The following is a 115,343-nucleotide window of genomic DNA, read 5'->3' as shown; positions in this document are numbered from 1 at the left end:
GGTCGCGTTGAGGCAGCCCGGACAAGCCGTTCGGCGGCGTATGCCAGGGCCCCTTCTCGCTGAGACTGTCGAGTCTGATGGGCGTGCTGGGTGACGGACGTCGAAGGGTGATGTGGTGGGGTCCTGTCATGGCGATGTGGCCCGCTCATCCGAGCCACCGGGTCCCTGTCACCTTCTAAATACCTGCCTTCAGGCGCGAATTAGGACATGAAGGCAGGCAAAGAACAGGCAAGATCGCGCTCCGTAGCCCAGGTGTACTCTCCGGGGCAGGCTGCTGCCCATGCGCTCCGCTACAGCGCGGAACTACGCGTCTGGCTCGCTGACATCTGGGGGCGAGTCACAACCTCCCATCACCCTGGTCCACGTCGTGATGAACGTCCGACTTGCAGCGCCGTTGACCTCTAACAAGAGGGCTCGCATTAGGAGAGCTCGACTTGTTTTGAGTCCAACATGTCTATCGATGGGCGATATGTGGTTGCTGCTCACCGTACATTGGCGCCTCGGCAAAGACCTCCTATCGCCCGTCCCTTGACGGGCGTTTTGCTTAATCAAAACGATACTCGCAGCGAGAGCCGCGCAAAGCGGTCCAGCTCTTCAGATGCGGATGCTCTCGTGAGCTGCAGATCCGGTGGTCCGGCCGGGCCAATTGACGCTGCCTCGACGACGCCAGATGGATGAGCGCTGGGCATGAGTGCCTGGTCGCGGATGGCGAGGTTCTGTGGCGTCGGCGGCCCGTCTCTCCGCTGCCGGGCGTCCGAGCAGCTTGTCAATGCTGCGTCGTTCGCGTTCGACGGGACGGCCCGCGCGCGCCGCACGTCCGGACGGCCACCGTCACGGTCTCCCAATTGGCGCGGACGAGGCGGAGGGCTCTTGGCGATGTAGTACTCGGCCGCGCCCCGGCAGGCGTCGGACGCGATCGAACGCGTCTCGGCCAGTCGCACTGCCCAGGCCCGGCGGTCCACGAGCGCCCGGCCGCTGACCTGGTGCTCGGATGCTGTACTGAGCGATGCGACAGCTTGTGGAAGGCGCAACGGGGAGGCGGATTCGCCTGTGGCGCCGACAAAGACGTTGTCGAATGAAGGTCGCGCATGTCTGACTCCGCTGGTCAATGTGACTCATGTCACAAAGTATAGACCATTCGGTAAGGGGAGTTTCTACAAGCTGGCTGACATGCAGTGCGCCTCGCTGTGGATCAAAAACGCGACATTCCGTAACGTTTGCGGCGAACTTGCGGCTGTTGACCTCTAGATGATCGTCGATCAAGATCCGGACTGATCGTCTTTATCTACTCCTTACGGCCTGACGCGGCCTCTTCCGAAGGCCTGCGTCAGCGTGCCTTGAAGAGGTGGCGACATGCGAACCTGGCGACGGTTACGGACGACGGTGCTGGTCATCGCGGTGGCGATGGCATTAGTGATCTCCGGCTTGGGGGTGCCTGACAATCTCGTGTTTCCGGCGGCGGCGTCGGTTTCCGGGCCGGATCCCGAGACATCGGTGGATGGCCGACCGGTGGCGAAGGCCAAGACGGTCAAGGGGGCGGAGGAGTCCCAGCCGCAGGTCGAACGCAAGGAGCCGGTGTGGCCGAAGCCGGGCACGGCGCAGGTGGATCCCGGCGAGAAGGCGGTCGCGGCGGGTGCGCTGCCGGTCCGGCTCTCCGAGGTCAAAGGCGCGGCCGAGGTCGGCGCGGTGAAGGTGGAGACGCTGCCCGCCGACACCGTGCAGAAGCTGGGCGGGATAGGCCTCGCCGCCCGGCTGACCGGCGACAGCGCTGGAAAGGTGCGAGCGGAGTTCTCGTATGCGAGCTTCCGCGATGCCTACGGCGGTAACTTCGCCACCCGCCTGCAGCTGCTGCGGCTGCCGGCGTGTGCGCTGACGACGCCGCGCCCGCGCGATTGCGTGGTGCGCCCGCAGCCGGTCAAGGCGCACAACGACGTCAAGTCCGGCACGTTGACGGCCGACCTCGACGCCGATCCGGCTTCCGGTAAGGCGGCGGCGCTGACGTTGCCGAAGAGCGCGAGCGGTAAGGACGTCAAGACGGCCGATGCCCGCGCCGGGCAGGCGTTCACGTCCGGGTCGGTGTACGTGCTGGCGGCCGGGATGACCGGCCCGGACGGCAACTTCGGCGCCACCGATCTCAAGCCGTCCGGCACCTGGCAGGCCGGCACGTCCGGTGGCGGCTTCTCCTACGACTATCCGCTGCCGGAGGCGCCGTCGCCGGTCGGTACCGGGCCGAACCTGTCGCTGCAGTACGACGCCTCCTCAGTGGACGGCGAGGGCCATTGGACCAACAACCAGTCCGGCGTGGTCGGTGTCGGCTGGAATCTGTCGGCCGGGTTCATCGAGCGCAAGTACCGCCGGTGCACCGCCTGGACCGAGTACGCCGGCGACGCCGCGCTGATCTGGCACGCCGACGAGGACGGCCCCTACGGTTCGGCCGTCTGCTGGGAGTCGCCCGACGAGCTGGCCACCGATGTCACCAAGGACTACACCCAGTCGGAGCTGGTGCTGAATCTGGCAGGCCGGTCGGCCTCGATCGTCAAGGACCGCACCAGCGGGTTGTGGAAGACGGTGCCGGACTTCGGCTGGAAGATCGAGCAGCTCCCCGGCGGCGCGGACGGCCTGGAGTACTGGAAGGTCACCTCGAGCGACGGCCAGGTGCACCGCTTCGGCTACAACAAGGACGCGCAGTGGCAGTTGCAGTACGTCGGCAACCAGCGCGCCGAGCCGTGCGCCGACCGGTACTTCAACGACATGATCCCGCCGACCTGCACCGGTGTGTGGCGGTGGAACCTGGACCAGTCGATCGACGCCAACGAGAACGTCATCGACTACACCTACGAGCGCGAGACCAACTACTTCTGCATGCCCGACTGTGTCTCCGAGGTCTACGTGCCGTTGCCGTATGACCGGGGCGGTTTCCTCAAGCAGATCAGCTACGGCCACAACACCCAGGTGGCCGGTAGCACGCCGACCTCGCGGATGACGTTCACCACCTCCGACCGCGGCGGCCTGGACGTGCCGACCGACCTGACCTGCGGCCCGTCCTGTACGACCAACGATGCGGTCGCGTTCTACTCCACCCGCAAGCTCGACTCGATCCTCACCGAGTCCAAGAACCCTGCCTCAGGGGTGTGGGAGCCGGACACCCGCACCGATTTCCGCTACCGGTGGATCTACACCCGCACCGACTTCGGCCCGGCCTATGACCCGGTGCTGTGGCTGGACAGCGTGCAGCAGACCGGCCTGGCCGGCACGAGCGCGCAGAAGCTGCCGCCGGTCAGCTTCGACGCCGCCATGGTCGCGGGCAAGATGGAGTACGACAACTGGTCGGACTGGACCGACTTCCTGTCCTGGCGCATGGTGCCCCGGGTGGCCGGGATCGGCAACGGCATGGGCGGCCGGATCGAGGTGACCTACGGCCAGGCCGACCCGTGCGGCGGTGGTAAGGGCCGCGACGGCACCAGCTACTTACCCGACGCCACCGGCGACTGCTACAAGGTCGACTACTTCTACAACGAGGAGACCGGCCAGGAAAACTGGGGCCGCTTCTTCAAACAACTCGCCTTGAAGGTCGTCGAACGTGACCTGGTCGCAGGCTCGCCCGACATGGTCACCAGCTACGACTACCTCGGCGCCCCGCGCTGGACCAACCCGGTCGCCTACGCCCAGCCCGATCTTGCACCCGGCGGCAGCGACTGGCGCGGCTACAGCACCGTCCGCACCACCCGCGGCTCCGGCTCGGATCCGAACGGCTACACCGTCACCTCCGACACCTTCTACCGCGGCATCGATGGCGCCACCATCACCACCTTCGAAGGCACCACCGCCACCGACTCCCGCGCCCTGCAAGGCCAGCTCCTGCAGGAACAGACCTGGAAGCTGACCGCCACCGATCCGCGCGCCTACACCGAGGCCGAGTCCACCCGCTACGAGTACCAGGTCGCCGCCACCGGTACCGGCCCCGGCGTCCTGGATCCGGCCTTCGTGCACCGCACCCGCGAACGCACCCGCGAGCTGGTCACCGGCAGCGCCTGGCGCTGGAGCGACCAGCGCACCGCCTACAACGGTGACGGCCAGCCCACCACGGTCAACGACTACGGCGACACCGCCGTCACCACCGACAACACCTGCACCAGCACCACCTACGCCCGTAACCCGGCCAACGGCATCACCAGCCTGCCCGCCACGGTGGAGAAACGCTCCGGCGACAGCTGCACCAGCGGCACCGTACTAGGCAAGACCATCACCCTGTACGACGGCGGCACCGACCCCGCCAGCAACACCCCCAGCGACGGCAACGTCACCGAGACTCGCTCCTACGCCAGTGCCACCACCATCTCCACCACGAAGAACACCTTCGACGACTACGGTCGCTTGCTGACCGCGACCGATGCCATGGGCAAGGTCACCACCACGACCTACACCCCGGCTGTCGGCTGGCCCCACCAGGGTGCCAAGGTCACCAATCCTCTGGGCCATGCCGTCACCACGTTCTCCTCCCACCGCAACGGCCTGCCCACCAAGCTGGTCGATGCCAATGGTAAGGCCACGGAGATCGACTATGACGCCCTCGGCCGAGCCGTAGCTCTTTGGGAGCCCGGTCAGCCACGCAGTGCCGGCACGCCGACGGCCACCGTGGTCTACGACATCCCCTTCGACGGCAATCTTGGCCAGCCCACCGCCCCGGCCAAGACCACGCTGCGTCGCCTGCTGCGCGGCACTACCTACCTCACGTCGTACAGCTACGACGATGGGCTCGGCCGTACCAGGGAAGAGCAGACCGCCTCTCCCACCGCTGGCAGGGTCGTCACCGTCACCACCTACGACTCCCGCGGGCTGACCGCCGCCACTTCCCAGCCTGCCCACAACGGCAACGCACCCGGCAGCGGCCTGCTCAACCCCGTACTCACCTCCCTGCCGTCATGGACCAAGACCGTCTACGACAGCATGGAACGCCCGACCGCGGTCATCGACTACCGCCAGGCCGCCGAATTCCGCCGCACCACCACCGCCTACCCCGGCCTTGATCGCATCGAAGTAACCCCGCCGGTCGGCGGCAAGACGGCCACCGTTTCCGACGTCTTCGACCGCACGATCAAGACCGAGGAATGGAAGGAGGCCGCTACTCACCACGACACCACCTACACCTACAACGCCGCAGGCAATCTGACGAAGATCATCGACGCCAGTGGTAACGTCCGGACCTTCACCTTCGACTGGCTGGGCCGCCGCACCGCGGCCACCGACCCCGACGCGGGGAGCTCCAGCTACGGGTACGATGCGGCCGGCAGACCGCTGTGGTCGGTGGACGGCAACGGTACCAAGGTGTCCACCGTCTATGACGAACTCGGGCGCAGGAGCAGCCAGTGGGCTGGCGAGCCGCAGACCGGTAACAAGCTGGCCGAATGGACTTACGACAGCCCGGTGAAGGGCTACCTGAGCACGGCCACCCGGTACGTCGGCGGCAGCGCCTACAGCGACGCGATCACTGCCTACGACGACGCCTACCGGGCCACCGCCACCAAGGTCACCATCCCCGCGACCGAAGGAGTCCTGGCCGGCGAGTACGCCTTCACCGCAGCGTACGACCATGCCGACAACCTGATCGAACAAGGTTCGCCAGGCAAGGGCGACCTGGCCGCTGAGACGCTCACCCTGACCTACAGTGAACTCGGCCTCGCGCAGAGCCTGAGCTCGAACTACAGCGGCGGCACCACATACATCAAGAACACTACCTATTCCTCCACCGCGCGGCTCAACGAACGTAGCTATGGCGCCAATGCCCAGGTCAAACGAACCTTCACTTGGGACGAGGGGACGGGCTGGCTCAACCGTCTGACCACCACCACCGGAACCCAGCTCGCCCAGGACGACGAGCTCACCTACAACGCCAACGGCGACATCACCCGCATTCTCGATGCCGCCTCCGCTGCCAGCACCGCCCCTGGCCAGTCCGAATGTTTCACCTACGACGGATTGAACCGCCTCAGCACCGCCTACACCACTACCAGCTCCACCTGTACGGCAGGATCCGATGGCCAGGGCCTCGACCCTTACAGTCAGTCCTTCGCCTACGACGCGGTCGGCAATCTCATCAGTCTCACCGATAACGGCACCGCTGCCACTTACGCGTACCCGGCCGCCGGGGCGTCCGCCGTCCGCCCGAACGCAGTCACCTCCATCACCAGGCCAGGCCGTGTCGACACCTACGGCTACGACAACGCCGGGCAGATGGTCGCCCGCACCGTCGAGAACAAGCAGACCACCTTCACCTGGAACGCCCTCGGCGAAATGGACAAGGCCGTCGTTGACGGCCAGGAAACCTCCATGGTCTATGACACCGAGGGCGAACGGCTCATCCGCCGCGACCCTGGCGGCACCACCACCCTCTACCTCGGATCCATGGAGATCCAGGCCACCGCAGCCGGAGTAAGGGCCACCCGCTACTACACCGGACCAGATGGTGCCGTCGTGGCCATGCGCACCAGCGCCGGCGTGAAGTGGATGGCCTCCGGCTTGCACGGCTCCACGCAACTGGCCATCGACGACGCCACCGGCAAGGTGACCCGCGAACGATACCTCCCGTACGGCCAGCGCCGCGGCAACGACGACCTGCCCTTCACCGACCGCGGCTTCCTCGGCAAGACCGAGGACTCCTCGACCGGCCTGAGCTACCTCTCCGCTCGCTACTATGACCCGTCCATAGGGAGGTTCGTCTCCACCGACCCGCTTCTGGACTTGTCAAAGCCACAATGGACGAACCCGTACTCCTATGCGGGAAACAATCCCCTCGGCGCATCCGATCCCACGGGGCTGAAAGTCATCGACGATGCCCGGCCTGCCGACCCCTGCGCCAAGCCGAAGAGCGCGGCCTGCAAGATGGCGCGGAAGCAGCAGGCGGAAGCGGATGCCAAGGCGGCCCAATCGGAGGTGGATCGTCAGCTCAAGCTCCTGCTCAACGCAGTCATGTCACTGGCGAAGATCGCCGCCGACGAACTCGGCATCACCGCGGGCATCAAATGCTTCACCAGTGGTGATCTGAGCGCGTGCGGAGAAACCGCGCTGAACATTCTCGGCTCACTCGCCGGTGGTCTCGCGGGCAAGTTGGCCGCGAAATACGCCTTGCCTTGGAAGTGGAAGAAGGCCTACGAACTTGGAAAGGCCATCTGGAAACACGCCGGCGACGCCATCAGCGCCTTCAAGAACTGGCTCGCCGCCAAGGACAAACTTAAGATCGCAGGACGAGCACGAGAAAGCGCCCGTAAGGCTCTCGCGGCGGTATGTGGACGGAACAGTTTCGCCCCAGGTACTGCGGTCGTCATGGCGGACGGAACCCAGAAACCCATCGAACAGGTCGACGTGGGGGACAAGGTCCTGGCCGCCGACCCGGATACCGGCAAGGTCGAGGCCAAGCCGGTCGTGGAAATGATCACGGGTGGGGGCGCCAAGAACCTCGTCCAGGTGACCGTGGACATCGACGGTGACAAGGGAGATGCGGAAGGCGTTATCGTTGCCACCGACGAGCATCCCTTCTGGGTCGAGTCCCAGCGAGATTGGGTCGCAGCGACCAGGCTCGAGCCGGGCTCGCTGTTGCGGACGGCCAGCGGTGGGAGCGTCAGGATAGTTGGCCTGGCGAAGTGGACGACCAGTCGTCAGCGTGTGTACAACCTGACGATCGCCGACAACCACACCTACCATGTGGCCGCGAGCGGCGTCGGCGTCCTCGTCCACAACATCGACATCGATCCGGGATGCTACGGATTCACCGAGGACGACGCGAAGTCCCTGGGAAACTGGTACAACACCACGTTCTCCGACAAGGACGGAGCACTCTACGGCTCGGTCCGGTATCACTTGGACAAGCACGGGAAGGGCCGGACGCTCGCAGACTACACGCGGGAAGCCAAGTCCCTGTGGGCGCGTACTCCCAAGAAAGAACGTGAAAAAGTGCAGCTCGACAACGGCGAGGAAGGGTGGAGGATAAAGGTCGGGAAGACGTTCGGTATCTACACGAAGAGCGGAAAGATCGTTACTTATGCCGATTGACCAGGAGCGGATCAACCGGGCTCGACCAGAGTTCGAGTCCTTCGTCAAACGCCCGTTCCCGGAGCTGCCCCAAGGCGTAGAGTTCAGCGACCTGGTGACAGAGTTGCTGATTCTCGATCCCCGTGTCGGGGCGATGGCGACCGCTGCGGTCAAACGCCAGATAGAGGTCGCCGATCTGCGGAACGTGGATGACACGATGGATCGGCTGGCACGGATCAAGGCCGAATTGGCGCGAACTCCGGCACGTGCTTCGGAAGACGTTCCTGCTGTAGCGGGACTGGTCACCTATATTGACGACCTCGTCAAAGTCGGGCGGCTACTGAGACAGGCGATAGTTCCATAAGGGTCGAAACCCGAGTGAAGGCGTCCATGTGTGCGGAGCCGAGGACGCGTTCACTCGGGTTTCACTCTTTTGCGTCATCGCTTTGATCGAATTCATCCCAGGCCGACTCCGCTTTGTCGATGCTCTTCATAGCGGCCCGTACAGCGCGATCACGAAGAGCGAAGAGACAACGGGCACGCTCGTCCATGATGCCCGGCTCAGCTCAATGACAGTCGAAGGGCGCTGGTCAGACGAAGCTCGACATCCGGGCTCGGGTTCCCATGGGTGTCAGGCTTCGCCGTTTCCGGGGGCCACGGCGTATGTTCCTGGCTCCAGCAGATGGGGGAGCAGGTCATGGCCGTGCTTCTGGCTGGAGTGGTCGGGGAGCGCCACCCGCGCCACTTTCGCGGTCAACAGGGCGCCGCATGCTGTACAGGCGAAAACGACCAAGCAGTCTCCTTCGTTGGGTCGATGCGATCACGGTGGTGCAAATCCCGCCTCGCGCGGAAGTGCGGGTTGTACGCGAGCGGGCGCAGTAGGGGACGGGGAGACCGCGCGAGCTCTCGTGGAAGGGCAGTGTGTCGAGGGTGGGGAACTGCCGGGGTCGGTGGCGATCAATACGTATCTCGGCACCGCCGACGGTGAACATGTGGTGGGAGGTGGTGGTTACCGACCTCAGGAGATCTCGGTGTGGACCCGCATCGGCGAGATCACCGCCTACGACGGAAACTCTGCCACCAACGAGGAGAACCAGCGGATTCTGGAACTTGAGGTCACGCCGAGCGGTGAGGCGGGCTCCACATGCGCTCCTACCGCCGGAACCGACGTCGATCGCGACGACACCATCGCCAAATGGAAGGCGGACGGCGACGACTACTTCCGCTATGTCATGGGCGACACCGACAACGACCGGATCGACGTCTGCACGTTCCGCCCGATCCTGCGCGACGTTCACAAGGAATGGGCGCTCAAGCCGCTCAGGCTCTGGAACCAGATCGCCTATGACAACAGCTCGGGCCAGGTGAAGGGCAAGTGAATCGGCGGCGGTGATCCGTCCGACAACGACCCACAGGAAGTGCCCTACATCCCGCACGTACGCTGCGACTGGATACACCTGGGCGCGTCACAAACGGCAGAGACCACAAGGGCTGTCGCCGCCCCACACGACCCCACCGGGTACAAAGGCGGCTGCATCCATCCGCTGGTGAAACGAATCTTCTCCATGAAGGAATCCCGGGACACCAATTTCACCGAAGTCATCACCCACATCAAGGAAGCTCGGAACCAGGCGACGAACAAAGGAACATTTCCGCCACTACGCGACGGGGCGAACTACAGCGATCCGCTGAACCCTCCGCTCAAGGGCCCGCTTGGGAATGTGAAAGCGAAGGTGATGCGAGGAGACTGGCTGGCTTCCCGTGATGTGGAGGCGGGCAAACCCTTCACCAAGGCGACGGAAGATCAGGAACTGAAAAACCGGAAGGTGTTCAGTCTCAATCCAAAGGACTATCCACCCAGCGGCCTGTTCCAAGCAGAGGGTAAGTGGTACACCAACAGCTGGTGCAAGTACTATTGGGAGGAGGTCTACAGGGCTGCCCCTCGGCCTACATCGAGGACTGTCAACTGCGATGAATTCCCCTGGGCGTCAACCACGCAGGGTGCCGCGTCTGCGAAGGGACATTTTTCCATCAAGGCCATTTCGGGGACCCAGAACCAGTCCCACGGTGGCACAGTTGGGAATTGGACTAACACCCAGCGCCTGCTAGCTGGCGACAGCTTCTGGTACGAGATCATTCCATAGCGATATCATTCTGCAGGTGGCCGTCGGCCAGTCTGGCGGCCACTTCGGTCATACGATCCTCGAAACCGGAGCATCGTGACAAATCGCAACAAATTAGACCAATGGTCGTATTTCGAGGAGCGGGGTCTGGCGGGCAGGTTCGAGTGCTCGTGGGCCGAGGCACCCGACTACCGCGCGGTGGCCACCGCGCTGCGAGTGGAAGAGGAGATGCTCGCCTGTGACCTCACCCAGGCGCGGCGCTGGTTTCGCGACTACTCAGAAGAAAACCTCGTGTGGGTGGCCGGGCAGAGCCCCGGCTGGGTCACGATGTTCACCGTGTCCGGATTGTTTCCGTGGCGGGCCCTCGACTCGCTCCCACAGCCCGGTGGCCGGGCCTACCACCTGCTCTACTACGCGGGCGAGATCAGCGAACAGGCCTATGTCAACGCAGGTGAGTGGCAGGACCTCCCCGCAGAGCACTGGGACCGCCCCAGGCGGGAGGGGGCGGGCCTCATAGGCTCCTCCGACCTCGCCCAAGAAATGAACTTCTACCTGGCCGCTCTGGCATACAAGACCGGCAGATTCATCGACAACAGCTGGTTCGCCACGCCGGGGCTGCTCTGCCGCATTCCGGAAGGGGCGTGGCCGCGTGAATGACCAGTGGGAGTTACTACTCGGCGCGGGACTGGGCCGCGGATTCATCGGCACCTGGGTCGAGTCGGACGAAACTGACATCGTGGCCGCCCTGCTCGGCGCCGATCCCACCAGTCACCAGGACTGCAATCTTGAGGCCGCCATGGCCTACTACCGGCCGATGAGCTTCACCGAACGCATCTGGGCCGGTCCTCACACTGACGGCTGGACGCACGTCCTCACCATTAGCGGTCCACCCCCGATGACTGATCGCCTGACGGAAGCGAGTCTGCGTTTTCTCCAGGTTCACACCATGGAAGCCCAGGTCCACGACCTCCTCTGTGGCGACGGTGTCACTACCACTTGGGCAACCCAGCGTTGGTACGGAGAGGTCATCGCCAACCCCGGCTCCATGCTCGAGCCCTACCTCCGGGAAGTCGGCCGGCCAGCGATGCCGGAAGCCGTACACTCCGGATCCTGGATCACTGAACCCGAGCACCACGGACGGATCTGTCTGGAGACCTATCTCTTTCTCGCCGGGCGCATGAGCGGCCGGTTCATCGACCGTGAATGGCTGGGCGAGAAGAGACGCCTCTACACCGTTACACCGCAATGAGTGGAACGGGAAGGACTGAACAGTGTCGCGCCGGGCCATTCGAGCACGTCCTGGTGGGCTGGGCGCAGTGGATGTAGCCATGCTCGGTGAGTTCGGTCTCGAAGGCGCGGCCGTAGTATCGCCGATCGGCGATGATCGTCTGTTGCGGGTGGGTGGCGGCCACGTCGGGCGCGGCGTTCGGCGTGCTGAGCAGCACCTCGCGTTCGTCGGCCTTGGCGCGCCGGATAGGGCGAACAGCATAGGCAGGCTGCTCAGCGCGCACAGCGGGTGCATGCGTAGTCCCTAAGAGTAGCGCGAGTGGAAGGCGCAGTAGCCGTACTGCGCCCATGCGGTCAGCTCGAAGTGGCGAGCGGCCGCACTCGATCGGCGCCAGCATCCGGATCATGTGCGTAACAAGACCACGGACGTTCCGCAGCCGCCGGTTGTAGTCCGGGTGGCCTGGTAGATACGGGGCCATTCCGTTCATGTCGGCGCAGGCGTGCCGCAGCCAGCGGCGCTCGGAGGTGAAGCCCAGCAGCACCGACAGTACCGCCAGCGTTACCAGTTCGCCTTCACTGAGGGTAGGTGCGAAACCGACCTTCGGACGCCATGCAGCCAAAGCAGTTGGACGTTCACCGCGTCGTCGATACGCACGTACAGTGCAGTTGCGAGAGGGAGAGCGTGTACTTCCTGTGAGTTACGCATGCATCTGGCGCGATTACCGGTGGCGTTCGGTCACCGTCAACGTCCGGGCGGTCGCAGCGGGTATCGGGCGGCCGGGATGGCGGATAATTAGGGGCCTGAGCTGGGGAAACGTCATCAAGATCATCCCGCGTATGTCCCCTGATCATGGTCTTACGGCTGCATGCGGGCACTGCTTGCTGCCTAGCAAGGTCATAAAACAAAAGACCTGCGGCTGTGAAGCCGCAGGTCAGAGGCCTGAAATGCTGATCTAGGTAAGTGTCCCCGGCAGGATTCGAACCTGCGGCACCCGCTTTAGGAGAGCGGGAGTCCTTCAGCGTCCAATATGTCTTATTTGGGGGGTAGTGGTTTTCGCTCCATGTACATCATCTCCTTATATTGACCTCCAGCCCTGTACCACTTGCTCTCTTTTCCCTATTCAGGCCGATATTCGTGGCGGGAGGAGCGAAAATCATCCCCCGCTCTTCAGATGCGGGTGCTCTAGTAGGAACTGGACCCGCAAGGATCCTGTGGCAGGCTGACGAAAGCGTGCGTCGAGGGGTGCCGACGCCAGTTCGGTGCTGGCACAGATGGACCGCAAAACTGTCGCGGTCGACTTGGTGTTAGCGGTCATATGGAAACCCTGGTGGACGGACACGTCATTCCTGGTAGATGGCCATGTGACTCCTGCTGGGCGGCCACGAGATCTCCAGGTAGACGGACAGCTCTACAGGGCTGAGATGCGGGGCCACAGCCAGGCATAGCGAACGACGGCGAGGCCCCTCGGGCTCCACCAGGCGGCGCTGAGCTCGGTGCGCGATGCCGTGAGGCCCGACGAAGGAGGGGCTTGCGGCTCCGACCGCCCCAGCCCGTAGGGAGGGCACCGAAGTTGGCGATCGTGACGGTCTCAGCCCCGAGCCGTACGAAAGTCACTACGTGCACGGACAGGTGGCCGCCCAACCGGACACGTAGTGTCCGCCCACCTGGAGGTCGAGTGGCCATGAATCTGGATTGTCGTGGCCATCTACCTGGAGGAAATCGCGTCCGTTCACAACTTGGTCTCGGGAGAGGACACCGCCTGTTACGTCCGCACGTTACCTGGCCGGTGGCACCTCAGAAGATCGAGCCGACCCGCGAGACGCTGCGCCACGCCGTGGCGGTGGTGGCGCGCCCGGATGGCCGGCCGGTGCTGGCGTACCAGGACATCTTGTTGAAGGCCATGTACAGGCCCCGCTTGCGGGTGGAGGCGCCCATCGATTTCAGGGCGGAATTCTTGCCGGATCCGGCGCCGGCGACCAGGGTCAGGTCACGGCTGGCGACGAACACGTCCCTCGCGGCCCGCTGCTCCGCGGTCGGCTCAAGGGCCGTATGCGTCCTCTCGGTAGTTCGGCGAAACTGCCGCACTATCGAGGGTGACCGCAAGACTTCTCGGTTGTCGGCGGTTCGCGGTTTGCGCTGAGATCACGGCTCCGGTAATTCCTCGCGCAGGGCGTTGCGCAGAGGTTCGGCCATCATGCCGCTGACTGGGACGGTGGTGGGCAGTTGGGGCTCGTCGAAGTAGCGGGCCTTGTATCGGCGCAGCAGTGACTCCCCGTGCTTGGGCCAGGAGAAGTTCTTCTTCTTGAGGAGCTTGCCGAAGACGACGCCGGCGTTGTCCGGGGCGGGTTCGGTCAGGAGTTTGATGGCGGCGGGGGAGATGTCGTCGCCGCGGAGGTAGGAGGTCAGGGTTTCGCGGTAGCGGCGCCGGTTGATCAGGGTGGGGTTGGCGAAGAGTTCCTGTAGGAGGCCGAACTCGAGGTAGAAGCTGATGCCTGTTTCCGGGTCGAAGTGGATGGCCGCCGTCTTTGCGTCAAGCAGGTCACCAGGAAGGGTGTGACGGGGCGGAGGGGAGGTGTTGCCGGGCTGGGCTCGGTCCGTGCAAGCCCGCATGAAGGCGTCGTATCGCGAGGCCACGTTCTCTCCCCCGGATGACGAACTTGGCCCCACCAGCGTGCCCCGTCCGAACCGGCCATCCTTGTCGGCGGCGATCTTGAGGGTGACGGTGATGACGTGAACCGCTGGATCTTGCAGGAATGGATGTATGGGCCGTAACGAGGAAACGTGGTGGGTGCTGTGCGGGGACGAATTGTGCGGTGAGATCGTCGTCGGCGACATGGACATGCCCTGGATGCACGGCACCTTCGTCGCCGGCCCGGCCTTCGCCAAGGTGAAGCCGCTCTTCGATCGAGAGCTGGAGCTTTTGGAACAGGACGACGATGATCCGGAGGCGTGGGAGGCGGCATATGACCAGGTGGCGGAGGCCGTCTGTCTGATCTCACCACGCGGGCCGGTCGCCGAGTTTCTCCTGCATATCGAAGGTGATCGAGCCTGGTTCCGGTGGAGTGACGAACCGTTCACCCTGGAGTAGGCGATGTCGCCGAAAGGCTCGGTGATATTGCTGGTGGTACGTCGTCGTGTGGCTGGGCCAGGCTTGCTATCCGGTGACGCCGGTCTGTTGGGCGCGGGTGTGGGCGAGCCGGTAGGAGTCGGTTCCGGTCTCGATGGTGGTGGCGTTTTGAACGAGCCGGTCAACGATCGCGACACTCGTCTCCACCCGACGGGCCCGGTGCGACCAGTCCACCCGCCCGGCATCTGCTGGATCCGCTGTGCCGTTCCGACCTGCTGGGTGCGCGGTGATTGGCAAGGAGTTGCAACAGCTCATCGTTGAGCATCTCCGCCTGCGCCAGCGCGTCCGCGCCCTGTGCGAGTCGTTCACCACCGCTCCTGAGCGCCAGCCTCAGCAGAACCTGCCCCCGATCAGCGACGGGTTCGCCGCCTGGCATCGCGATCGAGATGACCGCAGGCCGGAACGAGAAGACGCCGCCACGGTCGCCGACAACTGGTGGGTCGAATGGTGCATCGAATGCACCATTCTGGTCGGCGAGCCGGCATGGCGAGCCCGCCAGGCAGCCGCGAACAACCGGTGGGACGGATCCGACAGCATGGACCTGCGCCGCGCCGAAGAGTCGCACCATTTTCCCCTGCGTGTCCCGGCTGCGCGCGCCACGCTGCCAGGCGATGGCGGTCTCGTGTCCGTCAGCCTGTTCGCCCTTCGGCTCGTCGGGTGAGCAGCAGGCCGATGGCCATGCCTGCTCCGCAGAGGACGAATGGCCAGCCGTATGGGCGACGGGGTGCCCATTGGTCGAAGGTGATCGCGATGCCGGACAGGAGGACGGCTGTGGTGAGGGTCCAGCTGACGATTCGAGTGAATCGGTGAGGCCGGTGCCGAGTGAGGCACCAGGCCAGAATGAGCGCCATGAGGAGGCCGGGCCAGGCGAAGATGACGTAGCTCCAGGCGGAGATTTCATCGGTGGTGGTCTCGCCGATGAGGGCATGCCTGAGCGGGCCGTCGAGGAGCAGGTTGAGCAGCGAGGCGGGGAAGGTCAGCACCGTGATCAGGATCCGGCCGTACATGTAGCCGCCGAGATGGCCGTTGATCGTTGCCCAGGTCAGGAGGGCGACGGCGGCCACGTACGAGGTGATCGTGAGCGACACCGGGCCGAGGGTGGATTTCGGGCTGCGGTACAGGAGGTGGGTCATGTGTCCTCTTCATGACAATGATGTCTCAGAGCGCGCCGTCGCCCTTGGCTCGGACGGCCTTGTAGAAGGTGTTGGCGTAGCTGAGGCAGAGGGAGCGTTTGGACGACTGGGTGCCGCGAAATGGGTCGGCGACCGTGCCGGTGATGGCGGCGCAGATGCGTTCCTTCATGATGGTCAGGAAGACAGCGTCGACGTGCGTGCGCTGGGAGCGGTCCAGGCCGTTCCGATCGCCGTTCAGCCTGTTGCGGATCAGGCCGTAACCGTAGTCATGGGAGTCGCATGCGGCGCGGAAGTCCAGCCAGTAGGTGGGCTTGTTGCCGACGATGGGGGCGCTGCAGCCGTCGTTGGTGATGCCCATCACTGACCCGCCGGTCAAGGTCGCCTTCCAGAACGGGGGTCGCATGACCTTGCTCGCACCCTGACGCACGTCGACGCTGGTCTTGCACATGCCGCGAAGCATGTAGTCGGCGGCATAGGGAGTGGGACAGGCTCGGGCGCCGAGGCGTATGGTGCGCCGTGCCGCGTTCGCCAAGGTGCCAGGGGAGGAGTAGGTGAGGTGCCATGACCCCTCCTCCGTGGTGGTCATCTTCGTGATGTCGCCGTCTGTCGAGTAGGCGTATACGAAGCGACGTTCAGGATTTTTGTCTGGCCGTCGCAGATCGCGGACCTGGCGCAGATGTCCGCCGGCGTCGTAGCGATAGGTGAGAGCCGTCACCGGTGGCGTGTCGCCGGCGGCGTTGTAGTCGATCGACGCGAGCAGGCCGGTTACCTCGCCCAGCGCGGATGGCGTGGCGGTGGTCCTGTCGGCATGGATGAAGGTGGCCGTGGAGCATGATGCGGGGTCAGGCTTCCGGCAGTCCGCTCGGGGAGCGGCCGGTGAGATCAGACGGCGCACTCGGCGGTGAGCGTCGTAGGTGACGCTCTGGAAGTCGCCATCGGGCAGGCCCACCGAGGTAGGCAGCAAGTGGCCGTGCACCCGGGACCAGGTGACGATCAGGCCCGTCTCGTCGGTCTGGGTGAAGGTGTCGTTGCTGTTGCGCACGATGAGACTGCCGGCGTGGACGAAGGCCTCTGGCCGGGACGGATCGGCGAGGTAGCGGTGAGACTCGGTGCCGTAAGCGAGGTCCAGCATGACAAAGCCGTGATCGCTGTGGTCATGCAGTCGGTTGCCCAGCATGCCGCCCAGTGGTTGCAGTTGCCAGCCGAGTCCCAGCACGCGCTCATTGGCCCGGACGGGATCTCCGCGTTGACCGGCGGTGTGGGTGCGGGTGATCAGCAAGCCGTCCTCGGAGAAGTCGATGGCACTCATCAGCCAGGTGCCCGTGGCGGGGTCTGCATATCCAGGTGGTGTGGGTGTGGCTTGGGCCAGGCTGTCGACAGAGAGCCAGGGAAGCATTAAGGCACTCATCGCAATCACTCGATTACTTTATGTGCTTGTAAGTGGATGAGTGGAATGGTGCCGGCGTTCAATGCCGGAACGGTATGCCGTGGTCGGCCGCGGCGGCGCCGACGATCGGCTGCTTGGAGGTGAGGATCAAGGCATGGGACTCAATGGCCCAAGTCTCTGGGCCCGCGGCCGCGGGTCCAGAGACGACAACGATATTCCTGAGGGTTGCTGGCGTCGGTCGGCAACCGCCCCGGCTTTGATGGAGACCTCAGCGGTTGATTGCTAGGGCTTCGTTGGGGTGGTGTTGAGCGTAGTAGATCGCCTCGAACTCCTCGGGCGGGAGGTGTCCGATGGCTGAGTGCAGGCGGATGGTGTTGAACCAGGCCACCCATTAGCGGTGGCCAGTTCCACGTCGGCCAGGCTGCGCCACGGCCCCGGGGCTCGATCAGCTCGGTCTTGTAGAGGCCGATCTGCGATTCCATCAGGGCGTTGTCGAGCGCGTCGCCGACCGTGCCGATGGAGGCGTCGATGCCGGCCGCCAGCAGATGGGTGGTGAACCGGAAAGAGGTGTATTGCTCGGGTTCAAGGAGTCGTTGCAACACTGCCTGTCAGCAAGCGTAGCTCCTCGTTGAACGCCTCTGCCGGAGTACGCCAGCCGAGGGTCTTCCGGGGGCGGCTGTTGAGCGTGGCGGCGATGGCGTCCAGGTCGCTTCGGCTGTGCCTGCTCAGGTCGGTGCCTTTAGGGAAGTATTGACGCAGTAGTCCGTTGGTGTTCTCGTTGGTGCCGCGCTGCCAGGGACTATGCGGGTCACAGAAGTAGATGTCCAGCCCGGTGTCGATGCGCAGTTGAGCATGCTGGGCCATCTCCGCGCCCTGGTCCCAGGTCAGTGACCTGCGCAGCTGCTCGGGCAGCGTAATGATCGTGGCGGCGATGGCGTCGCGAACCGCTTCGGCCCCGTGTCCGGCGAGCGCCGGGCCGTTCTTGACCCGCTCGCTCTCGCCATGGCCGTCCATCCGGGGCAGGTGCAGAAGCATCGTGTAGCGGGAGGTGCGCTCGACCAGCGTGCCGATCGCGGAGCTGTCCAGGCCGATGATCAGATCGCCTTCCCAATGCCCGGGCACGGCTCGGTCGGCGGCCTCGGCGGGCCGCTGACTGATCAGCACGTCCTCGGTGACGAACTTCTTCCCGCGCTGCCGGGTTCGAGCCCGGGGCACTCGCAGTGCGCGGCCGGTGCGCAGGCAAGCGGTCAGCTCGCGGCGCAGCGCGCCACGGCCCTGGATATACAGAGCCTGGTAGATGGCCTCGTGCGAGATCCGCATGGTTTTATCCTCGGGGAAGTCGACCGCAAGCCGACCCGCGATCTGCTCTGGGCTCCAGGACGTTGCCCAGCGCCGGTCCTGGCGGCGCCCGTGCCGTCGCCCGATCCAGCGGACCTGTGGTCCTTCGATCTCGCGGCCGTCCGGGGCGCGGACCGTGCCGGCCAGCCGGTCCTGCACATACTGCCGCAGCTGATCATTGGCGGCGAGCTTGCACACCTTGGGCCGGCGGGCCTGGCGGTCGGCGTGCCACTGCGCGACCGAGGCCCGATAGTCCAGGCGTCCGCCACGGGTCGCCGCGTTACGCCGCAACTCCCGCGATATCGTCGACGGGGCCCGTCCCAGACTGCGGGCGATCTCCCGTACTCCACGCCCCTGCGCACGCAGCATGGCGATCTCCTCGCGCTCGGCGAACGACAGGTAGCGGCCCGACAGTGCATCCAAGCTGATCGGCGGCATACCGCCACCCTCGCGAAACCACCGAGGCCCCAACGGCATTGACACGCCGCACGCGACAGCCGCCTCCTCGCTCGACAGCCCTTCGGCGATCAACCGCCAGAACCGCTGCTTCTCCTCGCGCCGGTTGACCGGAGGCCGCCCCGGTGACCGAAGCGGCGGCCGACCAGCCTGAATCGCGGCACGCGCCCTTCCCTGCGCCACAACATCCCCCTCGACGATCGAGGTGTTGCGACGACCAGTTGAATCCGCCTTGACTGCCCGCGTCCGAGTGATGAATCAGTCCCGGCCCGGCCGGGTGGCCGGTGCGCTCACGCCGCCACAGGGCCATGTCCAGGGCGTCCAGCACGAGGGTGGTGTGCTTGGTCAGCTAGGCGGCCCAGCCGACGATCGCCCGGGAGTAGATGTCCACGACGAACGCGACGTAGACCACCCCGCACCAGGCGGAAACGTGGGTGAAGTCGGCCACCCAGGTGGCGTTCGGCCGGGAGGCGGTGAAGTCGCGCTGCAGTCGGTCGGCCGCCCGCTCGTGTCCTGGATCGGGCGTGGTGGTGCGGATCTTCTTGCCCCGCCGGGCGCCTTGCAGGCCGAGCCCGCGCATCCGGCGCTCGACGGTGCAGCGAGCCACCCGATGCCCCTCCCGCAGCAGTTGCTGCCAGACTTTGCGGGCACCGTAGACGCCGTAGTTGTCGGTGTGGATGCGCTGGATGTGGGCGTCCAGGGCGGCGTCGCGCACCGCTCGCGTCGAGGGCGGGCGCCTCTTGGCGGCGTAGTAGGTGCTGGTGGAGATGGGGCAGCCGTGCTCGGTCAGGACACGGCAGATCGGCTCGACACCGAACACGTCGGCGTGCTGGTCGATGAAGGTCACGAGTGCGTGTGTGGCCGGTCGAGCTCGGCCGCGAAGAAAGCCGACGCGGCCTTCAGGATCTCGTTCGCCCGCCGCAGTTCGGCGTTCTCCCGGCGTAACCGCTTCAGCTCGGCCGACTCGTCCGTCGTGCGGCCGGGACGGCTGCCCTCATCGATCTGCGCCTGACGGACCCAAGTGCGCAGTGTCTCCGCGGTGCCGATGCCGAGCTTGGTCGCCACCGCGTTGATGGTGGCCCACTCGGTCGGGTAATCCGGCCGCACCTCGGCGACCATCCGCACCGCACGGCGGCGCAGCTCGGCGGGATAGGGGGACTTACCTGGCATGGACTCGATCCTCTCAAGAGATCAAGTCTCCACCGAACCCGGGGCGATTCACGGGAGGCCGGCCCGGGTGAAGCGGTCGGCCATGAAGCGGGCGTGGTCGATGCTCACGCAGAAGCCGAGGGCCCGCATCCGCCCCACATCACCCACTTTGCGGTGCAACGTCTCCAGGACCACGGCGGCGCGGCGATCGTTGCCCGTGTAGACGTTCGAGAGCTGGCCGACGTCATATCCCTGGCCCCGGCGCCAGCCGATCCGGCGCAGGTCGGTGCCGTCGTGCACACCGAAATACTGGAACGGGGCCAGCAGCCCCCGCTCCAGCGCCTCCCACAGGCGCAGCTCGGCGGCGATCCGGCCGCCGAACCAGTGCTTGATGTCCTGCCCGTCGGCACGCTCGGGGGTCGCAGTCAGGCCCAGGAGCACCTTCGGCCGCACTCCGGTGAGCAGCTTGCGATACGTGGCGGCCTCGGCATGATGGAACTCGTCCACGATCACCATGTCGAAGCGGTCCGGCTCCGCCAGCGGATTGGCCTGCAGGGTCTGGATCGAGGCGAACACGTGCCGCCACTGCTCGGGCCGGGCGCCGTCCACGTACAGCTCGCCGAACGTCTCGTCCCGCAGCACCTGCCGGAACGTGAGCAGGCTCTGCCGCAGGATTTCCTTGCGGTGGGCGATGAACAGCACCGACTCTGCCTGCCCGGCCATTCGTAGTCGCCGGTAGTCGAGCGCGGCGACCACGGTCTTGCCGGTGCCGGTGGCCATGACGACCAGATTGTGCCACCGGTGGTGGATCTCCCGCTCAGCGGCGAGCTCGTCGAGGATCTCGCGCTGGTAGAAGTACGGGCGGACGTCCACGTGCGCGAAGTCGAGCACCACGGACCGGCCGCCCGCCCGCTCGGCGGACAGGGCGCGGTCGAGCCGCCCGGCGTCGTGCGCCGGGTCGTAGGGCTCGAACGACGGATCGCCCCAGTAGTCGTCGAACGTGGCGGCGAACGTGTCGATCAGGTGCGGCTGCTCCGCCTGGGCGAGCCGGACGTTCCACTCCAGCCCGTGGCTGAGAGCGGTGCGCGACAGGTTGGACGAGCCCACGTAGGCGGTGGACAAGCCGTTGTCGCGGCGGAACAGCCAGGCCTTCGCGTGGAGCCTGGTCATCCGGGTGTCGTAGGAGACGCGGATCTCGGCGCCCATCGCCGCCAGCCGGTCCAGGGCCAGGCGGTCGGTGGCGCCGATGTAGGTGGTGGTCACCACCCTCAGCCGGCCGCCGCGCTGGAGGAACTCCTCGATCGCCTCGGCCAGTACCCGTACACCGTTCCACTTAGCGAACGCGCACAGCAGATCGACCTGGTCGGCGGAGGCCAGCTCCCGCTTGAGTTCATGACCGATCTCTGGTTGGCCGCGCCCGTTGACCAGCAACGCACTGCCGGTTAGGGGGACCGCCGGTCGCGGTGGAAAACGCACCTGCCCACCCGCGTCCCGGCCTTTGGCGATACCCAGCAGCTCTTCCGCGGCCTCCACCATCTCCTCAGGGGAGGCGGCCTCGGGTACCAGGTCGCCGAGGAGATCAGCGACCCGATTGACGATCCCCACCTGCCGAGCCAGTCGCACCGCGTCGTTCTCGCCCCGTACCGAGCGCAGGGCCCGCCGGGTGAGCGCGGCCAGGTGCCGGGCCAGAATCTCGTGGGAGTCGGCAAGGTCCAGGGAACGCCGGTCGATCAAATCACGATCGGACACCGCACGCAGCAGGCGATCCAGCTCACGAGTGACCAGATGCTGATAGACACCCGGCTGAAGATCGCTCACCCGGCGACTATAGGGCGCGGCCCGCCCCCGCGACAGGCCGGAATCGCCTTACACTGGCCGATCGTGGACTGGATCGAGCGTATCGCCGAAGTCCGGCGCTGGAGCAGAGGCGGCGAGCGTGCCCCGCACAAGCCGCTCCTCCTCCTGTACGCCCTGGGCAACTTCCAGCGGCACGGCAACGGTCCCATCCCGTTCAGCGCCGCCGAGGCCGAGCTGAGGAAACTGCTCAAGGAGTACGGCCCGCCGCGCGACACCAGCCCCGGCTACCCGTTCCACCATCTGACGAACGACGGCCTCTGGCTGGTCGAGACCCGCCACGGCCTCGGCAGCCCGGGCCCGGAACTGGGCCGCCTGCGCGACAGCGAGGCCGCCGGCCGTCTGCATCCCGACCTGGCCCGCGCGCTGGCGGAGGAGCCCGGTCTGCTGGGGCGGATGGCCCGCTATCTCCTGGATGCCAACTTCGCGCCGTCCCTGCACACCGACCTGTGCCTGCTGGCCGGCTTGGACCTGGAGACGCTGGAAACCCTCACGGAGACCAAGAAGCAGCGCGACCGGCGCTTCCGCGACCGGGTTCTCATGGCGTACGAGTACTGCTGCGCGTTCTGCGCTTACGACGGCTGGCTGGACGGCGCGGTGGTGGGCCTGGACGCCGCGCACGTGCGCTGGTGGGCCTTCGACGGTCCCGACGACGTGGCGAACGGGCTGTGCCTGTGCGCGATCCACCACAAACTGTTCGACAAGGGCGTCATCGGGCTGACCGCGGAGCGCGCCATTGCCGTCTCGGCCCGGTTCGTCGGCCGCTCGCAGTCGTCCCGGGACATGGTGCTCTCCCTGGCGGGCAGGCCCGCCCGACGGCCCCAGCCCGGCTTGGACGAAGTTGAGCAGGACCACATCGGCTGGCACAACCACCAGGTGTTCCGCACGCCCGCCCGAGGTTGAGGTCACTGGCTCCGGGATCTGGGACGCGCAGTCGGTCGGCTCACAAGCCGAACGTCCGCGACGCCTGACACCGAATTGTCGGACGGGCAGCGTACCGTCACCGGCATGCCCACCCAGGAACGCCGCGCAAGCGGACAGGCGTCAGCCCCAAGCCTTGCGAGGGGATGGCGAAGCTTACCGCGCCGCTACTTTTTGTCAGTCTGACAAAAACCTAGAGTCGGGTGCATGAGCGACGATCGATGGGAGCCGCCCGCCATCCTGCTCGCCGTTGACCTGGTGATCCTCACCTTGCGCGATTCGCGCCTGCACGTGCTGCTCGTCGAGCGCGGCATCGAGCCGTACGAGGGCGCCCAGGCGCTGCCGGGCGGCTTCCTGCAGCACTCACAAGAAAGTCTCCTCGTCGCGGCTCATCGCGAACTGGCGGAGGAGACCGACCTGAGCGTCGAGACACTCCGGCTGGAACAACTCGGTGTCTACGACGACCCAGGGCGGGACCCGCGTGGCCGGGTGGTGAGCGTCGCCTTCCTGGCCATCGCCCCAAGGCTGCCCGAGCCGACCGCCGGCACCGACGCCGCCGACGCCGGGTGGCAGCCCGCCGATCGGGTGCTCTCCGGTGAGCTGGACCTCGCGTTCGATCACCGGCGCATCGTCACCGACGGCGTCGAGCGTGCCCGCGCCAAACTCGAGCACTCCGCGCTCGCCACGGCCTTCTGCGGGCCGACGTTCACGATCACCGATCTTCAGGACGTCTACGAGGCGGTGTGGGGGATGCCGCTCGACCCGCGGAACTTCTACCGGAAGATCAAGAAAACCGACGGGTTCATCGTCCCGGCCGGTTCGGCGCGCAAGGCCGCGACCGGGCGACCGGCCCGGCTGTTCCGGGCAGGGCCGCGCGAGGTCCTGTACCCCCCGATGATCCGCCCCGCCGAAAACTCGCCGAACGGAAAGGAGCCGGCGCAGTGAGCCCTGTTGTGATCCTCACCGCACTCGACCTGGAATACCAGGCGGTCCGCGAAAAGCTGACCGGCCCGCGGCTGCACCGGCACTCCCAGGGCACCCTCTTCGAGGTGGGCCGGCTGGCGGCCGGCCGGTGCGAGGTGGTCCTGGCGCACGTCGGCAAGGGCAACCTGTCCGCGGCGGTGCTGGCGGAACGCGCCATCGCCGAGTTCCGGCCGGCCGCACTGCTCTTCGTCGGCGTGGCCGGCGCGCTGCACGCGCACATCGCGCTCGGCGACGTCGTGGTGGCCACGCACGTGTACGCCTTCCACGGCGGCACCAGCCAGGACGACGGGTGCAAGAGCCGTCCCCGAGTCTGGGAGACCTCGCACGCCGCCGACCAGATCGCCCAGCACCTGCACCGCACCGGCGCCTGGGCCGGGGACCTCGACCCGAGGCCGCAGGTGCACTTCGGGCCGATCGCCGCGGGGGAGGTGGTGCTGAACTCCCGGCTCTCCGAGCACGCCCACTGGATTCGCGAGCACTACAACGACGCGCGGGCGATCGAGATGGAGGGCGCCGGCGTGGCACAGGCCGGCCACTTGAACCGGGCGCTGCCGGTGGTCGTCATCCGGGGCATCAGCGACCGGGCCGACGGCACCAAGGAAGCCACGGACCGCGAGCAGTGGCAGCCGCGCGCCGTGGCCAACGCGGCCACGTTCGCCGCGGCTCTGGCCGAGGAACTGTCTGCCGAAGAACCCACGACAAGGAGCTCTGCCATGCCCGAGACGAACAGGAACATCGCCAAGGGAAACGCGCACGTTGGAGTGCAGGCCGGCACCGTGCACGGCGGAATCTGGATCACTCCGGAGACGTCCCGGCCGGCGGACCTGCCGGAGGCGCTGGCGGGGTTCCGCTCCCGGCTGTGGCAGGCCTGGGCGGACGGGCACCTGGACGAGGCGACGTACAAGGCGGCGGAGGCGGAGCTCAGCGCGGCCGACCAGGCGCTGGAAGGCGAGCTGCCGGATGGGAGGAACACGCTGACGCTGGCGCTGAAGAAGCTGCGCGGGCTGGTCGGCGACGTGGCCGCGCTGGCGGCGGAGCTCACCGCCCTCATCGCCCTAGCCCAATCCCTGTCATGACGGAGCCAGGGCATCGTGTCGAGAACGTGGCCACGGACTCCCACATCGGAGTGCAGGCGGGCACGGTGCACAACGTCACCGTCTACGAGATGGATCCGCGGGACTCGCCCGAGATCACGTTTCGCAAGGGTGTCTCGTTCCTCAAGGGCCGGATGCCGGGGCCGGCCCGCCGGCTGATCAGCGACGCCATGGTCGGCTACGCCACCAACGAGGTCTACTTCTACTGGTTGCTCGCCATGGTGAGCCGCCGGACGCGGCACGAGCTGACCAAGGACGAAACCTGCCAGCTGCGTGACAGGCATGCCACCATGGCGCTGCGGGGCGAGGATTCGTGGCGGGACGGCGTACGCATCATCGATCGTCTTCTGGAGTCGGCGGGCAAGGCGGAGGACGACATCCGCGTCGTGGTCAAGGACCTTGACGCGCTCCGCGAACCACAGCGCAGCTTGATCCTGGAGCACCTGGAGCTGTACCTCGACGGTCCCATCGAGGACCATCTGTGGCACCGGGCGCTGTCCAAGGCCAAGGCGGATCAGATGGCCGAGAGGCGCGAGGACCGGATCTGGAAGTTCTTCCACCCGTTACCAGCCAGGCCTCTGCTGCGGGAGCCTCAGCCACCTGACACACCGGCGAAATGCTGGGTCCGAGCGGTGGCATCGGCGTTCGTCCTGGTCGCGGCGACAGCCAATCTGGGGCACCTGATCCTGCAGAGCGGTCGCGCGGTGGTGATGGTCGCCTATGTGCTGGGCCTCGCCGGTGCCTCGGTCGGCATACGGGACACCGTGCTCTGGCGCCACCGCGTCGTACGCCGTCGTGCCAAGGACCGGGAGTATCGCGTACGCCAGATCAAGTTCGAGCGCGAATTCGTCGCTCGCCGCGCCAAGCAGCACCCCAAACGTAAGGCCAAGGCCGAGCGCGGCAATTTCGCGAAGAAGGCCGAGCACCGGATCAATCACTATTTCGCCAAGTACGTTCCTCCGGGCCTGGACCGTGACCAGTGGGCAGCCGAAACAGAGGGCATACGCCGGAGCCTGCGCGACGAGCTCACGGAGGTCTATGGCGAGACCCGGACCGGAGTCGAGAAGATCGCCTGGCTCATCCGGCACCGGGCGAGCCAGGCCGCCACGCGCCGCAGGAAAGGCACGTTGTGGAGCTACCGTCGGGAACTCACGACTCCCCGCTTGACGAAAGCACGGGCGATACTCGGATTCCTCACCCTTGCAGGCGCGGGCGGCTGGGCCGCTGCCGGCATCGTGCCGGACGAGCCTCTGTCTGCGACCGGCACGCTTCTCCTCCTGCTGATCTCCGGGTGGTTCTGCGCCCGTACCTGCCTGCACATCGTCCTGGAGCGTCGCCGGTACGCCGCCGACCGGGCTGAAACCCTCTCGGCCTACCTGGATGACCTGGAGGCCCTGGCCAGGTGGCGGGCAAAACTGGAGGACAAGCCAGATGACGAGAAAATGGCGACCTGGCTGGACTGCGACCGCAAGGTGCTCCTGGAGGAGGCGTTGCGGCATTACCGGCTGACCATGAGCGGTGTCATCGCGCACGCCTTCATCGAGGCTCCCGCCCGGGGGAGTGAACGCGCGCGACTGCGTGGAGGGCCGTGGCGATACAAGAAGTACCAGCTCCTGGTCTTCCTCGTCACCCAGGAAGGGGTGCGCCAGTTCACCGCCACTCTCGACTTCTTGAAGGGCACCTTCCACAACCGGCAGCGGCTCAACTACCGCTTCGAGTCCGTCGCGTCCGTAAGCGTCAAGCAGTCGGACGACGGCGGACGCGATTTTCAGCTCGCGCTCGTCAACGGCAATCAGATCAGTGTCGAGGTGAACTCCGGGATGGAGGAACTACAACTGGGAGAGCGCCCCGGAGCGGTGTCCGAAGTATCGCTGGACGCGGCGGGCCTTCCTCACACCCTCCATGTTCTGGAGGCGATCGCCGCCGAAGGGAAGAAGTGGGTCGATCAGCGAGAGCTGCGCACAGGGAACCTCTCGGCCGCTCTGGACGATCCCGAATAGGCGAGCTCAAGCGCTCGGGCGTGCGGCTTCCTTCGGCAGTGACCTGGTGCTTATAAGACCTGGAACTCCGCCGGTCTCGTGGCTACTCTGCAACAGAGTGTGGTGATCGGTTGCGAAGCGTCACTGGAGGAGCTGGAGGTCCAGTGGAACAGCGTGACGCGCAAAGCCTTGCCGACATCCTGTCGGTCGCGCCATGGATGGAGCTCGAACAGTATGTCGACCACCTGCGGGATCGGGTCGATGCGGCCGTTCTGGCCTCACACGGGCGGCCGCCGTACCCCTCCTGAGCGGCACGAAGGTTCAGGTGGGCGTGGTGATCGTCACCAACACCGGCGAATCGGTCGGGCTTGTGACGAGGGTGTTCGAGCACGAGCTGACCAGCACCGGCGACACGGCCAGGGAGTTCTTCGACAATCTCCGCAGGGTGCACGGCACCTCGAACCTGGCCAGCCGCGCCCTGATGCTCTTCGGCGAACGCAAGCTCCTGCTCGCCCAGGAGGCTGACTGGCGGATGATTCACGGGGAACTGGTTCCCTTCGAACTCCGTACGGGCCTGAGTCATCCGCGGGAGAACCTGCCGCCCGTCTTCGATCTCGTCCGCCACTACATCAAGGACCAGCGGTTCATCGCGGTCAGCGAAAGCCCCGAGGACCTGGACGTGCTCAACGCCGGCATCGTCCTGGAGCCGGGGGAGTTCATCGAGTTGCGTACGCTGGCCGACGACCTTACCGGTTTCCTGGACGGTGACGAGAGGTCGGGAGGAGCCAAGGCGCACTTCGACCGTATGAATCAGGCGAATTTCCGGGCCTTCATCGCGGAGGTGGGGCCGGAGGTCGCCATTCTGCTCATCAAGGCCGGGCATCGCCCGTTTCTCGTGGAGTGCCACCGGGAGCGGGTCGAGGAGGCGGCGGCGCTCTTTCTCGCCGACGCGCTCTGGACGCGCGGCCTGCCGGACACCGGCGCGCCCGTGACCGCGCGCGGCTTTCCTTTCCACATCGACCTCGCCGACAATGTGGCCCGCACGATGTTCAAGGCAGGAGAATTCCGGACGTTCATCGAAACGCGCTTGATGGAACTCGGGGTGGAGCACGGACTCACCGATCTGGACCCACGGAGGACACGAGGATGAGCTCGGACACCGAGGTCGAAGCCGGGGCCGAAGAACCACTGGAAGAGCCGGAAGCCCAGCACGACGCGCCTGCCGCCGCAGAACAGGAGATTCCCGCCGAAGACCTCGAGGCCGCCGAAGCCAGCCTCGCCCGATCGCTGATCACCCTCGGCTTCGTCGCCTTCGACGGGCCCGGAACGGACAACACCAGCAGCGGCGTCATGGTCTCCGAACAACTGCGCCGCCATTTCCGCCGTGACGCCTACGTAGGCGTCAATGACACCGAACAAGGCATCACCTTCCTCGGACGCGTCGTCGAAGGCCCCTTCCACAGCCCGCACGAGATCGGCCCCGATTCGGCCATCAGCCGCACCACCCTGCTCCATCCGGAACGCACCCAGTTCCGGCCCACCTATTACGCCGCAGGCACGATCGAGATTCTCGGCGAGGTCACCTCTTCGGAAAGCGTGCTGCCCACCTCGACCCGCCCCCGGCCGTACTCCCAGGTGTTCATCTATCCCAGCGACCGGCTGCGCCGGATGCTGGGCATCGAAGGCGACATGCAACTGGGCTCCCTGCTCGGTTACGACGACGTGAGAGTCGAGGCGGATTCGGCGAACAAGGGCTTCCTGCCGCGTAACGCCGGCATCTTCGGCACCGTGGGATCGGGCAAGTCCAACACCACTCAGGTACTGATGGAGGAGGCCATCCGGGCCGGCTGGGCGGTCGTCGCCATCGACGTCGAGGGCGAGTACGTACGGATGGACCAGGGGAACGACGAGCCGCACCTCGCGCACCTGCTGGAGGAACGCTTCGACGAACGGCGTCCGCGCGGCATCCCCGACTTCCGGGTGTACGTGCCGAACGCCGGCATGACGGACGCGCCCGACCCGTTGCCCTTCAAGGTGCCGATCGCCGACGTGCCCGAGGAAATCGTCGCCGACGTCCTCGAATGCAGCGAGCCACAGGTGAGAATGTGGGGAGCCATCACGGGCCAGGCCCGGCGCAACGCGGAGAAGGCCTCCGGGCCAGGCAGGATGGGTGCCCTCGCCGCCCCCGCGCCGCCTCCTCCCGCCCGCCCGTACGACCTCAGCGACCTGATCGACGGCTTGCAGGAGGACCCGACCACCGGTGGTATGCCCCTGCTTTCGCGAATGATCGCTTCGACGGAGAAGGCCACCGCCTCCACGCTGAGGAACAAGCTGTACAAACTCGGCAGGTCCGAGATGCTCGACTGGCGGCCCACCAGGAACACCCCGTACCTGGACGTGGACGAGCTGCTCGTGGAGCGGCGCCTGAGCGTCTTCGACGTGAGCGAGACCAACGACAGCGCCCGCAACATCGCCATCTCCTTCCTGCTGCAAGCCCTGTTCGACCGGGTGATCGCGGTCGCTCGCGGCGAACCCATCGGCAAGGACGGCCGGCCGCGACCCCCGGTACTGGTGGTGATCGAGGAGGTGCACACGTTCGTCTCGCGGGCCAGTGCGGGCAGCATGCGCGCGGTGCTGGATCAGTTGCAGGTCATCAGCCGTCGTGGCCGTAAGCGCTGGATGGGGCTGGTGCTGGTGTCGCAGCAGCCCGGGCATGTGCCGGAGGAGTTGTTCGAGCTGGCGAACACCCGCTTCATCCATCAGCTCAAGTCGGCCGGCAACCTCGCCCCGGTACGGGCCACCACGGGCGGCGTGCACGAGGCGCTGTGGTCGACGGTGCCTGCGCTGGGGCAGGGGCAGTGCCTGCTGACGGGCTCGGTGTTCCGCAACCCCGTCTTCGTACAGATGCGTCCAGCCCGCACCCGACGCATGCATACAGCATGACGAAACTGCCCACGGCCTCATCCCGGTCGTCCTAGCTGACGTGGCCCGCACCGCTTCCATCACCGATCAGACTGTCGGTGACGCCAGGCAGCACGAGATCAGCGCTCGGTGCTGGAGGAGCTACAGCAAGGAGAGATTCCGGGGCGGTGTCTGAGGTGTCGTTGGGCGCCGCAGGACTGCTTCACCCTCGCGGAATGAGAGCCCGAAGGAACAATGCCCGCGCGCGGAGGCGCTGGCATCAGCGCGCGTCATCAACGTCCGTAGCTCTCGGGATTGACGCGGCAAGATCAGCGAGTGTCTCGTGGGCCTGCCAGCCAGCGCTGTAGCCATTCGGGCAGCCACTTGGATCCCTGCACAGATCTGGGGGAGGGGATTGTCGCAAGATCCGAGCTCGTCGCCGCTATCCGGCGCTGAGTCCAGTTCGACCATTCGCCGGGCACACCTGTCGGTCCGCCCGGCCACGGTAGTCACCCTGGACGGTGGTGGCCGGCCGGAACGCCCGTACCTGGGCCGGGATGAGGCCCTGCTCGCGCATCAGGGCGCACACCAGCTCGGCCGAGCAGTGCTCGCCGCGGCGGGCCGGGGCGGCGTGCACCCGCCGGTAGCCATAAGTCTCGTGCGAGCCGGCGAAGATCTCGGCGACCAGGGTTGCCAGCAGGGCCCGCGTTGCGCGGTGGCCGAGGCCGGCCGCTCGCGCCACTCGTAGAAGCCCGAACGGGACACACCCAGCCAGGCGCACATCCGCGCGATCTTGTGGGAGGCCTTCTCCGCGTCGATGAGCTCGTACTTGGCGAGCGTCATCGAGTCTCGGACGCGAAGAAGGCGGCTGCTTTTTCAGGAAGATCAACTTTTCGCGCAGTTCGGCGTTCTCCCGCTTTAGCTCCCGGATCCGCGCCCGGTCCGGCCCGGAGACCGGCCGCTGCCCATCCCGGGCGTGCACGATCCGATGGCGATTCACCCAGCTGTCCAGGGTGCTGGCGTTGATGTCAAACTCGCGCGCCACCGACGCGACCGTCCGCTCGCCCTCCAGCACCATGCGGACGGCTTCTTCCTTGAAATCCGGCGAGGACTGCCTGCGACGCCTCGTCACGTACCTACCTCTTCCAGACTTCTGTCAGCTTATGTAGCCGACTGTCCGGAATCTGCTGGGCACCTCACGCTCCGTTCGCGTTCCTCCGGGCTGAGCTGGTCGTCCTCGTCCCGGATAGTGGGGGCGCGATGCCCGGAGCTCTCTTCCACCAGATGCTGCAGCTCACCTGGCACTCGCCAAGCGGACAGCCGATGACCAGCACGTGTACAACCTGACCGTCGCGAACATCCACACCTACTTCGTGACAGTGGGCAACGAGGCAGTGCTCGTACACAATGCCGACCGCCGTCCGGTGAAACTGGCGTTCCCCGCCGACCGGCTCGCGCCTGTGACCGCCCGCCGTCGGCGCGTTCCGTGAGCCGGCTCAGCGACGGACGCGGTAACGGATGTGGGTGGCCTCCGGGGTGTCGATCACCCGTACGACCTCCAGCTCGATCTCCGATGGCAGCAGGTCGAACAACCGGCGGCCACGGCCGAGCAGTACTGGGATCAGATGGACCTGCACCTCGTCCAGCACCCCAGCCTCAAGCGCCCGCTGCGCCGTGTACGCGCCCCGCACCTGCACGTCCCGCTCCCCGGCAGCGGCCTTCGCCTGCGCCATCGCGCTCTTGATCCCGTCGTTCACGTACGTCACCATCGGATAGCCCCAGCGGGCGGCGGGACCGGGCGGCCGGTGGCTCGGAACGAAGATCGGAAGGCCGTTGTGATCGCCGCCCCAGTGGTCCATGAGCTCGGCGGTCCGTCGTCCGGCGAGGACCGCGCCGGCCGCGGTCCACTCGTCCTGGAACTCCCTGACCGGCTCGGCCGGCTTGCCGGGCTCGCTCTCCACGCCGGCCCACTTGTGCAGCCGCTCGCCGTCCTCACCACCGAGGAAGTCGTCGGGATCAGCGATGTACCCGTCGAGCGACATCGACATGTCGAGCACTGACTTGGACATTTCGACCTCCTGAAGTCTCGATCCGAACGGGTCGCGCTCGAAGCGCCGGGGATGGACTCCTGATTTTCGGCCATGCGATACCGCTTGACCAGGGCGGCCACCGGCCATTCTGCGGACACGGCGACCGGTGGCCTCTTCGCCGCTGCCTCGGCAGCGCTCCCGGAGCGTCGAACCTGTTTGGTGCCCCCTCCGTCGCCGCCTTACGAGGAGCGGTAACGTACCCTCGCCTTCGTGGAACACCGGGGGGTCATGCGAACGGCTGGCCCGCCCGCGCCCGCGAAGCCGTCTCCAGCCTGCGCATGGCCGCTGGTGCCTTACCCCAGCCAGCCCCGGCGACAAGCTCCTCAGGAGGCGGCAAGGAGGAACGGTGTCTGTACGCTTTTGACGTTTTCGTCAGGGCAGTGATCTACTCCCTGCGGTGACGACTCAGACGAAGCTTCAGCCCGCCCCTGTCATCGACGAGACAGCCCGGCTGCTGACCGAGCACTACGTGTTCCCCGAGATCGCCGAGCAGCTCGCCGGCCTGCTGCGACGACGCCTCGCCGAGGGCGCGTACGACATGGACAGTGCCGAGGAACTCTCCCGTCTGGTCACCGCGGACCTGCAGTCCGTCAACGACGACAAACACCTGAGACTGAAGTACCACGCCGACCCGGTGTCCTCCGAGGAGGGTGCGGCAACCCTGGAGTCCATCCGCCGGGACTTCGACACCTCGCTGGGCGGCGCGCCCCGGGTGGAGCTACTCGACGGGGGAGTGGCGTTGGTGGAGCTGGCTCCGATGCTGTTCCCGCTGGACTGGGCCGCCGAACCGCTGAGCGCCGCGCTCACCCTGACGTCCCGCGCCCGGGCGCTGATCGTGGACCTTCGCGGCAACCGCGGCGGCGACCCGGACACCGTCGCCTTCGTCTGCAGCTACCTCCTGGACGAGCGCACCCACCTCAACACCATGCACTGGCGAAGAGGCGAGCGCAGCGAGCAGTCCTGGAGCCTGCCGCACGTTCCCGGCGCGCGTTTCGGCGGCAGCAAGCCGTTGTACGTCTTGTCCAGCGACAGCACCTTCTCCGCCGCCGAGGAACTGGCCTACGACCTGCAGCAGCTCGGCCGCGCCGTCGTCGTCGGCGAGCCCACCCGCGGCGGCGCGCACCCGTGCAAGGGCTGGACCGTGCACCCCCACCTGGAAGCCACCGTCCCCACCGGCCGCGCCATCAACCCCGTCTCCGGTACGAACTGGGAAGGCACCGGTGTGCGGCCGGACGTCCCTTGCGCCGCCGCGGACGCCCTCGACCAGGCACACGCGCTGGCCCTCGCCCGGCTGGCAGGCTGACGCACTTTTCACCCGAGGACCAGGTCCTGGAGCCGGCCCCACATTCGCTGAACGAGACCTCGCCCAGCGGCGGCTCGGCGGAGTTTCTCGCGCAACACCTGGCCGGCTTCCCGATCCAGGCCGCGCGGGGGCTGCCGCGTTGTTCCACGCCACCGCCAAGCTGCCACTGATCTCGTCCGCGGCGTCGAAGGCGTTGTGCCCTGCGGCGAGGTCGCCCACCTGAACCTGGGCCGGCCAGGAGACCTGGAATTTCCGATCAGCTACCTGTTCGACCGCGTGCTCGGCTGCCCCGAGGCGGATCGCGCCGCTCTCCTTCAGCGGCCATGGCCTCGCCGCCGGATCGATCAGCCAATCGAGTGCTCCTGCGGTCGATGCGATCACCTCCCGAGTGTCGGGAAGGTCCGCGTCGTCATCGGTGTCGCCGATCTCGAGGAAGATGTCGCTGTCGAAGGCGTCCAGCGCCCTATCGCGGAGCACGGCGAGATCGTGGACGACAACCCGCGCGGTCATGGTCCGTCGCCAACGCTGACCGGAGCGGCCGGGATCATGAGATCCGGTCACGGGAGGGATCTCCGGGGCGGGCAGATCAAAGAGCGCGGGGGTCTGTTCGGGCGTGGCCCGGACCTTCTCGCGGCCGGCCTCTCGGGCGCCGCTCGAATGAGCGATCACAATGTTCCGTTCCGCAGCGTTCGGCTGAGTCCTGTATCGCGGGGTGCGTTTCGAGGCGCAGGCCTGTGAAGGGCGTCAAACTCGGCCTTAGGCCTTCATGACTGCATCCGATGGTCGGCCGGCGCGCTGATGTTCGTTGATCAGCCCGCCGAGAACGTGACGACGCTCGATCCGGCCCAGCGGCAGCGGAATCACGTCGGAGCCATCATCGATGGGAGCTCGGAGAGGGCCCGAACGCCCCCGGTTCAGGATGCGGCGGATCGTCGCACCGCTCACCTGATGGCACAAATGTCGCAGTTCGCCACGGATGCGCTCGTAACCCCAGCGAGGATTCTCCCGCGCCAGCCTCTGGATCAACACCACGACCGCCGAATCGTGTCCTCCGGCGCGGTAGGTCCAGTGGCGTGCGATCCGACGCCGGTGCCGGCGCAGCAACGTCCCTGGCGTCACCGGCCGGTGAGCACGCAGCACCGCCGGCAGTCCCCGGCCAGCCCGGACAGCACCGCTCGATCCGCCCACGACAGCCTCGGACGGGACACCCGATGGACCAGCACGGCGACCTCGTGCCGCAGCACGGTTCTGGGAGGCGTCGCTACGGGGCAGCAGCGTCAGCCAGCCCACGAACATGGAGAAGACACGAAGCGTCACGAGCATGCCCGACCCAGGCCGCAGCTCACGACCACGACCGTGAACGGAGTGTTGGCCCCCTTCAGGCCGAGTTCCCGGCGCCCACAGGACCCCGGGCGGCCGGGTAGTTGCGCCCGAGCAGCGAAAAGCGAGATCATCGCGCATGCTCGACCCCTTGCCCGAAGACGATGGGACTTCACCGACGGTTTCTACGCCGCTGTTCGTGGGTCGTGATCGGGAGATGGCGGCGCTTCGGGTCGCCTTGGCCCGGCCGCCGGCGATCGTGCTGGTGGAGGGCGAGGCGGGGATCGGGAAGAGCAGGCTGCTGCGAGAGTGGTTGGCCGCGCCGGACCAGCGCACCGCCTTGGTCTCGGTGTGCCCGCCGCTTCGCGAATCGCTGACGTTGGGGCCGATCGTCGACGCGTTCCGTGGGATCGACCGTCCGGTGTCGCGGTTGCGGCTCACCGAGCTTGCGGGTGCGTTACGGCCCCTGTTCCCTGAATGGTCCTCGGACCTGCCGCCCGCATTGCAGCCTTTGAACGATGCGAAGGCGGCACGGCATCGCCTGTTCCGCGCCCTGGACGAGCTGCTGCGGGCTCTGCGTGTCGACGTTCTCGTGCTCGAGGACGCTCACTGGGCCGACGAGGTCACCTTGGAGTTCCTGCTGTTCGTCGCCTCCCGACAGCAATCGGACGGGCCAAGCCTCGTGATCTCCTATCGGCCGGAGGAGGTGGACGCCGGATCGCTGTTGCTGCGGCTGACGTCCCGGTTGCCTGCTGGGGTGACCCAGCTGAGGATCGCCCTGGCGCCGATGCGACCCGACGACACGGCAGCGCTGGTGTCCTCGATGCTGGACGGCAACCCGATATCGCAGGAGTTCACGACGTTCATGCACGAGCGGACCGGTGGGGTTCCTCTGGTGCTGGAGGAGTCGGTTCGCCTCATGTGCGACCGTGCCGACCTCGTCTTCCGCGACGGACAGTGGGTCCGGCTGAAGCTGCGCAAGCTACAGGTGCCGCCAACGGTGCGCGACTCCACCCGGGAGCGGGTGGGCCGTCTGTCGCCGACGGCGCAGCAGGTGTTGCGAGCCGCGGCCACGTTGGCTGAGCGGTCATCGGAGGCCACGATCGCGATGACCGCCGGTCTGTCCCCGACTGCGTGCCGAGGCGCCATCGCGGAGGCGGCCGACGTCGGCGTCCTGGACGGAGACGACCGCGGCCAGTGGCGGTTCCGGCACGTGCTGGCCGCCACGGCTGTCTACGAAGCGATCCCGTTGACCGACCGCAGGCACTTCCACCTGCTGGCCGGCCGGGCCTTGGAGGACATCCATCCGCCGCCTGTCGCACGCCTTGCCCACCACTTCCGTGAGGCGGGCGAGACCCGGTCCTGGGCGCGGTACGCCGAGCAGGGTGCCGAGCTGGCCATGGCCTCGGGTGACCACACCAAGGCGGTCGACTTGCTGGTCGATCTGTTTTCGTGGTCCGAGCTGCCGCCGGCGGATCGGGCACGAGTCGCGCGCATCGCCGGAGTGGCCGCGCTGGGCCGTCGTGAACCGGTCGACGAGGTCTACCACCGCGTGATCCGTACCTTGCGCTCGGTGCTGGAGACCCCCGGTCTCTCCGCCCGCCAGCAGGCCGAGATCCGTAACCCCTTGGGCCGGCTCCTGATCATCGGGGGTGAGGCGCAGGCCGCGCTCAGCGAGCTCGAGCAAGCGGTGACCAACCTCGACCATGACCCGGTCGAGGCGGCCCGGGCAATGACCTATCTAGGCTGGGCCTACGCGGGACCGTGGCCGGCGTCGACCCATCGGCGTTGGCTGGATCGCGCCGCTGAGCTCACCGCCGAAGTCGATTCTCCCGCGGAGCGGCTGAACCTGGCCGGCAACCGAGCCGCTGCGTTGCTCATGCTCGGCGAGGAGGAGGCCTGGGACGTCGTCGCTGGCCTGCCCATCGACGGCGCGGCCTCGGCGGAACGTCTCGACGTGGCCCGCATCCACGCGAATGTCGGGACCGGCGCACTGATCTGGGGCAGGTACGCCGACGCGGAAAGACACCTCGCCGTGGCCATGCGCCTTGCCGAGGCCGAGCAGGCGTCCCGGCTGCAACACAACGTCCGGCTCGAACAGACCAACCTGGCGTGGTTCACCGGCCGGTGGGAGGGGCTCGCGGAGACAAGCGCGGCGCTCGCCGATGCCGACCGGGACCGGCCGGCGCACTACCTCGGCAGCATTCGCCTCGCGGCCCGGCTGGCGGCCGCAGCCGGACGGCGGCGCGCGGCGGGGGAGCAGTTCCGGCTGGTCCTTGAGGAGTCTGCCCGTCTCGGCGCAGCCGACGACACGATGGAGGCCGCCGCTGCGCTGGCCAGACTGTGGCTGACGGACGGAAACAGCGGCCGGGCGCTGCAGATCACGAACGAGCCGATCGACACAGTTCGCAGAAAAGGCATCTGGGTCTGGGCGACGGACCTCGTCCCCGCCCGGATCGAGGCACTCCTCGTCGCTGGCGACCTGAAGGCCGCGACCCGCCTGGGCGACCAGTTCGCCAGAGGACTGCGTGGCCGTACGGCGCCTGCGCCTCGCGCCGCCCTCACCGTATGCCGTGCTCTGCTGGCCGCCGCAGCCGGAGACCACGCCCGCGCGGCGAGGGCGTACGACCGGGCGGCGCGCGCCTGGAACGCGTTGCCGCGCCCCTACGACGCCATGCTCGCCCGCGAGCGTCAAGCCGCGGCGCTCATGGCGCAAGGCCAGCTCGAACAGGGCCGAGAGCTGCTGGCCGCACAGTACGAGCAACTGTTCAAACTCGGAGCCCGCGGCGATGCGGACCGTGTCGCACAGCGGCTTCGCGAACACGGCGCCGAGGTTCCGCGATTGTGGCGCGGCGGTCGACGGGGGTACGGCGACCGGCTCTCACCTCGTGAGCTCGACGTGGTCCGACTGGTCGTCGCCGGCAAGACGAACCGGGAGATCAGCCGGATTCTGGCCAAGTCACCGGCCACGGTGGATCAACAGCTGCGTGCGGCGATGCGCAAGTTGAAGGTGAGTTCCCGGACCGCGCTCGCGGTCAAGGCGGTAGAGGCCGGAGTGTTCGCGGAAGAGGATTCCCTCAGCGACCCGTCGTGAAAATTGACGTATCCGCCGGATAGCGAAGATCGCTCGTCACCCCGAGCATGACTCCATGATCCATGGCACTGGGGCAGTGCATGCCTGAGCGACCTGCCGCGCGTGACGACTCCCTCATCGAGCACCAGCGACCATTTGAGCCGCGCGTCAGCACCCCTGACGCCCCTGACGCCCCTGACGCCCAAGATGACGGCGACGACGGCGATGACGAGAGCCACGACCCCTACCAACCCCTGTAGGCCGGAGGACCCCGCACGTGAGACTGAAAGCCCTCGTCGCTTCGCTGGCCGCAGTGGTCGGCCTGAGCATGATCTCGCCCTTACCGGCGTCGGCCGCTGAGCCGGATCCCGGTGCGCCCGCCGACAAGATCGCGTCGGACCTGAAGGGCCGCTTCCGCACGGAGCCGGTCTCCGACTTCTGGATCACGTTCGACACCAAGGCCGACCTCGCACCGGCGAAGAAGATCGCCGACTGGACCACTCGCGGTCAGTTCGTCTACGACGCACTGAAGGCCTCGGCCAGGGCCTCCGCGGCGTCCGTCTCCGCCGGACTCGACGCGGCGGGCGTGAAGTACACGTCCTACCCGCTCGTCAACGCCGTGCTCGTCAAGGGCGGCACGCAGAAGCTCGCGCTCGACGTCGCCTCGGTCGGGCAGGTCGCCGAGATCCATGCGTCGCCACAGGTCGCGCTGGTCGAGCCCGTGGACGAGAAGACGCCGGCCGACCAGGCCGTCCGCCCCGCCGCCCCCGCCGAGGACGGCACCGTCTCGTGGGGTCTGGACGCCATTCACACCCCTCAGGCCTGGGCCAAGGGGGCCACCGGTGCGGGCATCACCGTGTCCAACCTCGACTCGGGCGTTCAATTCGACCACCCCGCCCTGATGCGGCGGTACCGCGGCACGAAGCCCGACGGCACCGTCGACCACAACTACAACTGGATGGCCACCCGGGGTACGTGCACCGGCGCACCGTGCGACGACGACGGACACGGCACGCACACCATGGGCACCATGGTCGGCGACGACGGCACCAACCACGTCGGCGTCGCCCCGGACGCGCAGTGGATCGCGACGAACGGCTGCTGCGACAGCACCGGCGTCGAGTCGTTGCTCAAGTCCGGATGGTGGTTGCTCGCCCCGACCGACGTCCACGGGAACAACCCCGACCCGTCCAAGCGCCCCCACGTCATCAACAACTCGTGGGGCCAGAACGTCGAGCACAACTTCGACGACTTCTTCCAGGCCATCGACGAGGCCTGGAGCGCCGCGGGCATTTTCAGCGTCTGGTCATCGGGCAACACCACGCCGTACGCGGCGTGCGACACCGTCTCCTCGCCCGGCTCCGCCGAGAGCGCCTACTCGGTCGGCGCCTACGCGTCGGACGGCACGCTCGCGTTATTCTCCCGCAAGGGCGAGGGTGAAGATGGCCGGATCAAGCCCGAGATCTCCGCTCCGGGCGTCGCCGTCCGTTCGTCCTACCTGAACGGCAGTTACACCGAGATGTCCGGCACATCGATGGCGGCTCCCCACGTCGCCGGCGCCGTCGCCGGCCTGTGGAGCTACGATCCGACCCTCATCGGGCAGGTCGAGGAGACCCGCCGCCTGCTGGCCGAGTCGGCCGTGGACGTCGACGACACCGAGTGCGGCGGCACCGCCGACTTCAACAACAAGTACGGCGAAGGCCGGCTCGACCTCGTCCGCCTGCTCGAGCTCGCCCCCCGGCAGGGCGGTACCCTCACCGGTGTCGTCACCGCCGACGGCGCCCCGGCCCCCGCCGTCGACGTGACGATCAGCGGACCGTTCAGCCGGTCCGTCGGGACCGACAAGGACGGCCGGTTCACGATCAATCTCCCGGTCGGCGACTACCAGATCAGCACCAAGGCCTTCGGGTACCTGACCGCGACCGCGAGCGCCACGGTCGCCCTCGGCCAGAACACCTCGGTTGAGGTTCCCCTCACCGCCGCCGCGCGCCACGACATCAGCGGCAGGGTCATCGACGACAAGAAGCAGCCCGTCCCGAACGCCGACGTCTCCGTCAAGGACACGCCGCTGGAGGCCGTGCGCACGGACGCCAACGGCGCGTTCACGATCGCCGGTGTGCCGGAGGGCCAGTACGGGCTCGCCGTCACGCCCAACGCCTGCTTCTCGCCGACGTCCGTCCCGCTGACCGTCGGCGCCGAGAACAAGTCGCTGGAGATCCCGATCGGGCTCGTCGTCGACAAGGGCGGCTACAGCTGCTCCCTCTCTGAGGGGGAGTACCTGCGCGGCACCGACCCGGTCGCGTTCAAGAGCGGCGTGTGGGCGACGGTGGACCTGCCGTTCCCGATCGCGCTCTACAACGGCAGCCACGACACCCTCGGAATCAGCCTGCGCGGCGTGATCTCCCCGGACACCACCACCGGACCCGGCACCGGCGGTGCGGGCATCTTCCCGTTCTACGTCCCGTCCCCCGTCCAGTTCGCCCCCGGCGGGGGAGTCTTCACGGCGGCCACCAAGGTCGACGGTGAGGACGCGTTCGTCATCGAGTTCCGCGACGCCAAGATCTGGGCCTACCCGATCCGGTCCGAGTACACGGAGCCGGTCAGCTTCTCGGCCACGCTCACCCGCTCGGGCAAGGTGATCTTCGGGTACGGCGACGGCATCGGCACCGACGACCCGGTGACCGGCGGCGCCCGCACCATCACCGGCATCCAGGGCTGGGCCGGGGTGGACGGCATCCGGTTCTCCGACAGCGTCCCGGTGCTCCACGACGGGATGATCGTCACCTACGACCTCCCGGACTGGGGCTACCTCGACGCGACCGTCGTCGACAAGAACGACGGGCTGCCGGTGTCCGGGGCCAAGGTCTCGATCACCGGCAAGAACGGCCTCGTCGAGAGCGTCACGACCAACGGGACGGGCGTCGTGCATCGCCAGCTTCCGGTCGCCGGCTACACGATGACCGTCGAGGCGCCGAACTACGGGACGGCGTCGTACGACTTCGCCCTCGACAAGCTCTACGCGAAGGCGACGATCGACGCGCGTCTCACCACGGGCGCCGCCGGCCTGAAGGCGAGCGGCCTCGACGCCGTGATGGGAACCGACCAGAACGGTGTGGGCTCGCTGACGCTGACCAACAACGGTTCCGCCCCGCTCACGTACGACCTGGGCGAGGCCGCCCGCCACCACGAGCTCGACGCCGCCGGCGCCACCACGCGCACCGGGACAGGTGCGGACAGCACGATCGATCTCACCGCGTGGAAGGCCGGTGCGAGCGGCATGAAGCCGTCGAACGTCGACGGCAAGGCCGCGACGGCGAGCGCCGCGGAAGCACAGGCGGAAGGCAAGGTCGGCACGACCTCCGGCGGCGACGTCATCACCCGCATCGACATCCCGGGCACGATCGCGGAGAAGGAACCCTCCGGCATCGGGTACGACGGCGACGTCTGGGTCCACGACTACACCGCGCGGACCAACACCGCCTACACCGTGACGGGCAAGCGGACCGGCAAGGTCTTCGACGCCTCGTGGAACCCCGAGTACCGGGCGTTCGACATGGCGCTCGACACCAAGACCGGTGACATGTGCCAGATGGAGGACAGCCCGGCCAGCTACATCCACTGCTTCGACCGGGAGACCGGAAAGGAGACCCGCCAGATCAAGGGTGACTGGTCCACGCTGCAGCTGACCGGACTCGCCTACAACCCTGCCGAGGACGTGTTCTACATCGGCGGCCGGAAGAACGGCCTGATCGGAACCGTCGCCGGGACGTCGCACGACAACGCGGGTGCGCTGCTGTCCTTCTGCGCCCCGCCGCTGCCCGAGGTGATGGGCCTGGCCTACAACCAGGCCTCCGACACCATCTGGTACACCGACCTCACCTCGAACAGGCCCACCCGCCTGCTGCAGGTCGACCCCGACGACTGCTCGCTCGTCAACGCGTGGTGGTTCCCGGGCCAGAAGGCAGGCCAGGGTGGCGGCCTCGAGACCGACTCGACCGGGGCGCTGTGGGCGGCGGACCAGATCGCCGATGACGTCGTGCTGGTCGACGTCGAGGACGACCTGCTCACCGACCTGCCCTGGCTGTCGCTCTCCTCGACCGGCGGCACCCTCGCCCCGGGCGAGTCGACGACGGTCAAGGTCTCGATCTCCTCGAAGGACGCCGACCCGGGCACTCTCGGCGCGAACATCGTCGTGTTGTCCGACTCCGGACGGCAGCCCAAAACCTACGTCCCGGTGACGCTCACGACCACGAAGTACCAGGTCGGCGTCAACGCCGGCGGCCCCTCGTTCACCGACGCCTCCGGCTACACCTGGTCCGGCGACCAGGCGGCCCGTGGCAAGGCATGGGGCTACACCGGGAAGGGGAAGACGATCTCCACGAGGGCCGCGATCAAGGGCACCGAGGACGACGCCCTGTTCCAGTCCCAGCGCACCACGCCGGGCAAGGACCTGGTCTACACCTTCCCCGACACGCCGAAGGGCACCTACGCCATCGACCTCGGGTTCGCCGAGATCGAGCAGGTGTGGCAGGGCAAGCGGGTGTTCGACGTCCTGATCGACGACGAGCTGACGCAGTACGCCTACGACCCCGTGAAGGCCGTCGGCCCGAACGCCGCCGACTGGCACACCGCCGTCGTGCAGCACGACGGCGGCCCGCTGACCGTGGAACTGCGGGGCAGCAAGGGCCTGCGGGCTCCGAGCATCGCGGCGCTGCGCGTGACGCTCGATCCGCGCGGAGACAAGGCGGAGCCGGAGCCCCAGCCCGAGGAGCCGGAGCCGGGCCCCGTGCCGGTGGCCCCCGCCGGTCGCTCGTACGCGATGAAGGTGACCGACGGGCTCTACCGCCAGGGTACGGAGGAGTCCGGGTGGCACGGCGATGACGTCTGCGGCGTGCTGTGGTTCGACTCCAGCTTCCTGTTCCCGTTCTACGACACGGCCTGGGACGGCGTGTGTGTGACGACGAACGGCGCGCTGATCTTCGACCGGGCCGGCACCGTGGGGAACAACACGGCGCTGCCGTCGCCATACGCGTACGACGCGATCTTTCCGCTCTGGGACGACCTGGTCGTCGACGACCAGGCGGGCATCTACTTCGGCGCCACCGAGGTGGACGGCCTGGCCGCTGAGGTCATCGAGTGGCGCAACGCCGCCTTCGACAGCGACAGGGCGGCCCGGGTGAGCTTTTCTGTCACCCTGATCGCGGACGGCCGCATCCAGATCGGGTACGGCGACGGCATCGGCGGCGACAACCCCCTCACCCGCGGGTCGTCGGCGACGGTCGGCGTGGAGGGCCTGAAGCGCAACCCCGCGAGCCAGTACTCCTTCAACCAGCCCATCCTGAAGGCCGGTCTGGGGCTGGAGTACACCCTCCCGGCCGCGGGCACGATCGAGGGCACGGTCACCGACGCGAACGACGGCAAGCCGATCGCGGGCGCGATCGTCACGCTCGCAGGGCCGAACGGTGACCGGGTCATCACCACCGACGAGAAGGGCCGGTGGAAGGCCCAGGCGCTGGTCGGCGAGAACACCGTGCAGGTCTGGGCGCCGAACTACGTCACGGCCGGCCGCCCCGTGACCATCGCCAAGAAGGATCAGGCCGAGGTGGTCGACACGGCGTTGACCACGGGCGTCACAACCGTCACGGGAGGCGACCTCGACTGGCTCCTCGGCCCGGACCAGAAGGCGACCGCCGACGTGATCGTGACCAACACCGGCTCCGCCCCGCTCGAGGTGCGGCTCAGCGAGCAGAAACGCGCCAGCGACGGCGGGCACGAGGCCGCCGACCTTCCCTGGCTGACCCTCACGGGCCCGGCCGCGGCCGGCACGGTCAAGCTCGCGGCTGGCGAGTCCACCACGGTCACGGCAACGGCGGACAACGCCGCCGTCGAGCCCGGCGTGCTCGTCGGGGACGTGCTCGTGGCGTCGAACGCCGGCAAGAGCGAAGCCCAGTTCAGGCCGGTCCGCCTGGCGACCTCGGCCTACTGGAAGGGTGTCGACGCGGGCGGGTCCGGGCACGTCGGTGCCGACGGCTTCGTCTGGTCGCCCGACCAGAAGCTCGGCTCGCGGCCGTGGGGCTACGTCGGTGGCAATGCCCGTGCCACCAAGGCCGCCATCGGCGGCACGGAGGACGACGACCTGTTCCGCACCCAGCGGACCGGCGAGACGTTCGCCTACGTGTTCAAGAACGCGCCCGCCGGGACGTACCGGATCGGCCTCGACTTCGCGGAGTTCGAGAAGGTCAAGGCCGGCAAGCGTGCCTTCGATGTTCTGGTCGGCGGCAAACCGGTGCTCCACGACCACGACGTGCAGGCGAGGGTGGGTGCGCTGACCGCGGACGTGAACACGGTCACCGTCGAGCACGCCGGTGGCGATCTGAAGGTCGAGCTTCTCCGCGAGATCGGCGAGCGCGACCCGATCCTCAACGCCCTGAAGGTCCAGCAGGACCCGCGCCTATGAGATAGCCGACCCATCCGCCAGCAGTGGTCAGAGCCTTCTTCGTGGGGGCTCTGACCACGCCTACCGAGTTTGCCGCTTCCGGCCCGCGCTCCTCCATCTATGCAGCTCAAGCCGCAAGTGAGTACTCGTGGCACTCTGCCGATCCGCTGTGCCAAGGCATGTGACCGACGATGGCACTGCGGGGAAATAGGGGAAGCGCTCCTCCGGGCAGGCCGGTTGCGGCCCTGCTCGCGGGGAGCATGCGCAGGGCACTCTGCGGCACATCGGCCAGGACCTGCTGGAGACCGCCGTACGCGGGGTCAAGACCCGGCCGGTTTGCTCTGGCGTCGCTGGGGTCAGACCTTCGTGGTCTCGGAACCGCCGTCGTCGTTGTGGTCGGTTCTCTTCAGGTGGAAGATGAGACCGGGCCCGTTGCCGAGCCACTGAGAGTCGCCGCCGTCGAGGGCTTCGTAGGTGGCGCGTGAGCCTAGGACGCCTTTGACGACGACGCGGACCTTTTCGGCGTGCCACCAGTCGTCGCTTGGGTTCATGCGGACGTAGACGTCGTGTTCGAGCAGGTCGCCGAAGGTCAGTTTCGGGTTGCGAGGGTCGTTGTAGGTGGGGTACCTGGTGTTGCCGCCAGACCCGTAGATGTAGTGGAACTCCTGGCCGACTTCCGTGTCGTCTTCGCTGGGGAGGTCGAGCCAGAACTCGCGTCCTGCGAGGCCCAGGTAGATTTCGGCGTCGCTGCCGCCACCGGCGGTGGCGTCATCGGGGCCGGTGTGGACGTGGGCGTCGATGCTCTCGATGGGGTCGCGTCTGTTGATGGGGGCCATGGGTGCCCTCACGCTCCTTTGACTCTATGTAGTTGATTGAACTCATAGAGTTAATAACCAATATGGGCATGGCAAAACGTGGTAAAGCGTCAAGGACGCAGAGCAACCTGCGAAAACGACATCTATAGAGATCGTTTCTGAAGGTCAAAGCACCATCTGAGGGGAGGATCATGGGCGTCTTGGCGAAGCTGCGAGCGGCGTTCAACCGCGACGCGCAGATCACCACCCCCGAGGAACTGCTCGCCGCGCAGCGCAACCAGCGCACCGGCGGCGGCGTGTCCGTCACCAACGACACGCCCTACGGCACAGCGCCGTGTGGGCGTGCCTGCGCATCCGGGCCGACCCGGTCGGCACGATGCCCGTGGACGTGTACCGGCGGGTCAACGGCGTACAGGTTGAGGTGCCCAAGCCTCCCGTCCTGGTCAACCCGGGCGGGGCAGCAGATCGGCATCATGGAATGGCTGTACTTCACTCAGGTGGACCTCGACCGGGCGGGGGACACGTTCGGGGCTCATCACCGAGCGGTCGGGCGTCATCGGCCCGGACGGGCGCGGCCTGCCCGCGCAGATCGACCTGCTCGCGCTGCAGGACGTGACCGTCCGCGCGAACGGCGCAGTTCACCGTGGCCGGCTTCCCGCTCGGCCTGACGCCGGTGGCGTACGCGGCGTGGGGCACGGCAATGACTGGAAGTACCGGCCGATTCAGGCGGTCGCTCACCAGTCAGTTCGGCCTGACGGACATCGCCCGGTTCTTCGGGGTGCCGTCCAACCTGATCGCGGAACCTTCAATGCCTGATCATGCACTTGGGGTCCGGCGGTGTCCCGGCGTGAGGACGCGCTGTCTCGTGGCCTGGTGCCCGGCCCACGCTACGTGAAGTCGAACCGCTCGGCCCGCTGGCCATGGAGGACCTGCCGCCGTTCACGCCCGAGCAGCTCGCCGAGTTCGAGACGTTGTTCGTCAGTCCCCGCACACCACCCACCACTCACCACCGCGACGTCGGGAGCGACAGGATGAGCGCCACCTCTCGCGAGGCCGCCGCGGCGGCCCGCGCACAGCATGTACGGCAGCGCGGTGACCAGCCGTCGCAGCGACGCTGCGCCGAGCTGACGGGCTCCCGTGCGGTCGCCCGGGTGCCCGCCTCGATGGAGCTGTGCGAGCAGGGCGACGGCGGGCCGCTGGAGTTCCTCGGCTACGCCACCGTCTACGAGCGCGAGCCGCAGCTGGCGCAGGACCTCGCAGGGCAGTGAGGCCAGGAGCGCGGCGAGAAGGGCTCGGTCCTCGGGTGCGAATCGCACGCTGGTGTCGGCGCCGAGTTGGCGTTCAAGGACGGTGATCTGGTCACGCAGGGCGAGGGCCTCCACGTCCTTGTCCCGATCGCCCACGGGGAGCAACCGCAGCGCGGCGGACGCGTTCGTGATGGTCAGGTAGGCCAGGCGAAGGAGCACAGCGGATCATCCTGCCGTACGCGCTTCCGTCTCCCGGGTGAACCGCTGCGCTGAAAATGATCACGATGGGGTTGTTTCGTGAGGGATCCCCATCTACGCCTCTTGTCGGTCGCCGCTCCGTTTACTCGCTGCCGCGGTGACCGTGCTGTTCCGTTCGCCCGCGAGCCGGCCCGGACCGTCCCGAGGTGGAGCGGGGGTGAGTGTCACCCGGCTCCGCTACGGTGATTCGCCATGGATGATCACTTCCCCCCGGCCGAGGACGTCCTGGTCCTCTCCGAGCCCCTGCGCCGAGATCTGCACCCCCGTCGGGGCGGCGCGGTCCCCGCGGAACCGGGCGTCTCCGACCGGGCGCTGGGCGAGGTCGCGCCCGGCGACACCGTCGACCCCGGCGCCGCGGACGTGGCAGCGAAGCTGACCGAGAAGCACCGCGGCCGCATCGAGGCGGTGCTGTCGGCGGGCAGGAGCGACAAGGCCCTGGTCGCGCACGCGCGGGCGTACCTCAGCGGTGCTGATTGTCCCGCCGGGGCGGCGGCGATCGCATCGATCGTCGACCGCCTGGAGGAGGGGCGTGAGACGCCGCGAACCTTCACCGACGGGTGGATCGCCTCCCGCGGGCTCGCCTTCGCCGCCTGCGCGCTCGCCGAACTGAGCGGCATCGCCTCCTCGGCGGAAGACCTGCGCCCGCTGGACTCCCTTCGGCAGGTCGACTCGGTGAGCCTGCGCAGGGTCCGGGGGCTGCTGGCCTTCTGCCCCGAGGAGGAGTATCGGCGGGCGGTGGAACGCCTGGCCGCGCACCGCGGCACCCGCTCGCGGCGGTTTGTCGTCTCCTACCTGGTGCCCACCCGGCATGACTGGGTGGACGAGTGCTGTGCCGACCCGCCGTCTGCCGAGTGGGGCTCGAACGCCTTCTACCGCGAACGACTGTGGGCGTCGGTGGGCACGCCGCGGCACCTCGAACTGCTCCGCTGGAGACTGGAGGACTCCGACTTCGGCGCGTTCACGTACGGGATGCGCGCCACGATGGCCGATGGCATAGGCCCGGCGGCCGCCCCGGTCCTGGTCGACGCCTGGGACCGGCTCAGGATTTACAAGCCGTGGCGGGAGCGGTTCGTGGAGCTGATCTCCCTGCTTCCGAGCGACGAGGCGTTCAAGCTGCTGCTGGAGCGGTACGAGCGGGAGTTCGCGCGTGAGTACCTGCTCGGGGCGATGGAACGCTTCCCCGTGCGGGCGGCGCGGGTGCTGTCCGCGGTGGCCGCGAGCGACTCGACGTCGGCGCTCCTTGCCTCCGGGTTGCTTCGCCTGCACCTCAAGGCGCATCCGGAGCTGCCCGGGCCGGACCCGGTGCCGCGGGTCCCGGACGCGCCCGGCGAGGACGTCCCGGCGGTGCTGACCGCGCCGGGGCGGGTGGCCCGGCTGCCCGCGTACGCCGATCCCGATGTCCTGCCGCAGGTGCTGCTCAAGGGCGGCGGCCGGGCCCTGCCCGCCGACGCGACCAGGAGGCTCGTCACGCTGGCCAAGAAGCCGGACGAGCGGCTGGACGCGGTCCGCGAGGCCTGCGACCGGCGCTCGCTGGCCGACCTGGGCTGGGCTCTGTTCCTGCACGGCGACGCCTGGGCGCTGCCCGCGCTGGGATGGCTCGGCGATGGCCGGACGGCCCGCGACCTGGCCGCCCTGATCCCCGACTGGGTGGCACGGGGCGCCAGGGCCCGCGCGCTCAAGGCTGTCGACGCCATCGCCCGGATCGGCGCCGCGGAGGCGCTGGAAGTGCTGGACGAACTGGCGGAGACGGTTCAGGACCACGCGGTCCGAGACGCTGCGGCGAGGGCGCGCCCGTAACCACGCAGGTGCACCCGAGACGCGGTGGCACGCCCGTACCGCCTGCAGAGATCGCCGCCGGCGCGCCTGGCCTGCCGATCCGGCAGTAGACGGCCAGGGCCGGCAGGGCTGAGTGGTGCCAGCCCTGACCCAACCCCCGTGCGTTACGGGGCGCTGGGCCGTCCGAGCGGAACACCGTCCAACTCCAGGTGCCGATTCCGCCGAACGGCTGCACGTGAGCCCCGCCCGGTCAGCCAGGCCATCAGGAAGCAGGAGCATGAGGTCGGCGCCACGCTGTTCGAGCGCACCAGCCGCAGCGTCCGGCTCACCCCGATCGGCGAGCGGCTCTACGCCGGCCTGCGCCTCGTCCACCGGGGGCTGAGCGAGAGCATGGAGCGGGCCAGGCTGGCGGCCCGGGGCAAGACCGAGGTGCTCCGCGTCGGCATGCTGCCGGGCGACGTCCCCCGACCTGCGCCCCTACTGGGAGGCGTTCCGGGCCCGGCATCGGGAGTAGGAGCTGCGGATCCGCCGCAATCCGTTCACCGGCCCGTTGAAGCCGCTGCGCGACGGCGAGGTGGACGCGCTGCTCTCCTGGCTGCCGGTGGAGGAGGCCGACCACGGCCTTCCACGGCCGGCGCCCAGAGGTCACAGGGAGGTGATCTCCAGGGTGACCAGGCCGTAGACGCTCGAAACCGTTCCCAGGCCGATGGTGCACAGGAGGATGCTGGTGGCCGGGGCGGTGACCAGGTAGACGAAGGTGTCCCCTTGGAACAGGCCCGCGGTGACGGTGCCGGTGATGGTCGCCACCACCACCCCGCCCGTGATGGTGCTGGTCAGGTTGCCGGAAAGGGTGGAGGACTGGCCGGTGTTCCACGTGATCGTACGGTAGACCGGACCCGCGAGCAGCAGGTCCTGGCATGACAGGGGGATCCCCGGAGCCTGCAGATAGGCGGTGCCGGAGGTCAGGCTGGGCACGGTGGCCGAGACGCATACGCCGTACTGGGAGGAGATCGTGACCGTCACCGGCTGGGTCGTGCTGGTGAGTGCGGGCTGGTAGCTGATGGCCTCGCTGCTGGGTGCGGTGCAGGTGACGTCCAGGACGCCGGCCGAGGCGGGCGCGGTCACGAGCGGGACGGCGGCCAGGAGGGCACCGAGCAGGGCGGCCAAGGAGCGTAAGCGTCTGGGCATGAAGGCTGCTCCTTGATGATTCTCATACGCGGTCAGATAGAGAAATATCTTGGGGAGCGTAAAAGGACTCGCTGATATGCCTGGAAAACGGCAGCCGGGAGGTTCTCGGCGAAAGAATTCGTGGCGCGGTCAAGAAGAACCGCCCGGGTCCATCTGTCATACGTCCGAACAGAAGTCCTGTCAACTTTTGAATGGCCGGATGAGGACGTTGACCGCCGTCTGCACGAAGTGTTTCATGAGTTGGCGATGTCCCATGTCACGCCCGGAGGGTCTCCTCGGGCCGATATTTCTCCTACTCGACATCCACCTGCCAGGAGCGGCGATGAACTCTGTCGATATTCGGAATGCCAAGCTCGCTCTGGCGTTCCAGGCGCTCAATACGTCCGGTTCCGGGTACCTGAGCAGCGCGGACTTCGAGACCTACGCCAAGACGACCGCCGACCGGTTGCACTGCGACGCGGAGCGGGCGCGGGAGCTGTCCGAGGCCATGCGGGCGTGGTGGCGGCAGTTGGAGGAGCACGCCAAGGGGCCGGTCACGGTAATCGCATTCACGAATGCCGTCCGCGAAGGCATGGACGCCGGTGACGCGCATTATGACCAGGGCATCGGCAAGATTGTGGACGCGCTTGTTCACGCGGCCGACCGTAATGGCGACGGCATCATCAGCGAGCAGGACTATCTCCTCTTCTTCGAAGGCACGGCGGCCGACGAGGCCACGGCGCTGGAGGGTTATCGGAAACTCGACCTGAACGCCGACGGAGTTCTGACGGTGGAGGAGTTCAGGAAGGCGGTCCGGCAGTTCTACAGCGCCGAGGGAGTGGAGGCGGCGGGCAGTTTCCTGCTCGGGAACCCCTTGGCCTGAGAACCGGTCTCGAGGAGCGAGCCCTGACCCGACCAGCCCGTTCAAGGAGGCCACCATGGTCCAGAACAGCATCGAGCAGAAGTTCACCTACCTGTTCACCTGGTTCGACCGTACCGGCGACGGTCAGCTCACCCGCGACGACTTCCAGGGGATCGGCGAGGTGTTCGCCGCGGTGGCACCGGACGAGCCCAACAAGAACGCGCTGCGAGAGGCGTTCATGCTCTGGTGGGACGTCCTGGGCGAGGCCGGCGCCCCCGACTCCCGTGGCCGGATCGGGCCGCAGGAGTTCATCACCGCCATGCGCACCCATGTCGCCGCCGACGCCAAGACCATCGAACGCCTGGTGATGCCCATCATCGACGCCCTCATGCGCGCCCTGGACACCGACAAGAGCGGCATGCTCACCGCTGATGAGTACGTCCGCATGTACGACGCCCTCGGCATCGACCCGGCCACCTCCGCCCCCGCCTTCCAGCGACTCGACCGCAACGGCAGCGGCACCATCACGCACGACGAGTTCCGTACCGCCATCGAGGAGTTCTACCTCAGCACCGACACCGAGGCGCCCGGCAACTGGCTGCTCGGCTCGCCACTGCCGCGCGGCTGACGGGATGAGCACGCGGTTCGACGCGCTCGCCCAGCTCTACGAGGACATGTTCGATCTGCCCTGGCGCCGTGACCTGGAGTCGTCCACGGTGCTGGGGCTCCTCGGCGACCTCACCGGCAAGGCCGTCCTGGACCTCGGCTGCGGCACCGGCCACTACTGCCGCCTGCTCGAACGCGCCGGGGCCGGCCGGGTGGTGGGCTACGACACCTTCGAGGGCATGATCGTCCGCACCTCCCGGCGCGAGAGCCAAGAGGCGCTGGGCGTCGAGTACACCCACCTCGCCCCCGGCCCGGCTTCAGCGGGTCACCCGACGGCTTGGGAGGGCGCGGCTCCGAGTTCTGGTCCGTCTATCTGCGCACCCCCGCACGCCTGCCTCATCACCTGCCGCAAGGAGGGCCCACTCGTCGAGAAAGGTCCACCAACAATCCCGTGAGGTGAGCCCGATGATGAGTTCGGCGTAGCCGGCAAGCATGCCGTCGGGGGGACTGCTCCGCCAGATGTTGTCCAGGCGGAAGGCGAAGTGCTCAGCCGCCACAGGGAGCAGCCATCTTCGGTCAGGCCGCCGACAGGGACGAGGCGGTCGCCGCGGTCCGTACGCGGCGTGGCGGTATTCGTGGACCATGCCTGCAACGAGAGGCTTTCGGCGGATGGATCGCAGGTCGTTGAGGTCGGTCACGTCGTGGGCGGGCTGGGTGGCGATGTCCGGAGGACGTCGCCTCCGGGACCGGTGCGCTCGGTGCCGGTTGTAGTGGATCGAATACTCCTGCAGCATGAGGTGAAGGGTGTCAAGCTCGACCCAAGGCTCTGACCGGCCCAGCGGCAGCGGGATCACGTCGGAGTCGTCCTTGATGGAAGCTCGGAGGGCGGGGGAGCGGTGCGGCCGGTTGCGCCCGAGCGTCGAAAAAGCGAGATCATCACGCATGCTCGACCCCTTGCCCGAGGACGATGGGACTTCATCGACGGTTTCTACGCCGCGTTTCGTGGGTCGTGATCGGAGATGGCGGCGCTTCGGGTCGCCTTGGCCCGGCCACCGGCGATCGTGCTGGTAGAGGGCGCGAGTCGCTGACGTTGGAGCCGATCGTCGACGCGTTCCGTGGGATCGACCGCCCGGTGTCGCGATTGCCGCTCACCGAGCTCTGCAGCCTTTGAACGATGCGAAGGCGGCACGGCATCGCCTGTTCCGCGTCCTGGACGAGCTGCTGCGGGCTCCGCGTGTCGATGTTTTCGGCCCCCACAGGCAGCGGGCCTCACCTTGAACGGCGACGTGGCCCGCGTCACCGAGGTCACGCTTGCCTACCTGCCTGCGGTCGGGATCGACGCTGCTGCCGGTCTGCTGCCACGGCTGGCGGCGGACGTGAGCTGGATCGCGCTGGCCTCTTCCTGGTCGTGGATCTGCTGGCGGAGTTCAAGCTGGCCACCGGGCTCATCCTCGACCTTTCGCCGTTCGTGCACGTGCCAGCGCTGCTCCTGGGTGGCGCCTCGTCACCAGTAGCGCCGCTACTGGGGCTGGTGTGCCTGCGCCGCCGCGACCTGATGCCCTCCGCCTGAAACGGCCCGAACCCACCACTACGTCGACCGCCACAGCTGAGGGACTGTACGGTCTTCACCGGCAGACCCGCACCGAGCACGGCGGATACCAAGTTTCCCCGGGCATCTGAGAGGCCCTGGGCCGGGGTCTCCACCTCAAGGGTCTCGGGTGCCGATTCGGGCGAGCGCGGCAGCGCTCGGGCTGCCCGGTCGCGCGGTATAGATCACCAGGTGCACGTCGGTGCCGGGCAGGAGCAGGGTCTGGCAGTCCAGGTCGAGCTCGCCGAGATCGGGGTGGCGAAGGCGCTTTCGCAGCGTGGATATGGGTTGCACGTCATGGTTGCGCCAGCTGGCGGCGAAGTCGGGGCTGTGCGCGGCGAACTCGTTGACGAGCTCGGCGAGCACGCGTTCGCCGGGGTGGCGAGCGCTGGCCGCGCGCAGTCGCGCGGCGGACTGCCGGGCGAACTCTCCCTCTGCTCCGGCCGGTGCCGAGCAGACGGTGCCGCTGAGCCGGATGGACAGCCGCACGGTGTTGCGCTCCTCGGCGGGCAGGAGCCCGAAGTCGATGATCAACTCGGCGGCGGCGCGGTTCCAGGCCACGATGTTCTCTCGCTCGTCGGCCAGATAGGCGGGTATCGGCCCGAGCCCGTCCAGCAGCCGGCGGGCGTGAGCGGGAACCGGCGCCCGCTCAGCGTCCGTGTCCGGCGGGACCTGCCCGGCCAGCCGCGCCAGGTGCTCGCGTTCGGCGGCGGTGAGCCGCAGCGCCGTCCCCAGCGCGGCCAGCACCTGCGGGGACGGACGTGGTGCGCGGGCCTGCTCCAGCCGTTCGTAGTAGCTGTTCGACACCCCGGCCAGCGCGGCCACCTCTTCGCGGCGCAGACCGGGAGTGCGCCGGGCACGCCGGCCCGGCGGGTGGACGGCCGTGGCCGGCATCTGGTCCGGGCGCAGTGCCTCCCGCCGGCGGCGGATGAAGTCGGCCAGTTCCCCTCTGCTCACCCTCCCAGGTTGGCACAGCGGCGCCCGGCTTAGCCCCGCACCAGTGGTCCGGGGCTCAGCCGGCCGTTCCCCGCCGCCGGCCGGACGCCGAGTATGGCCTGGTCACACCTTGCCGAGATCCTGGAGGATCAGCGTGCCACGTACCCCTGAGGAGACTTTCCGCCGGCTGCTTGATCTGCTGCTGGCCAAGGACATGGATGCCATCGCCGAACTGTGGGCGGAGCACGGTACCGCCGAGTTCCCGTTCGCTGCGGGCGGTTCGCCTCGGAGGCTGTCCGGACGGGCGGAGGTCCGTGGTTATCTGACCGGCTATCCGGAACTGATGGACGTACGAGAGATACCGGCTCTCACGGTGCATCACCTGGAACAGCCGGACACCATTGTGGTGGAGTTCACCGCGCACGGCCGTACCGTGCGCACCGGCGAGCCCTACCGGCTGGACTATGTCACAGTGATCACCGTCCAGGACGGGCTGATTACCCGCTACCGGGACTACTGGAGCCCGCTGGCCGCCGCTTCGGCGGCCGGGACACTGCCCAAGCTGCTCGGCTCGCTGCACGCCGGGAACGCCCGATGACCGGGGTGCTGGTCACCGGCGGCACCGGGAAGACCGGGAGCGCACTGACAGCATTGCTGCGCGGCAACGGCGTGCCGGTCCGCGTGGCCGGTCGCAATCCGTCCGCCGGCGATCCGGACGCGGTTCGCTTCGACTGGAGTGACCCCGCTACCCATCCGGCCGCGCTGAGCGGGATGGACCGGGTCTATCTGGTACCTCCGGTGAACGCCGTGAACCCGCTGCCGCTGGTCGGTCCGTTCCTGGATGAGGCGGAACGGCTCGGCGTGCGCCGGGTGGTGCTCCTCGGCTCCGCCATCGTGTTGCCGAACGCCCCCGGTGCGCTGGAACTGGCCGCGCGGGTACGGGCGCAGCCCGGGTGGGTCGTGCTGCGTCCGTCCGGGTTCATGCAGAACTTCCTTCGCCCGCACCCGTTGGGCGAGCGGATCCGGCGGCATGGCGAGATCCGCACCGCCTCCGGTGCTGGCCGGCTGGGCTGGATCGACACGCGGGACATCGCGGCCGCCGCCTCCGCCCTGCTGATCGATCCCGGCGCCCAGCTCGGCGACCAGCGCGACTACCTGCTCACCGGGCCCAAAGCGCTGAGCTACCAGGATGCGGCGGCGCTCATCACCGCGCGCATCGGCCGGCCGATCCGGGTGCTGCACGTCGAACCCGACGAGCTGGCGGCCGGCTACCGCGCCGCAGGCATACCGGCCGACTTCGCCGCCGCCCTCGCCGCCGTGGACGCCGGTCTCAGCACCGGCCGGGACGATCTGGTCAGCACCGCGGTGCTGGACCTGACCGGCCGGCCACCCCGCCCCTTCGACGAGTTCGTTCAGGACCACGCGTCCGAGTGGGCGGACTGCGCGGTGCCCGAGCGCTGACCGGCGCCGCCAACCGGGATCCCCGCAGGTCGGCGAAGGTGGCGGTGAGACGGTGTTGCAGGGCGTTCGCGTACGATCCACCTTCCGGAGATGCGCCTTCTCCAACTCCGGGTGGCAGCGGAGAAGAACGGCAAGCACGTCACATCCCTTCTCCCGGCGGTCAGCAAGAACGCCCTGAAAAGATGAGCGCCACGGTGTGGTCGAGGGCGGCGGTTCGCGGTCTTGCGCAGAGATCACGGCTCCGGCGACTCCTCGCGCTGGGCGTTGCGCAGATGTCCGGCCATCGTGTCGCTGACCGGGACGGTGGTGGGCAGTTGGGGCTCGTCGAAGTAGCGGGCCTTGTACCGGCGCAGCAGTGACTCCCCGTGCTCGGGCCAGGAGAAGTTCTTCTTCTTGAGGAGCTTGCCGAAGACGACGCCGGCGTTGTCCGGGTCGGGCTCGGTCAGGAGCTTGATGGCGGCGGGGGAGATGTCGTCGCCGCGGAGGTAGGAGGTCAGGGTCTCGCGGTAGCGGCGCCGGTTGATCAGGGTGGGGTTGGCGAAGAGTTCCTGCAGGAGGCCGAACTCGAGGTAGAAGCTGATGCCTGTCTCGGGGTCGAAGTGGATGGCCACCGTCTCGGCGTCCAGCAGGTCATCGGGAAGGGCGAAGCCGGGCAGAGGGGAGGTGTTGCCGGGCTGGGCTCGATCCATGCAGGCCCGCATGAAGGCTTCGTATCGCGGGGCCACGTCCTCTCCCTGGACGACGATGTATTCGGCGCCGTACAGGTCGATGAAGACATCTCGCTGTTCGGTGAGTATGCGGCGTGCGGTGGCGAGCTTGTCCGGGTTGCGGAAGACCAGCTTGGGGTTGCGCAGGCCGAGCTCCGCCGCCTGAGTGAGGAGTTCCGCGCGGGCGTCGGCGGGGTAGAGGCTGATGTTCGCGCTGACCAGCCAGTCCTCGCCGAGCGGCACCAGCCGGCAGATGAGGAACATGCCCTTTTTCACCGGGCGGAAGGCGGACTCGCCCATGTTGGACCGGACGCGGTAGGTGAGCTCGTCGATGAGGTTGAACAGGATCACCGTGTCCTGGTCTTTGCCTTGGACCTCGAAGATGCCTTCGACCACGTCCCTCCAGCTGAGGATCATCTCCCGCTCCTGCGGGCTCAGACGGGGATGGGCGCGCAGGAAGCGGTCGATGACCGTGTCGCCGGAGTCCAGCCGCCGCTGCAGGACGAAGTGATCGATGATCATGCTCACGGCTGCCTCGCCGTCGGCGAGGCCATCGGGGTCGCTCTGCTCGAAGGCCTCGTTGAGCTCGCGGGCGAACCGGGGTGACAAAGCGAAGTCGATCAGCTGCCCCTTGAGGGCCGCGGCCTGCTCCATGACGTCCATGACGGCGCCGTCTCTTCCTTGGGCTTGTTCGGTCACTGGCCCACGGACATTCGATTGCTTCCCCGTCCGGTAGATCGGGGAACATGCGGGCCGAGCGTTGAGGCTATAGCGATGATCACAGCGGGGTTCGCAATTTCAGGTCAGCTACCAGCTCCGAGAGTACGAGCTCCTCCTCGACGCGTACGCCTCGTCGCTCCATCGCCACGGACAACTCCGGATCCCAGGGGGTCGGGCGTACCTGCCCGGACAGCGGCGCCGACGAGGGCACGGCTCGGTAGGAGGCGGCGTCGAAGCGCCACGGCAGGAATCCGGCCCGTTCGTGGATCGCGGCGGCGATGGCGATCCCGCCCCAGTCGAAGTCGCCGTGGTAGGCGAACGTCGCGCCGCCGGCCGCGAGCAGGTCCAGCAGCCGCCAGACGGCTGCCGACGGCCGGCCGCCGCCGCATACCAGGGGTGGGCAGAAGGCTCCGAGTTCGTCGGCCGCTGCCGCGACCACGATGGGGTTCTCGCAGATCCTGACCAGGTTCGCGCGCAGGGGCGTATCGTGCCGGAGAAGCTGGCGCAGGGTCAGCACGCATGGCTCGCCCGCAGCGCCGGCGGCGCTGAGCATGCGTCCGGTGGGGGAGTGGTCGTCACCCGGCAGCCCCAGGCAGAGCACGAAGGAGGACAGGTCGTCGAGGTGCACGCCGACCGCGGCCCAGGCCGAGCGGCGGGCGTCCGCGCCGCCTTCGCTCGCGTACGGCAGGCCGGACAGGGCACGCGCCGCGGACAGGGCGAGAGTCGCCAGCGGGCGTCCTTCGTCCAGCGCGTGTGCGTCCGCGCAGGTCTCGGCGGCGAGCCGGCCGAGGCGCGTGCCCGGTGACGGCAGTCGCTCCAGCACGGTGCTCAGCCGGTCGAGCAGGGTACGTGCTTCGCCGGCTGTGGTGGCGAGCCTTCTGACCAGGCCGGTGGACTCCAGCCACGATCGCCACCCGGACAGTTCGGGCCGTTCGGAGATGAGGGCGTCGAGCTTGGCGAAGGCCCGTTTCCAGTCCGCTGCATGCGTGGCCTTCTCTCCCGTCAGGTCCCGGATCGGGCCACGTAGCCGGATGACGGCCTCGCGCAGCCCGTCCGCGGCGATGCCGCCCGCTCGCAGGATGCGATCCACCTCGTCCAAGGAGACCGACAGGGAGGACCCGGCTCCCGCGCGGCGGCCGAGCAGCACCTCGGCCGCGCGGCGCTGCGCTGGGGTCGCCGTCGTGAGCGTCACCGTTCCTGTCAGCGCTTTGCCCTGTTCCAGGCGGCGGCGTGCCCGGTCGACCAGCCAGGCGGTCTCGTCGCCGCCCAGCAGCCGCCTCAGCCGCTCGCTCGCACCGCTGCCTGTCACGGAGCCGCCTGCGCTGGGGCCGTTCGTGCTGCTGCCGCTCATCCGGCCGCGCCGCCCTCGTCCATGCCGAACAGACCGTCCTGCCGTACGGCGTCCTGCCGTACGGCGTCCTGCCGTACGGCGTCCTGCCGTACGGCGTCCTGCCGTACGGCGGGGGCGGAGGGCGTGGGCACGCCGAGAGCGGGGCGTTCCGCCCGCCGCCGCTCGCGCCCGTCCCATCGCCAGGGCGTCACCAGTACGGCGTCGATGCCGTCCCGGCGCGAGAGCTGGCAGATCGCCAGCCCGGGCACCTGTGGGTAGCACCCCCACTCGCGCTCGCTGGTCATCACCACGTCCATGTCGAACGTGGCCAGCAGGCCCAGGCACTTGGCCCGGGAGTCGTCGTCCACCCCGGCGAACGCCTCGTCCAGTGCGACCAGGCGTGGCGCGTACGGGTTGCCCGCGGACTTGTAGTGGGCCGAGGCGGCGGCGAACAGTGGAACCGACGCCGCCAGCACCCGTTCTCCGCCGGAGGCGGGACCGGTGGCGGGCCGCCACTGGCCGTCCTGGAGCCGCTGGATGGCGAACTCGTGCCAGGCTCGATAGTCCAGCGCTCTGGTCAGGGCCTCGGTCCAGCCCGCGGCTGGGTTGTCGGCGTGCTCGCGGGCGATCCGCTCCTGCAAGAACGCGCCGACAGCGGCCCGGTCGGCGGCGGACCAGGCGTCCACGGTCTGGCGGAGCTTGCCTCTGATCCGGTCGAGCCCGTCGGGGGCGTTCCTGGCCGTCTTCCAGATCAGGCGCAGCCGCATGCCGGTGGAGGTGGGGCGGGATTCCAGCTCCCCGTTCATCTCCCTGACCTCTGACTCCGCCGCTGCGATCAGCTCATGCAGCGTGCCGGCGACCTCGTTGAGCAGATGGTTCTCCAGGATTTCGCGTTCCTTGGCCGAAAGGAGCTGTGCGCGTTGCCCGGTCTCCTCGGCCAGCGCCGCGGCCAGTTCGGGCATGTCCCTGGCACGCCCCTGAAAGATCACATCGACGATCATGACGCCGTCGTGCAGGGTCAGCCCGACGGAATGCCCGTGCCTGGCCATGGCGTCCGCCAGCAGCTTGTGCTCCTCGGCGACCTTCTTCTGCACCCGGTCCCACGGCCCGTCGCCCTCGTCCACGGCGTCGAGTTCGGTGTTGACGGCCCTGGCCAGGAGCACGGCAGGCGTCGCCGCCCACTCGCCGTCCGTGTCAGGCACGTCCAGATCGGCGAGCGCCACGTTCAGCAGGCCAGTGGCGGCGAACGCCTGGAACTCGCGTACGGCGGCGTCGCGGGCCGTGGCGGCCTCTTCGATCTGTTTGCGCAGGTTGTCGCGTTCGCCCTCGGCCTTGCCGCGTTCCTGCAGGGCCCGCTGCTCACGCAGGCGGGTGGCGCGTTCGGTGACGACGCGCTCGCGCAGTTCACGCTCCACCTGGTCGAGGCGGCGGAACAACTCCTCGACGGCGGCTCCCGCGGTCTCGGCCAGGGTGCGGTACACCTCGGCCGCGGCGCCCGCCTCCTCGCCTGCCTTCGCGGCCAGTTCGGCGGCGCCGTCGAGTTGCTCCTTCGTCCTGCCGAGCTCCCCCGCGGCGTCCACGGCGCTCTCCTGCGCGTCACGCCAGACTTGTATGGCGGGCCACAATTGGGCCAGGGCCAGCCGGTAGCGAGTGAGTGCCCCCTTGACCTCGTCGAGCGCCGCGGGATCCGCGGGCAGGCCGACGTCTCCGGCGAACTCCTCAGCCCGGACGCCCGCGTCCTGGAGCTCGTCCTGCCGCTCGCGGAGCGCCTTGTCCGCTGCGGCGTGTGCGGCGTCGACCTCGTCACGCCGTTCGTAGGCGGTGGCACGCTTGACGTGCGTCTCTCGCAGCTCGGAGTCCGAAGGCAGGCCGCGGTGTTCAGCGGCGAGCCTCTCTCGGCGGTCGGCGAGTGACTCAAGCCGGTCGCGCAGGTCTTCGATCCGCCGATCGACCTGGTCCAGCTCCCCGCGAAGCGTCTCCAGCCTGGCCCGCCGCGCCGCCTCTCTGGCGCCCTCGCCGATGTAGTGCGCCTCACTCTTGCGCCAGGAGCCGGTGAGCACGCCGTTCGCCCAGCGGCCGTCCACCGCGACCCAGGCCCGGCCGCCGTCACCCGGTCCGAGGCCGATGCCGGACAACACGGCCTCCACGGCGCTGTCGGCCAGTGTCGCCGCCTGCCGATCTTCCCGGTCGACGGCCGGGCGTAGCACCGCGCCGCAGGATGGGCCGGAAAGCGGCTGGCCGGCCACGACAACGGTGTCGTCCGTGGCCAGCAACGTCCCGTCCGGCGTCACCCAGGCGTCCAGAATGCCGGCGGCCTCCAGGGCGGCTTCCAGCCCGGCCCGATGGTCGGCGGGCACCGCGTCGGCGAAGTCCACCACCTTCCACAAGGGAGCGCCGGGACGGTCGAGGCGGGTGGCGGGGTCGCGGGTATGAGGTGGAGGCGGCGCCTCGTGGCCACCGGCCTCCAACCGGGAGATCTCTTCGGACAAATCCGCGGCGGCCCGCGTCGCCTCCTTGATCTCGGAGTCCAGCTCTGCTCCCAACCGGCCGAGCGCGTCAGTGGCCGTTCTGGTCGCGTCGCCCACGGCGTTCGCGGCAGGGTTGGGGCCGTCGGTAGAGGCAGCCCAGGACTGCAGCGCCGCGATCACCTCATCGGGATCGTCCAGCCGCAGCTCGACGAGGCCGGCCAAGTAGAGGGTGTACTTCTGGACGAGCCCGGTGACGGCCCCGCGCACCGCCTCTTCCGCGTCGGCGACCCGCTGAGCCACGGCCTGTGCGTCCGCGGTCAGCCGCTCCACCTCGGTGCGCGCGGCTCGCATCCGCTCCTGGGCCAGGCGGATGCGGTCGATGAGCCGCTCCAACTCGCCGATCGCCTGCTCCTGACGATCCGCCGACGCCTCGGTGTCACGCCTGATCCGCGCCAGCTCCGGCTCGTCGGCCACAAGGAGACGATCCGGCCCCGTACGGGCCGCCCCGGACTCGCACCGCGCCTCACGGGCGGCCGACACGGTCAGATCCTGCGCCCTGCCGAGGTCGCGCCCTGCCGCGTCGGCCTTGTCCCGGGCCGTACGGGCTCGCTGCTCGCGCCGCTGCGCCTCACCTGTGAGGCGGTCGCGTTCCTGCGCACAGCGGCGAGCATGATCGGCCAGCCGCTTGGCCTCCTGGCCGTACTGCTTGAGCCGCTCCGCGTCGCGCATCTCGGAACTGTCCCGAAGCGCGTCCCGGCGTGCCTCCAGCAGGGTTCGCTGTTCCTCCAGTTCTTCCAGCACCTGCTGGGCCGCCGCCAGCTCCGTCTCCGCCGCGGCGTGGCGGCCCTCGGCCTCGCCGAGGTCCCGGCCCAGATGCTCGTAACGGCTGTGTGCCAGTCGTGGCACGGCGGCCTTGCGCTTGGCCGCGATGGCGGCGTAGCGACGGTAGTGGACCAGGAAACCGGTCGCCGCCTCGCGCGCTTCCTCCAGTCCCCGCAGGGCGTCGCGCTCCTCGTCGAGGCCGCGGAACGCCTCGGCGACCGTGGCGATCAGAGCGGGGCTGAGCGGTGGCAGCGCCTCGGTCAGGGCGCGGGACAGCAGCTTCTCGTCCGGCTTCTTCGACAACTGCGGCTGGCGCAACTGAATGAGCAAGTTCACCAGGGCCTCGTAGCGGTGCTCGCCGAGCCCGAAGAGCGCCTCGTCCACGGCCCTGCGGTAGTCAGCGGCCCGGTCGTACACCATCCCGCGGCCCTCGACGGCCTCACGTAGCTTCTCCCTGGTGAGCACCACGCCGGTGGAGGAGAGCAGCTGAAGTTCCGCACCGATGCGCTGCGGGGTGAGGAAGAACCAGTGCCGGACGATGCCGCGGTCCTTGACCGCCTTCAGCCCGCACCCGATCGTGCGGAACTCCTCAGAACCGTCCGCCGTGCGTCGGCCGAACTCCATCCACGCGTAACCCAGCCGCTCGGGGTGCGGGTGCTTGCCGCCCAGCAGCAGGTTCCACTCCATGCGCTTCTGCCGGTCGCCGTCCGGTTCGACGCGATGCGGGGCCAGCTCTCCGTCGAGCAGGAACGGCAGTGTCAGTGCCAGCACCTTGGACTTGCCGGTGCCGTTGTTACCACGCAACAGCAGACGGCCGTCGTGAAAGTGGAACTCCTCTATGTCGTAATAGAACAGGTCGACGAGCCCGGCGCGCAGCGGCTTCCAGCGTTCGGAGGTCGGGGAAGTCAGCATCACTGTCCTTTGATCACGGGTTCGGCCAGTGCGTGGCGGGCGATGGCGGGCAGCCCCACGGCGGCGCCATCGGCGACGCGCACGAGCCGCAGCGCCGTCAGCTTGTCCAAGGCCGTGGCGAGCAGGCCGGTCTCGGCGCCCGGCTCGGTCACGCCCTTACGCCAGAAAGAGGTGTGCTCGCGGGCCGCCCGCCGGACGAAGGCCTCCAGCTCTTCGAGCGTCAGCTCGCCGTGGACGGCCAGTTGTTCGGCCACCAGCAGCGTCACGTGGCCGTCGGTGTACTGCTCCGGCATGCGGACATCGGTCAGCTGGTCCTCGGGATCGACCATCGCGATGCCCTCGGCTCGAACTTCGGCCACCAGCCCGGTGGCCTCTTCCAGCCGGCGGACGATGGCATGCCGCTGGGAGGCCAGGTATGCGCGCTCGGCTTCGTCGAGGTCGGCGAGATAGATCACCGGATCCTCCAGGAGCTTGCGGGTCAGCCGGCGGCGCAGGGCCTGGTTGCGCAGGTCGTCGGTGTCGGCGACCGGTTCGGCCATCAGCTCGGTGAGCCGCTCCTCGAACGAGGGCGCGGAGATCGTGGACGGGCCCCGCGCGCCGGTGAGCAGTGTGGCCAGTACCGGCCTGCGCACGTCGTACAGCACGTCACCGGTCGCCGACAGATACGCCTCCTCATCGCCGGCGACCCTGCGCAGCACACCCCAGTCCAGCAACATGCGCACGACGGCGACCAGATCGGCTCGCTCGGCCCGGGTATCGAGAGTGAAGGTGAAGTCCAGCTCCGGCTCTGCCGCGGCGGACAGCACCTCCTCCGCCAGCCGGCCGAGCGTGGTCTGCGCGTCCGCCCGTTCGAGTGTGGCCAGAGCCAGGCAGAACAGTACGTAGCGGCGCCGGCCGTACGGCTCCCCCGCCTTTCCCCGCGCCGGGTGAGTCGCGTCCCGTGCGTCCGGAGCGGTCTTGAACAGCCGCGCCGTCCCCGAGTCCACCATGAGCCGCCAGCCGGTTTCGCGTGCGAGCCAGTCGCGTAGCTCGGTCACGTGCCGGCGCACCAGTAGCAGCGCCTCGGGATCGCGCTCGGCGGTGAGCAGCGGTCTGGCCAGCAGCGCGCGCAGCGCGGCACGCCGCTGAACCCGTTCCTCGTCCCCGATCATGGTCCGGCCGTCAGGTCAGTGATCTCGATCACGTGCTCGGGCCCGGTGAGCACGCCGTCCTCCGTATGGATCTCCACCTTGCCTCCATGCGGAACGAGCGTAAGGCGTATCTCCATCGATCCGTCCGCACTCACCGTCTTCACCTCCGTCTCGCCTGGCCGGCGGGCCGCGAGCGCGTCGCCCAGCAGCCCCAGGAACAACCGGAAGGCTCGTGGATCGAGACCGTTCAGCTCTGACAGCGGGACCGGGCCGTCGGTCCGCAGCGCGGCGCGGGCCGCGGCTGTCTCACTCGCCTCCCGCTCGGCCTGCTCCACCAGCAGCCTGCGGGCCTGAGAGCGGTCGGCCACCTTGTTCGGCCTACCGCGCCGCTCATAGGAGCCGGTACGGCGTAGCTGCGGCGAGATCCTGATGGGTGGCGCCTCACGCCAGGGGACCCCTGCGTCGACCTCGTGCCATTCCTCCAGGGTCGCGGCCGTCACTGTCAGATGGCGGGATGGAGTCAGCCCGAACGCCGCCCGCCACAACCGATGCGCCGCCGCTTCATCGGGAGCCTCGGCGAACCAGCGCGCCAGCGCCCGAAAGTCCGCACTGCGGTCGGAACGCCCGGACCGCCGCTCATTGAGCAGCCCCACCGTGTCGATGAGCTGCTTGATCGCCGTGATCGCCGCCTGGCGCAGCAGCCGCGCCTGCGACGGCCGATCGGCGCCCGTGGAGATGAACCAGTCGCGGAGGCCGCGCCAGCGATTCGACCAGGAGGCGAACGCCGCTTCCTCGGCTCTGGCATACGCCTCCGCCGCCTCCTCCTCGTCGGGCACCGCGTCGGCGGCCTCGCGGCGCGCGGCCAGCTGGAACAGCCGGTCATGGTCGTATTCGTCCAGCTCACCCAGGAGCGTGGCGATCCGCGCGCCGGAGTTGGCGAGGTCGGCGATGAAACGGTTGATGTAGTCGATCAGCCGCTCCTTGTAGGCGATGAATCCCGCCACGTCACCGTCGGAGAAGTCGATCGCGCGCCGCAACGAGGCCATGAAAGCCTGCGCGTTGTCGGCCAGCGACGAGAACCGATCGGACAGGGACAGCAGCAGCAGGTGCACACGCGCAGGGTCGGGATCCGCATCGCGAGCGAGAACGGCCAGCGACTGCAACTGCTCGGCGATGTCTCCCAACGCCACAGACTGCAGCGCCCCGCGTTTCCCGATGGCGTCTTCGTAGAACGAGATCGCCTGCTCGGCAGCCTGCCCGGCATGCGTGAGCTGGAACAGGTACCGCTTGCGGTGGAAGTCCTCCACGCTCGTGACCCTGCCGGTGTCGGCGTCGGCCCGCAGGTTGCCCCATTCCCGCAGCTTGTCCAGTGCCTGCGCGAGCGCGTCGTCATTGTCCCGCCGCAGCTCCGCCGCCACGTCCTCGGGCCGGAGATGCACGATGAATCGTTCCTTCGCTCGCGCGAACGCACGGAGGATCTCCCGGTAGAAGGCCGCGTTGGGCACGCTCAGGTGAGCGAAGGGCTGATGCTCCTGAGACGGGAAAGCCATACCGACAGTTTCCCTGCCCAATGGGAGTGCCGTGTTCGATGTCGGTGGAGAGTTCCGGGGAATGTAGCAGAGTCTCTCCGTGCGGCCACATCGCTACTCCTCGTGATCCCGCTCGCGCTGAGGGCGTCAGGGCGCTGCTTGGGCATGGCACAAAGGCAACGCGCGACGGCCACGTGCTCGCAACGCCCCGTCACGTGTCGTTAGAGCCCGGCCCCGCTAGACAGGCAAAGCGCGATGAGGTGGCACGAAATTCCACCAAATAGCACTGCGCGGCACTGAAAGATCTTGCTTTTGATCCGACGGTCGCAGGTTCGAATCCTGCCGGGCACGCTTTGATCATGGCCTGACATGCGGTGATGCGGGGCCACCCGGAGCGTCCAGTGGCCCGGCACCATGGTGCCGGGCCACTGGTCTGTCACGTCCGTGACGTCCCTCAGCGGTCGTCTCAGCGTTCGAAGAGCCGCATGCGGTCGTAGGTCCAACCGGTGGTCTTCTCCGCGCTGCCGACAGGCTCGTTGAGAGTGCCGCCGGCTTTGGCGGTCCAGGTGAACATCTTGATCACGCCGCTGTCGTAGCCGTAGAGGGCGCCCAGGTCGTCGCGGCCGTTCCCGTCGAAGTCCCCCGTCACGACGCGCATGTTGGTGCGCGTGTAGCGGCCGGGTGCTCCGTACCAGGCTTCGGTGCGGTTTCCGAACACCTTGGTGACAGGGTGGGCGGTGAAGGTGATGGCCCTGTCCGAGCCGTCGGCGTAGTCGTACCAGATCACCACGTCGTCGCGGCCGTCCCCGTCGAAGTCACCGTTGTTGAGGTGGGACCTGTCGAAGTCGCCCCACGTGTCGCTCTCCCAGCCGTGGACGGGGTTGGCGAATCCGCCGTCGGCCCTGCCCGGGAACATGATCAGCTTGACCCGTCCGTCGCTGTAGCAGTAGAACGTCGCGATATCATCGCGGCCGTCAGCGTTGAAGTCACCGCTGGTGGTCTTCATCCCGCCGCGGTTCCAGCCGCCCGGTGACTCCCACGAGCCGGTGGGCGGGTTGAAGCGGCCGTCGACCGTCGCGGTGAAGGTGAACAGCTTGTCCCTGCCATCGGCGAAGTCGTACCAGACGGAGATGTCGTCCCGGCCGTCGCCGTTGTAGTCACCCACCTGGTCGTACATGCGGGCCCAGGTCCAGCTGCCGGGCCCCACGCTCCAGGACCTGATGGCGGGCGCGAAGGAGCCGTCCGTCTTGGCCAGCCAGGTGAACAGCGTCACCGCTCCGGTGCTGTAGCCGTAGAAGACGGCGATGTCGCCCCGGCCGTCGCCGTTGAAGTCGCCGGTCATCCGTTTGATGCGCTGGGCGTTGTCCCAGACTCCCGCTTCGGCCGAATAGGCGGTGATGGGGAGCTTGAAGGTGCCGTCCGAGTTGGCGTACCAGTTGTGGACCGAGTCGTTCCCGGCGCTGTAGTCGTACCAGCTGGCGATGTCGCTGCGGCCGTCGCCGTTGTAGTCGTGGCGGACGTGGGTGCCGCTGGACCACTGGGCATGGCCCTTGGCGTTGTAGACGACGAGGTTGCCGCGGTCCTGCAGCACCGCGTAGCCGTTGGCCCCGGCGGCGCCCGACTGCCAGGCCACGGTGGCGTCGGCTCTGTACAGGACGAGGTCGCCGTCGGTCCGCATGACAGCCTTGGCGCCGTCGGAGGTGGCGGTGGACCACAGCTGCTTGCCCGTGGCCTTGGCTTTGATGATCAGCTTGCCGCTGCTCAGCTCCAGGGTGACCGAGGAGGAGGAGTAGGACTGGCCGGGGGTGATGGTGGTGCCGGTGGGGATCCTGATGCCGGCGTTGCCTCCGTCGATCTGGACACCGTCGCCCAGGGTGCCGTCGCTCTTCCCGGGGATGAGGTACATGCTGTTGTCGCTCTTGCGGATCCATAGGTCGGCGAGCTTGTCACCGTTGAGGTCACCGACGGAGCCGAGGTCCGGGACGGCCGCCAGGCTGAGGCCGCCCCGCAGCTTGGCCCGCGCGGCGGTGCCCCAGGTGGCGAGGTTGAGCTTGCCGCCGGGGTCCTTGGCGCCGTTGGAGCGCCAGACGTCACCGCTGGCGTTGTCCCGCAGCCACAGGTCGGGAACGCCGTCGCCGTTGGTGTCGCCGGGGGCGATGACGGTGAACTTGTCCCAGTCGGTGCCGCCGACCAGGGCGGGCGGCCCGAAGGAGTCCAGTCGCTTGTTGTAGTGGCCGTGGTAGGCCCACAGCTTGTCGCCCTGCTTGACCAGCAGATCGGGGAAGGTGTCCCCGTTGATGTCACCCGGGGCGAGGACCTGTGAGGCGTCGTGCCAGTGGTTGTAGCCCGACGCGCATCCCGCGGGGTCCTCGTCGCTGGGCTCGGTGGGGAAGGGGCAGTCCAGGTGCAGTTCCTGACGGCCTTCCTGGTAGCCGGTGGTGGCGATGCCGGTGCCGTTGTTGGGGTAGGACCACAGGCGCTTCTGGCCGATGCCGGCGTCCTCCTCCAGCGAGATCAGGTCGGTGTAGCCGTCCTGGCCCCAGTCGGCCCGGTAGGTGATCTGGGCGGTGTCGAACGACTGGCCGCCGTTGCTCGCGGCGGAGAACTTGCCATCGCCCTGGCCCGCGTAGGTCAGCAGGGTGCCGTTGGAGTCGGTGGCCCAGATGTCCTTGTTCCCGTCGCCGTTGAGGTCCCCGGGAGCGTCACGCTCGGTGGAGCGCACGGCGTAGAACAGGTAGGACGAGGTGTCCGACCGGTTGCCTGCCGCGTCCACGCTGAACGCGTACAGCAGGTGCGGACCGTAGCCGGGAGGCACGACGGTGATCGAGGCGCCGGCGCCCTTGGCGACGTCGGCCTCCTTGACCTCGGGCGCGAAGTCGGTCCACCAGTGGTAGGACACCGCGTCGGTGACGCCGTTGGGCGACAGCGCGAAGAGCCCCGGCGTGCGCGCCTTGCCGGTGTTCGCGGGCCAGCCGGCGGCGCCGTCCGGGAAGACGGTGGAACTGATCAACGGGGGCTTGCTGGGCCGGGTCCGGTCGATGCTGAACTTGCAGGTCTTGGACCAGGCCGAGTAGGCGCTGTCGTGGTCCTTGGCGCGCACCTTCCAGGTGTAGGAGCCGGTGGGGGTGGAGGTGGCGGGCAGCACGAGGGTGACCGCGCGGCGCTTGAGGGTGGACAGCGACGACCCGAACACCTTGGCGCCCTTGGAGTCGTAGACCTCGAACTCGGCGGTCAGGTTGCCGGCGTCCTGGTCGTCCAGGGTGGCGTGCACGCTCACGGTGGTGTTGCCGACGGTGCCGCCGGTGGCACAGTCGGTCTTCGGGTTGGTGCCCAGGCTGTAGGGGATCTTGGGCGGGTTGTTGTACTTGGTCTCCAGCACCGCGGTCTTCGGATCGAACTTCTTCCACCCGAAGGTGTCACCCTCGTCGGAGGCGTACATGCCGAGGGTGATCGAGTTCCACTTCTTGCCGGCCGCCTCGCCGACCTTGCCGGTGACGTCGAACTCGAGGTTTCCGGCCGGACAGTCGTCGCTGCCGCGCCAGCCCTTGGCGTCGTTGACGGTGGCCAGTCTCGTGTGCTTGGCGGGCTGGTTGTTCCAGGTGGTGGACTTGCTGATGGCGCCGGTGTGCCAGACCTCCACGGGACGGTCCTGGCACGACCAGGACCACGAATTCCTGATCCGGAAGGTGGAGGACTTGACCTTCGCGCCCTTGATCTCGCCGATGTCGAACTGGAAGAACGACCGGGACAGTCCGTTGGTCTCGTTCTCGTAGCCCACCCGGGCGACCTCGTTGGAGTCCCAGTACGAGTTGCCCGGGTACTTCTTGTAGACCCGCGTCCAGTGGTCGCGCTCGCCCCACGCCCAGGACGGGTCGATGTACACCGGGTAGGCGGTGTCGGCGCCGGTGAGGAGCTCCTGGTCAGGAGTGATCTGCAGGGTGTCCCCGCTGACCTCGGTCGCCATCTCGGCGTCGCGGGAGCCCGGAATAGGCTCGAACACGTCTCCCGGCGCGGCGTCCCCGGCTGATGCCAGCGACCGGGCGGCGGCCGAGACCGGCGTCGTGGTGGAGGAGTCCCACATCAGCGGCGACGGGCTGGTGAACACGTTCTGCCCCGCCGGGTCGGTGGCCTGCACCGTCTTCGTGTCGTCGTCCACGGAGACGTCCAGGCCCACAGTGTGCATCTGGTACTTCAACGTGGCAAGAGCGGGGTTCGCCGCGGCCTCGGCGCTCTTGACGACGATCAGCTGGGAGAAGCCTTCGACCTCGGCCTTGAGCTGCAGGTCCACGCCGGGCAGCACGTCATTGTAGGTGGCCACGTTGCCGTTGAGCGTCGGAACCGGTAGCGCGGCCGGCCAGGTCAGCGAGAGCGTGCGGCCGTCCTTGACGCCGGACAGCAGCGGGCCCGTGCCGCCGCCCGAGAAGGTGACGTCCACCGCGGCGGCCTTGGGCACCACGGTGCCGTCGGCCGCCACCCGTAACGTGGGGTCGGCGGCCACCCAGGCCCCGTCGCGCATGACGCGCACCGGGGCGCCGTAACGCTTGGTGGAGAAGGATCCGTCCGGATTGGCCCACACGTCGGACACCTCGGTGCGGGCGGCGACGACCTCCACCTGCTGGCCGGTGGCCTGAGCCTGCCGCAGCGCGGCGTCCTCCTCCGAGAGTGACCCGTCGTCCACGGGATCGGTCGCGGCGGCGGCTTTCTCGGCAGCGGGCGCCGGCACGGTGGCGCCCGCGAGGACCAGGCTCGCCGAGAGAAGAACCGTTGCCCAACGGGGTATCAGGCCGTATCGCCTGGGAGATCTGCTTAACTCTGGATACATTCCTTTTCCTCATGTCCGTGATTCAGAAGTGGATCCTGAAAATACCGCGTAGCACCGGAAATGGACCCGACAGGGGAAGGCTTCGAATTTCGACATTGGAGATCGCCGCCCCGATCGCACCTCGGGCAGGCCCGGCGGGTCGTCAAGGACGGCCGTAAAAGTAGACTGCTGAATTCGGCTGATCATCAAGCGGTCCGCCGGCCGGGTGGCGGACCGCTCATGACATGAGGAGAGCTAACGGCATTCACATGGAATGGTCTTCGACGACGCCGGAATTTCCGGAATATACAGCACGTCCCAGGCGAGAATTGTCTCCTTGACCACCTCGTGGCGAACCTCGTTGCCGGTGAAGCGGATGATATGTGTCCGGGTCTCTCTCCGGACGGCGGGCACCAGGACGGGTATTTTTCCGAGATTCTCCTTGGTCGCATTCACCGTGAAGCGTCGCTCCGTGGCCTTCGTTGTCGTTTCCGACGAACTCCAATCCCAACGCCCTTCCCCGCCAACGCTGACGTCGAGACCGGCGAGTTTTGCGAGCTTCTCCCATTTAGCCGTGATCTCGCCGTTTATCGTGCGTCCGTGACTCTTGGTAGCCGTTTCGATCGTGCTTCGAGAGGCCACGAGGGTATCGGATTTATCTGCGTCGACTTGGCTCTGTTCCACTCGCCCGCCGAGCACGACCAGGGACTCGAAGGAATAGTCCAGATCATCGATATCCGTCTCGACGTGATAGCTGAGACGGATCCAGCTCGCGGGATCCATCGCCCGCAGGCGTTGGATCTCCTTGGCGTCCGCGTCGTAATACGTCGGAACTTCCGCAGCACCCTCATTCTGGTTTCCGTAACAATACGACGTCCCCTCACACACGTAACGCGTGTTACCGCCCGTCGCATGACTGACGCCGGAGCCGTCCCTGTAGGACTCGCTGCCGTCGGCGTGTGTCTGCACCCCGCTGCCGCAGCTCTCGTACCTGCCTCCGCAGGCCAGCCCCTTGCCACTGGGGTCGGAGAACGCCAGTGGGTTGTTGGCGCCGTAGCTGTACCCGCTGTAGGTCTGCAGTTTGTCGATCTCGAACAGGGGGTCGACGCTGATGAAGCGAGCGGTGGTGGGGTCGTACTCGCGTGCGCCAAGGTGAACGAGGCCGGTATCGGCGTCGTCGGTACCACCGACGAAACCCCTCTCACCCGTCCAGGAGGCGGGTGGGGTCCCGCGGACGGCGCCGAAGATGTGGCTGCGACGGTGGACGGCCGCCTGGGTGGCGGCGTCGACCTGGGTGGTGGTCGTGCCGTGGTGGTCGGCGAGCAGGAAGGTGATCTTCCCTGCGGTGCGCATCGCGACCGTCCGGCCCGCGAAGGAGTAGTAACGCGTGCCGGTCACCGTGCCGTTCGTCAGCTTGGCCTCGGTGCCGTCCGGCAGGTAGAGCGTGGTGCCGGTGCTGTCCCGGCGCATCAGCCGTTGCCCGTCGGCGCCGTAGAGGTAGGAGGTGGTCCTGGCGCCCTCGGTCGTGGTCGCCAGGTGGCCCTCCGCGTCCCAGGTCAGGCTCTGGGCGTTGCCCGAGCGACTCCGATTCGTGGTGTTGCCGGCCCTGTCGTACCCGTAGCTCTCGGTCGTGGTTCCGGACGGTCCGGTGGTCGTGACCGAGGGAAGCGCATGCGTGCCGGTGGGCGGTGCGGCGTAGGTGCGGGTGGTGTCACCGGTCGCGGTCCCGGTGGCGTGCTGGGTCTCCGTCCCGCGGTTGCCAACCGCGTCGTAGGTGTAGGACGTCCAGTAGGCGTCGGGGCCGCCGACGTTCGCGCTGCTGGGTGCGGTGGCGCAGTCGTCGGTGGCGGTCCATGCCCGGGTGATGCGGCGCAGCGCGTCAGTCGTGAAGCACTGGGTGTCCACCTGCCGGGTGGCGTCCTGCCCCGTCCCGGTGACGAGCTTCGTGATGTTGCCCGCCGGATCGTGGCCGTACCCGGTGTCGATCACCCGTTGCGGCGCGGCGTCGCGGTCGGTGATGGCCTGGTTCAGCAGGCCGGTGTGCTCGTCATAGGTGTTGGTGGTGACCAGCGGGCTGTCGAAATCCCCCTGCTGCTTGCGGATGTCGCGTCCGTAGTGGTCGTAGGTCGTGCTGCTGACCAGCGCGTCGGTGGCCGAGGCGCCGGCGTACAGGGTGACGGGCAGGCCTGCCGGGTTGTAGGCGGTCTCGACCTGTTCCCCGGCCGGCAGACCGCCGATGCCGGGATGCTTGGTCCACTTCACCTCGCCGGTCCGGTAGTACGCGGTGGTCCACTTGTACGTCCCGGCCAGGCCACCGTTCGCCGTCGTGGCCGGAATCGTCACCTCGTGGGCCGTCGGCTTGTACAGCGTCGAATACGCGGTGACCTTGGAGCTGTAGGCGTCCGGACCGTCGAACCGGGTGGCCGTCCCCAACTGGCCGAGGCCGCCGGTCGCGGTGTCGTACTCCCACTTCGCGAGCAGCGTCGTGCCCCGCTTCAGCGCGGTCTTGCGGCCCAGAGCGTCGTAGTCGGTGTGCAGGGTGATCTGGCGGGCGTCGGTGACGTCGGTGGCCCGATCTCCGGCGTCATAGACGCTGACCGTGGCGCCCTTGTCCGGATCCACGGAACGCACTTGGCGTCCGCGCACGTCGTACTCGTAGGTCCACGTCGCACCGGACGCGTCCTTGACCTTCGCCAGGCTGCCGCGCCGGTTGTACTCGTAGGAGGTGGACTGGGAAGTGGTGCGCCCGGCGTCGGTGTATTCGTCGATCCTCGCCTTCCGTCCGAGCGCGTCGACGACGGTCCTGAGAGCAGTGCCTCCGGAGGGAGGGATGACCGTGGTGGAGTCCCCGGCGTAGGTGGTGGTCGTCCGCTTGGTCTCGTCCCCGAACTTCTTGGAGATCACGGCGGTGACCCGCCCCGCGCGGTCGTACACGGACTGGGTGGCAGCCGGGTAGTTGAGCTCCTGACCGGTCACCATGACACCCTCGGCCGCACCCGTGGCGTAGAAACTGCCGGAGTTGTGCCAGGCCAGCCCTCGGGAGTCGTACAGGGTGCGGTTGACCAGGCGTCCGGAGCCGTCCGGAGACGGAGCCTGGGTCTCCACCTGCCGCAGCAGACCGTCGTAGAAGACGTACAACGGCCGGTACACGTTCTCGTGGTTCAACACCTTGGTCGTGACGACCAGCGGCGCGTCCCGGCGCACCTCATAGCCGAAGGTGTAGCTCGGCCGGTCCGGGTAGGCGGCTGCCGTGTGCGCCGGAGTCCACATCTTCACCACCCGGCCCAAGGGGTCGTACGAGCTCGTGGTGGTCCGGCCGTTGGCGTCGGTGACGCTGATCGGCTGGTCGCGCAGCGGATCCAGCACGTTCGTCGTCCGGTGTCCCAGGGCGTTGGTCACCTGGACTTCGCTCGCGACCTCGCCGGTCGCCGGCTTGTAGGCGGTGGTGGTCGGCTTGCCGTAGACATCGGTGACCTTCAGCGCGCGGCCGTAGACGTCGTAGTCACCCGGGGCGGTCGTGCTGACGGTGTCGTATCCGTTGCCGGCACCGTTGATCTGCTCCGTCCTGGTGACGAGTCCCTTGGACGGTGCGGTGGTCAGGCTGGTGGCGCCGTCGTGGTAGGAACGCGTGTCGCCGATCACGTCGGCCGGTCGGCTGACCGCGGAGCCACAGGTCACCGCCACCGTCTCCACGCGGGCCACCGTGGTGAGGATCCATGCGGTGTCGTTGCGGTTGTACGTGGTGGTGGTGCACTTCTCGTCGCCGCTCCTGGCCTCGTCACCGGTCTCGGAGACGGTGGTCACCATGCCGTGGCCGTCGAAGGTGCGGGTTAGGGAGGTCTTGCGCTCCCCGCCCGTCACCGTGGTGCGCGTCTGCTCCTTCTGGGTGCCGGTCCGGTAGGCCACCAGGTCCGGCAGATCGTCGTCCCAGGAGGTCTTGCGCACCTTGGTGGCGGTCGCGGCCGAGCGCCACGGCGTGAAGGACGTGGCCGACACGAGAGCCCCCGTGTCTCCGTTGTACGTGGCCTGCTCCCGTGTCATCCCGGCGAACTGCTCCCGGTCCGTCACCGACGCTCCGGAGGAGTCCGGGACGGCGGCGCCGTCCGTCCCGCGGAAGTAGCGGGTCTCGGTGAGCGTGGCCGGATCAGCCCCGGCGCCCTTCCGCGTCTGCACCCGGCCGTAGCCGCGGGCGACGGAGTAGGTGCGGTCGGCGGGCTTGGTGAACGCGTCGGTGCTCTTGGCCCATCGGGCGTCCGCGACGTAGGTGTACTTCGTCGAGGTGTCGGGGGTGTCCGCGAGGTTGTCGCTCTCGACGACCTCGGTGGCGACGTAGGAGTTGAACCAGTCCGTGGACGCGGTCGATCCCTCGAACGCCCATTTGACCGGGTAGCAGCGCGTGCCGTTGCTGGCGTCGGTGGGCGGCAGTGAAGCCGCGGTGCAGCCCGGGGGGCTGTAGGTGATGCCGATGCCGCCGCCGGTCTCGGTGATGATCTCGTTCAGGCGCAGCCGGACGAACGGTGCCAGCCCGTCCCCCGTCTTGTCCACCCGGTTGGCCATCTGCTCGCCGGAGAAGGTTACCGGCGGCGTGGCCGCCGTGCCGCCCGCCTTTCCGGTCCGGGTGATCGAGCGCAGCCACATGGGGGTCGATATTCCGTCGCCCGAGGCCGGGAAGTCCTGGGCCAGGGTCCAGGAGTCCACGTCCTTGTAGGCGCCTGCGGTCAGCACCTTCGTGGTGATCCCCGTCAGACGCATACGGCTCCAGAAGCTGGGCGAGTACTTGTCCTTGCACTCGGTCCCGGACGCGCACGCGCGATCCTGCGGGGTGTCGGGCCAGTTCGCGGCATGTGCCTCGTCGAAGGTCGAGCACCCGGTCAGACAGCGCTCGCTGACCTTGAAGTGGACCTGGCCCATGGCCTTGCCGGTGTAGACCGCGTCGGAACGCAGCCCGTAGTCGATGTGGTCGAGGTAGCCACCGCGCACGTAGGACGTGTTGGTCGACGATCCGGTGTTCTCGTTGAAGTTGCGGCCGTAGTGGTTGGTCTCCTGGTTCCAGTAGTACGCGATCGCGTTGCCGCGGGGGTCCACCGCGTAGTCCAGTTGCCAGCGCCACGCCTGCCGGCACCAGGCGGACGCGAAGGAGGCCGCATGGCACGGCTCCCCTGGCTGGTTGCCGAACACCGGCACGGTCCAGGTGGAGTTGGTCACGGGATCGTCGGCCGCGGTGCCGTGGTCCGACCAGCCGGGCAGCCGGTTGCGGCCGAAGAAGTACTGCGTGCCGTCGGTCGTGGTGACCTTCCAGTGCTCACCCTCGCCGTCCACGCCGCTCGTGCCCTGGTCACCGTTGGAGGCGCCGGTGAGCTTCTCCACCTTCGCCCCGGAGTCCTCCTCGACATGCCAGCCCTTGCCGGACTCGTAGACCAGTTCGGCGGACTTGCCGTTCAGCGACAGAACGGCGTTGTCGGTGTACCAGCACAGGTCCCCCACCCTGGTGGTGTTGGTCGCCCCGGCCTTGTCCTTGTCGTCGTCGCACGCCTTGTAGCGTCGTTCGATGTAGCCCGGCTGCCAGTCCCAGCCGTCCCCGATCCAGCTCGGCTGGTTGTTGGACGCCGCCGTGCGACCGTCCACCGCCTGCGAGGAGTAGCTGAGCGAGATCCCCGGCTGCAGCCCGCCCGGAACCGCGGGCACGGAGATGGGATGCTGCCAGGTGAAGGCGCCGGTGGAACCGCCGGAGCTCCAGCTGCCCGAGGGCTGCAGGGTGGTCGCCTTGTAGGTGCCCGACGAGCCCCCCGCCTCGGCGGTCACGGCCAGAACGGTCGCGCGGGCCGGCGCGCGCCCGGCGGCGCCACTCGCCGCCGCCGGCGGTGTCACCTCCGCCGTCAGCGTTCCGGCCTTCGTGTCGTTGCGGGTCGCCAGGGCTTTGCCGGTGCCGCAGTGCCTGGCTGTGGGCGTGCTCCAGGCGCACTCCGGCAGCTCCACCAGTCGCAGCCGGCTCGCGAAGTCGCCGCCGAAGGCGTTGCGGTAGGCGGAGTAGTCCACCGTCACGTCCAACGACTGTCCGGCTTGGGCGCTGTCGGTCCGTCTGAGGGAGATCAGGGCCCCTTCGGCACCCGCCTGGCGTGCCTTCGCCCGGTCCGCGACGGACACGTCGAATGTCGCTCCCGCGCCGGCGCCGAGGTTGCGAGCCGCACCGCCGGCCGGGGCGACGCGCACCGGCAGGTCGCCGGCCCGCAGTTCCTCTGCGCCCTCCGCACGCAGAGCCACCCTGGCGGACCCGGCCTTCGGCCAGGCGACCTCGGACGGCTTCCATCGGTGCGCCGCCGCGTCGTCCCTCTTGTTCGCCCTGCCTTGCCCCACGGCCGTGACGGGCACCGCCTTGACGGGCACCGCCTTCTGCTCCGGCAGCGACGGCGGAGACGATCCCGCGTCACCCCGCACCGGCACCGCCGTCGCTTGAGCCGGTAACAGAACCGTCAGTATCACGGCCACCACGGCGGCCACTGACGTGTGCCGGCCGGATCGTCTCATGCCCACACCCCACGCCTTTCTTCCCCTGGCATCCGACCGCCCTGGCAGCACCACAGCGGACAGCCGCGGCGGGGACGGCAGACGCGAACCACGGCGATGGCGGCGCGGCGGACCTCGCCGGCCATGCCAGGCTCCGGAAAACGTCTACAGTTGCGCCCCCAGCTTGCTCTCGTGATCTGTCGAACTTCTGTCTCCTGAGCGGCCTCGGCCCATCAGCGCTGGTGACCGCCTGTGGCGAGGGGCGGGCTTTCATCCGGCCGACGGGTATGAGGGGAGGCCGTAACGTGTCGCGGCGACGGCACCGGGTGGTTGCCACGGGCACGGAAGAGGGGCGGCAGGTTCGTTCGTCCCGACGGACTTCAGGTCCGTGACGGGCGGACGTTCAGCTCCGCCGGTAGCACCCGGCTTTCACTTCGGCCAGCCTGGTCTCGATTCGCGACGCGTCCGCGGGAGAGATGTTCCGGAAGAGGATGAGGGCCCGGCCCAGCGACTCCATGGCCGCGTCGGACGAACCCGCCAGCAGCTGCGCCTCCGCCAGCTGCGCCAGGGTCTCCGCTTCATAGATGAGCTCATGTCCGGCGCGCATCCGCAGGGCCTGCTGGTAGTACACGACGGCCTGGTCCGGTTCACCGAGGCTTCGGTGCACGAACGCCAGGCTGTCCAGCGCCGCGGCCGCGCCCATGGCATCGCCCAGACGCTCGAGCAGCAGGTGGGCCTGGGCACAGTGGTCACGGGCCGTGGCCAAGTCACCCAGTTGGGCCGAATACCAGCCCACGTTGTTGAGCGCCATCGCCTCACCGGCGCGGTGCCCGATGAGACGGCAGACTCTCAGCGCTTCGAGGCTGTGGGCGAGGGCCTCCTCGTTCTCGCCCTGCTGACCTGAAAGGACCGAGAGCTCAGTCTCGACCACGGCCATGCCGACGGCTTCGTCCGCGTCGCGGTAGAGGGCCAGCGCCCGCTGGAGGTGATCACGGGACTCCGCGAAGCGGCCCAGCCTGTTGAGCGCCTGCCCCAGCCCGAAGTGGGAGTAGGCGCGGGGCAGGTCCTCGTCGCCCCGCAGGGCGGCGGCGAGGGCGAGTTCGTGGATGCGCGCCTGTTCGGGCAGCCTGCCGTAGCGATAGAAGTAGGTGCGCACGGCTCGGGCGAACTGCCAGGTGGGAACGTTCGCACCGGTCGCGGCGCTCTCCTCGACCGCGCTGATCAGCGCCCTGCGCTCCGTGTGGAACCAGCGGGTCGCCGCCTCGCTGTCGGTGAACTCGCAGACGGCCACCCCCTCCCCGGGGACGGGAACGGACAGCGGAATCTGGAAGAAGGGATTCAGCAGCAGATCACCCCGCATCGCCGAGTGCAGGTAGTGATCCAGAACGCGGCGTCGCGCGGCGTCCTTGCCGGCCGGGCCGATCTCCGTGACGGCCAGTCTGCAGGCGTAGGCCCACACCAGGTCGTGCGCGCCGAACCGGTCCTTGCCCAGTGAACTGATCAGATGGCTCCTGACGAGTTCGGACATCACGCGCCTCGTACGCGACAGGTCCGTTCCCAGCAGGCTGGCGGCGGCCGCCAGCGTGATCTCCGGACTGACGTGCAGGCCCAGGAGGCGGAAGAGGCGGCCGGCGTCAGGGGTGAGTGACCGGAAGGACCAGGAGAACACGGCCTCCAGGTCGCTCCTGTCCTCTCCTAGTGAGAACGCCTCCAGCCGGTGCTCCGGACGCGTCATGTCGTCGGACATGACGGAGGCCAGATCATGGGCATGGGCGACCATCCGGGCCAGGACGATGTTGAGGGCCAGGGGCAGCCCTCCGCATACGTCGATGATCTTCTGGATCGTGGCCCGCCCAGGGATCGTCGCGACGTCCGCGAGCCGTCGTGTGATCAGTTCGCCGGCATGCTCCTCCGTCAGCGGATCGAGAGTGACGAGCCGTGCCGCGTACCCGACCACGAGGTCCGGCAGGACGTTCCGGCTGGTGATGACGACCAAGGAACCAGGAGACCCGGGAATCAGCGAGCGGACCTGCTCCGAGTCCCGGGCGTTGTCCAAAACGATGATCATCCGGCGGTCCGCCAGAAGACCGCGGAACATCCCTACCCGGGCGTCGAACGTCGTGGGGATACGCGTCGCGGGGACCCCGAGCGACTCCAGCATCGTCCGCACCGCGTCGCCGGGGGTGATGGGTGCGTCGTCGGGGCCGAAGCCGCGCAGGTCCAGGTGGAGCTGACCGTCCGGGAACCGCCGGCGGTTGGCGAGACACCAGCGCACCGCGAGCGCCGACTTCCCCACCCCGCCCATCCCCGCGATCAGGCAGACCAGGGGCGAGCCGGCGTCTCCGGGCGAGAAGGCGTCGAGATGGCTCTGCAACTGCGCGGTCTCGGCCCACCGACCGGCGAAGTGCTGGACGTCAGGAGGTAGCTGGCACGGCACCTCCCACCCCGGCTGAGGAGGTGACGCGTTGCTCCGCCGGTCGGCTCCCGTCTCACGCCCCAGCGCTTCGAGGTGCGCGCGCTGCAGCTCCGCCCCCGGTTCGAGGCCGAGTTCCGCCACGAACTGCTCCCGTACGCTTCTGTACAACCGGAGAGCGTCCGCACGCCGGCCGGAGCGGTGCAGGGCCGTCAGGAGCAGAGCGGCCATACGCTCACGCAGGGGGTGGTGGGGGTGCAGAGGCGTGAGCGCGAGCACGACATGGTCGTACCGCCCGGCTTCCAGATCGAGCTCCGCGAGTGATTCCACCGCGGCCAGCCGCTCTTCCTCCAGCGCGGGCACCATGGTGTTCGCGAGCCAGTCGCCCGCCGCGTCGGCGAACGGAAGACCGCTCCACTCGTTGAGGGCGCATTCGAGCAGACCGGCAGCCGTCGTCGGGCCGGCCGCCTGCGCGGCACGGACGAACTGCCGGAAGCGGTGAAGGTCCACGGATGCCGGCTCGGCCACGAGCGCGTAACCCGACGACGACGTGGTGAGCTCCGCCGCGTCATGCTGCTTAAGGAACTGGCGCAGACGCGATATCTGGACCTGGACCGAATTACGAGCCGCTCTCGGCGGATCTTCACCCCACAGCGCCGTAACCAGTTTCCTGGCCGGTACGACATGGCCCGGCGTGAGGAGCAACGTCGCCAGAACGGTCCGCTGCTGCGGGGTACTCGGCCTGTCCACCACTCCTCGACGGCTCAGGCCGATCGGCCCCAGCACTCGGAAACGGGCGTCGTTCATGCCATCACCTTCTGGTCATCGACAACGCTCGAGGGCGATCTCGGTGCCGGATATTACCCGGCTTTCAGAATGGGATCAGCGAGTTTTAAGTGCCCTGGGTGAGATTGCGATCAAGCGGAGCGGCCCGGTTCGCGGTCCGATTCGTGCGCGCGGCGAGCGCGCCCGACACACCGCGAATTCCCTACGAGGTGCAGGAGGCCAGGCCGGATGAAGATACGTCTACTGGGGGCGGTGGAGGCGCACGAACGCGACCGGAACATCCGGCTGCCCTCGGAGAGCACACGCGCACTCCTCGCACTGCTGGCATGGCGGCCGAACACGTTCCTTCCGGATGAACGGGCGGCGCAGGAGATCTGGGGATGTGATCAGCCGCTACATCCCACGGGGGCTCTCTACACATGTGCGAATCGCCTCCGCGGAGTGATTGCCGAGCCCGGGCAGTCGCCAAGGCGCAGTATCGTGTCACGTCGGCGCGGGGGCTACCAGTTGCTCGTCGATCCTCATGACGTCGATCTTCATCGCTCCCGCCGATTACTGGTCCAGGCCGGGCAGGCCGTACACCGTGACGACGACGTGGAAGCTCTCGAACTGTACGACACGGCGTGCGCCCTCTGGTCCGGCATTCCCCTGTCGGATCTCTCCACCGAGTGGGCGGCCAGGGCCCGCGTCGCGCTGGAAAGGGAGTGGCTCAGCGCGCGGACGAGCAGGCTCGCGGCCCTGCTCCGGCTGAACCGGCAGGGGGAGGCGATCCCGGAACTCTTCGATCTGGCCGACGGGAATCCACTCGACGAGAGGATCGCGGCCATGCTGATGCTCTCTCTGCACCGGGACGGACGCCAACGCGATGCGCTCCGCTGTTACGCGAGGATTCGTGCGGCGCTGGTCGAGGAACTGGGCGACGAACCGGGCGCGGAGCTCAGGCTTCTGCACACGCGGATGATCAGCCGTGATCATGGCCTCGTGCGGACCGGCGGGCCCCGTACGGCCGGCAGAGCCCAAGGAGCAGGTGTCTTTTCGCACCTGCCGATGGTCTGAGGAACTCGTGAGCCAGAGCGGTCGACGTGATTCCACCCCGGCCGCTCACCGAGCTGACGGCGGAGTACCTGGTTCTCCTGACGGAGCACCAAGCGATGACAACACCCCAAGATGGTGGCAGTCCTGATCCTGCAGCAAAACCCCAGCTCACAGTGAGAAATCGGGTTTCTGTACGAAACAAGATCACACGAATGCTAATCGCGAATCCGGGTCAGAGCAGTCGCTGAGTCACGAACCACCAGTTCAGGCTCGGGGTCGGTGATGACACCGCCCGCGCTCGGCCGCCCCGCGATCAGCTCGTAAAGCGCCTCGACGCCGGCCCGCCCGAGTTCGTACATGGGCATCCGCACCGCGGTGACGGCCGGCCGCAGGTGTTGCATCAGGTCGACGTCGTGGATGCCGACCACCGACAGCTGGTCGGGGATGGCGATGCCGAGGTCGCGTGCGGCGGCCAGGACCCCGACCGCGCTCATGATGTTGTTGACGACGATGGCGGTCGGCGCGGTCGCCGCCTGCATGGCCTGCCGGAGCCCCTCGGCGCCGGCCTGCTCGCCGAACCCGGTGGCCAGATGCGGGGCCGGGGTGAGGCCGGCGGCGTCCATCGCCTGCTGGTAGCCCAGGTAGCGCTGCTGGGAAAGGTATCCGGAACCCCCGACGAAGACGATGTGGCGGTGGCTGAGGTTGACCAGGAACCGCGTCGCGATCTCGCCCGCGCGGCGATCGTCCACGTCGATCCAGGGATGGTCCAGTGCGTGTTCCAGGATGAGGATCGGCTTGGGGTGGGAGCGGAGTTCGGCCATCACGTCGTCGTCCAGCAGCCCTTCGCCGCGGATCAGGATGCCGTCGACCGTGCCCTGGCTGAGCAGCCGGGTCAGGAACTGGCTGCCGGAGCGCATCGTCTCGGCATCGCCCAGCAGGACCGTCGCGCCGTGCTCCGCCGCCGCCTCGTAGACCCCGTGCCGCAGCGGTCCGTAGACCGGGTTGTCGAGCTTGTTGAGGATCATCGCGATCATGTCGGTCTGGTTGAGCCGCAGCGAGCGGGCCGTCTGGTTCGGCTGGTAGCCCAGTTGCTGCATCGCCTGGAGCACCCGGGTGCGGGTGGATTCCTTCATCCGGGTGTGGCTTGTGCCGTTGACCACCGCCGACACCACGGCGAGTGACACCCCAGCCGCCCGTGCGACGTCACGTTGCGTTGCCATGGTGACAGCTTACTTGGTTCTTGACGTAACGTCTCACCATCCCTATTTTGAATTAACGTTACGTCAACAAGGAGTACATATGACATCGACACGTCGCACCGTCCTGCTGCGGTCCTCCTGGGCGACGGTGAACATCGGCGACGTGGCTCACTCTCCTGGCGTGGTGCGAGCGTTTCAGCGGTACGCCCCCGAGGCCGAGGTCATCCTCTGGCCGGTGCGGCTGGAGGAGCGCGAACGATCCATGCTGCGGCACGCGTTCCCCGACCTGCGCGTCGTCGATGGCACTCTCGGCGAGGACGGGCCGAGCACCCCGGAGCTGGCCGCCGCCATCGACGGCGCGGACGTCCTGATGCATGGATCGGGCGCCGACGCCTTCCTGAGCACCGAGATCGACTGGTGGCGCGAGCACGTGGGCCGCCCGTACGGGTACTTCGGGGTCACCGTGGATCCGCTGTGCCCGCCGACCATGGCGACGCTGCCGGAGCTGGCACAGATGGTCGATCTGCTCCCGCCGTCCTATCTCGAGGACGACGTCAAGGACCGCTTCGACGGCGCCGACTTCGTGTACTGCCGCGAGACGCTGACCCTGGCCACTCTGCGCGGCCAGAAGATAACCGGGCCCGACCTCGCGTTCGGGCCGGATGGCACGTTCGCGTTCGACCACACTGACGCCGTCGCCGCCGCTCGCCTGCTGGAGGGTTTCGGCCTGCAGCCCGGCCGGTTCGCCTGCTTCGTCCCGCGGCTGCGCTTCGCCCCCTATGCCAAGATCTACGGCACGGAGCCGACCCGCGAGCAGATGCGGCGCGACGCGGTCAACCGGGCCACCGTGACGCACGACCTGGCGGTGCTGGCGGCGGCGATCGAGACCTGGGTACGCGTCAGCGGCCTGCCGGCCGTCGTGGTGCCCGAGATGAGCTACGCCGTCGAGCTCGCTCAGGAGCAGCTTCCTGGCCTGCTCAGCCCACAGACGCTCAGTCAGGTCCGGATCCTGGACCGGTACTGGCCGCTGGAGGAGGCGACCGGGGTCTACGCCGTCTCGTCGCTGGTGGTCAGCATGGAGTGTCATTCGCCGATCATGGCCGCACGACATGCGATCCCGACCGTCTACCTCCGGCAGCCGACCGAGACCACGAAATCGCAGATGTTCGCCGACCTCGGCGCCCCGGACCTGGTGATCGAGCTCGACCATCGTGCCGCGGCGACGGTCGTCGCGGCGGTCACCGACATCGCCACCGACCCGGCGCCCGCGGTCGCCCGCAGCAGGAGGGTCGCGGCCAACGCCGACGACCGGCTGCGGGCGGCGGTGCAAGCCTGCGTCGCGGGCCGGCCCATCGGCCTGCCCGCACCGGTGGAGACCGGCGATGCGTAGCCTGCGCGACCGCTGGCGGCGCGACCGGGTCCTGCTGCTGCTGGCGCTTCCCGGCGTCACGGTGCTGCTGCTGTTCCACTACCTGCCGCTCGGCGGGAACATCATCGCGTTCCAGGACTTCCAGCCGTTCCTCGGAATCTGGCACAGCCCGTACGTGGGGCTGGACAACTTCGAGCCGGTGCTCACCGGCGACCCGGTGTTCCTCAACGCACTCGTCAACACACTGATCATCACGCTGATCCAGGTGGTGTTCGTGTTCCCGCTGCCGATCTGCCTCGCGTTGATCCTGAACGCGACCCTCAGCGAGCGGCTCAAACGCCTCGCCCAGTCGATCCTCTACATGCCGCACTTCCTGTCCTGGGTCATCGTGGTCGCCCTGTTCCAGCAGATGTTCGGCAACGGCGGGATGCTCAACGCCTGGCTGCGCTCGGCCGACCTGTCCACGTTCAGCATCGTCGGCGTGCCCGAGTTGTTCAAACTCATGATCACATCACAGGTGATCTGGAAGGACACCGGCTGGTCGACGATCATCTTCCTCGCCGCGCTGTCCAGAGTGGATCCGGCGCAGCTGGAGGCCGCGGTGGTGGACGGCGCCTCGGCGGCTCGCCGCCTGTGGCACGTGACCCTGCCCTACATCCGCCCGGTGATCGTCCTGCTGCTGATTCTGCGGCTCGGTGACTCGCTGACCGTCGGGTTCGAGCAGATCATCCTGCAGCAGGCACAGGTCGGCGCCGGTGCCAGCGAAGTGCTCGACACCTACGTTTACAACCACGGGATCGTCGGCGGCGACTGGGGCACCGCGGCCGCGGTGGGGCTGATCAAGGGCATTGTCGGTGTCGCGCTCGTGCTCGGCGCCAACCGGTTGGCCCACGCCCTGGGCGAGCAGGGGGTGTACGCCAAGTGACGAGCCGACCTGCGCCGGCCGCGGTGTCCGTGGCGCGCCCCGCCGCGGGCACAGGGCCGAGGCCACGCTCGGGCCGCGGCGAGCGTCCGGTCTGGATGGGCGAGCCCAGCAAGCTGGGGGTCGGCGCGCGGGGACTCGTGCTCGGCCTGGGCTGCCTGGCGGTTCTGGTGCCGTTCTGGGCGGTGCTCATGACCAGCATCGCCTCTCCGGAGGAGGTCAACAGGGCGGGCGGCTTCGTGCTGTGGACGAACGAGCCGACGCTGGACTCCTACCAGGCCGTGCTGTCCGGCGGAGTCGTCACCCGTGCGCTGCTGGTGAGCGCCGGCATCACCGTGGTCGGCACGGCACTGAGCCTCGTCAGCACGATCGCTCTGGCGTACGCGCTGTCGCGGCCGGGTTCGTTGCTGCAGAAGCCGATCCTGCTGATGACGGTGTTCACCCTGCTGTTCAACCCGGGCATCATCCCGATGTACCTGACGGTCAAACAGCTCGGCCTGCTGGACAGCTACCTGGCACTGATCCTGCCGGTGCTGGTGAATGCGTTCAACGTCATCGTCATGCGCGCGTTCTTCCAGGACATCCCGCGCGAGCTGCGGGAAAGCGCCTATATGGACGGTGCCGGGGAGATGCGCATCCTGCTGCGGATCGTCCTGCCACTGTCGAAGGCGGTCGTCGCCGTGATCGGGCTGTTCTACGCGGTGGCGTACTGGAACGCCTTCTTCTCCGCGATGTTGTACCTCCAGTCGTCGGAGAAGTGGCCGCTGCAACTGGTGCTGCGCACGTACGTCGTCAACAACACCCCGATCGGGTCCGACCAGCTCAGCTCGAACCTGGAGAACCTGCCACCACAGATCTCCGTCCAGATGGCGATTCTCGTCATCTCCGTCCTGCCCATCCTGTTCGTCTACCCCTTCATGCAGAAGCACTTCGCCAAGGGACTCATGGTCGGCGCCGTCAAGGGCTGACCTGGAAAGGAGACGTCGTGGCACCTACCTTCAGCCGCCGCCGCGTCCTGGCACTCGGCGCGGCAACGGGGCTGGCCCCGCTGCTCGGGGCCTGCGGCGACGGCGGCCCGAGCTCGCCGAACAGCTCGGCCGGGCCGGTCAAGCTGCCCACCTACAAACCCGCCACCGCGGCCACGCCCGCCCTGGCAGCCGAGCCGGCCGGGGTGTCGCCGGGATACTTCACCTACCCGGCCGCCTCCAGCGCCGCAGCACAACCGGTGCGGGGCGAAGCCGTCACGGCACTGACGTACACCTACGACCCGATCGCTCCCGCGCTCGGCTCGAACCCCTACTGGCAGAACCTCAACAGCACACTCGGCACCGAACTGAAGATCACGTACGTCGCCTCGACCGACTACAAGAGCAAGGTCGCCACGACCATCGCCGGTGGCGATCTGCCCGACATCGTGGCCATCCAGGGTGTTGTCCAGCAGATGCCGGCCATGCTGAAGGCGACCTTCACCGACCTCACCGAGTACCTGTCAGGGGACGCGGTCCTCGCCTACCCGAACCTCGCCGCCCTGCCCACCGACGCCTGGCGCGGCACCGTCTACGACCAGCGGATCTGGGGCATCCCCGTGCCGAGGGCGCGGATCGGCACCGTGCTGTACACCAGGGCCGACCTGCTGGCCAAGGCTGGGCTCAGCCTCCAGCCCGATTCGTGGGCCGAGTTCAAGGAGATGGCGGTCGCGCTGACCGACGAGCGGGCCGGTCGGTGGGCGTTCGGACAGATCCCGTTCAACACCATCCTTGAGATGAACGGGATCACCGGCAACTGGCCCGGCGGCGCCGGCGTCTGGCAGGCCGCAGGTGGCGTCTTCACCCACTCCGGGACGACACCGCAGTTCACGCAGGCCCTCGCGGACACCGTCGAGCTGGTGAAGTCGGGGGTGGTGCATCCCGACCACGCGGGCGCGCCCAACACGAAGCGCAACGGGTGGATGCTGGCCGGCACGACCTCGTTCACCATCGGCGGGTACGCCGGGTGGGGCAAGTTCTACGGCCAGGCGAAAGACGTGCCCGGCTTCCGCCTGACCGGCATGCTCTCGCCCACCCGCGACGGCGCGGGGACGCGGGTACGCACGCCAGGCCCGACCCTGTCCAGCTTCACCGCTGTGGCCAAGACCGACAACGCCGATCGGATCAAGCAGATCCTCAGGGTCCTCGACTGGTTGTGCTCACCCTTCGGCAGCAGCGAGTACCTGGCCCTCCGGTACGGCGTCGAGGGCCAGACGTTCACCCGCGACGGCGCCGACCCGGCCCTCACCGAGGGCGGGCGCAGCCAGGTATTCCTGCCGGTGCGGTACCTCGCCGAAGCGTCGCCCGTCATCTACGAGCCGGGCAACCGCCAGGCCGTACAGGACCAGCACGACCACCAGGTCGCCGGCGTCCCGCTTGCCGTCGCGGACCCGACCCTCGGGCGGTACTCGGAGACCGCCGCCAGCAAGGCTGCCAGCGAGCAGCAGGAACTGGACTCGGTGCTGCTGGAGATCCAGCTGGGGAACAAGCCCGTCTCGGCGTGGCAGCCGGCCATCAAGAAGTTCATGGACCGGGTGGGCGACAAGATCAAGGCCGAGTACGAGGAGCAGGCGGGTGGTTGACGTGGACTCAGCCAAGTTAGGGAGACAACAGTGACGTTACGTTGGTACACGCGTCGTCGGGTCCGTACGGCGGTCGTGCTGGCTCTGGTGGCGGCGTTTCTGTCGCCGGGCAGTGCCGCCGTCGCCGACATGTCGGATCTCGGCGGGCTGCTCGACCTGACGCGCCCGGGGCTCGGCGGGGTGGCGGCCAAGCTGGCCGCCGGTGATGAAGCGGGCGCCGCGAGCGAGCTCAAGGTGTATTACGCGGGCCGCGACGACGTCCACTACCCGGCTCCGGCCGAGGGCCTGGGCGGTGGCGACTCGGGCCCCGACGAGCTCGCGGCGGGGATCTTCCGGTTCGGCGCCGAGACCCGCAACTTCTACGACAGCGCCGAGCAGCGGATCGACATCGACTGGCAGGACCTCTGGGGTGGGACGCAGACCACCCCGGGCGGCGCGCAGACTCTGATGAGCGACTTCACGTTCATCCCCAAACTGACGTACGCCTACGTGTCCGAGAGTGACCCGGCCAAGCGTGCGGCGTACGCGGCGGCATGGATGGACATCTCGCTGGACTTCTTCGCCGACAATCAGAGCTGGCCGCAGAACCGCAACCTGTCGGCGGCCAAGCGGCTCGCCCAGTTGGTCAGCGCGTTCTCCGTGTTCCGGGCCGATCCTGGCATCGACGCGAGCGATCTCGTGGCGTACCTGTCCGGCGTGCACGCCACGACGGACTTCCTCGTCGGCGTGATGCAGATTCATGTCGGAAACAACTGGTACGTGTCGATGGCCCGCTCCGTCTACGCGGCGGCCGTGTTCCTGCCCGAGTTCTCGTCATCGCCTGGCTCGGAGTGGTTCGCGGTGCGCTCGGCCGAGCGGTTCCTGCGCGCGTACTTGAAGGGCGACGGTGTGTACCGCGAGCCGGCGTTCAACTATCAGGCATACGTGGCGGACATCCTCAACTCCGTCATAGCGGTCGGGGGTGCCAACGGGCGAACCCTTCCTGATGCGCTCGTCCAGGCGGCGGACTGGATCGCGGATTCGCTGTTCGCGACGCGTCAGCCGAATCTCGAACCCGCGGCGATCGGCGACACGCCGAACAACGACGCGGGTACGTCGGCCATTCGCAGGAGCGGTGTACGCAACTCCTGGCCCGATTTCACCTGGGTCGCCTCCGGTCGGACGCAGGGGACCGCCCCGACGCTGCCGTCCACGGTTTTTCCGATCAGCTTCGCGGTCCAGCGTTCCGGATGGGACGCCGATGCCCGGTACATGCTGATCAACAACCAGAATTCCAGTTACACCGCCTCGCATCGGCATCCGGACGACCTCAGCCTGGTGATGGCGGCGTACGGGCGTCCGCTGATCGTCGACTCCGGGGTGGGGGACTACAGCCCGACTGAAACGAACGAGTGGATGCGCCGCAGGACCGCGGCGCACAACACCATCGAGGTCGACGGGCTCTCGCAGCAGAAGGGTGTCCCCCGCACCACGTCGCTGTGGCGCTCGAACGCGGGCCTCGACATCTACCGCGGTGCGGCGATGGGCTACCGGCCGGTCGAGCACGATCGCGCGGTCTACTTCGTCAAGCCCGGCTTCTGGGTGGTCTCCGACGCCCTCACCGGTGACACCGCCGCGCACGACTACCGGCAGCTCTGGCACTTCCCCGGTGATCCGGTGACCGTCAATCCGACGACGAAGGTCGCCACGGTCGGGTTCGACACCGTGCCCGGAGCCGCCCCTGTCGCCGGCGTGCGGCTCATCCCGGTGGCGACGGCCGGCGCCGCGGTGACCCCCACGGTCCACAAGAACGGCGCCGTACGCGTCGGCGAGCAGGTGCTCACCAACGTCGACTACCTGTCGTACGACTGGTCCTCCACCGGGCCGACGGGACTGGACACGGTCGTGGTTCCCGGCCAGGCCGGCGCGGCGCCCTCGGTGACGGCGAAGCGCATCGCCATGCCCGGGGTGAGTCACTCCGTGGCGACGGCGATGGAGATCGCCCTGCCGGGCGCGACCGGACGCTTCTACCTTTCGCGCGAGGCGAATCCCTCGTCGAGGGCGTTCGGAGCCGCCACGACCAACGGCGAGACCGCCTACCTCGAGCGTGCTTCGGGCGGCGGGCTCACCAGGTACGCGCTGACCAGAGGGACGTCGCTGATCGACCAGGACAACACCGTCGTCAGCGCATCCGCACCGGTGTCCGACGTCAGTGTGGAACTGCGCGGCGCGACCGCCCGGATCTCGCTCGGGGACCCGTTCACCGGCACGCTCTCCATCTACGCGCCGAACGCGAACGCGGTGATGGTGAACGACACCCCGATCGCCTTCACCCGCACGGGCGACCTCATCACCGTGTCGATCGAGGAACACTTCGCCCCGGCACCCGTGCTCAACGACGAGTTCGACGACGCCGGCCTGGACCGTACCGTCCATGACTTCAACGCAACCCTTGGCGGCTGGACGCCGGTCCAGGGGACCTGGGCGCTGACCGGCGCAAAGCTGGCACAGACCTCGACCGCGGACATGATGTCGTTCGCGGCTCTGCAGGACGTACCCGATGACGTGGTCATGGCCGCGGACATCGTTCCCGGGTCACGCGGCCAGACGACGTCCCGGACCGGTCTCGCGTTCCGCTACCACGATTCCCGCAACTACTACCGGGCCGAGGTGCTCAACTCCACGTCGGGAGCGACGCTGAAGCTCGTGAAGATCTACGACTCGAAGACCGAGGTTCTCGCGGAGACCGCACTGCCGAGCAGCGCCAACGTCCCGCACAAGCTGATCGTGTCCGCGATCGGGAGGCATCTGAGCGCCAAGGTCGGCGACACGTCGATCTCCGCGGACGACGGACAGCTGCCGACGGGTGGTGCCGCCGCCTTCACGCATCGGCGGGCCGCGACCTTCGACGACATCGTGATCAGGGAAGGGCTCGATCAGGCCAGCTGGCGAGGGATGACAGGGTCTGTGTCCGTCGCCTCGGGCAAGTTGCGCCTCACGCCGCCTGACGGTGGCCGGGCGCACGTACTGGCCGACTCGACACTGCCGAAGCGCTTCTCCGAGGCGTGCGATTATGTCGTGGAGACCACGGTCACGATCGACGGATCCGTCGGCAACGCGGGAATCTCGCTGCGGGACACCACGGACGCGTACGGGTATCGGATCCACGTCGGCAAGACGAGCAACGGAACCCAGTACGCGAGCATCATCCGCGAGGCTCACGCGTCGGGTCCCGTCACCGTGGCCACGGCATCCATCAGCAATCCGTTGACCGGTCCTGTGCGGCTGGGGGCGGCGGTTCACGGCGATCGCATCACTGTGACGTTGGACGGCGCTCAGGTCCTGAAGGGTCGTGACACCGTCGTGCGCAGCGGGGGTGTCGGGCTTTACGCATCCACGGAGAGCTCGTTCGAGAACGTCACTGTCGCTGGGTCCTGCGGGGGGAGGGAACGACTGCGGCCAAGTGTTCCCGGCGCCGGCAACCGCTGAGACCACTCACGATCAGAAGCGGGCTCCCGGTGGCTGAGGTGGTGTCTGAGCAGCTCAGCGGCCAGGAGCCCGTGGTCGTGAACGTCTTGCGCCTGGAGGGCGTGGAAACTCGGCCCCAAGGCACACCCTTCAGGCGTGCTGCAGGGGCTCGCCGCGACGACCGGCCCGTCCGGCGGGGAGGTGCTGCGCCGCGGCCCCGACCTGGCCGTCCGCGAGGCCGGGCTTGGGTACGGCGGAGGAATCCCAGGACACGTCACGGCGCGGCTGAGCGTCCACGATCAGTCCTCGGCGGGGCTGCCGCGCGATCCTCACGACCTCCAGCAGGTACGGGGTCGCGTCGTACACCTCGCCGGGTGTGTTCATCCATTGGAGCGGCCCGTGCCGCAGACCTCTCCGCCGGACTCGACGGCGCCGCCGCCAGCTCCCGCAGCAGGCCGGGCACCGTGGCCGGAGGCTTCACCGAGTGGTCGCCGCCGCGACGACCGCTCGGTGAGCGCGCGAACGGCCTGAGGCTGGGCAAGGGTAGGCGGAGACGGTTCCGCTCTGCGCGAAGCCGGCAGAACTCGAACGCGCCATCGACCTATGGTGAGGTATGGCCACACCCCTGCCGTCGCGTCCAGCGATCAATCGGACCGCCCCCGAGCCGTCTCCGGCTCGCGAGCCGCTGTGGCGGCAGGTGCTCGGTGAGTGCTTGCGAGGGCTTCGCCATGAGCGGGGCGAGAAGCTGAGCGAGACGGCAAGCCGCGCCGGAGTCTCGCCGCAATATCTCTCCGAGATCGAACGAGGCGTCAAGGAGCCGTCGAGCGAAATGATCGCCGCGGTCGCCGGGGCGCTGGATGTGACCCTGGTCGATCTGACCCTTGCCGTTGCCGAGAGTTTGCGGCCCGCTCAGCAGGGCGCGTCGAGAGGTGCCACCTGCTCGGCGGCGTACGCTCTGGCCGCGTAGCGCGGCTTGCCGGGCTTGTCCACGGGCCTATGAACGCTCCTCGATGATCTGGTCGAGGAGCCCGTACTCCATGGCCGCGGTAGCGGTGAACACGCGATCGTGATCGGTGTCGGCGCGCAGCGTCTCGACCGTCTGGCCGGTGTGCCGTGAAAGTATGCGCTCGATGTCCGCCCGGACACGTACGACCTCGTCGGCCTGCAGGATGAGATCGGGGATCGCCCCGCGTCCCTGGGCTGCCGGCTGGTGCAGGATGATCCGTGCGTGGGGAAGAGCGGCACGTTTGCCTTCGGCGCCCGCGGCGAGAAGTACGGCACCCACCGCGACGGCCTGTCCCACACAGGTCGTCGAAACCCGCGGGCGGATATGGCGCATGGTGTCGTAGATCGCGAGCATCGCGCTCGGGTCTCCGCCTTCGCAGTTGATATAGAACTGGATTTCCGCCTCGGGATTGTCCGATTCCAGAAAGATCAGCTGCGCGATGAGAGCATTCGCGACGCCCGCGTCGATTGCGGTGCCCAGGTAGACGATCCGCTCGGTGAGCAGGTGCGAGTAGACATCCATGATCCGCTCGCCACGAGGGTTCGAGGCGATGACGTTCGGGATCGTATATGTGGTCACTGGCCGACTCCTTGGGGAACGCCGAATCCGAGCCGTGGGCGGTTTTGCGGCGCGATCTCGTCGAAGTTCTGCACGATGGTGTCGATGAAGCCGTAGTCCAGGGCTTCCTGTGCCGTGTACCAACGATCGTGCAGAGAGTCCTCGAATATGCGCTCGACAGGCTGACCTGTGTCCTCGGCAATCAGACCGAGCACCGTGTCGCGCGTATGCCGAAGGTCGCCGGCCTGCAGCTCGATGTCGACCGCGGTGCCACCGATTCCCGCCGAGCCCTGGTGCATCAGGACTCGTGAGTGCGGCAGAGCGCGGCGCTTCCCACGGGCCCCCGACGACAGCAAGAACTGCCCGGCGCTGTAAGCGATGCCCAGGACGAGGGTCGATACGTCACAGGGAATGATGCGCATGACGTCGCGGATCGCCAGCATCGACGGGACCGAGCCGCCTGGGGAGTGAATCCACAAGGCGATGTCGGACGACGCGTCCTGCGTGGCGAGTGCCATCAGCTGGGTGGCCAGCAGCGTTCCGTTGTCGTCGTCGAGAGGGCCGTCGAGAACGAGAACTCGCTGCTCATAGAGCTCGCGTCTCATTCGTGGGTTGAACATCGGAAGTTTCGATTCTTCGCTCATGCGTCCATCTTGTGAGGCGATCCGGACCGGCGTCGACACGATCTGCCTGGGGCAGATCTGCTCTGAGCAGCGAGAGCTGCTGAGCCGGGGACAGCGCGATCCAGGACGGTTTCGTTCGGCTCCGCTTGTCGAGCCGACTTGTGGATCGTCTGGGCACCGATGTCCAGGTCGCGAGTCTCCGGCAGCACCGAAACGTAGGTGTCGGCGGTCAGCACGACGCTGGCATGCCCCAGCATGGCCTGCACGACCTTCAGATCGGTGCGTACCTGGCCGTCAGCCGCTACGGAACGCCCCCAGCGCGCGTCTCGCCATCAGGGCTCGCAGAGGCCCCTGATGGACGGGGCGAGTGTTGCGGCGGAGAGGCCCGAGGTGTTAAGAGAGCTCGACTAATGAAGGACGGCGCACCGCCCACGCCTTCTTCGTGATGTCCAAGCAAGGTAATTCGTAACCCACCTTTGAGGAGGGGGCAGCCGCAGGATGCCCCCTCCTGCTCGAGAGGCGGCCATGCAGTCACCGACCTACCTGCACGACCTTCTGGCCTCGACCCTCTTCACGGAGGGGCTCGACGGCGACATGGACCTGTGGGCGCTGGAATTCAGCGCCGGCTGGATCAAGGGCGCGGATCTCGGCACGCTCGCTTCGATCTACCACTTGGACCTCTCCACCCGCACGCCGTGCTACCTGAGTGAGATCCTCGATCGGAACATCGACGACGAATCTCTCTGGATCGCCGAGGTCGGAGACTGGATCAGCATCCTGCCGGCAACCGCCGACCGCGACCATCTGCTGTCCATCACCGCAGACGGTCGTGAGGCCTTCGGCCTCAGCATGGACATCAGCAATCGGGACCACCTCCATTACGCTCGCGACGGACGCCTGGTGACCTCATTCAGTCCTTCCCAGCCGGAGTCACGCTTCGGCGACGAGCCATACGCGCTCGATCATCTGATGGAGGGGCTGCGTTTCCAGATCAGCGCGGACGACGTCTTCGACGACCGCGTTGAGCGGGAGGAGAGCGTCAGCTCTGCCTTGGCCTTGATCGGGCGCTTCACAGGAACCGACATCGCCGCCGACTGGTTCGAGGCGCAGCACTCGTGCGTCCGGCCCATCTCCTGACGACTCATGCTCAGCGCATGCGCTACGCCGACCGGCGCGCCCCCGCGCTGACCGGTCGCGATGATCTCGGCGGTCAGACAGGGATGCCACACCGCTGGGGCTCATGGCGGTGGTCGGCTCCGGCTCCGGTTCCCCCGGTCGGCGGAGACGGTGCCGTGAGCGGAGCGAGGCACCGTCAGGTCCGGGCTCTTCCTGGCCCTGGCCTGCGCGGTCTTCTCGACGACGGCCGGGACGCCGGGCGTCCTGACCAGGGGTGCTGCTGTTCGTGGCGGGCGCGATCCACATCATCGGGGAACTGCTCCACGTCGCGGGCTCGTGGGGGTCTCGGCGGGGCTCATGCCCGCGGACGCCCAGGACGGCTCTCGCGCCCGCGGACCCCGCGAGGCCGTCCTGACCCCGCGTCGGGGCCGCCGGGTCCGCTTCCGGAGCGCCCTCCGCCAGCAGGGCCGCCAGACGGTCAGGTCGTGGCGGCACAGCAGGACGCGGAGCCTCGCCTCGAAGGGCTACAGTCTGTCGGCCAGTCGCCGGGCCGCGACCTGTACGATCTCCCACGCGGTGGCGAACGGCGGCGCGTAGGACAGGTCGGACCAGGCCAGGTCGTCGACGGTCGCGCCGTGCCACAAGGCGGTGGCGACGGCGTCGACGCGTTTGCCGGCGCCACGCCCGCCGACGATCTGCGCGCCCATCAGCCGGCGATCCGACGGTGCGGCCAGCAACTTCACCGTGATCGGGTCGGCCTCGCTCATGTAGCCGCTGGCCGTGCTGCCTTCTGTGACCAGGGACGTCACCTCGATGCCTGCGGCGGCTGCCTCATGCTCGCTCAGACCGGTGCGGGCGATCTCCAAGTAGGTCGTGTCCACGGCGAACCGGGTGATCGCGGTGCCCAGCACGCCGCCGAAGCGCAGCGCGCCCGGTGTGACGAGGTTGGTGCCGACGATGCGGCCCTGTTTGTTGGCGTGGGTGCCGAGCGGCAGGTAGGTCCACGTGCCGGTGAGCCGATGCCGGGTCTCACAGCAGTCACCGGCGGCCCAGATCCCGTCGGCCAGGCTTCCGTCCGGCTCGGGTCGCAGCGCGCCGCTCGGGCCGCTCGGCAACTCGGCGAGATCAAGGTAAGCGGTGTTCGGAGTGACCCCCAGCGCCAGCACGACCAGGTCCGCCGGGTGGAGCTCGCCGTCCGCCGTGTACGCGCCCCGCACCCGTCCGTCCGCCACGTCCAGCCGTACGACCGGTAAGCCGGTCAGAACCCGTACCCCCGCCTCGTGCATGCCCTTCTCGATTCGAGCGGACAGGTCCGGGTCCATGGAGCTCATCACCCGATTGCGGGTGATCACGGTGACCGTGTGGCCACGCCTTCTGGCGGCCTCGGCCATCTCGACGCCGATGTAGCCGCCACCGGCGATGACCACCCGGCCGCCGCCTCCGGGCAGTCCCGCGAGCAGGTCCAGCCAGGCGGCGCCGTCGGTGAGCGTCTTGACCGGCGCGACGCCGGCATACCGCTGCCCGGTACGGGGATCGACGGCCCAGTCCGGCACCACGGCCGACGCACCGGTCGCGATCACCAGCTCGTCGTAGCCCAGCACCTGCTCACCGGCGGCATCCCGGTAGGTGACGGTGCGGGCCTGCCGGTCGATCCCCGTCGCGGTGGCGCCGAGTCGCAGGTCGATCCCGGCTTTCCGGTGCTGCTCGGCGGTGCGGGCCACCAGGGCGTCGGCGCTGGACACGTCTCCGGCGACCCAGTAGGGGATGCCGCAGGCGGAGTACGACGTATCGCCGGTCGCCTCAAGCGCGGTCACGGCCAGCTTGGGTCCGGCCGTCCGGATCGCCTGGTGCGCCGCGCTCATCCCTGCCGCATCGGCTCCGATGACCAGCAGGCGGGTGGTGCTCACCGGGTCATGTCAATCGAGGTCATGGCTCGGAGCCTAGCCAGCTCTGGACGAAGGCGTAGCCCGCTGAGCGCTGGGCACGCTGGGCGGCATCGTCCGGGGGAGGCCGGGGAGGCCGGGGACGCGCTGTGGATCGTCGCGACGTCGTCGGAGGGCGGAAGCGGAACTGCTCGTCGCCGATCGTGATCAGGTCGCCCTGCGGCGCCGATCAGGAGCAGCCGGGCACGTGAGAAGCGCGCACATCGACTCCCGACAGTGAGCGGTAAGCGAGCGGCAGGGAACCGGCAAGCGGGATCGACATCCTTGGAGGTATCAGGCGGTACGAGCCGATGCACCTGCGGAGGCGATGGAAATGACCGGCACCGAGAGGCGGGAGTTCCCGTCCCTGCTCGAAGAACTCGGGCGCGTGCGCCGGTTCGTGGTCGGCGTCGTGGCCGGTCACCCCGCTGAGGACGACGTGGTCCTGGCCGTCTCCGAGCTGGCCGCCAATGCCGTCGAGCACTCCGCCGCCAGGCGTGACGACAGCTTCGAGGTGCGCATCACCCATCTGGCCGACGCCGTCCGGGTCGAGGTGCACGACCACGGTGGCGCGGGCAGGCCGCGGCCTGGTGTGGCCGGGGCGGAAGCCACTCGGGGGCGCGGGCTGTTCCTCGTGGACCACCTCTCCCGAGACTGGGGCATCACCCACAAGCCCGATCACACGGACGTCTGGTGCGAGATCGGCTGCACCTGCACGGAATCAACGGGACTCGGAACGGCCGCTGCCTGAAGGGCCTGCCCGGTTGAGGATTCGTCCAGAACTTCCGTCATGAGGAGCGCATCCAAGATCCCGCTGGCGTGTTGCTGGACGGGGGTCCTCAGCGGCCCGGCGATCACTGGCTTGGCGCGGGGGCCGGACCGTGACCTCGGAGGACCTGGCGGCACGAACTGCCCTGATCGACACGAGTAAATTCCCGAGTGTATATTCTCGCCCGATTGCAAGATCCGTTCCGTTTCCAGGCCGCTTCCGGAAGGAGCGCGTTGAGCTGCGCTCGCCTCGCCGGTAGCTGCTCGCCGATCGGTTCTGGCAGTCACAGTCGCATTCGGCGACGAAGAGACCGATGCGCCCTGGTCCCCCGCAACGTAGCGATGCCTGCGGTGGAGACTCCAAGCTCGAAAGGCAAGATGTGAAAGCACGCTTTACCCCTGCTCGGACAGCGCTGGCGGTGCTGACGGCACTGCCGGCCGCAGGTGCGATCCTGTTATCCCCCGGCCATGCCGCCGCCGCGGCGGATCCGCCGTGGCCGACCTCACCCCCGGCCCTGATCTGCGGTAACGACGACGTCTTGACCGGGCCGTCCACCCCGCCCGCGGGGGCCATCACGGTTCCGGCCGGGGACAACGAGAAGTTCGACTTCGGCAAGTCCGGCGCGACGTACTGGTTCGAACCCGGGGTGCACACGTTCGGCACCGACAGATACGGCCACATCAACGTGGTGGAGAACACCACCTTCATCGGCGGGCCCGGCGCGATCTTGGACGGTCGCAGGCTCAACAAGTACGCGTTCGTCGGCGACGTCCCGAACGTGACCATCAAGTACCTGACCATCAAGAACTTCGGCCTCGACGACCCTCTCGACAACCGCAACTTCGATGAGGGAGTCGTCAACCACGACACCGCCCCGAACTGGACGATCTCGTACAACACCATCTCCAACAACGATGGCGCCGGCATCTACATCGGCAGCAACAACGTCGTGTCGTACAACTGCCTGAAGGAAAACGGTCAGACCGGCTTCGGTGGTTACCGTCCGCAGGTGGAGAACGACTCGTCCCAGAAGAACCTCGTCCTCGACCACAACGAGATCGTCGGCAACAACACCGACGACTGGGAGAGCCGGGTCCCGGGGTGCGGCTGCACCGGCGGCGGCAAGTTCTGGGATGTCAACGGCGCACGGGTCACCAACAACTACGTGCACGACAACAAGGGTCCTGGCCTGTGGGCGGACACCAACAACATCGACTTCCTCTTCGAGGGCAACTTCATCGATCACAATGACGGTGAAGGCATCTGGTACGAGATCAGCTACAACGCCACGATGCGCAACAACACCATCACCCGCAACGCGTGGGTGAGCGGCCGGCGCAATCAGGGCTCGCCCGGCCCGGCCATCTACCTGTCGGAGTCCGGGGGCGACTCTCGCCTGGCCAGCACGGTGAGCGGCGCCGCCGCCATCCGTGTCTACGACAACCTGATCAAGGACAACTTCTCCGGCGTGTCGATCTTCGAGAACGCCGACCGCTTCTGCAACTCCAACGGCAACACCAGCTCGGGGTACTGCACGCCGTTGGTCAAGCCGACGCGCATTCCGCAGCCGTTCGACAAGACCCACGCCAACCCGATCAACAGCAGCCACCCCTGCTTCACCGACATCAAGAACGAGCCGTACCTGACCGACTGCCGCTGGCACGCGAAGAACATCGACGTCCGGAACAACGAGTTCCGCTTCGACAAGACCGTCGTACCGTGCGCCGGCCCCTTCTGCGGCGCGCAGGCGCTCATCGCTGCCGGCGTCGACGACATCCCGTGGTCGCCGTACACCGCCGCGGGCGTGCTGAACGACGTGATGTACAACAACAACAACAAGTTCCACGACAACGAGTACCACGGTGACTGGCGGTTCGCGAAGGGGTACGGCGACGCGGTCTCCTTCAACTCGTGGCGGGGCGCGCCGTTCAATCAGGACGCCGGCAGCACCTTCGACGGTGACGCGGGCGGCGAGCCGATCGGATACAGCGATCTGGACGAGGACACCTCCAGGCTGTGGACGTCCATGGGCAGGTGGCAGAGCTGGTACTCGGCGACGCCCACGCTTTCCACCGACGCGGCCCACGGCGGAAAGCACGGTCTCCGGGTCGAGGTGACCAGTGGGTCCGGGTGGGGAGTGGGCACCAGCAACCATCCGGGCTTCCGCACGACCCCGGGCCCCAAGAAGATCGGCCTGTGGGGCAAGCTCGGATCGGGCACGAATCTTCAACCGTTCATGAGGGTCAAGTGGCTGAATCGCGCCGAGGAGATCCTTCAGACCGATGACGTCAGGCTTCCCGTGCTCACTGACACCTGGCAGGAGGCGTCCGCGCTCGTCGACGCGCCGGCCGGGACCGCCACGGCCCTGATCACGCTGCACGGCACCGGAAGCACGGGCGACTCCCTGTACCTGGACGACTTCACGGTCGGCCCCCCGTCCGACACTCCGCCCCCGGACGGACCCAACATCGTGGACGCCGACACCGCCGGGGAGGGGCCGACGGTGGGGAGCTGGAAGTCCTGGTACTCCGCCGACGTGGCCGTGTCCACCCAGGAGGCCCACTCCGGCACCGGCAGCCTGTGTGTCACGGTCACCAGTGGTTCTGGCTGGGGGATCGCCCTGTCCAACTGGCCGGGCTTCACCGCCGAGGCCGGTGGCAAGCGCATCAGCTACTGGGGACGGCAGGGAACCGGCGCCGTCACGGGGGTGACCCTCCGGCTGAAGTGGTTCGACGCCGGTCAAGCGCTGTTGAGGACCGATCTGGTGCCTCTGACCGGGTTGACCGCCGACTGGCAGCAGGCGACCGGCAACGTCACGGCCCCCGACGGGACAGCGACCGTGCAGCTTGAGTTCTACGGCAGCTCGGGCACCGCGAACGACAGCGTGTACCTCGACGACCTGCGGATCACCAACACCGCCTGATCGTTGGTCGGCGCTGGGAGCGATCTCAGCGCCGACCGCCGTTCGAAAGCTCGAAGCAGCGCCGATTGCGGATCGAAGGTCCCTCCACCGGGTTGTGCTCAGTTCTGCAGCGGCATGAGGTGTTCGGCGAACTCGTCGAGCCAGCGCTCGGCCGAGGGCACGGGCGCGGCGGGCCGTACGACGAACTTGGTGATCCCCGCCTCGACGAAGCGCCCGATCAGGTCGCGGGCGGCGGCCCAGCCGACCGGGACGATCCCGGCAGGGTCGGCGCCGGGGTTGCGCCGGGCGATGGCGTCGATCACGGTGGCGGGGATCTCGGTCGCGGCCACCGCGAGGCTGGTGCCGTAGTGGTCCGCCTCGATCTCGCGGCCGGCCTCTGCCGCGTGCGCCGCGATCGCCGTACGGCCGGCGGCGGCCTGGCCGGGGGTGAGGAAGCTGGCCAGCCAGCCGTCGGCGAGCCGGCCGGCGCGGCGCAGGGCGCGCTCCCCGCTGCCGCCGACCCAGATGTCGAGCGGCTTGGCCGGCAGCGGGCCGACCCCGGCGTTCCGCACCGTGAAGAACTCGCCGTGGAAGGTCACCTTCTCCTGTCGCAGGAGCAGCTTGAGCAGTTCGAGCGACTCGTCGAACACCGCGCCGCGTGGCCCGGGGACGGGGAACGCCTCCCGTTCTGCGGGCCTGGCCGGGGTCAGCCCGAAGACGGGCAGCACGCGCTTGGGGGCGAGCGCGGCGAGCGAGGCGAGTTGCTTGGCCACCCGCACCGGGTGGCGGCCCGGCAGGATCGCCACCCCCGTGCCGACCTTCAGCCTGCGGGTGGCGGCCAGCGTGTAGGCCATGCCGACGACGGGCTCGACGGACGGCCCGTGGACGATCTCCGACAGCCACAGGGAGTCGATCCCGAGGGCCTCGGCCCGCTCCGCGAGCCCGGCGAGGTGGCCGGGGGTGTCTCCAGGAGGCGGCGCTATCCCGATGCGTACCTTCATCGGCCCATTATCGGCCCATTATCGGCGCGGCCCCGGGATCGACTGCTTGTGCCCCGATGCTGCCGGCTCGCCGCTCTCCGGACGGGTCAGCCTGGGACGAGTACCCTACCGGGACTGGTGGGAGTGCCGGGAGAATGTCCGCCATGGGCTCCTCGTTGATCTTAGCCAGCCTCCCCATTGCCATCGGCATCGTCATGCTCGGCCTAGGTCTCAGCCTGACCCTGGACGACTTCCGGCGAGTGGGCCGGTATCCGAAGGCGGCCGTGGTCGCGCTGCTGTGCCAGATCGTGCTGCTGCCGGCGATCTGCTTCGGCCTGGTGCTCGCCTTCGGGCTCCCGCCGGAGCCGGCGGTCGGGATGTTGCTGGTCGCGGCATCGCCCGGTGGCCCCGCGGCCAATCTGTTCAGCCACCTGTTCGGCGGGAACGTCGCGCTGAACGTCACGCTCACCGCGATCAACTCGGTGCTGGCCGTGGTCGCGCTGCCGATCGTGGTGAACCTCTCGGCCGGGTTCTTCCTGCCCGATGGGGCCGCGCTCGGGTTGCAGTTCGACAAGATCATGCAGGTGTTCTCGATGGTGGTGGTGCCGGTCGCGATCGGGATGCTCGTGCGCGCGCGGGCGCCGGAGGTGGCGCGGCGGCTCAACCTGCCCGTCCGGGTGCTGTCCGTTGTGGTCCTGCTCGGGGTCATCTACGCCGTGCTGTACGCGGAGCGGGAGAACCTCGTCGGCTATTTCGTCTCGGTCGGGCTGGCCGCGCTCGCTTTCAATGTCGTGAGCCTGCTGATCGGCTACGGCGTGCCGCGCCTGGCCGGTGTCGACCACCGTGCGGCGACCGCGGCCGGGTTCGAGATCGGCATCCACAACACCGGTCTCGCCATCACGATCGCGCTGAGCCCGACGCTGCTCAACAGCGCCGAGATCGCCGTCCCCGGCGCGGTGTACGGCATCGTCATGTTCTTCACGGCGACCGGGTTCGGCTGGTTGATCAACCGCCGGAGGCAGGTTCCGGCCGGATCATCGGCGCCGGTGGCCTGAGCCGCCGAAGAGGTTGCTGAGGCCGCGCGAGGTCGACAAACCCCAGCAAGGCCACCCTTCTACCAGCAAATCCCGGGCCCATATACTCGGTGCACGCTGCGGTCCCACACGGGTCGCAAGCGGACCGACGTGTCATGTCCATCCAGGAGTCGACGTGACTGGGCCCGCCCATCCCGTTCGGCCCGACGGCGAAGATCCGCCGACCGGCGCCGGTTCGCCGCGTCTCCAGGTCCTCGGTCCGTTGCGGCTGTGGCGTGACGGCGCCGAACTGGACGCCGGCCCACGGCAGCAGGCGCAGCTGCTGTCCCTGCTCCTGGCGCGGGTGGGCCATCCGGTCAGCACGAGAGAACTGATCGACCTGATCTGGGCGGACGACGCCCCCGCCAGCGCGCTCAACCTCATCCAGAAGTACGTCGGAGCCCTGCGGAGGGTGCTCGAACCCGAGGTTCCCGCCCGGGCGGCCGGGACGTACTTGCACCGCCGCGGCAACGCGTACGTGTTCAGCGCCGGCCCCGGCACGCTGGACCTGGCCACGTTCCGGGAACTTCGCGAAGCCGCACAGGACGCCCTCGCCCAGGGAGCTGACGACGTGGCGCTCGGCCACTACGTCCAGGCGATCGGCCTCTGGCGTGGCCCCGCGGGGGACGGGCTGTCCCATGGACCGACCGCGGTGCCGATCCTGGCCGCTCTCGACGACGAGTTCTACGCCGCCTGCGCGGCAGCGGCCGAACTAGCCGTGTCGTTACGCCGGCCGGAGCGGGTGATCCCGCCGTTGCGACTGGCCGCGTCGATGGCGCCGTTCCACGAACCCGTACACGCCGCTCTCATCACCGCACTCGGCGCCGCTGGACGGCAGGCGGCGGCGCTGTCGGCGTTCCACGCGGTCCGTGACCGCCTCGCCGAGGAGCTCGGCATCGACCCCGGCCCGGCGCTGCAGGCCGCTCACCTGCGGGTGCTCACGCAGACCCCGGCGTCGCCGGTGGCGACGAGCACGGAGAACGAGGGGGACCCCGCACCGGCGAGGCACGCAGCCGGCCTGGTCGGCCGGGGCGAGGAGCTCGGCGTGCTGCGGCAGGCCATCGAGGCCGCGCTCGCCGGCCGCACCGGGCTCGCCATCGTCGAAGGCGAACCGGGCTCGGGCAAGACGCGCCTCCTGGAAGAGGCCGTCGCCGCGGATCGGCGTGGCGCGCTCGTCGTCTGGGCCTCCTGCCTGGAAGGCGATGGGATGCCCTCGATGTGGCCGTGGGAGCAGGCGCTCACCGTCGTCCTCGACAGCCTGCCCGCGCCGGCGCGCGAGAAGTGGCTGGCCGGCGAGCTCGGCCGCCTCCTCGAATCCAGGGACGATGACGCCGCGCCGCCGCCTTCCGGCGGACGCGCCCAGTTCCGCCTGTTCGAGCAGGTCGTCACGTTCATCGGCCAGGCCTCGGCGGAACGGCCGACGCTGCTCGTCATGGACGATCTGCAATGGATCGACGCCACCTCGCTTCAGCTGTTCAACCACCTGGCGAGCCGGTTACCCGCCGGCACCGCGATCATCGGCGCCCTCCGCGACCGCGCACCCACACCCGGCCCCGACCTGTCGCGGGCACTGGCCGCCGCCAGCCGGCTGCCCAACCACCGCAGGATTCACCTCGGCCCGCTCAGCCTGACCGACGTGGCCGAACTGATCCGCCGCGAGACCGGCCGCGAACCCGGCACGGACATCGCCCGCAACATCCACGTTCGCACCGCGGGCAATCCCTTCTTCGTCCGCGAACTGTCGCGGCTTCTCAGCGACCGCGGCGCGCTCGGCGACGGCGACGCCTCGGCCAGGGCCGGGGTGCCGTCCACCGTGCGGGACGTCGTTCGCGATCGGCTGGCGGACCTCGACGACAGCACTCGCGACCTGCTGCGGGTCGCCGCGCTGATCGGCCGCGACGTGGAGCTCGGCCTGCTCGCCCGCACCGCCGGCATCGACGTCGCGGACTGCCTCGAACGCCTCGAACCGCTGCGCGCGCTCGGCCTGCTCGAAACAGGGCCGGAGGGCCCGTTCACGTGGCGTTTCGCGCACGACCTGGTGCGCGAGTCCGTCACCGGGACAACGGAACAGCTCCGGGCCGTCCGGCTGCACCTGCGTGTCGCGGACGCGCTCGAAGAAGGCCACGCGGACGACGAGTCCGTCATCGAACGGCTCGCCTTCCACCTGTGCGCGGCCGGTCCGCTCGCCGAGCCGGTTCGTACCGTGGAGGCGTTGAAGCGCGCCGGTCGTCGCGCGACGACCAAGCTCGCGTTCGCCGCCGCCGACCGGCACCTGGAAACGGCCGCCCAGATCGCGCGGACCGCCGGGCTCCCGGAACTCGAGCTCTCCGCCCTCTCGCTGCTGGCCATCGCCCCGCGCCGGCAAGCCGGATTCGGCGGCACCACGTTCGATCTGCTGGAACGTGCGGAGCACCTGGCCCGCCGGCTCGGCCGGGAGGTCGAGGCCGCCGGGCTCCTCTTCGCCCGCCTCTTCGGCGCCTACACCTTCCTGGAGTGGGACCGCGTCCGGCTGGTCCGCCGGTTGTACGAGCAGGGGGAGGCGTCCTGCGACCCGGTCGTCCGTGTGTACGGCCGGCAAGCCTGGGGCCTGCACCAGTGGGACGTCGGCAACATCGGCGAGGCGTTGCGATGCTTCAGCGAGAACAACCCCGCCCTGCTCGACGGCGTTGTCTCCGCGCACAGTGAGACCCCGATCCGGCGTGACGTCTCAGGCGAGTGGCCCGGCTGGCATGCCGTCGTCACCGCACTGCACGGTGACCCCGGGACGGCGGGCACCATCATCGACAAGTGGAACGGCCCCGACGACTCGTACGCGGTCGCGACCTGGGCCTACTACACCGCCATCATCGCTTCGATGGCCGGTGACGCGGACTGGGTGCTGCGCACGATCGATCGGTGGATGACCGTGGGCACCGGCCGCGCCGCCGTCCAGCAGGAGCACTACATCCGGCTGATCTGGCACTGGGCCCGCGCCCTCGCCGGCGACGACCCGGCCGGCATCGCGGCGGAGACCGACGAGATCCTGGCCGGGACGCTGGTCGACCCGCCGCGGTGGGGCGTCGCGTACCACCATGCGCTGAGCGCCGAGATGTGGCTGGCCGCCGGGCTGCCGGACCAGGCGGGCAGCTCACTCGACCGAGCGGACCAGGCCCTCGAGGCCTACGGCCAGCGCTACGCCGAAGGGCTGGTCCTGCTGCTGCGGGCGCGCCTGCTGCACGCCCGCGGCGAACCCGCCGAAGTCGTACGGGCGGCTGCGGAAGAGGCCCGCGACCGGTCCAGCGAACGCGGGTCTCACTTGTTCGCGCGCCGCGCCGAGAAGTTCCTCGCCGAGCTTTGAACGTGGTCGGTCAGTGCGCGATGTGCGACCGGGGCGGCGAGTAATTGCTCCAGACGTGGAAGATCAGCCCGATGCCCCAGAAGACGATCGACCACAGCGGCCAGAAATGGCTTCCCGAGTCGTAGAGGACCCACACCACCACCTGGGCCAGGTTGGACAGGACATAAAAGAGCACGTGAATCCGTAGGCCCCACTTCCTGGCGGCCTCGCTCTTCTGCGTTTTCATGCCTGCACGCTAGATCGACGTACTTCCCGAAGACTGACCTGCCGAGTTCAGTGGTCGTCAAGTAACCGGGACCTACGCTGACCCGCAATCGAGGTGCCCATCGCAGTTCTGAAAGGACCACACTATGACGACGACCCGCCGGGCGATGCTGGCCGGATCCGCCGCGGTCGCCACCAGCGCCCTGCTGAGCACGTCCGAGGCGCAGGCACAGGCGCAGCCCCAGGAGGAAGCCAAGCCCAGACCCACCGTGGTGCTCGTGCACGGCGCGTTCGCCGATTCCTCCGGCTGGAACGACGTCAGCGCCAAGCTCATCCGCGAGAACTATCCGGTGATCGCCCCGGCGAACCCGCTGCGCGGCGTGGCCTCCGACTCCGCCTACCTGGCCTCCATCCTCGCCACCATCAGCGGCCCGATCGTCCTTGCCGCGCACTCCTACGGCGGGATCGTCATCACCAACGCGGCGACCGGCAACCCGAACGTCAAAGCGCTGGTCTACGTGGCCGCGTTCGCCCCCGACCAGGGTGAGTCGCTGCTGGACCTGCAGACGAAGTATCCGGGCAGCAAGCTCAACGAGGCGGCGCTGGACATCCGTCCCTACGGCGACGGGCTCGTCGACGGATACATCAAGAAGGAGGCGTTCCACGACGTCTTCGCCAAGGACGTGCCCAGGGCGACCACCAGCCTGATGCAGGCCGGCCAGCGGCCCGCCGACACGCGCGCGCTAGGTGAGCCGTCCGGCGCCCCGGCCTGGAAGACCACTCCCTCCTACTACCTCATCGCCAGGAACGATCAGGTGCTTCCCGTCGCGGCACAGCGCTTCATGGCGCGGCGGGCCGGCTCACGGGTTCACGAGGTCAGCGCCTCGCACGTCGCGATGATCGCGCAGCCGTCCGTGACCGCCGACCTCATCAGACGCGCCGCGCGCTGACCTCCCGGAGGACAGCGACGCATGAGTGGCCGGGCCGGGACCTCGACGAGCTGACCGGCACCGAGGCCACGGGCGGGCGGCGACCGCCGCCCGCACCTGACCCCCGTTGATCGTCTGGAGGACGCAACGATGCATCAACGTGCCTACGAGGGCCAGTGCACAGCCGAAGAGGACCGGCACACCCTCGCCGAATCGCCCGTCCGCGATCCGCGGCCGACGGTGTTCGCGCTGGCGTTGGGCACCTTCGCGATCGGTACCGGCGAGTTCGGCAGCAACGGCATCATCCAGTTGTTCGCGTCCGATCTGGGCGTGTCGATCCCCGTCGCGACGCACGCGATCACCGCGTACGCCCTGGGGGTGGTGATCGGATCCCCGGCGATCACTCTGCTCGCCGCCCGGGTCAACAGACGCGCCCTGCTGCTCGGCCTGATCGCGCTGTTCCTGCTCGGCAACTCGCTCTCCGCGCTGGCGTCGAACATCGAGCTGCTCGTCGTGTTCCGGTTCGTCGCCGGAAGCGTGCAGGGCGCGTTCTTCGGTGCGGGCGCCGTCGTCGCCGCGTACATGTACGGGCCGGGCAAGGGCGGCAAGGCGTTCGCCACCGTGATGGGCGGCCTGACCGTCGCCACCATCTTCGGGTCGCCGCTCGGCACGTTCATCGGCCAGAGCGCCGGCTGGCGCGCCATGTACTGGGTCGTGGTCGTCATCGGCCTGCTCGCCGGCGCCGCCCTGGTGGCCTGGCTGCCACGTACCGACGACCTGCGCGGCGGCTCCGTCGCGGCCGAGCTGGGCGCCCTGCGGCGGCGCAACGTCTGGCTGATGGGCGCCGTCGCCGCACTCGGCATCTCCAGCATCTTCGCCGTCTACACGTTCATCGGCCCGTTCGTCACCGACGCGGCGCTGCAGGACGCCTCGCTCATCCCGATCGCGCTCGCCGTCTTCGGCCTCGGCATGGCGGTCGGCAACCACCTCGGCGGACGCGTCGCCGACCAGCACGCCAACCGCGGCCTGACCTGGGGGTACGGCGGGGTGCTCGCGCTCCTGGTGCTGATCGGCGTGGCCGGCGGCAACCTGGCGATCCTGCTGCCCTGCCTGTTCGGCGTCGGCGCGACCATGATGTTCGCGATCCCCACCATCCAGGTCCGGCTGACCGGCTTCGCGCCGGGCGCCCCGACCCTGATGGGTGCGCTCAACCTGGCCGCGCTCAACCTGGCCAACTCGCTGGGCGCGATCGGCGGCGCGATCACCCTCGAAGCCGGCTGGGGGACCCTGTCGACCGTCTGGGCCGGCTTCGCCCTCACCACCGCCGGGCTCCTCCTTTACCTCGTGACCGTGGCCCGGGTGAAGCCCGCACCAGTCCATGCCTGACCTGAACCGTAAGGAGCATCGAATGCCCACTCGAGTGACCCGGCAGACCGTCGATCTGTCCGCCTACCCGGACCTCATGGTCCTCTACCTCGGCATGCGCGTGAACCAGCTGTACGGGATCCGGACCTTCTTCAGCTTCGGCCGGAAGATCAGTGAGTCGGTCGCGGGCAAGCCGGACGGGCTGCTGCTGCACGAGCCCGTGTACTACTCGTTCTTCCCGATGAACATGGGGATGCGCCAGTACTGGCGGGACCTGCCGTCGCTGCTCGACTTCGCCCGGTCCGAGCCGCATCGGGAGTGGTGGCTCGACTTCCTGCGGGACTCGGGCGGCACCGGTTTCTGGCATGAGACGTACTCGGCCAGGGGCGGCATGGAGGCCGTCTACGACGACGTTCCCGAGCCGCTCGGGTTCGGTCGATTCGCCGGTATCAGGCGAGCTCGTGGACCCATGTTCGGCTCAGCGGCCCGCTTGGGACGCTCCGACGACGGCAGCCCGGTCCTGAGCGAGAGGGACCTCTACGGGTCCTAGCCACGCGGGGCTCCTTCCCGTCGAGCGCGAACAACGGGGAACGGCGCCGCCCGGGTCACGACAGGGACATCGCTGTCCCCGTCATGACATTCGCTCATGGGGGCTTCATGGCGCCGGGCTCAACCGAGGTTCACGCGGGTCAAGGAGTTGACGCGCATCGCCATGATGCTCACGTTGAAGATCGAGATGTTCGAGGTCGTGGTCGCGTTGCACGACAACCGCACGAGCCCGGAGGTGCTCACGGTACGCGCCGTGACCACCGCCAGGCTGGCCAACTGGCCGTTGGGGCCCAGCGAGGCGACCGTGCGGCTGTTGTTGGTGCTGCTCTCGCTGATGATCAGCAGCGTGCAGGCCAGGCCGGACGCTACGGCCGTGTTGTTGCGGCCCGTGATCGTGGCCTCGGCGGTCCAGCTCCCGGCCGGGACGTTGAAGTCGAAGAAGACGTTCGCGGCGCCCGTCGCCGTCCGGGTGGCGAACGTGTCGACGATGATCACTTCGGGGGGCACCGCGGCGGACGCCGGGACCGTTAAGCCGATACCGGCGAGCGTTGCCACCGCCGCGACCCACATCGCCCGACGGCCGCGTACCTTCTTGAGAATCGCAGCTGACATGCCGCATCACTCCTCGCATCGGAGGGCGGCGATCGGCCGCCCGACTACGCTCCGATCGTGCCTTGCGGCGTTGCGCAACCGTCGCATCCGCATCCGTGCCAACAGCGGGCCCACAGACGCCGCTGGTGGGGAAGAACCAGTGATGCCGACGCGCCCGCAGGGTGCTGGACGACGGCGGGTCCATCAGCGCTACCAACGTCCACGAACCGCTGGTCCGCAGCGTCCCGCCAGTTCGCTCCGCCGCAGCCCACGACGACGCCGCCCGGCCAGGCTTCACGGCGCTGTCCGGCCGCCTGTGCGGACAGCCACGACGAGTCGGCGATGCCGGCATGGAGGGCCGCCTGCTGCTTGATCGCCTGGCACAGGTCAGATGTTCCGAGGGGCGAGGATGAGCCGCCGCAGTTGTTCGTCGAGACTGAGATCGTCGCCTGAGTTCACCGTGGAGACCAGGACGGCGAGCACGGCCTTGCGCAGCGTCAGCCTGAGCCGCTCATGGTCCTCCGCCGGACCGGACAGCGCGCGGAAGGCGACGCCTTCGACGGTCACGGAGAGGATGTCCGCGAGGTCCTCAATGGTGACGCCGGGGCGCAGTCTCAGGTCGTTCACCGCCAGCATCTCCTCGTAGATGGGGATCCACTTCTGCCGGACCGCGGTTCTGGCGCTGCCGGTGGTGGTCCTCAATTCGGGGAAGCGATCTGCCATGGCCGTGGCGATGAGGGACAGGCCCATCGCCGGGTTCTCCAGAATGGACGCCAGTTCCTGACTGCTGACCTCCTGCGCGCCCCGTACCGGGTCCACGGCATTGGAGATCAGATCCGCCGATCTCATGACGGAATCCGGCCGCCAATGTCTGACCCATAATGCGTAGGCAAGCAGGTCGAGTGCGAAGTCGTCCCTGCTGGACCATCTCTCGTGAAATTCCTTTTCGTCTCCCGACCCTTGTCCCGCCCGCTCCACCTCTTTGAAGATCTCGTTTTCCGACGGCAGCCCGAAGTAGGTGTCGGGGCTGTCAGTGATGGTGCTCAACTGGAGGCCGGCTTCCAGATATGCCCTGGTGAGGCTGTCGTTGGCGAGCGCTCGCCGGGACCCGTCCCCGTCTTGCCGCATGAGCCGGTGCAGGACCAGAGACAGATCCCCCTCGCTCTTCCGGTCCGAGGCGACGGTGATGGAGGCACGATCGCTGGAGATGTCGGAGTTCGCCGCCCACGTGGAGAGCAGTTGGTCCAGCATGTTCAGGGCGGTGTCGTGAGCGGATTCTTCGTGCAGGTTGAGGGCCTGGTGCAACAGCGCATCGGTGCAGAAGGCCGCTCCGGCGATGACGGAAGGGCCCGACCGCAGAACTCCGCATCTCTGGCCGTGCTCCATCAGTCTGGCAAGCATGGTGTACAGCGGCACAAGATGACGGATATCCGCTTCGTTGGGTTCCGCGCTCACTCTGCCGTGTCTGATCGTCTGCTCGTTCATCGCGGCCACCAGCGACTCCGTCAGCCGCTGGCGTCTGCGCGCCAGCGCCGCCAGGTCATGGAAATGCCGGAGTATGGCGTCGACCGGATCCGACTTGCCCACGAGGGCCAGCTCCACTGATTTCGACAGCCGGCCGACGAGTGGACGATAAACAGATCCCATCAGGATCTGTTTACTCTTGAAATGATTGTAGGCAGTGGCCGCACTCACACCGGCTGTCGTCGCCACGTCTTCGATCCGTGTGCGATACCAACCGCGCTCGGTGAACAACGCGCGAGCCGCACTGAGGAGAACGGCTCGCGTGCGCTCACGCTTGACGTCCCCGGCACTCCGAGCAGCCTTGCTTCTCATCACGCAGCAGAGCCTAATACTCCAGCCACAGTTTGGACATAAGCCTCAACCGGGGCGATTCATGACAGTCAGTGCTTGAACGGAGACGTGCGGTCGAAGGGTGCGGCTGTCGTGATGATCTCCAGGCGTGAGAGAACCCTACGGCAAGTCGGCGGCGGCCGCATGGCGGCCTGTGTGATCGCATGCTCGAGCAGTGCCTTTGAGCTGCGCTTTCTCTGTCGCGGAGCGCGGCGGGCGGCGGTCGCTGCACGACTCCAGCTCTCGCCTGGCCGCTCATGGCGACTCCAATTTGAGATGCGAGTTAGACCCGGCTACAGTGGGGTGTAAGGGACTATTGGGGCATGTGTGGTCTCTGTGATGAGGTCTACCCCAAAACCGCCTCAACCCCTGTCCAAAACAGGCCAATAACCTGAGCATTCTTCATGCTTAAGACTGGAGTAAGTCTTGGAAGGCACAGGATCCGCATAGAAGAAGCGGCAGGAAACCTCGGGTCTCCTGCCGCTTTCTGCAAGATTGCTCAGCCTTCGCCTTCCATACGCTTGATTCCTCCGATCTGATCGTGTAACAGGATGCGTGCCCTTCAGGGCAGAGCTGTGCCGACGTACCTTACACAACGACCGGACCAGAGCCTGTTACGACGCCCAAACCCACGCGATACCGTAATAATGGTTCGGCATGAGCTGCTGCTCGTCGAACACCTTGTACAGATATCGGCCGTTCTGAAGTATTTTCAGGTGACGACATTCGCTCGGTGCGGGTTCAAGTTGCCCCTCGATATCCAAGGTCGCGCCGAACCACCAGGCCCGGACCGGAACCATCTCCGGCTCGAAGAGCAGTTTGAACTCGATTCGCCTCGGGTGATGGAAGGGCGGGCGCCAGCGAACAACCGGCTGGGAACGAATGCGGCTGTCGATGAGCAGCCGGCAACTGAACGGATATATTCCGTCATCCGGCCTGAGTCGCTGGAGTATCTCGACGGTCGCCAGAATGCTGCCGCCGGGGTCCTCGGCTTGCTCGATCACGCGGCACCCGTACAGACTCTCCATTCTCAGCACCCCAGGACGGCTTTCCGCGAGATATCTGTTCGCGACGAGGATCCGGGGATCGGCGAGCGGAACCACCGCGCGCACCCATCGGGTGACCTCTTGCTCGACAATGGCACCGCTATCGGAGAAGCGGCAGACATGGGAGATGGCCTCGATGGCCAGATCCTTCGAGAAGGAGGGTCCTGCCGCATGCGCCGGCGCGAGCACGCCGCCGTCGTCAGGTTCGCGGTTCTCCAGCAGCAGTCGTACGGCCGCCTTGATCGCCCTGTTCTCCCGCCGTTCGATCGTGCGCACGTCCGCGGCCAGAGGACTCCTGGACGACCGGAGCGCGGCGACGTAACTGCCGCGCCGTCGTGCGAGCGTGTCACCCTCATGAGCCGGGTCGAGATGGAGCGCGACGAGTAGAGGTTCTCGATGCCTTGTGTCGCTGATGCGCTTGACGAAGTCAATGAGTGCGTCTATGCAAGCCTGGATTGTTCTCGGCCGGCCCGGCCCGGTGAAATTCTGCAGCACGTTCATCAGTTCTGGACACTCCACAAGCCGCTCGGGAGTGCAGCCCATAGCCTTGCGCAGTTCTCTGAGCTCTCGCTCGCACTGCGCCAGCACGTTTCTTGTACTTTCGTCCACCGGCCGTACCTTCCGCGTCCCGTTTACGTCCCCTGCCTCCGAACTGTGCACAAAGTGATCGTTTACGTCGCTCGCAGAGGAGCTTAACGTTCGAAGTGTAAATCATCGGACTCGCCGGGAAAACAAGGGAGGATCTCGCGATGGGTACTGATCCTTCGCCGACTATTCTTATCGTGCGCGCTTTGGGGACGGTATCCGAACTGCCGTTGGTCATGGCCGCCGCCGTCACGGCATTCATCTGCGGCGTGTGGCTTGCCGCCGTCATCGCGACGGCTACCCTGTCCCGCCTTCAGCGGCACATGCAGGAGCAGGTGCGCCGCTGGCAGCGGCGGGCCTTCCGTGCCGAGCACGCGGCGAAGAACCACGAGTCAGGCTGACCGGCAGATCGGGCTCGGGGTGCTGCTCGTCTGCCCGAGGAGGCGCTCATGCGACCGGTAGGCGTGCGCTGGACGCTTCACATGTGGGTACGGGCGGACCAGAGCTCGGGAAAGACCGCCCTGGCCATGCTGCGTTCGAGCCAGCCCAGGCCGTTGGACCCGCCGCTGCCCGGCTTGGCGCCCATCGACCTGCGCACCGCCGCCACGTGCGCGTAGCGCCACTCCGCGAAGCGTTCGGAGACCTCGGTCAGCGCGTCTCCGAGCTCCCGGAGGCGGGTGCGTTCCGGGTCGCCGGCGTCGTCGCGGTAGACCCGCACCCAGGCCTGCTCGACCGCCTCGCTGGGCTCGTACTCGGAGCCGTGGTCCCGGTCGAGTACGGCGGACGGGAGGTCGTGGCCGTGTCTGGCGAGCAGTGCGGTGGCGGCGTCCCAGACGCTGGGCTCGTCGAACGCGCGGCGCAGGTCGTCGCGCACCGCCGCGTCCTTGAACGGCCGCAGCAGGGCCTCGTTCTTGAGTCCCAGCCGGAACTCCACCAGCCGGTACATGCCCGACTGCAGCCCTGACGCCTCCCCGAGCAGGTCGCGGAACTTGTTGAAGTCCGCGGGCGTCATCCAGCGCAGGCCGTTCCAGCTCGCGTTCAGGGCCTGCAGGTGCAGGGCCGTGCGGCGCAGCGCGTCGAGGGCGGGGGGCAGCCGGTCGGCCCGCAGCGCCTCCCGGACGGAGAGCAGCTCGTACGCGATGAGCTTGAAGTACAGCTCCATCACCTGGGTGATCACCAGGAAGGACATCTCGCCCGGGGCGTCGCTCAACGGGCGCTGCAGGTCGTGCAGGATGTCGGTGCGGACGTAGGCGTCGTAGGGGAGCTCCCGCTCGAATTCGAGGGTCGGCAGCCCGCCGCCGGCCTCGGCCCGTTCGGCCCGTTCTCTGGCGGAGGCCGGGCGTACCCGTGCTGTCGTCTCCATGTGCGGCGCTCCTTTCGTTCAGCGGCACCTCATGATGCTGTGGTGACAGCGAGGAAGGAATGCCGGTTCAACGGCCTTTTCGCGAAATGCCTTATGTCTGGTAACCATTTCCCTGACGTCGGTTTTCGAGTGAAAGGACCTGCTGGTGGACGCCATGGACTGGGAGTTGCTGCGTGAGCTCCAGGAGAACGCCCGACTCTCGTTCAACGAGCTGTCGCGCCGCGTCCACCTGTCACCGCCCGCGGTGGCCGAGCGGGTGCGGCGGCTGGAGGAGACCGGGGTGATCAGCGGTTATCACGCCGCCGTGGACCTGACCCGGGCCGGCTGGGGGGTGTCCGCGTTCGTGCAGCTCACCTGCTACGGGCCCACCTGTGTGCTGCGCGATCCCGGGGTGGCCGGCTGGCCGGAGATCCGGGAGATCCACCGGGTCACCGGTGACGTGTGCAGCATCCTCAAGATCGCGGTGCCGTCGATGGCGGCGTTCGAGGCCCTGATCGATCGCCTGGCCGCCTACGGGACGCCGTCGAGCACCATGATTTTCTCCAGCCCGCTCGCCCACCGGCCGGTCAGCGCGGCGCCGTCCGAAGGATAGAAGCGGCCTCAGAGGTTCACGTTGAACCCCAGCCCGCGCTCGCGCGCCACCCGGTAGGCCACCGAGGCCGCCGCGACGTCGAGTGCGGCGTGGCCGGTGGACTTGAACAGCGTCAGCTCCTGCGCTGAGCCGCGGCCCGGGTCGGCGCCGTCGAGCACGGCGCCGATCAGGCGGGCCGCGCCCGGGTCGGTGCCCTGCAGCTCCCAGGCGCCCGCGGGTGGCGGCTCGGTGACGGCGCCCCGCCACTCCACGAACAGCGAGGACGCCCGCAGGGTTTCGCCGCCGAACTCCGGCCCGTCGGAGCCGCCCACCGAGCTGAGGTGCACGCCGCCGCCGAGCCAGGACCGGCGCATTACGGGCTCCCGGCTGGAGGTGCAGCAGAACACGACGTCCGCCTCCCTGACCGCCTCCTCGATGCCGCACGCCCTGGCGGTGGGCACCCGCGCGGCGAGGCGTTCGGCGGCGGCGCGGTCACGCGCTCCGATCAGGAGCCGCGCGGAGTCCATCGCGGCGACGAGCTCGATCTGGGCGCGAGCCTGCGTGCCGGTGCCGATGACGGCGACGTGGCGGGCGTCGGCCCGCGCGAGCGCCGTCATGGCGGCGGTCGCGGTGGCCGCCGTGCGGAGCGCGGTGATCGTCTCGGCGTCCATGACCGCCAGCGGCCGGCCGTTCTCCTCGTCGAAGTAGGCGACGATGCCGCGATGGGCGCCGTGCCCGCCCGCCGTGACGGCGGAGAAGACCGTCACGAGCTTGGCGGCCAGCCCGAGCCGGGGAACGTACCCGGGCATCGCGCCCAGCAGCCCGTGGGCGGAGCGGGCCGCGACGCGGGGCGGGGCGGAGGTCTCGCCGCGGCTGACGGCGATCAGAGCGGTGCGCACCGCCGCGAGGAGCGCGTCAGGTGGTAATGCCGCCCTGGTCTGGTCCCGGTCGAGGACGAGAACTCCGCTCACTGCGGTGTCAATCAAGGTCGGCTCCGGGGGTCGTGCCGCTCAAGGTGGCTCGCAGCTCGTTCGTCGCGGCGATGAGGCTGTCCTTCAGCTTCGCCAGGGTGGCGTCGTCGAACTCGCTGTCGAGGCCGACGATCGTCAGAGCGCAGATCGGGCGCCCGTTGCCGGTGAGCACCGCGCGGCTCAGCGAGGCGATCACTTCTTCGTTGCGCCCGCGTTCGAGCGCGAAGCCGGTGTGGCGGGCCTGGTCGAGGTCCCTCAGCAGCTCGGCCCTGAACGCGGCGGGGTCGCGCTGCTGCTCGGCGACGCGCAGGTAGGGGACTTGCGCGGCGTCGTCGAGCGCGGAGACCAGAGCCATGGGGCCCGCGAACTTGTGGATGGGCAGCAGCTCGCCCAGCAAGTCGGTGATCATCGCCAGCCGTGGTGGGCGTACGACGTCGATCACTCGCGCGCCCTCGGGCTCCAGGACCTGAAGGTTCACCATCATCGCCGTCTGGTCGGACAGCGACTGGAGCGCCGGCCTGCTCAGCACCACGAGCGAGTTGGCGGCGGCGGCCTGGGAGAACTGCAGCACGATCGTGCCGGGCAGGTAGTGGTCCTGGCTGCGCATGATCCAGCCGCGGCGGACCAGGTCGACCAGGATGCGGTAGGCGGTGGCGCGGTGCATCCCCGCCAGGTTCGCCAACTCGCTGAGTCGCAAGGGACGGTTCGCCTGGACGACGGCCTCGATGAGGTCGAGGGCTTTGTCCACGGCAGAGCTGGCCGGCTTGGGCAAAGGTCCCCCTTCACGGTCGTCGGAGCCATCATTCCACGCTTGACGCATGTTAACAGACGTTGCTAGTGTTGCAACACTTGTTACGCTGTACGTAACAGATCGCGTCGAGAATGTCCCTCTCGACGAAGCTCTGAAACGGAGACCGAGCGACCCCCATGACCGACAGAGATGAACGACCGGTCGCGGGCGACGATCCGGCGCCCACCCCCTTCGCGCCCGCCACGCCGGGTGAGGTGACGGTCTACCGCGACGCGTCGCTGATCGACGGGACGGGCGCGCCCGTCCGCCGCGCGATGGCGGTGGTGACCGACGGGGCGACGATCAGGAAGGTCGTGCCGGACGCCGAGCTCGGCGCGTCCGACCTCGACGGCGCCGAGGTCGTCGACCTGGCGGGGGCCTTCCTCCTGCCGGGCCTCATCGACACCCACCAGCACCTGTCCACCCCGCCCAACCGCCGGCGGGCCGAGGAGACGATGCGCCGCCAGCTCTACGGCGGCGTCACCGCGATCCGCGAGATGGCCGGCGACCTGCGGCAGATGGCCGACCTGGAGCGGGCCGCGCTGATCGGCGAGATCCCCGGCCCCGACGTGCACAACGCCGCCCTGATGGCCGGCCAGAGCTTCTTCGACGACCCGCGCACGTGGCAGGTCACCCAGGGCGCGACACCCGGCACGGCGCCGTGGATGCAGGCGGTCGGGGAGGACACCGACCTGGTGACCGCCGTCGCGCGGGCCCGGGGCACCGGCGCCGTGGCCATCAAGGTCTACGCCGACCTCGGGGCCTCGCTGATCACACGGATCACCGCCGAGGCGCACCGGCAGGGGATGCGGGTGTGGGCGCACGGGGCGGTGTTCCCCGCCCTGCCGGGTGACGTCGTGGCGGCCGGCGTGGACGTGGTGTCCCACGTCCACATGCTCG

General features: G+C 68.2%; 79 protein-coding genes and 4 pseudogenes (1 of these 83 running past the window's edge). 46 read left to right on the top strand and 37 right to left on the bottom strand.

Annotated elements, in window-relative coordinates; genetic code table 11:
• Positions 1-1,353: 1,353 nt before the first annotated feature.
• The 6 genes from FXF51_RS09080 to FXF51_RS09055 all read left to right on the top strand — a co-directional run bounded on the left by FXF51_RS09080 (position 1,354) and on the right by FXF51_RS09055 (position 11,397).
• Positions 1,354-8,046, top strand: coding sequence for a polymorphic toxin-type HINT domain-containing protein (locus FXF51_RS09080; protein WP_148433815.1), 6,693 nt, complete (start codon positions 1,354-1,356; stop codon positions 8,044-8,046).
• Entirely contained in the window at positions 8,036-8,389 is a 354-nt protein-coding gene (locus tag FXF51_RS09075; protein ID WP_148433814.1) for a hypothetical protein, read from the top strand. The genes FXF51_RS09080 and FXF51_RS09075 overlap by 11 nt, the downstream gene beginning before the upstream one ends.
• A 586-nt stretch (positions 8,390-8,975) precedes the next feature.
• Positions 8,976-9,404, top strand: coding sequence for a hypothetical protein (locus FXF51_RS09070; RefSeq protein ID WP_148433813.1), 429 nt, complete (start codon positions 8,976-8,978; stop codon positions 9,402-9,404).
• Positions 9,405-9,572: 168 nt separating this feature from the next.
• Positions 9,573-10,169: a hypothetical protein gene (locus FXF51_RS09065; protein WP_148433812.1), complete on the top strand. Its 597-nt coding sequence runs from the start codon at positions 9,573-9,575 to the stop codon at positions 10,167-10,169.
• 75 nt (positions 10,170-10,244) lie between these two features.
• Complete coding sequence (locus tag FXF51_RS09060) at positions 10,245-10,805, top strand: hypothetical protein (RefSeq protein ID WP_148433811.1); 561 nt, start codon at positions 10,245-10,247, stop codon at positions 10,803-10,805.
• Positions 10,798-11,397, top strand: coding sequence for a hypothetical protein (locus FXF51_RS09055; protein WP_148433810.1), 600 nt, complete (start codon positions 10,798-10,800; stop codon positions 11,395-11,397). Before FXF51_RS09060 ends, FXF51_RS09055 begins: the two co-directional genes overlap by 8 nt.
• Here the strand turns inward: FXF51_RS09055 and FXF51_RS09050 are convergent.
• From FXF51_RS09050 to FXF51_RS09040, 3 genes are all read right to left on the bottom strand, one after another.
• Positions 11,384-11,995 carry a hypothetical protein gene (locus tag FXF51_RS09050; protein WP_148433809.1) on the bottom strand — a complete coding sequence of 204 codons (612 nt, stop codon included), beginning with the start codon at positions 11,993-11,995 and terminating at the stop codon, positions 11,384-11,386. The two genes, FXF51_RS09055 and FXF51_RS09050, sit on opposite strands and share 14 nt — an antisense overlap.
• Positions 11,996-13,170: 1,175 nt before the next feature.
• Positions 13,171-13,383, bottom strand: a complete 213-nt coding sequence (locus FXF51_RS09045; protein WP_148433808.1) for a hypothetical protein — start codon at positions 13,381-13,383, stop codon at positions 13,171-13,173.
• Positions 13,384-13,518: 135 nt separating this feature from the next.
• Positions 13,519-14,010 carry a hypothetical protein gene (locus FXF51_RS09040; protein ID WP_148433807.1) on the bottom strand — a complete coding sequence of 164 codons (492 nt, stop codon included), beginning with the start codon at positions 14,008-14,010 and terminating at the stop codon, positions 13,519-13,521.
• Between the two features lie 127 nt (positions 14,011-14,137).
• On the opposite strand from FXF51_RS09040, the gene FXF51_RS09035 reads away from it, so the two are divergent.
• Positions 14,138-14,464 carry a hypothetical protein gene (locus FXF51_RS09035; RefSeq protein ID WP_148433806.1) on the top strand — a complete coding sequence of 109 codons (327 nt, stop codon included), beginning with the start codon at positions 14,138-14,140 and terminating at the stop codon, positions 14,462-14,464.
• Between the two features lie 265 nt (positions 14,465-14,729).
• Positions 14,730-15,164 (top strand): hypothetical protein, encoded by a 435-nt coding sequence (locus FXF51_RS09030; protein ID WP_148433805.1) that lies wholly within the window; start codon positions 14,730-14,732, stop codon positions 15,162-15,164.
• Here FXF51_RS09030 and FXF51_RS09025 read toward each other — a convergent pair.
• The 6 genes and pseudogenes from FXF51_RS09025 to FXF51_RS09000 all read right to left on the bottom strand — a co-directional run bounded on the left by FXF51_RS09025 (position 15,133) and on the right by FXF51_RS09000 (position 21,784).
• Positions 15,133-15,636 (bottom strand): hypothetical protein, encoded by a 504-nt coding sequence (locus FXF51_RS09025; RefSeq protein WP_148433804.1) that lies wholly within the window; start codon positions 15,634-15,636, stop codon positions 15,133-15,135. The genes FXF51_RS09030 and FXF51_RS09025 overlap by 32 nt on opposite strands.
• Before the next feature lie 25 nt (positions 15,637-15,661).
• Complete coding sequence (locus FXF51_RS09020; protein ID WP_187414272.1) at positions 15,662-16,945, bottom strand: phospholipase A2; 1,284 nt, start codon at positions 16,943-16,945, stop codon at positions 15,662-15,664.
• Positions 16,946-17,291: 346 nt separating this feature from the next.
• A pseudogene (locus tag FXF51_RS62455) lies at positions 17,292-17,598 on the bottom strand (integrase core domain-containing protein); the annotation flags it as partial.
• A gap of 7 nt (positions 17,599-17,605) precedes the next feature.
• Positions 17,606-18,799, bottom strand: a complete 1,194-nt coding sequence (locus FXF51_RS09015) for an IS30 family transposase (protein WP_148433802.1) — start codon at positions 18,797-18,799, stop codon at positions 17,606-17,608.
• A 304-nt stretch (positions 18,800-19,103) separates the two neighbouring features.
• Positions 19,104-19,987, bottom strand: a pseudogene (locus tag FXF51_RS63690) (IS3 family transposase); the annotation flags it as partial.
• A 48-nt stretch (positions 19,988-20,035) separates the two neighbouring features.
• Positions 20,036-21,784, bottom strand: coding sequence for a DEAD/DEAH box helicase family protein (locus tag FXF51_RS09000; RefSeq protein WP_148433799.1), 1,749 nt, complete (start codon positions 21,782-21,784; stop codon positions 20,036-20,038).
• Between the two features lie 63 nt (positions 21,785-21,847).
• Here FXF51_RS09000 and FXF51_RS08995 point away from each other — a divergent pair, with 63 nt between their 5' ends.
• The 7 genes from FXF51_RS08995 (at position 21,848) to FXF51_RS08970 (ending at position 29,741) form a co-directional block, all read left to right on the top strand.
• On the top strand, positions 21,848-22,723 hold the full coding sequence (locus FXF51_RS08995; RefSeq protein WP_148433798.1) for a phosphorothioated DNA-binding restriction endonuclease: 876 nt from the start codon (positions 21,848-21,850) through the stop codon (positions 22,721-22,723).
• A gap of 225 nt (positions 22,724-22,948) precedes the next feature.
• Positions 22,949-23,686: an NUDIX hydrolase gene (locus tag FXF51_RS08990; RefSeq protein ID WP_148433797.1), complete on the top strand. Its 738-nt coding sequence runs from the start codon at positions 22,949-22,951 to the stop codon at positions 23,684-23,686.
• Complete coding sequence (locus tag FXF51_RS08985; protein ID WP_148433796.1) at positions 23,683-24,801, top strand: 5'-methylthioadenosine/S-adenosylhomocysteine nucleosidase; 1,119 nt, start codon at positions 23,683-23,685, stop codon at positions 24,799-24,801. The genes FXF51_RS08990 and FXF51_RS08985 overlap by 4 nt, the downstream gene beginning before the upstream one ends.
• The gene (locus FXF51_RS08980; protein ID WP_148433795.1) at positions 24,798-26,819 is read left to right on the top strand and encodes a hypothetical protein; all 2,022 of its coding nucleotides are present in this window, start codon (positions 24,798-24,800) and stop codon (positions 26,817-26,819) included. The genes FXF51_RS08985 and FXF51_RS08980 overlap by 4 nt, the downstream gene beginning before the upstream one ends.
• 143 nt (positions 26,820-26,962) lie before the next feature.
• Positions 26,963-27,106 carry a hypothetical protein gene (locus tag FXF51_RS60680; protein WP_187414270.1) on the top strand — a complete coding sequence of 48 codons (144 nt, stop codon included), beginning with the start codon at positions 26,963-26,965 and terminating at the stop codon, positions 27,104-27,106.
• A gap of 23 nt (positions 27,107-27,129) precedes the next feature.
• Positions 27,130-27,948: a hypothetical protein gene (locus FXF51_RS08975; protein ID WP_148433794.1), complete on the top strand. Its 819-nt coding sequence runs from the start codon at positions 27,130-27,132 to the stop codon at positions 27,946-27,948.
• Positions 27,945-29,741 carry an ATP-binding protein gene (locus tag FXF51_RS08970; protein WP_148433793.1) on the top strand — a complete coding sequence of 599 codons (1,797 nt, stop codon included), beginning with the start codon at positions 27,945-27,947 and terminating at the stop codon, positions 29,739-29,741. The genes FXF51_RS08975 and FXF51_RS08970 overlap by 4 nt, the downstream gene beginning before the upstream one ends.
• Before the next feature lie 400 nt (positions 29,742-30,141).
• Here the strand turns inward: FXF51_RS08970 and FXF51_RS08965 are convergent, their stop codons facing one another.
• Positions 30,142-30,831: a transposase gene (locus FXF51_RS08965; protein WP_148433792.1), complete on the bottom strand. Its 690-nt coding sequence runs from the start codon at positions 30,829-30,831 to the stop codon at positions 30,142-30,144.
• A gap of 202 nt (positions 30,832-31,033) precedes the next feature.
• On the opposite strand from FXF51_RS08965, the gene FXF51_RS08960 reads away from it, so the two are divergent.
• On the top strand, positions 31,034-31,189 hold the full coding sequence (locus FXF51_RS08960) for a hypothetical protein (RefSeq protein WP_187414269.1): 156 nt from the start codon (positions 31,034-31,036) through the stop codon (positions 31,187-31,189).
• Positions 31,190-31,195: 6 nt separating this feature from the next.
• On the opposite strand, the gene FXF51_RS08955 is transcribed toward FXF51_RS08960, so the two are convergent.
• The gene (locus FXF51_RS08955) at positions 31,196-31,768 is read right to left on the bottom strand and encodes a dihydrofolate reductase family protein (protein ID WP_148433790.1); all 573 of its coding nucleotides are present in this window, start codon (positions 31,766-31,768) and stop codon (positions 31,196-31,198) included.
• A gap of 418 nt (positions 31,769-32,186) precedes the next feature.
• On the opposite strand from FXF51_RS08955, the gene FXF51_RS08950 reads away from it, so the two are divergent.
• A complete protein-coding gene (locus FXF51_RS08950; RefSeq protein ID WP_148433789.1) occupies positions 32,187-33,092 on the top strand; it encodes a S41 family peptidase in 906 nt (301 codons plus the stop codon).
• Positions 33,093-33,848: 756 nt separating this feature from the next.
• On the opposite strand, the gene FXF51_RS08945 is transcribed toward FXF51_RS08950, so the two are convergent.
• A complete protein-coding gene (locus tag FXF51_RS08945; protein WP_187414268.1) occupies positions 33,849-34,415 on the bottom strand; it encodes a helix-turn-helix domain-containing protein in 567 nt (188 codons plus the stop codon).
• A 136-nt stretch (positions 34,416-34,551) separates the two neighbouring features.
• Here FXF51_RS08945 and FXF51_RS08940 point away from each other — a divergent pair, with 136 nt between their 5' ends.
• Together FXF51_RS08940 and FXF51_RS08935 are read left to right on the top strand one after the other, a co-directional pair.
• The gene (locus FXF51_RS08940) at positions 34,552-37,506 is read left to right on the top strand and encodes an ATP-binding protein (RefSeq protein WP_148433788.1); all 2,955 of its coding nucleotides are present in this window, start codon (positions 34,552-34,554) and stop codon (positions 37,504-37,506) included.
• A 256-nt stretch (positions 37,507-37,762) separates the two neighbouring features.
• On the top strand, positions 37,763-43,942 hold the full coding sequence (locus FXF51_RS08935) for a S8 family serine peptidase (RefSeq protein WP_148433787.1): 6,180 nt from the start codon (positions 37,763-37,765) through the stop codon (positions 43,940-43,942).
• Positions 43,943-44,277: 335 nt separating this feature from the next.
• On the opposite strand, the gene FXF51_RS08930 is transcribed toward FXF51_RS08935, so the two are convergent.
• On the bottom strand, positions 44,278-44,757 hold the full coding sequence (locus FXF51_RS08930; protein WP_148433786.1) for a hypothetical protein: 480 nt from the start codon (positions 44,755-44,757) through the stop codon (positions 44,278-44,280).
• A gap of 899 nt (positions 44,758-45,656) precedes the next feature.
• Here FXF51_RS08930 and FXF51_RS61810 point away from each other — a divergent pair.
• The 3 genes and pseudogenes from FXF51_RS61810 to FXF51_RS63685 form a co-directional block, all read left to right on the top strand.
• The gene (locus tag FXF51_RS61810; RefSeq protein WP_222871196.1) at positions 45,657-46,004 is read left to right on the top strand and encodes a hypothetical protein; all 348 of its coding nucleotides are present in this window, start codon (positions 45,657-45,659) and stop codon (positions 46,002-46,004) included.
• Positions 46,005-46,433: 429 nt separating this feature from the next.
• Positions 46,434-48,038 carry a hypothetical protein gene (locus FXF51_RS08915; protein WP_148433785.1) on the top strand — a complete coding sequence of 535 codons (1,605 nt, stop codon included), beginning with the start codon at positions 46,434-46,436 and terminating at the stop codon, positions 48,036-48,038.
• 24 nt (positions 48,039-48,062) lie between these two features.
• A pseudogene (locus FXF51_RS63685) lies at positions 48,063-48,347 on the top strand (LysR family transcriptional regulator); the annotation flags it as partial.
• 315 nt (positions 48,348-48,662) lie between these two features.
• On the opposite strand, the gene FXF51_RS62450 reads toward FXF51_RS63685, so the two are convergent.
• On the bottom strand, positions 48,663-49,205 hold the full coding sequence (locus FXF51_RS62450) for a hypothetical protein (protein WP_262379363.1): 543 nt from the start codon (positions 49,203-49,205) through the stop codon (positions 48,663-48,665).
• Between the two features lie 322 nt (positions 49,206-49,527).
• On the opposite strand from FXF51_RS62450, the gene FXF51_RS08905 reads away from it, so the two are divergent.
• From FXF51_RS08905 to FXF51_RS60675, 4 genes are all read left to right on the top strand, one after another.
• Entirely contained in the window at positions 49,528-50,067 is a 540-nt protein-coding gene (locus tag FXF51_RS08905) for an EF-hand domain-containing protein (RefSeq protein ID WP_187414266.1), read from the top strand.
• A gap of 55 nt (positions 50,068-50,122) precedes the next feature.
• Complete coding sequence (locus tag FXF51_RS08900; protein WP_148433782.1) at positions 50,123-50,674, top strand: EF-hand domain-containing protein; 552 nt, start codon at positions 50,123-50,125, stop codon at positions 50,672-50,674.
• A gap of 4 nt (positions 50,675-50,678) precedes the next feature.
• On the top strand, positions 50,679-51,107 hold the full coding sequence (locus FXF51_RS08895; protein WP_148433781.1) for a class I SAM-dependent methyltransferase: 429 nt from the start codon (positions 50,679-50,681) through the stop codon (positions 51,105-51,107).
• A 953-nt stretch (positions 51,108-52,060) separates the two neighbouring features.
• Positions 52,061-52,222, top strand: a complete 162-nt coding sequence (locus tag FXF51_RS60675) for a hypothetical protein (protein ID WP_187414265.1) — start codon at positions 52,061-52,063, stop codon at positions 52,220-52,222.
• 135 nt (positions 52,223-52,357) lie between these two features.
• On the opposite strand, the gene FXF51_RS08880 is transcribed toward FXF51_RS60675, so the two are convergent.
• Positions 52,358-53,197: a helix-turn-helix transcriptional regulator gene (locus tag FXF51_RS08880; RefSeq protein ID WP_148433780.1), complete on the bottom strand. Its 840-nt coding sequence runs from the start codon at positions 53,195-53,197 to the stop codon at positions 52,358-52,360.
• A gap of 133 nt (positions 53,198-53,330) precedes the next feature.
• Between FXF51_RS08880 and FXF51_RS08875 the strand changes: the two genes are divergently transcribed.
• Positions 53,331-53,774, top strand: a complete 444-nt coding sequence (locus FXF51_RS08875) for a nuclear transport factor 2 family protein (RefSeq protein WP_262379362.1) — start codon at positions 53,331-53,333, stop codon at positions 53,772-53,774.
• Entirely contained in the window at positions 53,771-54,637 is an 867-nt protein-coding gene (locus tag FXF51_RS08870; RefSeq protein WP_148433778.1) for an NAD(P)H-binding protein, read from the top strand. Before FXF51_RS08875 ends, FXF51_RS08870 begins: the two co-directional genes overlap by 4 nt.
• 233 nt (positions 54,638-54,870) lie before the next feature.
• On the opposite strand, the gene FXF51_RS08865 is transcribed toward FXF51_RS08870, so the two are convergent.
• The 9 genes and pseudogenes from FXF51_RS08865 to FXF51_RS63680 all read right to left on the bottom strand — a co-directional run.
• On the bottom strand, positions 54,871-56,007 hold the full coding sequence (locus tag FXF51_RS08865; RefSeq protein WP_148433777.1) for a hypothetical protein: 1,137 nt from the start codon (positions 56,005-56,007) through the stop codon (positions 54,871-54,873).
• Positions 56,008-56,122: 115 nt separating this feature from the next.
• Positions 56,123-57,415, bottom strand: coding sequence for a TIGR02679 family protein (locus tag FXF51_RS08860; RefSeq protein WP_148433776.1), 1,293 nt, complete (start codon positions 57,413-57,415; stop codon positions 56,123-56,125).
• Complete coding sequence (locus tag FXF51_RS08855; protein ID WP_148433775.1) at positions 57,412-61,596, bottom strand: TIGR02680 family protein; 4,185 nt, start codon at positions 61,594-61,596, stop codon at positions 57,412-57,414. Before FXF51_RS08855 ends, FXF51_RS08860 begins: the two co-directional genes overlap by 4 nt.
• Positions 61,596-62,747, bottom strand: coding sequence for a TIGR02678 family protein (locus tag FXF51_RS08850; RefSeq protein ID WP_148433774.1), 1,152 nt, complete (start codon positions 62,745-62,747; stop codon positions 61,596-61,598). The genes FXF51_RS08855 and FXF51_RS08850 overlap by 1 nt, the downstream gene beginning before the upstream one ends.
• Positions 62,744-64,276 carry a TIGR02677 family protein gene (locus tag FXF51_RS08845; protein WP_148433857.1) on the bottom strand — a complete coding sequence of 511 codons (1,533 nt, stop codon included), beginning with the start codon at positions 64,274-64,276 and terminating at the stop codon, positions 62,744-62,746. Before FXF51_RS08845 ends, FXF51_RS08850 begins: the two co-directional genes overlap by 4 nt.
• A gap of 445 nt (positions 64,277-64,721) precedes the next feature.
• Positions 64,722-68,978 (bottom strand): FG-GAP-like repeat-containing protein, encoded by a 4,257-nt coding sequence (locus tag FXF51_RS08840; RefSeq protein ID WP_148433773.1) that lies wholly within the window; start codon positions 68,976-68,978, stop codon positions 64,722-64,724.
• Between the two features lie 333 nt (positions 68,979-69,311).
• Positions 69,312-75,581, bottom strand: a complete 6,270-nt coding sequence (locus FXF51_RS08835) for an RHS repeat-associated core domain-containing protein (protein WP_148433772.1) — start codon at positions 75,579-75,581, stop codon at positions 69,312-69,314.
• 382 nt (positions 75,582-75,963) lie between these two features.
• Entirely contained in the window at positions 75,964-78,501 is a 2,538-nt protein-coding gene (locus FXF51_RS08830) for an AfsR/SARP family transcriptional regulator (protein ID WP_262379361.1), read from the bottom strand.
• Between the two features lie 15 nt (positions 78,502-78,516).
• A pseudogene (locus FXF51_RS63680) lies at positions 78,517-78,780 on the bottom strand (AfsR/SARP family transcriptional regulator); the annotation flags it as partial.
• A gap of 459 nt (positions 78,781-79,239) precedes the next feature.
• Here FXF51_RS63680 and FXF51_RS08825 point away from each other — a divergent pair.
• The gene (locus FXF51_RS08825) at positions 79,240-79,815 is read left to right on the top strand and encodes an AfsR/SARP family transcriptional regulator (protein ID WP_187414264.1); all 576 of its coding nucleotides are present in this window, start codon (positions 79,240-79,242) and stop codon (positions 79,813-79,815) included.
• A gap of 194 nt (positions 79,816-80,009) precedes the next feature.
• Here the strand turns inward: FXF51_RS08825 and FXF51_RS08820 are convergent, their stop codons facing one another.
• Entirely contained in the window at positions 80,010-81,014 is a 1,005-nt protein-coding gene (locus tag FXF51_RS08820) for a LacI family DNA-binding transcriptional regulator (protein WP_148433769.1), read from the bottom strand.
• A 79-nt stretch (positions 81,015-81,093) separates the two neighbouring features.
• Between FXF51_RS08820 and FXF51_RS08815 the strand changes: the two genes are divergently transcribed.
• From FXF51_RS08815 to FXF51_RS08795, 5 genes are all read left to right on the top strand, one after another.
• Complete coding sequence (locus FXF51_RS08815; RefSeq protein ID WP_187414262.1) at positions 81,094-82,383, top strand: polysaccharide pyruvyl transferase family protein; 1,290 nt, start codon at positions 81,094-81,096, stop codon at positions 82,381-82,383.
• Positions 82,376-83,287 carry an ABC transporter permease gene (locus FXF51_RS08810; protein ID WP_148433767.1) on the top strand — a complete coding sequence of 304 codons (912 nt, stop codon included), beginning with the start codon at positions 82,376-82,378 and terminating at the stop codon, positions 83,285-83,287. The genes FXF51_RS08815 and FXF51_RS08810 overlap by 8 nt, the downstream gene beginning before the upstream one ends.
• Positions 83,284-84,252 carry a carbohydrate ABC transporter permease gene (locus FXF51_RS08805; protein WP_262379360.1) on the top strand — a complete coding sequence of 323 codons (969 nt, stop codon included), beginning with the start codon at positions 83,284-83,286 and terminating at the stop codon, positions 84,250-84,252. The genes FXF51_RS08810 and FXF51_RS08805 overlap by 4 nt, the downstream gene beginning before the upstream one ends.
• A 17-nt stretch (positions 84,253-84,269) precedes the next feature.
• Positions 84,270-85,892, top strand: coding sequence for an extracellular solute-binding protein (locus FXF51_RS08800; RefSeq protein ID WP_148433766.1), 1,623 nt, complete (start codon positions 84,270-84,272; stop codon positions 85,890-85,892).
• 129 nt (positions 85,893-86,021) lie between these two features.
• Positions 86,022-89,360 (top strand): alginate lyase family protein, encoded by a 3,339-nt coding sequence (locus tag FXF51_RS08795; protein ID WP_262379368.1) that lies wholly within the window; start codon positions 86,022-86,024, stop codon positions 89,358-89,360.
• Between the two features lie 129 nt (positions 89,361-89,489).
• Here the strand turns inward: FXF51_RS08795 and FXF51_RS08790 are convergent, their stop codons facing one another.
• Positions 89,490-89,723, bottom strand: a complete 234-nt coding sequence (locus tag FXF51_RS08790; protein WP_148433764.1) for a hypothetical protein — start codon at positions 89,721-89,723, stop codon at positions 89,490-89,492.
• A gap of 229 nt (positions 89,724-89,952) precedes the next feature.
• Here FXF51_RS08790 and FXF51_RS08785 point away from each other — a divergent pair, with 229 nt between their 5' ends.
• On the top strand, positions 89,953-90,306 hold the full coding sequence (locus tag FXF51_RS08785) for a helix-turn-helix domain-containing protein (protein ID WP_148433763.1): 354 nt from the start codon (positions 89,953-89,955) through the stop codon (positions 90,304-90,306).
• A 27-nt stretch (positions 90,307-90,333) separates the two neighbouring features.
• Here FXF51_RS08785 and FXF51_RS08780 read toward each other — a convergent pair whose 3' ends face one another.
• Both FXF51_RS08780 and FXF51_RS08775 read right to left on the bottom strand, forming a co-directional pair.
• On the bottom strand, positions 90,334-90,924 hold the full coding sequence (locus tag FXF51_RS08780; protein WP_148433762.1) for a ClpP family protease: 591 nt from the start codon (positions 90,922-90,924) through the stop codon (positions 90,334-90,336).
• Entirely contained in the window at positions 90,921-91,547 is a 627-nt protein-coding gene (locus FXF51_RS08775) for a ClpP family protease (protein ID WP_148433761.1), read from the bottom strand. The genes FXF51_RS08780 and FXF51_RS08775 overlap by 4 nt, the downstream gene beginning before the upstream one ends.
• Before the next feature lie 504 nt (positions 91,548-92,051).
• On the opposite strand from FXF51_RS08775, the gene FXF51_RS08765 reads away from it, so the two are divergent.
• Complete coding sequence (locus tag FXF51_RS08765; protein WP_148433760.1) at positions 92,052-92,663, top strand: DUF6461 domain-containing protein; 612 nt, start codon at positions 92,052-92,054, stop codon at positions 92,661-92,663.
• A 503-nt stretch (positions 92,664-93,166) separates the two neighbouring features.
• On the opposite strand, the gene FXF51_RS08760 is transcribed toward FXF51_RS08765, so the two are convergent.
• On the bottom strand, positions 93,167-94,549 hold the full coding sequence (locus FXF51_RS08760) for an FAD-dependent oxidoreductase (RefSeq protein WP_222871195.1): 1,383 nt from the start codon (positions 94,547-94,549) through the stop codon (positions 93,167-93,169).
• A gap of 349 nt (positions 94,550-94,898) precedes the next feature.
• On the opposite strand from FXF51_RS08760, the gene FXF51_RS08755 reads away from it, so the two are divergent.
• Entirely contained in the window at positions 94,899-95,315 is a 417-nt protein-coding gene (locus FXF51_RS08755; RefSeq protein ID WP_187414260.1) for an ATP-binding protein, read from the top strand.
• Between the two features lie 556 nt (positions 95,316-95,871).
• Positions 95,872-98,256, top strand: coding sequence for a right-handed parallel beta-helix repeat-containing protein (locus tag FXF51_RS08750; protein WP_187414259.1), 2,385 nt, complete (start codon positions 95,872-95,874; stop codon positions 98,254-98,256).
• A 98-nt stretch (positions 98,257-98,354) separates the two neighbouring features.
• Here FXF51_RS08750 and FXF51_RS08745 read toward each other — a convergent pair whose 3' ends face one another.
• On the bottom strand, positions 98,355-99,236 hold the full coding sequence (locus FXF51_RS08745) for a TIGR03854 family LLM class F420-dependent oxidoreductase (RefSeq protein WP_148433757.1): 882 nt from the start codon (positions 99,234-99,236) through the stop codon (positions 98,355-98,357).
• A gap of 134 nt (positions 99,237-99,370) precedes the next feature.
• Between FXF51_RS08745 and FXF51_RS08740 the strand changes: the two genes are divergently transcribed.
• Positions 99,371-100,270: a bile acid:sodium symporter family protein gene (locus tag FXF51_RS08740; protein WP_316247611.1), complete on the top strand. Its 900-nt coding sequence runs from the start codon at positions 99,371-99,373 to the stop codon at positions 100,268-100,270.
• A 154-nt stretch (positions 100,271-100,424) separates the two neighbouring features.
• Positions 100,425-103,625 (top strand): BTAD domain-containing putative transcriptional regulator, encoded by a 3,201-nt coding sequence (locus FXF51_RS08735; protein ID WP_148433755.1) that lies wholly within the window; start codon positions 100,425-100,427, stop codon positions 103,623-103,625.
• A gap of 10 nt (positions 103,626-103,635) precedes the next feature.
• Here the strand turns inward: FXF51_RS08735 and FXF51_RS08730 are convergent, their stop codons facing one another.
• Positions 103,636-103,851 carry a 2TM domain-containing protein gene (locus tag FXF51_RS08730; RefSeq protein WP_148433754.1) on the bottom strand — a complete coding sequence of 72 codons (216 nt, stop codon included), beginning with the start codon at positions 103,849-103,851 and terminating at the stop codon, positions 103,636-103,638.
• Positions 103,852-103,975: 124 nt separating this feature from the next.
• Here FXF51_RS08730 and FXF51_RS08725 point away from each other — a divergent pair, with 124 nt between their 5' ends.
• The 3 genes from FXF51_RS08725 (at position 103,976) to FXF51_RS08715 (ending at position 106,673) form a co-directional block, all read left to right on the top strand.
• A complete protein-coding gene (locus FXF51_RS08725) occupies positions 103,976-104,779 on the top strand; it encodes an alpha/beta fold hydrolase (RefSeq protein ID WP_148433753.1) in 804 nt (267 codons plus the stop codon).
• A gap of 129 nt (positions 104,780-104,908) precedes the next feature.
• Positions 104,909-106,144 carry an MFS transporter gene (locus FXF51_RS08720; RefSeq protein WP_148433752.1) on the top strand — a complete coding sequence of 412 codons (1,236 nt, stop codon included), beginning with the start codon at positions 104,909-104,911 and terminating at the stop codon, positions 106,142-106,144.
• A gap of 22 nt (positions 106,145-106,166) precedes the next feature.
• Positions 106,167-106,673 (top strand): monooxygenase family protein, encoded by a 507-nt coding sequence (locus tag FXF51_RS08715; RefSeq protein WP_148433751.1) that lies wholly within the window; start codon positions 106,167-106,169, stop codon positions 106,671-106,673.
• Positions 106,674-106,792: 119 nt separating this feature from the next.
• Here FXF51_RS08715 and FXF51_RS08710 read toward each other — a convergent pair whose 3' ends face one another.
• From FXF51_RS08710 to FXF51_RS08700, 3 genes are all read right to left on the bottom strand, one after another.
• Positions 106,793-107,284 carry a hypothetical protein gene (locus FXF51_RS08710; RefSeq protein ID WP_148433750.1) on the bottom strand — a complete coding sequence of 164 codons (492 nt, stop codon included), beginning with the start codon at positions 107,282-107,284 and terminating at the stop codon, positions 106,793-106,795.
• Between the two features lie 366 nt (positions 107,285-107,650).
• Positions 107,651-109,099, bottom strand: coding sequence for a TetR/AcrR family transcriptional regulator (locus FXF51_RS08705; RefSeq protein ID WP_262379367.1), 1,449 nt, complete (start codon positions 109,097-109,099; stop codon positions 107,651-107,653).
• A gap of 632 nt (positions 109,100-109,731) precedes the next feature.
• A complete protein-coding gene (locus FXF51_RS08700; RefSeq protein WP_148433748.1) occupies positions 109,732-110,772 on the bottom strand; it encodes a hypothetical protein in 1,041 nt (346 codons plus the stop codon).
• Positions 110,773-110,912: 140 nt separating this feature from the next.
• Between FXF51_RS08700 and FXF51_RS08695 the strand changes: the two genes are divergently transcribed.
• Positions 110,913-111,149 (top strand): hypothetical protein, encoded by a 237-nt coding sequence (locus FXF51_RS08695; protein ID WP_148433747.1) that lies wholly within the window; start codon positions 110,913-110,915, stop codon positions 111,147-111,149.
• Positions 111,150-111,226: 77 nt separating this feature from the next.
• On the opposite strand, the gene FXF51_RS08690 is transcribed toward FXF51_RS08695, so the two are convergent.
• Entirely contained in the window at positions 111,227-112,111 is an 885-nt protein-coding gene (locus FXF51_RS08690; protein ID WP_148433746.1) for a tryptophan 2,3-dioxygenase, read from the bottom strand.
• Between the two features lie 154 nt (positions 112,112-112,265).
• Here FXF51_RS08690 and FXF51_RS08685 point away from each other — a divergent pair, with 154 nt between their 5' ends.
• Entirely contained in the window at positions 112,266-112,703 is a 438-nt protein-coding gene (locus FXF51_RS08685) for an Lrp/AsnC family transcriptional regulator (protein ID WP_222871204.1), read from the top strand.
• Between the two features lie 8 nt (positions 112,704-112,711).
• On the opposite strand, the gene FXF51_RS08680 is transcribed toward FXF51_RS08685, so the two are convergent.
• Positions 112,712-113,668, bottom strand: coding sequence for an ornithine cyclodeaminase family protein (locus FXF51_RS08680; RefSeq protein ID WP_222871194.1), 957 nt, complete (start codon positions 113,666-113,668; stop codon positions 112,712-112,714).
• Positions 113,661-114,425: an IclR family transcriptional regulator gene (locus FXF51_RS08675; RefSeq protein WP_222871193.1), complete on the bottom strand. Its 765-nt coding sequence runs from the start codon at positions 114,423-114,425 to the stop codon at positions 113,661-113,663. The genes FXF51_RS08680 and FXF51_RS08675 overlap by 8 nt, the downstream gene beginning before the upstream one ends.
• Before the next feature lie 155 nt (positions 114,426-114,580).
• Between FXF51_RS08675 and FXF51_RS08670 the strand changes: the two genes are divergently transcribed.
• A protein-coding gene (locus FXF51_RS08670) for an amidohydrolase family protein (RefSeq protein WP_148433743.1) crosses the window boundary here: on the top strand, positions 114,581-115,343 show its 5' portion. Its footprint extends 593 nt past the window's final position; only the first 763 of its 1,356 coding nucleotides appear in the window; its start codon is at positions 114,581-114,583; its stop codon lies off the right edge, out of view.

It is taken from the genome of Nonomuraea sp. PA05 (genome assembly GCF_008086045.1).
GTDB classification, from domain to species: domain Bacteria; phylum Actinomycetota; class Actinomycetes; order Streptosporangiales; family Streptosporangiaceae; genus Nonomuraea; species Nonomuraea monospora.
Note: the sequence above shows the minus strand (reverse complement) of the source record. Positions and strands in the feature narration are given on the sequence as shown.

Excerpts from the sequence above, each read along its gene's own strand:
- FXF51_RS09080 (WP_148433815.1), top strand. The coding sequence starts at position 1,354 with ATGCGAACCTGGCGACGGTTACGGACGACGGTGCTGGTCATCGCGGTG.
- FXF51_RS09075 (WP_148433814.1), top strand. The coding sequence starts at position 8,036 with ATGCCGATTGACCAGGAGCGGATCAACCGGGCTCGACCAGAGTTCGAG.
- FXF51_RS09035 (WP_148433806.1), top strand. The coding sequence starts at position 14,138 with ATGGGCCGTAACGAGGAAACGTGGTGGGTGCTGTGCGGGGACGAATTG.
- FXF51_RS09025 (WP_148433804.1), bottom strand. The coding sequence starts at position 15,636 with ATGACCCACCTCCTGTACCGCAGCCCGAAATCCACCCTCGGCCCGGTG.
- FXF51_RS09020 (WP_187414272.1), bottom strand. The coding sequence starts at position 16,945 with ATGAGTGCCATCGACTTCTCCGAGGACGGCTTGCTGATCACCCGCACC.
- FXF51_RS09015 (WP_148433802.1), bottom strand. The coding sequence starts at position 18,799 with ATGCCGCCGATCAGCTTGGATGCACTGTCGGGCCGCTACCTGTCGTTC.
- FXF51_RS08990 (WP_148433797.1), top strand. The coding sequence starts at position 22,949 with ATGAGCGACGATCGATGGGAGCCGCCCGCCATCCTGCTCGCCGTTGAC.
- FXF51_RS08980 (WP_148433795.1), top strand. The coding sequence starts at position 24,798 with ATGACGGAGCCAGGGCATCGTGTCGAGAACGTGGCCACGGACTCCCAC.
- FXF51_RS08970 (WP_148433793.1), top strand. The coding sequence starts at position 27,945 with ATGAGCTCGGACACCGAGGTCGAAGCCGGGGCCGAAGAACCACTGGAA.
- FXF51_RS08955 (WP_148433790.1), bottom strand. The coding sequence starts at position 31,768 with ATGTCCAAGTCAGTGCTCGACATGTCGATGTCGCTCGACGGGTACATC.
- FXF51_RS08945 (WP_187414268.1), bottom strand. The coding sequence starts at position 34,415 with ATGCTCGTGACGCTTCGTGTCTTCTCCATGTTCGTGGGCTGGCTGACG.
- FXF51_RS08940 (WP_148433788.1), top strand. The coding sequence starts at position 34,552 with ATGCTCGACCCCTTGCCCGAAGACGATGGGACTTCACCGACGGTTTCT.
- FXF51_RS08930 (WP_148433786.1), bottom strand. The coding sequence starts at position 44,757 with ATGGCCCCCATCAACAGACGCGACCCCATCGAGAGCATCGACGCCCAC.
- FXF51_RS61810 (WP_222871196.1), top strand. The coding sequence starts at position 45,657 with ATGGAGGACCTGCCGCCGTTCACGCCCGAGCAGCTCGCCGAGTTCGAG.
- FXF51_RS08915 (WP_148433785.1), top strand. The coding sequence starts at position 46,434 with ATGGATGATCACTTCCCCCCGGCCGAGGACGTCCTGGTCCTCTCCGAG.
- FXF51_RS62450 (WP_262379363.1), bottom strand. The coding sequence starts at position 49,205 with ATGCCCAGACGCTTACGCTCCTTGGCCGCCCTGCTCGGTGCCCTCCTG.
- FXF51_RS08905 (WP_187414266.1), top strand. The coding sequence starts at position 49,528 with ATGAACTCTGTCGATATTCGGAATGCCAAGCTCGCTCTGGCGTTCCAG.
- FXF51_RS08900 (WP_148433782.1), top strand. The coding sequence starts at position 50,123 with ATGGTCCAGAACAGCATCGAGCAGAAGTTCACCTACCTGTTCACCTGG.
- FXF51_RS08895 (WP_148433781.1), top strand. The coding sequence starts at position 50,679 with ATGAGCACGCGGTTCGACGCGCTCGCCCAGCTCTACGAGGACATGTTC.
- FXF51_RS08870 (WP_148433778.1), top strand. The coding sequence starts at position 53,771 with ATGACCGGGGTGCTGGTCACCGGCGGCACCGGGAAGACCGGGAGCGCA.
- FXF51_RS08865 (WP_148433777.1), bottom strand. The coding sequence starts at position 56,007 with ATGGACGTCATGGAGCAGGCCGCGGCCCTCAAGGGGCAGCTGATCGAC.
- FXF51_RS08860 (WP_148433776.1), bottom strand. The coding sequence starts at position 57,415 with ATGAGCGGCAGCAGCACGAACGGCCCCAGCGCAGGCGGCTCCGTGACA.
- FXF51_RS08855 (WP_148433775.1), bottom strand. The coding sequence starts at position 61,596 with ATGCTGACTTCCCCGACCTCCGAACGCTGGAAGCCGCTGCGCGCCGGG.
- FXF51_RS08850 (WP_148433774.1), bottom strand. The coding sequence starts at position 62,747 with ATGATCGGGGACGAGGAACGGGTTCAGCGGCGTGCCGCGCTGCGCGCG.
- FXF51_RS08845 (WP_148433857.1), bottom strand. The coding sequence starts at position 64,276 with ATGGCTTTCCCGTCTCAGGAGCATCAGCCCTTCGCTCACCTGAGCGTG.
- FXF51_RS08835 (WP_148433772.1), bottom strand. The coding sequence starts at position 75,581 with ATGAGACGATCCGGCCGGCACACGTCAGTGGCCGCCGTGGTGGCCGTG.
- FXF51_RS08820 (WP_148433769.1), bottom strand. The coding sequence starts at position 81,014 with ATGGCAACGCAACGTGACGTCGCACGGGCGGCTGGGGTGTCACTCGCC.
- FXF51_RS08815 (WP_187414262.1), top strand. The coding sequence starts at position 81,094 with ATGACATCGACACGTCGCACCGTCCTGCTGCGGTCCTCCTGGGCGACG.
- FXF51_RS08810 (WP_148433767.1), top strand. The coding sequence starts at position 82,376 with ATGCGTAGCCTGCGCGACCGCTGGCGGCGCGACCGGGTCCTGCTGCTG.
- FXF51_RS08795 (WP_262379368.1), top strand. The coding sequence starts at position 86,022 with ATGTCGGATCTCGGCGGGCTGCTCGACCTGACGCGCCCGGGGCTCGGC.
- FXF51_RS08790 (WP_148433764.1), bottom strand. The coding sequence starts at position 89,723 with ATGAACACACCCGGCGAGGTGTACGACGCGACCCCGTACCTGCTGGAG.
- FXF51_RS08785 (WP_148433763.1), top strand. The coding sequence starts at position 89,953 with ATGGCCACACCCCTGCCGTCGCGTCCAGCGATCAATCGGACCGCCCCC.
- FXF51_RS08775 (WP_148433761.1), bottom strand. The coding sequence starts at position 91,547 with ATGAGCGAAGAATCGAAACTTCCGATGTTCAACCCACGAATGAGACGC.
- FXF51_RS08765 (WP_148433760.1), top strand. The coding sequence starts at position 92,052 with ATGCAGTCACCGACCTACCTGCACGACCTTCTGGCCTCGACCCTCTTC.
- FXF51_RS08755 (WP_187414260.1), top strand. The coding sequence starts at position 94,899 with ATGACCGGCACCGAGAGGCGGGAGTTCCCGTCCCTGCTCGAAGAACTC.
- FXF51_RS08745 (WP_148433757.1), bottom strand. The coding sequence starts at position 99,236 with ATGAAGGTACGCATCGGGATAGCGCCGCCTCCTGGAGACACCCCCGGC.
- FXF51_RS08740 (WP_316247611.1), top strand. The coding sequence starts at position 99,371 with ATGTCCGCCATGGGCTCCTCGTTGATCTTAGCCAGCCTCCCCATTGCC.
- FXF51_RS08730 (WP_148433754.1), bottom strand. The coding sequence starts at position 103,851 with ATGAAAACGCAGAAGAGCGAGGCCGCCAGGAAGTGGGGCCTACGGATT.
- FXF51_RS08725 (WP_148433753.1), top strand. The coding sequence starts at position 103,976 with ATGACGACGACCCGCCGGGCGATGCTGGCCGGATCCGCCGCGGTCGCC.
- FXF51_RS08720 (WP_148433752.1), top strand. The coding sequence starts at position 104,909 with ATGCATCAACGTGCCTACGAGGGCCAGTGCACAGCCGAAGAGGACCGG.
- FXF51_RS08715 (WP_148433751.1), top strand. The coding sequence starts at position 106,167 with ATGCCCACTCGAGTGACCCGGCAGACCGTCGATCTGTCCGCCTACCCG.
- FXF51_RS08710 (WP_148433750.1), bottom strand. The coding sequence starts at position 107,284 with ATGTCAGCTGCGATTCTCAAGAAGGTACGCGGCCGTCGGGCGATGTGG.
- FXF51_RS08705 (WP_262379367.1), bottom strand. The coding sequence starts at position 109,099 with ATGAGAAGCAAGGCTGCTCGGAGTGCCGGGGACGTCAAGCGTGAGCGC.
- FXF51_RS08695 (WP_148433747.1), top strand. The coding sequence starts at position 110,913 with ATGGGTACTGATCCTTCGCCGACTATTCTTATCGTGCGCGCTTTGGGG.
- FXF51_RS08690 (WP_148433746.1), bottom strand. The coding sequence starts at position 112,111 with ATGGAGACGACAGCACGGGTACGCCCGGCCTCCGCCAGAGAACGGGCC.
- FXF51_RS08685 (WP_222871204.1), top strand. The coding sequence starts at position 112,266 with ATGGACTGGGAGTTGCTGCGTGAGCTCCAGGAGAACGCCCGACTCTCG.